Below are 113097 nucleotides of genomic sequence, written 5' to 3' on the forward strand. Positions count from 1 at the left end.
GTTCGCCATCGCGTCTGCCGGCGGGCGGGTGATCATCAGGTCGTCGAGCAGGCCGCCTTGGTCATTGGTGAAGAAGGCGTAGCGCTGCTTGCCTTGGCCCAAGTCGACCACGTCGACCGGCACCAGGGTTTCCAGCGCGGCGGCGGCGTCGGCACCGATCAGGCGCAACTGGCCCATGTGGGAGACGTCGAACAGCGCGGCGGCTTCGCGGCACTGCTTGTGCTCGGCCATCAGGCCGGCGGGGTATTGCACCGGCATCGCGTAGCCGGCAAAGGGCACCATGCGGGCGCCGAGTTCGAGGTGGAGGGCGTGCAGCGGGGTCTGCAGCAGATCGGCGGCGGGTGCGGCGGAGGACATCGTTTGTCTATCCTGTGTCGAGGGCAATCCAAGGAACCTGATCGGTCGGAAGTTGCCCTCGCTGTCCGCTTTACCTGAGAGATTGACAGTGTCGGCGTGTGGCCGGGCACCGCTTGCCCCTTCGGTGGATGGGCTCGATGACCCATCTCTCTCCAGTGAGGAACGCTCCGCATCTTGACGCGAAGCGCTTGCCAGTCCTTTTGCCTGAGCGTTCGAGGCCTGTACGACCTCTGCGCCTTCGGCGGCCCCGGATGGGGCTCTCTCCTGGCAAGCGAGCAGTGTACCCGAGGGCAGTGGCCGTGGCGCTATGCTGAAGTGCCAAAGCTTGCCTTCAACCCGCCCGCCGATGCCCAGCGCCCAGGTCTTCATCAGCTACCGCCGTGACGACAGCGCCGGCTACGCCCGTGCGATCGGTGCCGAGCTGGCCCAGCGCTTCGGCGCCGACCGGGTCTTCATGGATGTGGACGACATCGCCGCCGGCCAGGGCTTTGCCGAGGTCATCCAGCGCGCCGTCGGCAGCGCCGGCGTGCTGCTGGTGCTGATCGGCCGGCGCTGGCGCGGCGAGCGTGAGGGGGGCGCACCGCGCCTGAGCGACCCGGGCGACTTCGTGCGGCTCGAAATCGCCGCGGGCTTGCGGCGCGGCCTGCGCGTGATCCCGGTGCTGCTCGACGGCGCGGCGATGCCCACCGCCGCCGAGATGCCCGCCGACATCCAGGCCCTGGCCGGGCTGCAGGCGATCGAGCTCGGCAACACCCGTTTCGCGGCCGACATCGAGCGCCTGGTGGCCACGCTGGCCGGCACCTTGGGTGCCCCGGCCCGGCCGGGCCGCCGCCGCTGGGGCCTGGTGGCCGGCGCTGGCCTGCTGCTCGCCGTGGCCGCCGTCGGGTGGGTCGCCCACCGCACGCGGCCGGCGGTCAATGGTGAATGGCAGGGCGAGCTGCATTACGCCTGGGCCGGCACGCCGCGCGTCGAGCACTTCAAGTTCGACGGCCAGGGGCAGGCGCTGAGCGGCAGCGCGTCGTTCCTGGGCGTGCCGCGCGGCGTGCTGGCGGGCCAGGTCGACAGCGACGGGCTGCGTTTCGACACCCGCACCAGCGAGATGGGCGGGCCGGACCTGCTGCACCACTACCGCGGGCAACTGGTGGGCGACGAGATCCGCTTCGTGATGCAGACCGAAGGCGGCAGCGCCCCGAACGAGCCGGTGGCGTTCACGGCGCGGCGCGTGGCCGCCGAACCCCCGCGCTGAAGCGCTGAAGGCTACATTGACTGGCCACACCCCGATCCCAAAGACCCGCAAGGAACCGCCGATGCTGACCGAACAAGACCCGCTGCTGCTGCGCCACGACGACCCGCGCGGCATCGTGACCGTGACGTTGAACCGCCCGCAGGCCTTCAACGCCTTGTCCGAGGCGATGCTGGCCGCGCTGAAGACCGAGCTGGACGCGCTGGCGAAAGCCCCCCAGGCCCGCGTGCTGGTGCTGGCGGCCGCCGGCAAGGCCTTCTGCGCCGGGCACGATTTGAAGGAGATGCGCGCCGAGCCATCGCTCGACTACTACCGCAGCCTCTTCGGCCGCTGCGCGAAGGTGATGATGCAGATCCAGCAACTACCGATCCCGGTGATCGCGAAAGTGCAGGGCGTGGCCACGGCGGCTGGCTGCCAGCTGGTGGCCGCCTGCGACTTGGCGGTGGCATTGCGCACCGCGCGCTTCGCCGTCAGTGGCGTCAACCTGGGCCTGTTCTGCTCGTCGCCGGCGGTGCACCTGAGCCGCAACGTGGCGCGCAAGCAGGCCTTCGAGATGCTGGTGACGGGTGAGTTCATCAGCGCCGACGAAGCGCAGCGCCGCGGCCTCGTCAACCGGGTGGCCGACGATGCGGCCGGGCTGGACGCCGAGGTCGAGCGCCTGGCCGCCAGCATCGTCGCCAAGCCGCGGGCGGCGGTGGCGCTGGGCAAGGAGCTGTTCTACCGCCAGCTCGAAGCCGGCGTGGAGGCCGCCTACATCGACGCCGGCCACACCATGGCCTGCAACATGATGGACGAATCGGCGCTGGAGGGCGTGCAGGCCTTCAACGAGAAGCGGCCGCCGCGCTGGTAACGCGCGGGGCGGGGCCTTGAATCAAGGCTCAAGCCCGGCGGGGTCTTGGTCGATACCCGACAGATGGACCCTTCTTCGGCGGCAGCGGCCTGGACAGCGCGCGACTTCGTATGGATCGTCTCGACGCTGCTGGGCCTCGGCCTGGCCGGCCACCTGGGCCACCAGCTTCGGCGTGCGCGCCGCGAAGGCGCGGCGTTGAAATCGAGCCTGACCGAGGCCCACCAGAATCTGCTCAAGCGCGACCAGGAGGGCCGTCTGGCCGGCCTGATGACGCGCACCCAGCTCGAAGCGGCGCTGGACGACGCCGTGGCGCACGGCGGCAAGGGCCGGTTCGGCTTCAGCCTGCTGTATCTGGACCTCGACGGCTTTCGATCGATCAACGACGCGTTTGGCCATGACCATGGCGACGAGCTGCTGCAGGCCGTGGCCCGCCAGTTGGTGGCGTGCGTGGGCCGGGCCGCCTGCCATGTGGCCGGCGACGAGTTCGCGCTGATCGCGCCCGGTGACCTGAGCACCGGCCACGCCGTGGCCCAACGCGTGGCGGTGGCGCTGTCGCAGTCGGTCCGTGTGGGTGGGCAGGCCGTGCCGTTGACCTGCTCGATCGGCATCGCCCACTACCCCGAGCACGGGTCGCGGCCCTTGCTGCTGCCCAATGCCACGCTGGCGATGCGCAGCGTCAAGCTCAGCGGCGGCGGTGGCCAGACCGAATACCACCCGGACATGGGTGTCGGCCTGCGCGACCAGGCCGAGCTGCTGCAGGAGCTTCGGCTCGCGCTCGAGCGCGGCCAGTTCCAACTGATGTACCAGCCCAAGATCGACGCCCGCAGCCTGCAGGTGACGGCCGCCGAAGCCTTGCTGCGCTGGCACCACCCCAAGCGCGGCACCGTGCCGCCCAGCCTGTTCATCCCGCTGGCCGAGCGCCACGGCCTGATCGGCGCGATCGGCCAATGGGTGATCGAAGAGGCCTGCCGCCAGGCCCAGCAGTGGCGCAAGCGCGGCTTGCGCATGCGCGTGGCCGTGAACCTGTCGGGCTACCAACTGCGCCAGGACGACATCGTCGACCGCATCGAGCAGGTGCTGCGCCAACACCGTGTGCCGCCCGAGCGCTTCACCTGCGAGATCACCGAGTCGGTGGCGATGGAGGACACGCAGGTCACGCGGCGCGCGTTCGAGCGCCTGCGCGCGTCGGGCATGCACGTGTCGATCGACGACTTCGGCACCGGCTATTCGAGCCTGGCCTCGCTGCGCCGCCTGCCCGCGGCCGAGCTGAAGATCGACCGCGCCTTCGTCTGCGACCTGGAGGGCAGCCCCGACGCCCGCTCGATCGCCCAGGCCATCGTGCAGATGGCGCACACGCTGGGGCTGCGGGTGGTGGCCGAGGGCGTCGAGACCGAAGCCCAGCGCGACGTGCTGGTGCACATGGGCTGCGACGAACTGCAGGGTTACCTGTTCGCCAAGCCGATGTCGCCGCAGGCGCTGGAGCTGTGGGCCAGTGACGACCGGCCGGCCGAGGCGCATGAGTTTCGCGCCTCGCTGTTCGGCGACACTCGGCCGGTCGACATGAACGGCACCTGAACCGGCGTGAGGGCCGGTAACTGGTATTGCTACCAGTGTTTAAACCGGTAAATACCAATGACATACCGGTACCTAATTGGTTAGATTCCAGTCCGCCAATCGCAGGCGGACGCCGTGGGCAGTAGAAGGCACCCAGCAGACATTCCACATGGCTTGCCGCGGAGGGCGATTGGCGAATCCGGCTTCGGGCCACCGAGCCGCCTTTTCCCCTCGCATCGAACAGGAGCAATCCATGTCCATGAACACACGCGCCCGTGCCTTCTGCCGGCACGCGCTGATCGCCTTGGCGGCCGTCGCCGCCACCGCGCCCGCACTGGCCTCAGACCTGCCGCCCGAAGCGCTGAGCACCAACCCCGACGGGCGCTACTACACCGGCTACTACCCCAGCTGGAGCGACAACTGGTTCGACGCCACCGGCAAGACGCCCGGCCAGGTCTACGCGGTCAGCAAGTTCGCCCGCGTTCCGGCCACCTACACGCACGTGGTCGCCTCGTTCGCGAACCCGAACTTCTCATGGGGCGGCCTGGCGGCCAATTCATGGTCGGGCACCGGCCTTGAATTCACCGCGATGCCCAAGGACATGAAGGCCGCGATCGACGTGCTGCACCTGCGCAAGATCAAGGTGGTCCTCGCGGTGGGCGGCGCCAGCTTCAACGACTGGGCCGGCCTCGCCGCCGAAGGTCAGGCCGGCTCGGGCTCGCGCATCAACGCGCTGGCCAAGATCATGACCGACGTCGGCTTCGACGGCCTGGACGTCGACTACGAGACCGACGGTGACGTGGCGCGTTATGCGAACGTCACCAAGGCCATGCGCAAGGCGGTGGATCAGGCCGGCGGCGGCCGCATCCTGACCGTGGCGGGCTGGTCGACCGGTGCCGACTGCACCGCGGCCACCACCAACATGGCCGATTGCGCCGGCAAGCTGTCGTACTGGGGTGGCAACGCCGGCCGCGAGCGCCTGCTGGCCCGTGACTACCCGGACGTGGCGAAGATGTTCGACGTGGTCAACGTGATGTCGTACGACGCCCGCTACGAGCACTACGACGGCGTCGTCGCCTACAAGCAATACCGCAAGCTGTGGGGCAAGAACACGGTGGTCTCGATCGGCTTCGAGTCGGCGCCCGAGGGCTGGGCCGGCGGGCTGCTGGTCGTCAACAACGCCGATGCGCAGTGCACCGGCTCGCGCATCCTGCAAGACCAGTACGGCAAGTCGCTGAACGCCCCTTACTCGGTGCAGCGCTTCTCGGCCGCGGTCAAGAACAGCAAGAGCACGAACAAGAACCCGCACGACGGCGCGATGCTTTGGAACGTGCTGAAGGCGGCCAACGGCAGCTGCGGCTCGGCCCAGATCGGCTCGCCGGGCACGATCGGCACGAAGGCGGCCTCGACGCTGGGCTTCGTGAAGGACCCGCTGCTGAACGAATCGCCCTGGAAGTGATGGGCTGACGTGCGGTCGGGCGTCGGCCCTGTCTTCGCTCGATCGCAAGGCGCCGATGATCCCGGCGCCTTTTTCATGGTTGTTTGTCGCGCAACCCGGCCGCGTCGGGTTGCCCATTCGTCAATGCATTCAATGGGAGCTCCCATCGTGTCCATGAAGACCAAGTTGTGTTCGCTGTTCGGTCACGCGCTCGTGGCCCTCGCCACGGCCACGCCGGTGCTGGCCGCCGACCTGCCGCCCGAGGCACTGAGCACCAAACCGGACGGCCGCTACTACACCGGCTATTTCCCGACCTGGCTCGACCCGTATTTCGACGCCACCGGCAAGACGCCGGCCGAAGTCTGGGCCGTCAGCAGGCTCGCCCGCGTTCCGGCCACCTACACGCATGCCGTCATCTCGTTCGCGACGCCGAACTTCAGTTGGGGCGGCCTGGCAGCCAACTCGTGGGTCGGCACCGGCATCGAGTTCCAGTCGACGCCGGCGAGCGTCAAGGCGGCGATCAATGTGCTGCACATGCGCAAGCTCAAGGTCATCCTCGCGGTCGGCGGTGCGACCTACTACGACTGGGACGGCCTGGCCGCCGAGGGGCAGGCGGGGTCGGGGCCGCGCATCGATGCGCTGGCCAAGATCATGACCGACCTGGGCATCGACGGCCTGGACGTCGACTACGAGCTTGATGCCAACGTGACGCGTTATGCGAACGTCACCAAGGCCATGCGCAAGGCGGTGGACAAGGCCGGCGGCGGCCGTCTCCTGACGGTGGCGGGCTGGTCGACCGGTGCCGATTGCACGGCCGACACGACCAACATGGCCGACTGCGCCGGCAAGCTGTCGTACTGGGGCGGCAACGCCGGCCGCGAGCGCCTGCTGGTGCGCAACCATCCAGACGTCGCGAAGATGTTTGACGTGGTCAACGTGATGTCGTACGACGCGCGCTACGAGCACTACGACGGCGTGGTCGCCTACAAGCAGTACCGCAAGCTGTGGGGCAAGAACACGGCCGTCTCGATCGGCTTCGAGACCGCGCCCGAGGGCTGGGCCGGTGGCATGCTGGTGGTCAACAACGCCGACGCCCAGTGCACCGGCTCGCGCATCCTGCAGGACCAGTACGGCAAGGCTATCGATGCCCCGTACGCGGTGCAGCGCTTCTCGGCGGCGGTCAAGAAGAGCAAGAGCCCGAACAACAACCCGCATGACGGCGCGATGCTGTGGAACGTCGTGAAGACGGCCAGCGGTGCCTGCGGCTCTGCCCAGATCGCTTCGCCTGGCCCCATCGGCCACAAGGCATCGCAGATGCTGGGGTTCGTGAACGACCCGATGCTGGACGTGTCGCCCTGGAAGTGATTTGATCCAGGCCTGCCGGGCCTGGCAGACCCACAGGCGCGTCGCACTCCGACGCGCCTTTTCGTCCAGCTCGGCAAACTCGCCGGCATCCACCGGCTGTCCCATCGGGAATGAATCTAGGGGGAGCGTGGTCAGGCTCGATTGGAAACGTTTGCAGTCGCCTGATGCTGTGGTGGCGGGCGATTCGAGTTCAGCGAATGGTCTGTGCAGATAACCTACTACGTCAGGGTCCACATGAAATTGTCGTTTCCAGCCTCGGCGCGCCTCGCGCTGGTGGCGGCCGCATTGGCGACGTTGTCGCAGATCAGCCAGGCGCTGCCCACCTACTCGGTCCGCGTCGTCACGATGGAGGGCTACACACAGCTCGCCGAGGGTCTCAACAGCCACGGCACGGTGGCCGTGCAGGTCACCACCCAAGGCGGCGCGAACTACCGCTGCAGCAAGGCGGAGTGCACGCCGATACCGTCACTTCCGAATGACCGTCAACAGCTCTACGCCTACCCGACCGCGATCGATGATCAAGGCACGGTCGTGGGCAATTCGTACGTAGGCTCGGTCGAGCACGCCATGCTGTGGGATGGCGCGGCCATTCACGACCTGGGCACCTTTGGCGAAGACGAGTGCGGCGGCTGCAAGTCGTTCAGCCAGGCCTGGGCGATCAACGGCAAGGGCGCTGTCGTCGGCTATTCCGACACCGCCAACCACGACTACCAGGCCTTTGTGTGGCGCGACGGCACGATGACCAAGCTGCCCACGCTGGGCGGCACCCGCAGCAGTGCCCATGGCATCAACGACGCGGGTGACGTGGTGGGTTTTTCCTCCTTGGCCAATGGCACGAGCCATGCGTTCTTGTACCGTGACGGCCAGATCCGCGACCTGGGGCTGCTGCGCAGCGGCGACACGTCCACCGCCTACGCGATCAACAACCTCGGCCAGGTCGTTGGCGACGGCAACACCGGCCAGACCAAGCCGCGGCGAGTGGCCTTTCTCTACGACTCGCAAGGGGGCCTGCGCGAGCTGCCATTGTTGAAGGGCTGGCACGAGATGACCGCCCATGACATCAACGATGCTGGTTGGGTGGTGGGTTCGGCCATTGCGGCGGGCCACCAGTCGGGCTACGTCTTCGATGGCCAGGCGACCTTCGACCTGAACTTCGCGATCAGCGAGAAGGATCGCAAGCAGTGGCGCATCTATCACGCGACGGACATCAACGCCAAGGGCCAGATCCTGGTCGAAGCGCAGAACAAGAAGGACGGCACTACGCGCGTTCTGGTGCTCACGCCTCACTGAAGCGTATCGGGCGTATCGGCGGCGCCTTCGGGGAACAGCCGCCGGCAGGCCCGGCCATCGGTGATGAACACGTGCAGCGCCTCGGGCGGCGCCCAGGCGACGACGCGGTCGCCGGCGCGCAGGCGCGTGTGGGCATTGCCGCGCACGACCAGCTCGTGGTGGTCGTAGGCGCGCAGGTGCACCAGGTGCGATTCGCCCAGCTGCTCGACCAGCACCACCTCGGCGTCGAGCCGGATGCCGTCTGCCAGGCTCGTCGCGCCGGCCTCGGCCAGGCGCAGGTGCTCGGGCCGCACGCCGATCTCGACCGCCTGGCCCTCGAGCAGCCGGGCCGTGTCGACAGTGGCCCGCGCGGGTTGGCCGAACGGCAGCTCGACTGCATTGCTGCGCCGGTTTTCGTCGAGTCAGTCCGGATGGACGCTGCATGCCGAACACTGCTAGGTAGACTCATGCGACATGGGTAGCTTGCCATCAAGAATCGTACTGGGCATCATCGTCAGTGGTGCCTTACTGGCGTTTGAGCTGACATTTGGTGTTTTCGGCAACCTACTTGCCAACGACCTGCAGACGAAGCTGGGTTTCAATTGGGTGCATGGTCTTGTGCTTGCCATGGGCTTAGGCACCGTTGCATGGCTTGCCTGGAATTGGTTTGAACGCGAGCGGCTGCAGCGCGAGTTTGCCTGTTTCAAGCAAGGATCTTCCCTTCGACCATCGGAGTTCGGCTTTCGTGTTGTCGAGCCTGGTATTACATACGGTGACCCAATACAGCGTCCTTTTTGGAAGGGGACATACATATCTCGCAAGGCGAGATATATCGACCGGGTTCAAGACAACGTCCAACAACGTACGTTTGACGAGAACGGACTACGAACTCTCTTAGAGGAAGGGGAAAGCTTCGTCTTGGTAGGTCGCCCCACCGATGGAAAGACGAGAACGCTATTCGAGGTCCTTTCAAAGCTGAGGCATCATGTCGTTGTGGCCCCAAAATTGCAGCTTCCTTCGCAAGCTGCTATTGACCTTCTGCAAGGTAAGGACGTTATTTGCTTCTTTGACGATATCAACCTGGCTAGTCAGCGGGGAGTTGATCTTCAAGGATTCTTTGATGCGGTCCGTGAGGCGGCGGCTAGTTGCGTCGTGGCCGGAACCACCCAAGACGGGCTTGAGCTAGATGAACTACTAGCGCCGTCGTCGTCGGCGAAGCGATTGTTTCAGGGGATCTCCTTTAGACTGAGATTAGATGACCCTACGGAAGCACAGAAAAGTGAGCTTCTGAATAGGATGCCTAATCCAGTTATTCGGCCCTACTTTTCACTGGGGTCGATTTGCATGAATCAGGCCTTCGAACGAATGAGAGATCGATTCAGGGTATTGGGAGCCTCTGCAAGGGACACGCTCAATGCTGTGCAACTTCTCGCCGTTTCAGGAATGGATCCGGCTTCACGAAAACGTCTGAGCTTAGTCCTGTCAGAGGTTTTCGGAAGTAGAGCTGACGCCGCGGAAATTAGGGCGGACTTGGCGGTCCTTCACAAGCTCGGCTTTTTGCAGTCCCGCGAAACTGAGGATCCGGTTGTAGGTCAGCTCGCGTTTATGCTTCCGCCGGAGGTCTCCAACTATTTCCTTCACCGAAATGACCCGCGTTCGGAAATTTCATTGGTCGCGAAAGTACTTGGCGAGGACTCTGACTATGACGGCATGGCGTGCTGTGCGGCCATGCTTCACGTGTACGCTAGGAACGAAGAGGCGATTGAACTGCTCGTTCAAGTCGAAGAGGGAATTGGAGAAAGTGCAGAACAAAGCGACAAACGCATTGCAGCCATGGCCCGTAAGAATCTCGCGGTCATATTGCATCGCCTTGGTGATGAAGAAAAAGAAATCCTCGTCTGGAATAAAATAATTGCGCGATATCAGGGTGAATCAGAGCCTGAGATTTTGGAGAAATTGGCGCTGGCGTACCTAAACAAGGGGGTCATCCTTGCGCGAAGAGGAAATACTCGCGAAGCTATTGTATTGTGGCGTGAATTGTTGAGACGTTTCCAAGCTCTGGCGTCGGCCCAATTCGAGGAGATTGTTGCAAACGCCATGTCAAATCTTGCAAAGGCACTTCAGAGGCGTGGGCATCGCGGCGCAAAGAAATTGGCTATGGAAATGCTTGGTAGGTACGATAAACTCAGCAGTCCATCGGTCCGTATTTCAATAGGCGAGGCGTTCGCTACTGTCGGCGTGGCGATGCTTGCAGAAGAGGGCTACACTTTAGCTGCTGCATGGTTTCACAAGATGGTTGAAAGATTCGAGCGCGAAGGTGATCCAAAGGTGCTTCAGTTTGCAGCGGGAGGCCTCAGGAACGAAGCTGTGGCGACGGGTATGTTTGATCCCCGGTCGGCTTTGGAAATTCTGAATCAACTCGATTCAAGATATGGGCAAGCCACGTCGCCGCTGATTCGCAGACATGTGGCGTATGGTGCATTCTTGAAAGGCAAAGCGCACTATGAGCTTAAAGAATTCCCTTTGGCTAGAGAGAGGTTCACCGAGGCCATCGCGCGATTCGTAGACGACGCGGACCCTGGCATCGCCGAAACAGTAGAAATGGTCAGGCAAGTTCTTGCCAATGAGACTTACTGGGTTTCGGAGGATCAATTGTCAGTCAATATGGCTTCGGCAGCAGGTCTCAACTGAAATTCAGCATCAAGCGATGAGTTTGGGCAGGTGGATCAAGTTCGAGCGAGATGAAACTGATTCGTCTTGTCGCTGCGGCGGACTTCACGCCGACGGATCGACTACTAGCTTGAACCGTCTGCCCCTTCAGGAAACAGCCGCCGGCAGGCCCGGCCATCGGTGATGAACACGTGCAGCGCCTCCGGCGGCGCCCAGGCAACGACACGGTCGCCGGCGCGCAGGCGCGTGTGGGCATTGCCGCGCACGACCAGCTCGTGGTGGTCGTAGGCGCGCAGGTGCACCAGGTGCGATTCGCCCAGCTGCTCGACCAGCACCACCTCGGCGTCGAGCCGGATGCCGTCTGCCAGGCTCGTCGCGCCGGCCTCGGCCAGGCGCAGGTGCTCGGGCCGCACGCCGATCTCGACCGCCTGGCCTTCGAGCAACCGCGCGGTTTCGACCGTGGCCCGCGCGGGTTGGCCGAACGGCAGCTCGAACTGCACCACCGGGCCGGTGGCAGTCACCTTGGCGGGCAGCAGGTTGATCTGCGGTGAGCCGATGAAGCTGGCGACGAAGCGGTTGGCGGGCTGCTGGTAAAGCTCCAACGGCGCGCCGGCCTGCTGCACGCAGCCTTCGTGCATCACCACGATCTTGTCGCCCAGCGTCATCGCCTCGACCTGGTCGTGCGTCACATAGACCATCGTCGCGCCCAGGTCGCGGTGCAGCCGCGCCAGCTCGACGCGGGTCTTCACGCGCAGTGACGCGTCGAGGTTGGACAGCGGTTCGTCGAACAAGAACAGCCGCGGCTCGCGCACGATCGCGCGGCCGATCGCCACGCGCTGGCGCTGGCCGCCCGACAGCTCGCGTGGCTTGCGCGCGAGCAGGTGCTCGATGTGCAGTGCTCGGGCGGCCTTCTCGATGCGGCGCTGCCGCTCGGCCTTGTCGGCGCCGTGCAGCTTCAGGCCGAACGCCATGTTGTCGAACACGTTCATGTGCGGGTAGAGCGCATAGCTCTGGAACACCATCGCAATGCCGCGTTGGGCCGGCGGCAGGTGGTTGACCACCTCGTCGCCGATGCGCAGCTCGCCGCCGGTGATCTCTTCGAGCCCGCACATCATGCGCAGCAGCGTGGTCTTGCCGCAGCCGCTGGGGCCGACCAGCACGACGAACTCGCCGCTGTCGATCTGCAGGTTCACGCCTTGCAGCACCGAGGTCGGGCCGTAGGTCTTCGAGACGTTGTCGAGGGTGACACGGGTCATGGTGAATCCGAACGAAGAATGAAGATCACTTGACCGCGCCGGCCGTGATGCCGCGGATCAACTGGCGCGACATCGCCGCATACAGCAGCAGCACCGGCAGCACCGCGAGCGAGAGCGCGGCCAGCACCGCGTTCCAGTCGGTGGCGAACTGGCCGATGAACTGCTGCACGCCGAGCGTGATGGTTTGCGTGTTTTCACCGGGCGCCAGGATCAACGGGAACCACAGGTCGTTCCAGATCGGCACCATCGTGAACACAGCCACGGTGGCCACGGCCGGCCGCAGCAGCGGCAGCACGACGCGAAAGAAGATCTCGAACTCGCCGATGCCGTCGCAGCGCGCAGCGTCTTTCAGCTCGCCGGGCACCTGCAGGATGAACTCCGACAGGATCATCACCGCCAGCGGCAGCCCCTGCGCCACATACACCAGCACCAGCGCGGTCAGCGTGTTGACCAGGTTCAGCGCCACCATCGTCTGCAGGATCGACACCGAGCCCAGGCGGATCGGCACCATGATCCCGAAGGCCAGGAACAGCGCGACCAGCCGGTTGCCGCGGAAGCGGTATTCGGTCAATGCCCAGGCGGCCATCGCACCGAACAACAAGATCAACACCATCGACACGCCGGTGACGATGGCGCTGTTGAGAAACATGCCGCCCACTGCCGCGTTGCCCAGCACCTTGGCGTAGCCGACGATGCTGAAGCTCGTGGCCGTGGGCAGCGCCAGCGGGTCGTCGAAGATCGCCTTGCGTGACTTGAACGAGTTGATCAGCACCAGCAGGATCGGGCACAGCACCAGCAGCGTGTAGCCCCCGAGCACCAGGTGCACGAAGCCGGATCGCAGCGGCCGGGCGAGGGCTTCGCGCGCCATGGCGTTGGCGCGGCCAGCGGGTGCGCGCGGCGCGATGGGTTGCGCGGGGCTCATGCGGCGTGGCGGCGCAGCCGCCGCTGAATGACGAGGAAATAGGCGCCGACACCCGCCAGGATGACCAGGAACATCAGCGTGGCCAGCGCCGCGCCCATCGTCGCGCTGCCCACTTGCGACTGGTAGCCGAAGAAGGTGCGGTAGAAAAGGGTGCCGAGCAGGTCGGTCGAATAGCTCGGCCCGGCCAGCGCGCCCTTGACCGCGTAGATCAAGTCGAACGCATTGAAGTTGCCGACGAAGGTGAGGATGTTGACCAGCCCCAGCGTCGGCAAGATCAGCGGCAGGCGAATGGCCCAGAAGATGCGCCACGGGCTGGCGCCTTCGACGGTGGCCGCTTCGATGACCTCTTCGGGGATCGCGATCAACGCCGCGTAGATCAACATCATCGGGATGCCGACGAACTGCCAGACGGAGATCAGCGCGAGCGTGGGCAGCGCGGTCTCTTCGGTGCCGAGCCACGGCCCGAACCAGTCTTGCAGCCCGACGAAGCCGAGCAGCTTCTCGGCCACGCCCCACAGTGGCGACAGGATCAGCTGCCAAGAGAAGCCGATGATCACCACCGACAGCAGCGTGGGCAGAAACAGCACCGTGCGGTAGGCCGCCGCGCCGCGCACGCCTTTCAACGAGAGCAACGCGGCCAGCAGCAACGCGATCGGGTTCTGCACCAGCGAATGGATGATGAAGAACTCGACGTTGTTGACCAGCGCGTTGCGAAAGCCCGCGAACCACTGCTCGTCGAACAGCAACGTCTGGAAGTTCGCCAGGCCGGCGAAGTGGGCGCGCCCGGCCTCGTCGGTGGCGTACAGGCTCAGGCGCAGCGTGTCGGCCAGCGGCCAGGCGCTGAACACGGTGTAGACCAGCACCGCAGGCGCCAGGAAGACCAGCGCCGGCCAACCGGCGCGCTGCTGTGCGGCGGTCGTCATTTCAGCGGACCGGTGAGTACCACTTGGCAAAGCCGGCCTGGATGCGCTGCGCCGCGTCCTTCGGGGCCATCTTGCCGTTCAACACCTGCGAGTCGACGGTCCACAGCTCGTTTTCCATGCTCGGCTCGCCGCGGCTCAGGATCTGCGCGTTCAGGCGGATCGTCGACTTGCACTGCGCGCGCCAGCCGATCATCTGCTTGGCCACCGGGTCCTTCACCTCGACTGCGTGCTTGGACAGCGTGAAGAAGCCGGTCGCCTTGTTGGTGTAGAGCTCGGCGAATTCTTTCGAGGCCAGCCAATTCAAGAACACCTTCGCATCGGCCTTGTTCTTGCTCGCGCTGTTGATGCCCATCCCGATGTCGGTGTGGTCAGACAGGTAGCAGCCGTCGCCCGCCTTGCGCACCGGCGGCGGGAAGGCCGCGAACTCCAGCGACGGCTCTTTTTGATAGAACGCGATGTCCCACGAGCCGGTCGGCACGATGGCCGCGCGGCCCGACGCGAACAGGTTCTGCGAGTCGCTATAGGTTTGCGCCTGGTAGCCCTTGGGTAGGTAGTTGGACCAGCGCGCCATCGTCGCCCACACGTCGACGAACTCGGGGTCGGTGAACTTCTTCTTGCCCTCGATCAGGCCGCGCCGGCCGTCTTCGCCCTTCCAGTAATTGGGGCCGATGCCGGTGAAGACGATCTGGTTCGTCTCCCACTGGTCTGCCGTGCCCAGCGCCAGCGGCGCGATCTTGCCGGTGGCCTTGATCTTGTCGAGCGCGGCGAAGAACTCGGCCTCGGTGGTGGGCGGCTTCAGGTTCAGTTCGGCAAAGATCTTCTTGTTGTAGAAGAAGCCGTGGATCACCGAAGCCATCGGCATGCAGTAGGTGGCCTTGCCGTCGTCGGTCTGCCAGGCCACCTTGGCCGAGTCGGGGAAGTTCGCGAGACCCGGCTCACCGTCGAGCTTGTCGAGCCGGCCCTTCTTGAACAGGTCGAGCGACACATCGAACGGCCGGCAGGTGACCAGATCACCCGCGCTGCCGGCGGCCAGCCGTGCGGTCAGCACCGAGTTGTATTCGGGCGGCGCCGTCGGCGCGAACTTCACCGTAATGCCGGGGTGGGCCTTGGTGAACGCGGGCAGCAGCACCTCGTCCCACAACGCCTTGTCGTCGGTGCGCCAGCTTTCGATGGTCAGCGTGCCGGCGAGGGCTGGCAGCGAGGTCGCCAGCATCATGGCGGCGAGTGCGGTACGGGTCGGTTTCATTGGCAGGTGTCTCCGCTGTTTCAAGCGGGGCGCAAGGTACCATCGGCCGCCGTGTGACACGAGGGGTCTGAGAAGGTCTCGTGCATCGCGCCTAAGTGCTTGTCAGCACACAGCTTTTCGTCATGAGCCACACGGTTGGTATCACCGTTCATTACACGAGCGTGCATTCCATGGCAGGAAGGCTGAACCAGGCGCGCGCGCCTGCCGCCTTACACAACATTGCACTTCGTCGGCATTCGAAAGACGGCTGGTGGGGCTGTGTGCGCGGGCTCGCTCTTATGCTCGTCGCCAGCTTCACAACGCTCGCGCATGCACAAAGCCTGGACGTCTTGCATTGGTGGACCTCGGCCGGCGAGAAGCGCGCGGTCGACCAACTGGTGCAGCAGCTGGATCGCCGCGGCCTCGTCTGGAACGACGCCGCCATCCCCGGCGGCGGCGGCATGGCGGCGGTGAAGGTGCTCAAGGGCCGTGTGCTGGCAGGCGACCCACCCGATGTGGCGCAGGTCATCGGCCGCACGCTGACCGACTGGTCCGACCTCGGCCTCGTGCTGCCGCTGGACGACGTGGCCCAGCGGGGGCGCTGGAAGAGCACGATGTTTCCGGTCGTGCTGCAGGTGGTCAGCCACGGTGGCCGCGTCGTGGCGGCGCCTCTCGGCGTGCACCGCATCAACACGCTGTTCTACAACCAAGCCTTGTGGACACGGCTCAAGCTGCAAGCGCCGCGCAGCTGGGACGACGTGGCGCAAGCCGCTGCCGCATTGCGCCGCGCCGGCGTGACACCGCTGGCCTGGAGCGACGAACCCTGGCAGGTGGCCACCGTGTTCGAAACCCTGCTGCTGGCCGAAGGCGGCGCCTCGCTCTACGCCGAGCTGGCGGCAGCGCAGCGCCCGCAGGCCTGGGCCGATGCCCGCGTGCTGCGCGCACTGGCCCGCCTGCGCTGGCTGCGCCAACTGGCCGGCGACGCGCCTGGCGAGCCGCGCTGGACCGACACCACGCGCCAGCTCTATCGCGGCGAGGCCGGCATGCTGATCATGGGCGACTGGGCCAGCGGCGAGCTGATGGCCTGGGGCGCCCAAGCCGGCCGCGACTACGCCTGCGCGCCGGTGCCCGACACGGCCGACATGCACCTGTACAGCGTCGACACGCTGGCCATGCTGCAAAGCCGCCGCAAGCGCGACGCCTTGCAGGAGAAGCTCGCCGACATCGTCACCCAGCCCGCGGTTCAACTGGCCTACAACCAGGCCAAGGGCTCGGTGCCGGTGCGCACCGACATCGACGCGGCCCAGCTCGACGACTGCGCCCGCGATTCATGGCAGACACTCGCCCACCCCGGCAGCCGCCTCGTGCCCAGCATCGCCCACCGCATGGCCGCCGATGAATCAACCAAAGACGCGCTGGCCGACGCCTTGCACCGCTTCGTCACCAATGCTTCGCAGTCGCCCGAGCGGGCGCAGGAGCGGCTGGTGGCGATCGTGCGCGGGGCGGCGCGATGATGACATTACTTTCAAGATGAACGCATCGCGCAAGCGCACCATCCTCGCCGTCGACGACGACCAGAAGACGCGGCAGTTGCTGAAGCTCTACCTCGAAAAGCACCAGTACGTGGTGCAACTGGCGGCCGACGGCGCGAGTTTTCGCAGTGGCTTCGAGCGTTACCGCGACGAGCTGAGCCTGGTGATCCTGGATGTGATGCTGCCGGACACCGATGGCTTCGCGCTGTGCCAGCTGGTGCGCCAGCGCGCGCCGACGCTGCCGATCATCATGTTGACGGCGAGTGCCGACGACACCGAGCGCATCGTCGGGCTGGAGCTGGGCGCCGACGACTACATCGGCAAGCCCTACAACCCGCGCGAGCTGCTGGCGCGCATCAAGGCCATTCACCGCCGCGCCGGCATGGGCGGTGAGGGCGCCCCGCGCTACCTGAGTTTTGCCGGTTTCAAGCTCGACCGTTTGGAGCGCACGCTGGCGGCGCCCGATGGCGAGAAGGTGACGCTCACCGCGATGGACTTCGACCTGCTGCGACTGTTTGCCGAACACTCGGGCGAGGTGCTGGACCGCGCGCGCCTGATGGAGCAGACCCGCGGCCGCGACCTGGGGCCGACCGACCGCTCGCTCGACGTGCAGGTCAGCCGGCTGCGCCAGCGCCTGGGCGACGATGGCAAGCAGCCGGCGCTGATCAAGACCGTGCGGTCGAGCGGTTATGTGTTCTCGGTGGAGGTGCAGGCCTCCCATGACTGAGGCCGCGGCGGCAGCGCGCGCCAGCTGGGCCGACCGGCTGCTGCCGCGCAGCCTGCGGGGCCGCATCATGCTGACGATGGCCGCGGGCGTGCTGCTGAGCCAGACGCTCGGCACGGCGATATGGGCCTGGCAGCTGCACGACAGTGCCTTGCGCGACGCGCGTGAGGCGGCTCAGCAGACGGCGCGCAGCGCCAGCGGCGCGATCCGCTTCTTTCGCGATCTGCCGGCGCAGTACCGCCCGATCATCACCGAGCAGCTGCGCACGATGGGCGGCACACGCTTCTTCGTGCAGGTGAACCGCGCGCGCGTGCCGCTGCAGGCAATCGAGCCCTCGCGCCTGGCCGACACGGTGACCGCCGACGTGCGCAGCCGCCTGGCCGGCGATCTGGGCCGCGATGCGGCGCTGGAGGTGGCCTTCGTGACGCCGGACGCTCAACCGGTGACCGACGACGGCCGCACGCTGTGCGACCTGCCCGAGCGCTGGGTCGAAGGCTCGATGCTGCTGCGGCCGCGGCCTGCGCCGTTGCTGCTGATCCAGGCCGAGTTCGAGCCCAGCGGCTGGCTGCTGCTGGCCACCACGATGCCGGACCCGTACTTCCTCGACAACGCCAACCCGTTGACGCGCGACCGCCTGCTGCTGCAGGGCGCCACGCTGCTGACGGTGCTGCTGCTGGTGCTGTTCGTGGCCCGCGGGTTGACGCGGCCGCTGCAGCGCCTGGCCGGTGCGGCCAACGCCTTCGGCACCGCGATGCACCCGGCGCGTGTGCCCGAGACCGGCACCGTGGAGTTGCGCGGCACCGCGCGCGCCTTCAACGAGATGCAGGCCCGCATCCAGCGTTTCGTCGAAGACCGCGAGCGCCTGTTCAGCAGCATCTCGCACGACCTGAAGACGCCGATCATGCGGCTCAAGCTGCGCACCGAGCTGCTCGACGACGAGGCGGTGCGGGCCGATTTTCACGAAGACCTCGACGAGCTGGACGTGATGGTCAAGGGCGCGCTGCAAAGCGTGAAGGACAGCGACATCCACGAGAACCTGGCCGAGGTGCGGCTGGACCGGTTGGTCGAGCGCTTGACGGATGCAGCGCGCGCCAGCGGCGCCCCGATCACGCTGGCCGTGCCGCCGCTCACGGTGATGGCGCGGCCGCTGGCCCTGCGCCGCGCCCTGGGCAACCTGATCGACAACGGGCTGCGCTACGGCGGCCGCATCGAGATCAGCGCAGCGGTGCAGGGTGGCCACGCCACGATCGAGATCCGCGATCACGGCCCCGGCCTGCCCGAAGCCTCGTTGGAAGAGATCTTCGAGCCCTACGTGCGGCTCGAACACGGCCGCGAGGCCTACCGCGAGGGCTCGGGCCTGGGCCTGGGCATCGCCCGGCGCATCGCGCGTGAACACGGCGGCGATGTGACGCTGGTGAACCTGCCGGCTGGTGGCCTGGCCGCGCGGCTGAGCCTGCCGGTGGGCACGGCAACGGCCGACGCACCGGCGTAGCGAGGCTTCGGCCGGCACCGCGGCCGTAACGCCAGGTTGCGCCACTTGCGCCTGTGCAGCGCTGTCGCGCGCCGGCCTGACAGCGTTGTCTATAGCATCGCCGACCGGCGGCCACCAAAGCCGTCGAAGGAGAAACCAACAACAGGAGATCCCCGATGAAGCCTCGCAAACACCATGGTTCTGCGCTCGCGGCCGCCGCCGCCTGCTTTGCACTGCTGCCCACCGCCTGGGCTGCCACCGGCCCGGCCGTCACGGTCGACGCCACCGCCGATCTGCACACCATCAGCGACGACATCTACGGCATGAACCTCGTCGGCGAGAGCCTGGCGAAAGAACTGGCGCTGCCGGTGCGGCGCTGGGGCGGCAATGCCACCACGCGCTACAACTGGCAGATCGACACCAGCAACACCGGCAGCGACTGGTATTTCGAGAACATCCCGAATGCACTGCCCACCGACGGGCGCGTGCTGCCCAATGGCTCCAGCGCCGACCGCTTCGTCGAGCAAGACCGCCGCACCGGCGCGCGCTCGCTGGTCACGCTGCCGATGTCGGGCTGGGTGGCCAAGCGCCGGCCGCCGAACGACAACCACCCGTTCGACTGCGGTTTCCAGGTCAGCCGCTACGGCAGCCAGCAGTCGGTCGACACCTGGGACACCAACTGCGGCAACGGCGTCAAGCCCGACGGCAGCAACATCACCGGCAACAACCCGACCGAGACCAGCGTGGCGATCGGCCCGAGCTTCGTGCAGGACTGGGTGCGTCACCTCGTCGCCAACTACGGCAGCGCCAAGAACGGCGGCGTGAAGTTCTACGAGATGGACAACGAGCCCGAGCTCTGGCGCGCCACCCACCGCGACGTGCGGCCTACGCCGCTGAGCTACGACGAGCTGCGCGACCGCACCTGGCAGTACGCCTCGGCCGTGAAGGCCGTGGACCCGGGCGCGAAGGTCCTCGGGCCGTCGGGCTGGGGCTGGGTGGCCTATTTCTATTCGGACCTCGACACCGCACCCGGCGGCAACTGGTGGGACGACCCGAAGGACCGCAACGCCCACGGCGGCGTGCCGCATGCCGAGTGGTACCTGCAGCAGATGAAGGCCTATGAGCAGCAGCACGGCACGCGCATCCTCGATTACCTGGACGAGCACTACTATCCGCAGGCGGCCGGCGTGTGGGGCGACAACACCGACGCCAACACCGCCGTGCTTCGACTGCGCTCCACCCGCTCGCTGTGGGACCCGACCTACACCGACGAAAGCTGGATCAACGACAAGGTCAACCTGATCCCGCGCATGAAGACCTGGGTGGCCAACAACTACCCCGGCACCAAGCTCGCGATCAGCGAGTACAGCTGGGGTGCGCACGGCCATATCAACGGCGCCCTGGCGCAGGCCGACGTGCTGGGCATCTTCGGCCGCGAGGGGGTCGACCTGGCCACGCTGTGGGCGCCGCCGCAAGACACCGACCCGGCGGCCTTTGCCTTTCGCATGTACCGCAACGTGGACGGGCAGGGCGGCCGCTTCGGCACGCAGGGTGTGCGGGCCACCAGCGCCGACCAGGCCAAGCTCTCGGTCTATGCGGCGCGGCGCGGCAAGAAGGGCGCGTTGACGCTGATCGCGGTCAACAAGTCGGGCACGCCGCTGTCGAGCGCGATCACGCTGAGCCACTTCACACCCGGCAAGAACGCCAAGGTCTACCGCTATTCGCCCGCCAACCTGTCGACGATCGAGCACCTGCCCGGCGCGCCTGTCAACGGTGGCGTGATCAATGCCGAACTGCCGGCCGACTCGATCACGATGTATGTGGTGCCGGTGAAGAACTGAACCCTGGCGATTGCCGTTGGGGCGCGCGGCCAGGCGTCATCGATGAGCGGCTTGGCCGCGGCATGACTTTCGTCACCGGGGCCAGGGTTGCAAACAGGTGTCACAACTGACACCTGCAGGTCACAATGCAGGGTTGGCCTCGGCGCCCCGTTCCGGGGGCTCGCCACACCCCACTGACCTGACCTCGATGCGCTTGCTGTCCACCACCTCCTGGCTTCAATGGGGCACCAGCCTGGCCGCGGCCTGGGCGCGCTGGGCGCCGCCCGGCGGGTTGCTGCTGGCCTTGCTGGCCAGCGCGATGATGGCGGTCTACTCGGCCTACGGTGAACCCAAGCCGTACGCCGAATGGAGCCTGCTGGACATCGCCGGCGAGGGGGGCAGCTCGCTGATGGCGATGGTCTGGTGCCTGATGGTGCTCAGCTCGCGGCCGCGCGGCCGTGTCACCGCGCTGCTGGCCGGTGGCCTGGGCATGATCGCGCTGGGCAACCTGGCCGATTGCCTGGACGAGTTCTACCGCCTGCCACTCGAGATGTGGTGGGACAACGCGCTCGAAGGCGCGCTGGTGCTGGGCGGCATGCTGGTGCTGACGCTGGGCCTTGTCGGCTGGCGCACCGAGCAGCGTCTGCTGGGCGAGCACCTGCGCCAGCGCGAGCGGCTGTACCGCGACCACCGCGGCCTCGACCGCGTGACCCAGCTGGCCGATGCCGGCTACCTGCGCCAGCTGGTGCGCATCGAGCAGCGCGAGCACCCGGGCCAGCCCTGCGCGCTGCTGATGCTGGACGCGGACCAGCTCTCGGCCTGCCTGCGCGAACACGGGGCGGCCGAAAGAGGCCGGCTGCTGCAGGCCTTGACCCACCTGCTGCTGCTGAACCTGCGCGCCACCGACGTGCTGTGCCGCTTTGCCGGCGACCGGTTTGCCGTGCTGCTGCCGGCCACCGGCACCGACGTGGCGACGCGGCTGGCCGCACAGCTGCGCCAGGCGGTGACCAGCCTCAGCTTCCACACCCGTGACGGGCAATTGATCGCGGCACGCGAGCCATTGGTCGTGCTGGCCGAGATCGACGACCCCAGCGCCGACCCTGTCGACGCACTGGTGGCGGCGCTGAACCGACGCATCAACGAGCCGCGCAGCCCCGGCCGGCCTTGACGCTGGCCTTGAGGCTGGCACTGAGCGCCTCGGCCTGACGCCGATCAGCGGCTGGCGACCGCGCCCGCGTCTGCATGGCCCTCGCCTCTTGCTAGCCCGGCCCCGAGTGCGGCAATGCCGACGCCGGCAGGCCGAACACCTTGTCGAACACGAGGTTGAAGACGAAGGTGTAGCCGAGAAAGAACAGGATCAGCCCGAAGTCGTAGACCAGTGCTTCGCCCCACGAGATGCCGAGCACGGCCGCGAACATCGGCACCGTCATCACCACCAGCCCCAGTTCGAAACCCACCGCATGCACCGCGCGGCGGGTGAACGAGCGCCCCTTGCGCGACTGCCGCGCCTCCCAGCGCTCGTAGAGGGTGGTGTAGACCAGGTTCCAGGCCAGTGCGATGGCCGACGAGACGACGCCCGCCAACGTGGCATTGGCCGCGGCACTGCCCGAAAAACACGCCAGGCCCACGCTGGTGATGACGATGGCCAAGGCCTCGTACAGCGTGGCATAGAAGACTCTTCGGCGGACGGCTTGCATGGGGTGGCCCCTTCGGATCGAGGCCGGGCCGTCCCGGACGTTGGTTCCCGCGGCGCCGGCCGTGACGACAGCCGGGGCGGGGGAGGCCGTTCCTCCTGAAAGAACGGATCTTACGGAACGGCCCTGGTCCAGGAGGGTGCTGAGGTATTAGTCCTGGCGCCCCTAAAGGGTTTCAATCAGCGTACGGCGCGCCATTCGATGCATTGGCGACCGGCGATGTGGGTGTCAGAAGGAGCACTTTTCTGGTGTTGTCCTTTTTGCTCTGACCAATGGCTGCGATCTGACCCTTCTTATTGATCGATTTGGCTGACATCACCAACCAATCACCTTGATCTGACTCCGACAGCAAGAGGTTCAGATCGTATGCACTGACGCCATCAAATACATAGCCAGCGTAATTGGGAAAGCCGGTCACATAGGTCGATCCGACGACCCAGCCGTTGGCGTTGATGTCATATGCGGTGACTGAAAAAGCGCCTGGCGGCGACGGGACCGCAGTCATGACACCGTTCTCATAGAGGAAGGCCTCGGGCGTACCGCCAATCACTGTCGCCGAATTGCCAACCACCTGGCCCCGATTGTTGATGGCCAAGGCCTCCGAGAAGTCTCCTGTTCCAAGGACACCCAAATCCTGCATCTCCCCATGGCGCAGCAAGAATGCGTGTGTCTCGCCATGTCTGGTGCTTGCCGATCCGACGATGTGTCCGTGGTCGTTGATGGCAAATGCTTGGCTGTATGCACCACCAAGCGTAGGCAACTTCTTCATCACTCCTGCTGTCCAGCGATAGGCCCGAAAGTTTCCATCGACCGTCTCCGACATCCCGACGACCTGCCCCTGGCTGTTGATGCCGTTGGCATAGCTGACCAGGGAACATCCGCCGCAGTCGTCTTCCGCAAATGCTCCCAGGTCTACTGTTGCGGATCCATCAAACATGAATCCGTGCATGCTCTCCTTGGTAGGTGATAGACCAACGACCCACCCAGCGTCGTTCATTGCCCTTGCGTAGACCGGATTGTTGATCTGGTCGTTGGCTAGTGTCGGGATGGGCGTACAGATTCGATCAGAGCAGAGATGTGCGATCAGAACATTGCGGTCAGCGACCTCTGCGACTATCTGTCCCTTCTTGTTCAGATCGATCGGATACTGGTACGCCGAACCAAGCGGTGGCACAGAAACGGTATAGCGCGGTGGCTCAGCGAAGGAAGTAGACGCACTAAGGAGGAAGCAAGTGGCCGTTGTAGTGCGGGTGACCAGGGCGAAGATTGAACTCATGTGAGCGATTTCTGTGGCTGTGGGCTGTGACTCGTGCGCCGAAGGCTACGACGAGGCAGACGTTGCCGCCATCCCAAGACCGCCTTGACTGGACGTCAGGTGTCGCTCATCTGGTGAGCCAATGCTGGCGTGAAGCTTCGACCCGCCTGACCCCGTCAGCCTGCACTCTGGTTGCCGACGGGGGCCGCCACCTCCGGCGTCGTCACTGGCCCGCGGCCGCTGAAGCGGTCGAGTGCGAGGTAGATCACCGGCGTGATGTAGAGCGTGATCGCCTGCGAGAAGACCAGGCCGCCGACGACGGCCAGGCCGAGCGGCTGGCGCAGCTCGGCGCCGGCGCCGATGCCCAGCGCGATTGGCAGGGCGCCCATCAGCGCGGCCAGCGTGGTCATCATGATCGGGCGAAAGCGCAGCACGCAGGCTTCGCGGATGGCCTCGGCCGCGCTCGCGCCGTGGCTGCGCTGCGCGTCGAGCGCGAAGTCGATCATCATGATCGCGTTCTTCTTGACGATGCCGATCAAGAGCACGATGCCGATGGTGGCGATCAACGTCAGGTCCTGGCCGAACAGCATCAAGGTGCCGAGCGCGCCGACCGCCGCCGAGGGCAGGCCGGCCAGGATCGTCAGCGGGTGGATGAAGCTTTCGTACAGCACGCCCAGCAGCACGTAGATCACCAGCAGCGCCGCGATGATCAGCACCGCCTGGTTGCCTTGCGAGCTCTTGAACACCGCCGCGTCGCCGCCGTAGGTGGCCACGATGGTGGCCGGCATGTGGATCGCGTTGCGCGCCGCGTCGACCTTGGCGGTGGCGTCGCCCAGCGCCACGCCGGGCGCGAGGTTGAACGAAACGGTCACCGCCTGCAACTGGCCCACGTGGTTGACCGAGGTCGGCCCGACGGTGCGCTCGATGGTGGCGAAGCTGGACAAGGGCACCAGAGCACCGGTGGTCGAGCGCACATAGATGCCGTTCATCGCGCGCTCGTCCTGCTTGGCCTCGGGCGCCACCTCCATGATGACCTGGTAGCTGTCGGTCGGCAGGTAGATGGTCGACACCTGGCGCTCGCCGAAGGCGTTGTACAGCGCGGTGCGCACGGCGTCGATCGACACGCCCAGCGTGTTGGCGCGGTCGCGGTCGATCTTCAGCTCGGCTTGCAGGCCGCGCAGCTGGGCGTCGCTGTTCACGTCGCGGAAGTCGGGGTCGGCGCGCAGCTGTTCTTGTAGCTTGAGCGCCCAGTCGTTCAGCTGGTCGGCGCGCACGCTTTGCAGCACGTACTGGTAGCGCGCCTTGCTGATGCGGCCGCCCAGCCGCAGGTTCTGGATCGGCGTGGGGAATACATTCAGCCCGGCGACCTCGCGCAGGTCGTGGCGCAGGCCCTCCAGGATCTTCTTCATCGGCTCGCGTTGGCTGCGCGGCTTCAGGTTGATGAACATGCGGCCGGTGTTCTGCGCGCCGCCGCCGCCGCCGTTGAACGAGCTGACGGTTGCGACATTGGGGTTGGCGCGCACGATCGCAGCGGCACGCTCTTGCAGCCTGACCATCTCGGGGAACGAGGTGTCTTCAGCAGCCTCGGTGTTGATGAAAACCTGCCCGATGTCTTCTTCGGGGAAGAAGCCCTTGGGGATCACGACGAACAGCCATGCGGTGGCGATGAAGGTCAGCCCGGCCACGACCAGCACGGTCCGGCGATGGCTCAGCGCCAGGTCGAGCGTGCGGCTGTAAGCACCGAGCATCGTGTTGAAGCCACGCTCGAACGCCCGCACCAGCGCTCCGGGGCGCTTCTTGTGCTCTTCGTCGGTCAGGAAGCGGCTGGCCAGCATCGGCACCAGCGTGAGCGACACGAACGCCGAGACGACGATGGCCAGGCCGACAATGACCGCGAACTCGTGGAACAGCAGGCCGATAACGCCCGGCATGAAGAAGATCGGGATGAACACCGCGACCAGCGAGGTCGAGATCGAGATGATCGTGAAGCCCACTTCGCGCGAGCCGCGCAGCGCCGCCTGGAACGGGCGCTCGCCGTGCTCGACGTGGCGCACGATGTTCTCGAGCATCACGATCGCGTCGTCGACCACCAGGCCCACGGCCAGCGTCAGCCCCAGCAGCGAGATGTTGTCGAGGCTGTAGTTCAGGCCCCAGAGCAGCGCCACGGCGCCGACCAGCGACACCGGCAGCGACAGCGTCGGGATGGCGGTGGCGACGAAGCGGCGCAGGAACAGGAAGATCACCATCACCACCAGCGCGATCGTGCCCAGCAGGGTCAGCGTCACGTCGTGCAGCGCGTCGCGGATCGAGACCGAGCGGTCGTTGACCGGGGTGATGGTCACCGATTGCGGCAGCTCTTTCGTCAGCTCGGGCAGCGCGGCGCGCACCGCGTCGACCACCTGCACCGTGTTGGCGCCCGGCTGGCGGTAGACCCCGACCGAAATCGACGGCGCGCCGTTCAACGTGGCCCAGGTCTTGAGCGATTCGATGCTGTCTTCGACCGTGGCCACGTCGCGCAGCCGCACGCTGTTGCCGGCGCGCGTGGCGACGATCAGCTCGGCGAACTCGGCGGCGTTGCGCAGCTGCCGGTTGGCCTGCAGCGTCAGCGTCTGGCGTGGGCCTTCGAGCGTGCCGACGGGCGTGTTGACGTTGGCCGCGCGCAGCGCCGCGCTGAGCTCGTCGAGCCCGATGTTGCGGGCCGACAGCGCCTCGGGGTTGACGCGCACGCGCACCGCGAAACGCTTGGCGCCGAAGATGTTGACCTGCGCGACGCCGTCGATGGTCGACAGTGCCGGCGCGATCAGGTGCTCGGCAAAGTCCTGCAGCTCGGTGGGCGCGAGCGAGGGCGAGGTGAGGGCGATGAACAGCACCGGCGCATCGGCCGGGTTGACCTTGCGGTACGACGGCGGCGAGGTCATGTCCTGCGGCAGGCCGCGCTGGGCCCGCAGCAGCGCAGCCTGCACGTCGACCGAGGCCGCGTCGATGTCGCGGCCCTCTTCGAACTCGAGCGTGAGTGAGGTGTTGCCCAGCGTGCTCGACGAGCTGATGGTCTTCAACCCCGGGATGGTCTGGAACTGCTTTTCGAGCGGCAGCGCCACCGAGGTGGCCATGGTCTCGGGGCTGGCGCCGGGCAGCGAGGCGCCCACGTTGATGACCGGCGTGTCGTAGCTGGGCAGCGCCGCGATCGGGATGCTGCGGTAGGCGATCACGCCGGCCAGCACGATGGCTGCATTGAGCAGCACCGTCATCACCGGGCGGCGGATGAACAGTTCGGACAGGTTCATGGTGCCGATGCCTTCTTGCCGGCCGACGAGGCGGCGCCAGCGGGCCGTGCGGCGCCGTCGCCGGACCGCTCGACCACCGCCGCGCCGGGGCGCAGGTTCTGCCGGCCGTCGAGCACGATCTTGTCGCCCGCCTGCACGCCGGTGACCGCGGCGTTTTCGCCCTCGGCATGCACCAGCTGCACCGGCCTGGCCTGGGCCTTGCCGTCTTGCACCACGTAGACGATGTCGCCGCGCGCGCTCTGGATGATCGCGGCCTGCGGCACGACCACCGCGCCCTTCAGCGTGCGGGCGGTCATCGCGACATTGACGAACGCCCCCGGCCACAGCTTGCCGCCCGGGTTGTCGAACACCGCCTTGACCTTGACCGTGCCTGACGCCGGGTCGACCAGGTTGTCGACGAATTTCAACCGGCCTTCGAGCTTGCTGGCGCCTTCGGGCAGGGTGGCACTGACCGGCGCACCGCCGCCGGGCAACGCGGCCAGCGCGTCGGCCAGGTGGCGCTGCGGCAGGCTGAAGGCCACGGCGATCGGGTCGAGCTGGGTGATGGTGACCAGCGTGGTGGTGTTGGCCTGCACCGCGCTGCCGGGGTAGACGTTGATCGTGCCCGCGCGCCCGGCGCTGGGCGCGGTGACGCGCGCATAGCCCAGCGCCACGCGGGCGGCGGCGAGCGCGGCGCGGTCCGACGCGACCAGCGCGGTTTGCGCGTCGACCGTGGCCTGGTTCGCATCGACCGCGCCTTGCGAGATGAAGTTCTGCGCCAGCAGCTCGCGGCTGCGGGTGAGCTGGCGCTGGGCATCGGCCAGCGCAGCCTGGTCGCGGGCGACCTGAGCCTGGGCCTGGGCAACCTTGGCCTCGTCGGTGCGCGAGTCGAGCGTGAACAGCAGCTCGCCGGCCTTGACGAACTGGCCCTCGCGGATGTGCACCTTCGACACCACGCTGGTCAGCTGCGGCCGCATGTCCACACTGGACAGCGGCGCCACGGTGCCGGTGGCCGTGAGCTCGACGGCCAGGTCGCGCTGCACGGCCGTCACGGTCGTCACGCCCACCGGCGGCGCCGAGGCGGCGTTGGCCGGGCCCGAGGCAGCCGGCGCCGCGCCGTCAGCGCCAGTGCCCTTGTTGCAGGCAGACAGCGTGGCGGCCACGGCAGAGATCAGAAAGAGAGCGCGGCAGATCGAGGCGAACCTGGTCATGGATGATCGGTCGGTGTCGTTGTTGTCAGAAGAATTCAAGGCGTGGCGAAGACTTGCCGCAGCACGGCGAGCCCGGCGCTCAAGGTGCGCAGTTCGTCGGCGCTGCGGCTGGCCAGCACCTGGGCCAGCTCGGCCCGCGCGCCCAGGCGGATCTGCGCGAGTTGGTCGGCGCCGGCGGCGGTGAGGTGGAGCTGCGATCGGCGCCGGTCGTCGGCGGCGGTGCGGGGCTCGACGGCGCCGGCGCGCACCAGGCGGTCGACCATGGCCGAGGCCGTGGGCAGCGCCACCCCCAGGAAAGCGGCGACTGCGCTGACCGACGCGCCCGGCTGCTGGGCGATGAAGTTGAGGCAGCGAAACTGCGGCACCGAGAGCTGGTCGCCCACGTGGTGGCGCATCGCGTTGCGCAGTGCGTCCATCACCGCCGGGATCACTTCTAACACTTCAGAAGCGCTGTCACCCACCGAGGCTGTAGAGGCGGGGGTGGGGCGGTGTCGGGGCATTGCTTAGCTGGGCTAACCAATCAGCGAGCGTACCACCGAGACGTGACGCAACGTAACCTGAAGGGGCGGATTTACGCCAGCGAAACCTTCGCGCCGCGCACCGGCGGCGCGTGGCCCTCAGGCCGCCACGCCAACGCGGTTGCGGCCTTCGCGCTTGGCGGCCAGCAGCAGGTCGTCGGCGGCTTTGAGCAGCGCGTCGGGCGAAGCGGGGGCGATCGCGGTGTCGGCCACGCCGGCCGAAAAGCTCAGGCCCTGCAGCGCGCTGCCGCCGAGGTCGAAGGCTTGGGCACGCCAGCGCCGCAACAGCGCCTGCACCTTGCGGCGGGCGCTGGCCGCGTCGGTGCGCGGCATCAGCAGGCAGAACTCTTCGCCGCCGTAGCGGCAGGCCACGTCGCTGCGGCGGCATTGCGCGGCCAGCAGCTCGCCGAAGGCCGCGAGCAGCCGGTCGCCCGCGGCGTGGCCGTGCCGGTCGTTGACGAGCTTAAAGTGGTCGAGGTCGATGATCGCCAGCGCCATCGTCTGCGATTCGCGCCCGGCCAGCGCGAACAGCGTGGGCAGTGCGTCGTTCAGGTGGCGGCGGTTGAACAGGCCGGTCAACGGGTCGTGCGTGGCCTGCTGCACCAGTGCCTGCTGCAAGGCCTCGACCTCGTCGATCTTGCGCTGCAGCGCGCCATTGGCCTCGGCCAGCTCGGCGCGGGCGCGTTCGAGGCTGCGGCGGTGGGCGTCGTTCTCGTCCAGCCGGTGCTGCAGGCGCAGCAGCTCGGTCTGCAGCGCGGCGGCCTGGTAGCGCGCCAGCGAGGCCATCTGAGTTTGCAGCCGGTACAGGCGCTGGCACTGCCGCAACGCGGCCAGCGACTCGGCCGCGCGGCCGCAGGCCTCGTAGGCTTCGCTCAAGACCGCGAAATACTGGGCCCGCATGCGCACGCTCAGGCCGCCGGTCGCGTCGTTGGCGGCCACGCCCTGGGCCGGCAGCAGCGAGGACACGGCGTCGGCCGGGTGGCCCTCGGCCAGGGCCAGCAAGGCGGTGGCGGTGGCGCGCTCGAGCCGCTCGTCGGGCAGCAGCGCGTCGCCCAGCGCCCACGACCGGTCGACCAGCTGGGCGCCGAGTGCGAGGTCGCCCGCGCGGATGGCGGCGATGGCCAGCGTCTCGAAGTGGGCCGCCATGCGGCCGCGGCCGCTGGCATCGGCCGGCAGGGCCAGCAGCGCCTGGATGTCGGGCATCGCGTCGGCGGCGCGGCCGAGTTCGGTCAGGCCGATCACGCGGTTGATCCACAACACGCTTTGCAGCCGGGCGTTCTTGAGCGCGCCGCCGCGGGCCAGGCCCTGGGCGACGTGCATTAGCGCGTGTTCGTAGTCGCCGATCTGCAGCAGCTCGTGCGAGAGGTTGCAGTGCAGCACGGTGTCGAAGCCGCGCCCGCTGCGCGGGCCGGCGTGGCGCAGCGCCTCGAACATGTAGGCAAAGGCCTGCGCCGAATCGCCCTGGGCCGAGTAGCAGCCGGCGACCGCGTTGAGCAGCACGCCCAGTTGCTCGTGCTTGAGCACGTGCACGCCGCGGTCGCGCAGCGGCAGCGCCATCGCCAGCGCCTCTTGCACGCGACCCTGGCGCCACAGCGAGCGCGCCATGCCGGCACCGGCGATCAGGTGGCCGGGGCGGTCGCCGGCCTGGTCGAAGCAGGCCTGGGCGCGGCCCAGCTCGTCGGCCGCCTCGAGCGCCGTGGCGTAGTACAGCAGGTGAAAGCCCAGCGCCAGCCGGCCCCAGCCCTCGGCCGCGGTGTCGGATGCGCGCTGGGCGCTGTCGACAGCGCGCTCGGCCAGCGCACGGGCCAGCACCGAATCGACGTGCAGCGCGTTCCACGCGCGGCGGGCCAGGCGCATCGCGGGCGTGGGGGGCGGGCGCTTGGTCGCCATCAGGAACGGCGGCACTCAGGACACCGCGTAACTGCCGGCCCGTTGGCCGTCGCGGTGCCACCACAATCCACCGTTGGCGATCGCCAGCGTTTGCATTCTTCCCTCCGATGCGAATTGGGGTGAGATGGTAGCTGCCGGCAACGTGATAATCCGCTCCACCCTTCCACTTGCTCCGACATGCTCGAGACGCCCGAGGACCGCCCTCGCACGCAAGACCTGCCACCGGCAGACGAGCTCAATGCCTTGCCGGCCGGCACGCCTTTTGGCGCGTTGGAGATCCTGCGCACGGTGGGGGTGGGTGGCTTCGGCATCGTCTACCTGGCGCAAGACCACGCCTTGCAGCGCCTGGTGGCGGTGAAGGAATACATGCCCGGCCAACTGGCCCAGCGCGGCACTGGCTCGCAGGTGTCGCTGCGCTCCAGCTCGCACCAGGACACCTTCGAGGTCGGCCGCCGCTCGTTCGTCAACGAGGCCCGGCTGCTGGCCCGTTTCGACCACCGCTCGCTGCTGAAGGTCTACCAGTTCTGGGAGGCCAACGGCACCGCCTACATGGCGATGCCGTTTTTGCAGGGCAAGACGCTGAAGCAGGTGCGCCAGGCGATGAGCGGGCCGCCGAACGACGCCTTCTTGCTGAAGGTGCTGCTGCCCTTGCTGGACGGGCTGCGCCTGCTGCACGGCGAGTCGGTCTACCACCGCGACATCGCGCCCGACAACATCCTGCTGCCCGATGGCGGCGGCGACCCGATCCTGCTCGATTTCGGTGCGGCGCGGCACGCCATCGGCGACCGCACGCAGATGTTCACCGCGATCCTGAAGCCCAGCTTCGCACCGATCGAGCAATACGGCGAGGCCGCCGGCCTGCGCCAGGGGCCGTGGACCGACCTGTTCGCGCTCGGCGCGGTGGCGCACTACCTCGTTCTCGGCCGGCCGCCGCCGGCGGCGACCACGCGCGCGGTCAGCGACGGCTACCAGCCGCTGGCCGGCATGGCGCTGCCGGGCTTGTCGACCACGGTGCTGGCCGCGATCGACTGGGCGCTGCGCGTGCGGCCACAAGACCGGCCGCAGACGGTGGACGAGATGCGCGCGGCGCTGCTGGGCGAGATCAGCCCGCCGGCCGGGCAGGCCTCGCCGCCGGCCGCCGATCCCGAGCGCGCCGACCCACCGCCGGACCCGGCATCGTTCGACGCCACCGTGCCGCTCAGCCGCGCGCTGGCGGCGATGGCGCTGGCGAAGTCGATCCCCAAGACAGTGCCGGTCGGGCGGGGCGATCGCGCGGCGGCCAAAGCGCGCAGCGCCAAGCGCGCGCCGGGCGAAGCCAAGCCTTCGGGTGCCAAGCCCCGCGGGCCGCACTGGGTGGGCCCGGCGATGCTATGGGGCGGCGCCGTGGTGCTGGCGGTGGCAGCCGCGGGGTGGTGGTGGACCTCCCGGTCCGACGACACACCATCGACAGCCGCGGCCGACGAGCCTGCGGCAACGACACCGGCAACGACCACGGCGACGGTGCCTGCGACGGCTGCGGTTTCTGACACCGCGGCGCCTGCCGACCTGCCCGTCGTGCGGTTGAGCCCCCCGCCGGGCACGGGCAACACCCGGGCCGACAAGCCTGCGCTGCGCGACACGTCGGCGCCCAAGCCGGCACCGGTGCGTGATTTGTCGATCCCCGCGGCCGACGAGCCGCGGCCGATTCCGGTCACCCGGTTGCCGCAGGCCAACGACAACACGCCCACCTCTGTGGCGACCGGCACGCCGGGCACCGCCGACCCGCGCGCCGCGTGCGGCAAGAAGGTCTTTCTGGCGATGGCGCTGTGCATCGACCGCCTCTGCCGCGACCCGGCCTACGGCAACAGCCGCGAGTGCCTGAAGTTGCGCGACCTGCGCGACCAGCGCGACCAGCAACGCCACTGAGAGCCTGAGAGGCTTTCAGTCATGCCCACGCAGCAGGGGCGGCGCGCCGCCCCTGCGCGAGGCTCACGAGCCGACCTTGGCCAGGTTGTCGCCCGAGTTGCGGTCGATGCGCTTGTTGTACGGGTCGACCCCGACGAACGCGGGCGGCTGGTCCACCACCACCGTGATCGCCTGCTTGCCGGTGTGGATGCGCTGGCGAGCGAACGACAGCACGGATGCCGCGCTGTAGCCGGGCCGCCCGGGCTCGGCGCTGAACACGCCGATGTCGAACGGCTCGTCCAGCGGCGCTTCGGTCTCCTTGCCTTTGCCGTCGGCGTAGAGCTTCTTGGCTTCGACCTCGAACGTGACCTCGTACTTGCCGTCGGGCCGCTGGGTGCTCTTGGCGTTCGTGGCCTTCGCGTCCACCAGCGTGATCTTCTCGAACAGGTCGGTGATCAGCTGGTCGTGCTCGGGGCCGGCCTCGGCGCGCAGCAGGCGCAGGAAGTCGGTCGTGTTGGGGAAGGGCGCGCTCTTGAACGCGTACTGTTGCAGCATCTTGGACATGGCGCGGTTGACGGTGTCTTCGCCGACCACTTCTTTCAGCCAGTACAGCGCCAGCGAACCCTTCTGGTAGTGGATGTAGGGCTGGTTCTCCACCCGCGCCAGCGGCTGCTCTTCGACCACCTCGCCGCCGCGGCGGCGCAGGTAGCGGTCGAGCTCGTACTTCAGGAACTTGCGCATCTGCTCTTTGCCGTAGGTCTTCTCCATCACCAGCAGCGCCGAGTACTGCGCAAAGCTCTCCACCAGCATCGTCGCGCCCTGCTGGTTGCTCGGCACCAGCTGGTGGCCCCACCACTGGTGGCCGATCTCGTGCGCCGTCACGTAGGTGGCCACGTCGATGGCGTTCTCGTCGCCGAGCTTGGTCAGGAAACCCAGGTTCTCGGAGTAGGGGATGGTGTTGGCAAAGCTCTGCGCAAAGTCGGCATAGCTCGGGAACTCGAGGATGCGCGCCTGGTGGAACTGGTAGGGCGAGAACTTCTCGTTGAACAGTGCCAGCGAGGTCTTCATCGCGCCCAGCATGCGGTCGACGTTGTATTCGTGGCCCGGGTGGTAGTAAACGGCGAGGTCGACATCACCGGCCTTGTCGCGCTTGACCGCGTAGCGCGCCGACTGCACCGAGAAGAAGTGGTTGATCGGCGCGTCGGTCTTGAAGTGCGCCGTGCGGCGGCCGTTGGTGGTGGTGTCGGACACGGTGTAGCCCGGGGCGATCGGTGTCTGGTCGGCGTCGGTCGTCACGGTGATGTCGGCATCGACCCAGTCGCCGGCCACCATGAAGATGCTGCGCGAGCGGCCCGATTCGTCTTCGAGCGTCGGCGGGCGCAGGTCCGCCGGCAGGCCGTATTTGCGGCGCTTGGCTCGGTCGGTCAGCAGGCCTTCGCGTGACATGCCGATGTTGGGCGCGATCTCGCTGTTGTTGACGAAGCTGCCGTTTTCCACCAGCCGGGTCAGCGGCGCGCTGTTCGGGAAGCCCTTCTCCTGCAGCGTGGTGGTGAAGGTCATGTGGCGCACCTCGCCCGGCTGCATGGCCGGTTGCAGGCGGTAGATGCGGTAGGGGTATTGCTCGTACGCCTTCTCGAGCGTGGCACCGTCGATCGACAGCTGGTCGATCCGGGCCAGCTCGTGCCAGGCCACGTGCACCTGGTCGATCGGCTGGTGGCTGCGGTTCTCGAGCTTGAAGCGGCCGTTGGTGACGGCGCGTGCTTCGCGCGGGTAAAGCTGCACATCGAGCGTCACGGCGGTCACGTGCGGCATCTGCAGCTTCTCGAACGGCAGCAGTTCTTTCTCGGCGTTCGCCAGCCATTGGTCGTGGTCCGGCGCCGTCTGGTATTTGTTGAGGATGTTGGTGTTGTAGAAGATGAAGGCCCCGGCACCGGCCCACACCGCCAGGCCCATGCCGCCGGCCAGCAGCGCGCCGCCACGCAGGCGCCGCGGCAGGGCGGCCAGGCGAGGGCGCAGTGCGGTGGTGGTGCCACGGCGCCACAGCGCATAGGCCAGCACCGCCAGCATGGTGGCGAAACCGCTCCAGTAGACCTGGAACCAGGCCGCGCCGACCCAGAACCGGCCCATGCCGTTCATGTCCGACAAAGGCACCGGCGAGGTGCCGCTGTAGTTGTACAGGTTGTGTTCGAAGCCGGCCGAGGCCATGGCGATCGACGCCACCACGTACACCAGCATCACGCCCCAGCCGATGAACTTTTGCGGCACCAGCACCTGCACGAAGACCGACAGCACGGCCAGCTGCAGCGCGGTGATCACCGTGGGCAAGACCCACCACAGCGCGTAAGAGGCCAACTCGAACTGCGTGTGGCCCTTGACGAGCTGCACGGCCATGCCGGCACCGGCCGCCACCACCGACGTGGCGGTGAGCACCAGGGCGATCGCCAGCACCTTGGGCAGCAGGTGGGCCCAGTCCGGTGCGGCGGTGGCGTCGATGATCTCGTGCACGCGGCGTTCGCGGTCGCGCCAGACGAGTTCACCGGCGTAGTAGATCGCGATGATCATCTGGATGAAGGCAAAGGCATCTTGCAGGGCCCGCACCATCAGCCGCGTCACCGGGTGGGCATCGGTGCCGTACCAGTCGAACGAGAACCAGAGCGAAAAGCCCGCGTTGATGACGCCGATGCCCAGCAGCACGAAGAAAGCCGGGCTGCGAAAGACGAAGGCCATGTCGAAGCGCGCCAGCGCCAGCAGCTGGGCGAAGCGGGTGGCGGCATGGGCCTGCGGGCCGGGCAGGTCACCGACGCGGGCGGCGGGGGCCGATGCCGCCTCGCGCTCGGCCGGCTTGGCTGCGACATTGCCGGCACGCGTTTCGAAACGGAAGATGCGCCACGCCAGCGCAAACAGCACGCCCGCCACGCCGACCCACAGCAGGCGGTTGGCGAGAAACAGGCCTGTCAGCGGCGGCAGCATCGTGTTGCGGTCCGAGGCTGTCCAGTACTTGGTGGTGATGGACAGCGCCGAGAGGCCGAACGGGTCGGTCAGCGCCGAGATCGTGTCCTGCTGCAGCTCGCGCAGCCAGATGCGCGAGACCGAAAAGCCCACCAGCAGCGCCACGGCGCAGACGTAAGTCCACATCATCGAGCGCGTGGCCGTGGCCAGCGCGAAGAAGGCGGCGCCGATGATCAGCAGCGAGGGCAGGCCGATCACGAAGAGGGCGTAGAGGTAGTGCGTGGGAACGAAGGGGCCGACCTTCTCGGCGTCCAGCCAGGGCATGAACGAGCCGATGGCGATGGCCAGCGGCACCGAGGCCAGCACCAGCAGGGCCGCGGCCACCGCGCCGCTGAAGCGCCCGCCAAGGTAGGCGCCTTTGCGCAGCCGGGTGCTGCGCAGGATCGGCGCAAAGCCGGTCTCGTCATCGCGGATCACCGGGCCGGCCACCATGGCGACGACCACGAAGACCGCCATCACGGTCATGATGGCCATCGTCTGCACGATGGCGAACGGCGAGTTGATGTTGACGTTGCCGCGGCTGCCGATTTGGATCGTGTCGACCGTGGTGGCACCGAAGGCGAAGAGAAAGAACAGCAGGCAACCGACCCAGAACACGGGGCTCTTGACCTGGTAGCGCCATTCGAATCTGGCGATGTGGGCAAACATGATCAGGCGGCCTTTCTCTGCTCGGCAGCCGCCGAGGCTTCGGCATGGCGATGGCGGGTCAGCGTCGAGAAATAGACGTCTTCGAGACCGGCGTCGACCGGCGAGAAGCCCACGCCGGGCGAGGCCTCGGCCAGCACGCGGATGACCGTGCGGCCGCCGCGCAGCCGGGTGGCGATCACGTCGTGGGCCTGGCGCGCCGCGTCGAGCTCGTGCTTGTCGATGCTGGCCTGCCAGATGCGGCCCTGGATCGCGGCGATCAGGTCGGCCGGCGTGCCCGTCTGCACGATGCGCCCGCCCACCAGGATGGCCATGCGCGGGCACAGGTCGGTCACGTCGTCGACGATGTGGGTCGACAGGATCACCGCCACGCTCTCGCCGATCTCGGACAGCAGGTTGTTGAACCGGTTGCGCTCTTCCGGGTCCAGCCCGGCGGTGGGCTCATCGACGATGATCAGCCGCGGGTTGCCGATCAGCGCCTGCGCGATGCCGAAGCGCTGGCGCATGCCGCCCGAGAAGCCGGCGATCGCCTTCTTGCGCACGTCCCACAGGTTGACCTGGCGCAGCAGCGCGTCGACGGTGTCGCGCCGCTCGCCGCGGCCGGCCACGCCCTTGAGCACCGCCAGGTGTTCGAGCATGTCGTTGGCCGACACGCGGGGGTAGACGCCAAAGTCCTGCGGCAGGTAGCCCAGCGTGGCGCGCAGGGCTTCGGGCTGCTTCAACACGTCGATCTCGCCGAATCGGATGCGCCCCGAAGTCGGCACCTGCAAGGTGGCCAGGCAACGCATCAGCGACGACTTGCCGGCGCCGTTGGGCCCCAGCAGGCCGAACATGCCGGCCGGGATGTCCAGCGACACCGCGTCGAGCGCGCGGGTGCCGTTGGGGTAGACGTGGGTCAGGTCTCGGATCTGCAGCATGGTTGTCTCGCTTTCATGGCCCGCCGGCGGCCAACGGGCCGCGAACGGCGTGGACTGTATGAGTGGACTAACACAGGTTGCAGCGCGAAACGACAGACTGCGGGCGGGCGGTGACAGGCTGCAGTTGGTCGGCATGAACGGAGCGGTGCCGGCCACCGGGCCGCTGCCGCGATCGCTGGACGGGGTTGGGCGCAGAGGGCGGCCGGTCAGCGCACGGCCGCGGAACGCCAATCCACCGCCTCGACACACCGGTGATCTCTCACCACGCGCTGCCGGCGAAGGTCAACGCCGACGCCTCCCAGTAGCTCAGCCCGGTCGAGCGGCCGGCGGCAACGGCATCTGCATCGGTCCGTTGGGCACCCGCAGCCAGGGCCATGCACCCCAACAGCGCGACGACGCAGGCACTACGGCAGGCAATGCTGCGGCTGCTACTGCGGGCAGCGCAGCACGGCGCCCTGCAGCGTGCAGGTGCCGCGCGGCCCGATCAGGTTCGGCCCTGACTTTTCGAGCCGCGAACCGTCGCTGGCCCAGCAGCCGGTCGCATCGCAGCCGACCACCGTCAGCAGTGGGTCGGTGCGTGTGGGCACCACAGGCGACGTGGGCGCTGGTGCTGGTGCCACGGGCTGGCCGGTGACTGGCAGCCGCGTGGGCGCCACAGGCGACACGGTGACCGGCGCTTGCAGTGTGCGTTGCGATGGCGGCGGGCCGCTGCTGCCGGGGCCCAGGCAGATGCGCGCGGCCCGCTCGCGCATCGCAAGCAAGGCCTCGGGCGATGGCCCGGCTGGCGCCGATGCCGGTGGCTTGACGCTCTTTGCAGCCAACGCGGCCGACTCTTGCGCCTGCACCGTTTCCAGCGCCTGGCGGCAAGCAGGCGACTGGGTGGTGTCGGGCCGCGTCGTGGGGGCCGGGGCCTGGGCGTGGCTCACGCCGCAGGGCCCGGCCAGTGCCCAGCCCAACAACATGAGGGCGCGGCGAATGCGGATGCGGGGTGGGGCGGTCATGGCGAGCCGTGGATGTGGAGCTTGGCCCCCTGCGCGGCAATCGGCATGCCATGCGCCCAGAAACGACAAAGCCGCCAGGCGGGGCACCTGGCGGCTTTGTGCGAGAAGAAGGTGACGAGCCTTGCCCCGGCACTGGTCACAACAGTTAGGGCTGCTTGGTTCCCCACCTGACCCGGTTGGCTGCGCTTCCATGCGAGGAGGCCCGTCACCCGCGATTGTAAGCGACCGGCCGCGCCCCTTCGGGCCGCGAAGGCTTCAGTCGACCGCGAGCCAGATCAAGCCGGTGGCCACGCTGAGCGCGCCGACCGGCACGCCCCAGCGCTCCAGCCGCGACACGGCCTCGCCGGCCACCACCTCGACCGGCACGGGGGTGTCTTCGAGCACGCGGTGGGTGACCGAGTCTTCGAGCATCCGGGTGATCGAGTTCTTGCGCGCGGTGCCCATCACGATGTGGTGGGCGCGCAGGTGCTTGGCGGTCTGGCAGATCGCGTGGGCGCGGTCGCCGACCATCCAGTGCGTCTGGTAGGGCACGCCGGCCCGGTCGAGCAGGGCCTTCGCGTCGGTCATCGCGGCCTCGGCCTGCGCGTGGTGCCAGGCGCTGCGGTCGTGCCGGCTCAGGTAGCGCGCCACGTGGCGCGACAGCGTGGGCTGCACGTTCAGCAGGTGCAGCTCCAGTTCATGGTCGCGCTGGTATTCGGCCATCGCATGGCGCACCGCACGCAGCGCATTGGCCGAGTTGTCGATCGGCACGAGGACTTTGAGCAGCATGGTGTCTCCTGGGGGCTCGTGGTGGCGGGGTGGGCGGGATTCGGGCGGCGTGCTGGCGCCGAGCGGGCGCTGCGGGGCCAGTTCGGCCAGGCGCGCATGGATGCGCGATTCGAGCTGGCGGTGGTTCTTGGCGAAGCCGGCCCACAGCACGGCCGGGATGGCCAGCCAGGCCGCGGCAAACACTGCCGGGTTGTCGGCCAGCCACGGCTTGACCAGCGGCTCGCCGGTGATCATCTTGACGGCCGTCCAGACCAGCACGCCGGCGCCCAGGTAGACGATCGCCGGGAACCTGTCGACCACCTTCAGCACCAGCGTGCTGCCCCAGACGACGATCGGCACGCTGATCAGCAGCCCGGTGACCACCAGCAGGTAGCTGCCGTGCGCGGCGCCGGCCACGCCCAGCACGTTGTCCAGCCCCATCACGGCGTCGGCGATCACGATCGTGCGCATCGCGCCCCAGAAGGTGGTGGCCGCCGGGCCGTGCTCGGCGCTGTCTTTTTCTTCCGGCACCAGCAGGCGGTAGGCGATCCAGACCAGCAGCGTGCCGCCCAGCGCCATCAGGCCCGGGATCTGCAGCAGCCAGACGACCAGCACGGTCATCAGGCTGCGCACGCCGATGGCGCCGACGGCGCCCCAGACGATCGCGCGCTTTTGCAGGTGGGCGGGCAGGGCGCGTGCGGCCAGCGCGATGACGATCGCGTTGTCGCCGGCCAGCACGATGTCGATCACCACGATCGCCAGCAACGCAGACAAGAACTGGGTGGCGTCCATGCACCGATGCTGCAAGCGCAAGGCGCCCGGTTGATCGCGATTCGCGATGCATTGCGATTCGCAATCGATGCCGGCCAGCGGCTTGGGGCCTGGCGGCCCGGGCGCTGGCGTGCTACAACTTGGCCGTGCCGCGCTGAAAGGCGCGGCGTGCCGCAAAGCGGGAGTAGTTCCACACCCGGCCTGCCGGGCGTGACGTCTCGTCGTCAATACGGGCCCTTGTTTCGGCAAGCCGCCCCGGCGAGCGAGAGTCGACCGAATCCAAAGGTCGGCTCGAACCAGACCTTTGCCTTCCGACCGTTGGACCGAGGAATGGCAAATGGACTCTTCGCAAGGCCGCGCGGCGATGGCCTCCCGCCGCTACATCCGCCACGGCATGCTGCCGCAGCTGGCCGCCTTCGAGGCGGTGGTCCGGCTGGGCAGCGCCACCCGCGCCGCCGAGGCGCTGTGCATGGCGCAGCCCACCTTGTCGGGCCATTTGCGCAAGCTCAGCGAGGCCCTGGGCGTGCGGCTTTTCGAGCTGCAGGGCAAGCGGCTGGTGCCGACCGACGCGGCCCGCGTGCTGCTGGCCAGCACGCACGATGCCTTCGCCGCCTTCGAGCGCTGCGAGCAGGTGCTGGCGGGCATGCGCGGGCCGCAGCCCGGGCGCAGGCCGACGCAGGGGCGCCCCGGCACGACCTGTTTGAATTTCGTTACGAGCCCGGCGCCGAGCGAGGCTATGCTGCCGGCGGCGCAATATGCGCACCCCCTGGAGCCTAACGAATGAAGTTCACACACACCCTGGCCGCCGCGGCCATGCTTGCCGCCGTTTCACTGCCTTCGTTGGCCACGCAGCCGCACATGGAGCAGGCCCTGGCCCATCTGGAACAGGCCCGTGCCGAGCTGCAGCAAGCCAGCGCCGACAAGGGCGGCAACCGCGCCGACGCGATCCGCGCGGTCGAGAAGGCGATCAACGAGGTTCGCCGCGGCATCGAATACGACCGCACGCACCAGAAGCCGGGCGAGCAGTTCCGCCGCTGATCGGCCAAGGCACCCACAAGCGGGCGGCTGGCAAGCCGCCCGTGTGCATTTCAGCGCAGCTGCAGGTCGTCGTCGCCGAAGCGGATGTTCAGCGGCTCGATCAGCAGCTGCTTCTCACCGGCCTCGACGCGGCCGGCAACCAGCGCGTCGATGCCCTGCGCCTTGGCGATCGCCACCGTGCGCTCGGCGTCTTCGGCCGCGACGAACAGTGCGAAGCCGGCGCCCATGTTGAGCGTCGAGTAGGCCTCGCGGTCGTCCTGCTGCGCATGCTGCTGGATGAACTTCAGCACCGGCGGCACGGCCGGCAGCGCGTTGATGCGGTAGGTCAGCGTGCTCGGGTGGCGCAGCAGCTTGCGCCAGCCGTGGCCGGTGATGTTGGCGCAGTAGTGCATCGAGATGCCGGCCTTGGCCAGCGCCTCGGTGACCGGGCTGTACAGCGCGGTGGGCGCGAGCAGCGCGTCGCCGTAGGTCAGGCCAGGCGCCACTTCGGTCAGGTAGCCGTTGGGCAGCCGCTCGACCAGCTTGCGCGCCAGGCTCAGGCCGTTGGCGTGGATGCCGCTGGAGGCCAGCAGCACGATCGCATCGCCCGGCGCCAGCGCGTCGCCCACGCTCAGGCGGGTCTTCGGGTTGATGATGCCGGTGCACGACGCGGCCAAGTCGATGCGGCCGCCTTCGACGATGCCGGCCAGTGCCGGCGTCTCGCCGCCGCCCCATGCCACCTGGCAAACATCGCAGGCTTTCTTCCAGCCTTCGACCAGGGCCTGCGCGCGTTGCGCGTCGCCGAACCAGTCGCTACCGCCGGCGGCCCAGTAGGCCTGCACGACCAGCGGCGTCGCGCCGACGGTGATCAGGTCGTTCACAGCCATCGCGATGGTGTCCTGCGCGATGCCGGCGTAGTAGCTGTTGCCGGTCAGCGCCTTCATCTCGTCGGCCACCAGGGCCTTGGAGCCCAGGCACTCGACGATGCTGGCCAGGTAGAACGGGCCCACGTCGACCACATAGGCCGATTCGCCACGCGAAGCCTTGATCTCGGAGAAGCCGTGCCCGGCCAGGTGGCCGGCGGTGGCTGCGGCGGCGCGCTGCGCAGCGACCTTCAGCGGGTCGATCAGGTCGTAGTTGACGCCCGCCTGCTCATAGCTCAGCGTGCCCGGGTTGGAGGGGGTGGAACTCATGGGCGCGGATTATCCGCCAGCTGGGGGTGCCCGGCCGCTTCGCAGGGCCCGTGGGCCGGCCGCGCGAATCCCCCCGATCGCCTCCGTGGGTGCGGTGCGCCCCTCGTAGAATGGCCCGCATGAGCTATGTCGTCCTGGCGCGCAAATACCGTTCGCGCAACTTCGAGGAAATGGTCGGCCAGGACCACGTGGTGCGCGCGTTGACGCATGCGCTCGAGCAAGGGCGGTTGCACCACGCCTACCTGTTCACCGGCACCCGCGGGATCGGCAAGACCACCGTGTCGCGCATTCTGGCCAAGTGCCTGAACTGCGTCGGGCCAGACGGCAACGGCGGCATCACCGCCAAGCCCTGCGGCGTGTGCACCACCTGCCGCGAGATCGACGCCGACCGCTACATCGACTACACCGAGCTCGATGCCGCCAGCAACCGCGGCATCGACGAAGCGCGCGACCTGATCGAGCGCGCCTCGTACAAGCCCAGCGTCGGCCGCTTCAAGGTCTTCATGATCGACGAAGCGCACCAGCTGACGAAAGACGCCTTCAACGCCTTGCTGAAGACGCTCGAAGAGCCGCCCGAGTACCTGAAATTCGTGCTCGCGACGACCGACCCCGAGAAGATGCTGCCGACGGTGCTGAGCCGCTGCCTGCAGTTCAACCTGCGGCCGATGGCGCCGCAGACGGTGGCCGAGCACCTGGAAAACGTGCTGGCAAAAGAGAACGTGCCGGTCGAGCCGGGCGCATTGCGCTTGTTGTCGCGGGCGGCCCGTGGGTCGATGCGCGATGCGCTGTCGCTCACCGACCAGGCCATCGCCTATGGCGGCGGCAAGCTCGAAGAGCCGGCCGTGCGGGCGATGCTCGGCTCGGTCGACCGGCGCCATGCGCAGCGCTTGATCGAGGCGCTGGCCTCGCGCGACGGCCCGGCATTGCTGGCCGAAGCCGAAGGGCTGCGCAGCCAGGGGCTGTCGGCCGCCGGCACATTGGAAGAAATCGCGCGGCTGCTGCAGCAGATGGCGGTCGAGCAGGTGGTGCCCGGTGCGCTGGACGCGACCGACCCCGACACCGAGGCGGGGCGTCAACTGGCGCCGTTGCTGGCGCCGGATGAAACCCAGCTGCTGTACAGCATGGCCTTGCAGGGCCGCGCCGAGTTAAGCCTCGCGCCAGACGAATACGCCGGGCTCGTGATGGTGCTGCTGCGCTTCATGGCGTTCCCGGCAAACGGGGGCGGGGCCGAGCGTGTCGCCGACCGGTCGGCGGCCGCCAACGCGCCGGCGCCGGCCACGGCCGCCTTGCAGGCCCGCGTGGCCGAGCGTGCGCGCGCGCCGGTGCCCGTGCCGCCACCGATGGCCAGGCCGCCTGCTCCGGCGGTTGCGCGCCCGGTTGCGGCCGCGCCCACGCCGGTGGCGCGGCCGGCGGTGGCCGCCGCGCAACCACCGGCCAAAGCCTCGGACGAACCGCCGCCATGGATGGACGAAGCGCCGTTCGACGACGGCGCGCCGGCGCCAATTCGCGTGGCCGAGCCGCCCGCGGCTGTGGCAGCCAGGCCGCCGATCGTGCCGAGGCCCACGGTCGCGGCGCCGCTGGCTGCATCGGCGCCCGCACCAACATCTGCATCCGCCCCCGCGTTGGCGTCTGCGCCGGCCGTGCCGCAGGTGCAGCGCACCGCACTCGGCGACCGCTGGGCCGAGGTCGTGGCATCGCTCGCCTCGGCCAACGTCATCACGGCGCTGGTGCGCGAATTGGCGATGCAGGCCGAGCTCACGTCCATCGGCCCGGCCGAAGGTGGTGGCGAGCGCTGGGCCCTGAAGGTCGAGCGCGAAACGCTGCGCGCGCCGACGCTGGCCGAGAAATTGCAAGCCGCTCTGGTGGCGCATGCCGGGCTGAACGTCAAGATCGACGTCAGCGCCGGTGTGCCCGAAGATTCACCGGCCCGCCGCGACGCTGAAGCGGCGGCTTTGCGCCAGCGCGAAGCCGAGGCCATCATCCACAACGACCCCCTGGTGCAGGCCATGCTCGCGCAGTTCTCGACCGCGCGCATCGTGCCCGGCTCGATCCGGCCGGCCTGACACCGACTCTCTCTGATCAACACTCCAAGGACACACATACCATGATGAAGGGTCAACTCGCCGGCCTGATGAAGCAGGCCCAGGCCATGCAAGACAACCTGAAGAAGGCGCAGGAAGAGCTGGCGCTGATCGAGGTCGAGGGCCAGTCGGGCGCTGGCCTGGTGAAGGTCGTGATGACCTGCAAGAACGACGTCAAGCGCGTCACCATCGACCCCAGCCTGCTGGCCGACGACAAGGACATGCTCGAAGACCTGGTGGCAGCGGCCTTCAACGACGCCGTTCGCCGCGCCGAAGCGACCAGCCAGGAAAAGATGGGCAAGCTGACGGCCGGCATGCCGCTGCCCCCGGGCATGAAGATGCCGTTCTGACGCGTGGTGGCTGCCAGTCACCTCGACGCACTGATCGACGCGCTGCGCAAGCTGCCTGGCGTGGGCGTGAAATCGGCCCAGCGCATGGCGTTTCACTTGCTGCAGCATGACCGGGCCGGCGCGCAGCAGATCGCCCGTGCGCTCGACGAAGCGGTGCGTCTGGTGCACCACTGCAGCCGCTGCCACACCTTTACCGACCAGGCCCTGTGCGCGATCTGCAGCGACGACCAGCGCGACCCGCGCCAGCTGTGCGTGGTTGAAACGCCGGCCGACCAGGCGGCGCTCGAGCGCACCGGCAGTTACCGCGGCTACTACTACGTGCTGATGGGCCGCATCAGCCCGCTCGATGGCGTGGGCGCCAGCGCGCTTGGCGCGGCTGGGCTGATGGCGCGGGCGCAAGAAGGCGGGGTCGAAGAGGTCATCCTCGCCACCAGCTTCACGGCCGAGGGCGAGGCGACCGCGCACATGTTGTCCGAGGGGCTGAAGGCACGTGGCCTGAAGGTCACGCGGCTGGCCCGTGGTGTGCCGGCCGGCAGCGAACTCGAATACGTCGACCTGTCGACGATCGCGCACGCGCTGGTCGATCGCCGCTGAGGCGGCACGTGCTGGCTGCGGTGAATGATCGGCAGGGCGCCAGCCGGGCACCCCGCAGGCGGTCTTGCTTTTACTTGCGCGCCATGCGCACTTGGCTGGCCTTCGGGGCCGCCGCCGAGCGCGTCACCGGCCGCGCAGCCGCCTTGCCGCTGGACGACTTGGCCGGCGCCGCCGCCACGCGCGTGGCGGCCCGGCCGGACACATAGACCACGATGCTGCTGCCGGCCTTGAAGTGGCCGGTGGCGCTGGTCTTGTTCCACTGTGCGACTTGCGACGCCGACACGCGGTAGCGCTGCGCCACCGAGGCGACCGTTTCACCCTTCTTGCCGGCGCGCAGCGTCAGGCGCCGCAGCGGCGGGGCGTCCGGCGCGAAGCTGAGCATCGCGTTGTCGGCCACTTGCTCGGAGACGTCGGTGTCGCGGTGCGCGCTGCGCGGCACCAACAGCGTCGAACCCGCCTTCACCAGCATGCGTGGCGGGATGTGGTTGACCTCGCGCAGCGCGGCCTCGCTGATGCCGACCTGCTTGGCCGCATCGGCCGGGCGCAGCGTCTTCGGCGCGACCCAGGCGGTCCACGTGGCCAGCGGGCCCTGGTGGTGCGCGATGGCCGTGACGAAATGGTTGGCGTTGTCGTAGGGCAGCAGGATCTGTTCGGTGCCGGCGGCCAGGATCACCGGCTTGTTCATCTGCGGGTTGAGGTAGCGGAACTCTTCCATCGACACGTCGGCCAGCTTGGCCGCCAGGCTCACGTCGATGTCGCGCTCGATCGGCACGCTCAGGAAGTACGGGTGGTTCTTGAGCTCGGGCAGTTCGAGCCCGAATGCGTCCGGGTGCAGAACGATGTTCTTCACCGCCTGCAGCTTGGGGATGTAGAGCCGGGTTTCGTCCGGCATGCGCAGGCTCAGGTAGTCGGTCGGCAGGCCGGCCTTCTGGTTGCGGGCGATCGCGCGCTGCACGTTGCCTTGGCCCCAGTTGTAGGCGGCCAGCGCCAGGTGCCAGTCGCCGAACATCTCGTACAGCCGGCCGAGGTAGTCGAGTGCGGCGCGGGTCGAGGCCAGCACGTCGCGCCGATCGTCGCGGAAGATGTTCTGCTTGAGGTCGAAATCCTTGCCGGTGGACGGGATGAACTGCCACATGCCCGAGGCGCTGGCCACCGACATGGCCTGCGGGTTGAACGCGCTCTCGATGAACGGCAGCAGCGCCAGCTCGGTGGGCATGCCGCGCTTGTCCAGCTCTTCGACCACGTGGAAGAGGTACCGGCTGCCGCGCTCGGTCATGCGCTGCACGTAGTCGGGCCGGTCGGCGTACCAGCGCTCACGGCCGCGCACCAGGTCGTTGTCGATGTCGGGCATCGCGAAGCCCGCGCGCACGCGTGCCCACAGGTCGACGCGGGCGGTGTCGTCGAAGAGGTCGACCGGGCGATCCGGTTGCATCGGGTCGATCGGCGTGGCGACAAAGCTCTCGGCCTCGGGGCCTGGGCCGGCTGGCGCGGGGGCTGCGGCCGGTTCGCCGGTGGCCGCGGCCGCATCGCTCGTCGCCACCGTGGTGGCGGGGCCGGCGGCTGGGGGCAGCGCATTGACGACCGCTGCGGGTTCGGTGGGGGTGGCGCAGCCCGTGAACCAGGGGCTGAGGGCCAGGGCCAACCAGAGGGTGGCCAACGCCGGTCGGCGGGCAGCGGGGGAGTGCTTCATTGGTTGTTGTTCTTCCATTCGCGCATCGCGACAAAGGCCTGGGCCGGGCGGTCGCAACGCCTGAGACGGTGGATCGGTTGCCCGGGGCCCGCGGCCGCAGACAACGTGGTGCACCCCTTGGCGCGCAGCGCCTGGCCGGGGGCGAGGTGTGGAGTCACGGTGAGGTGGGCAGGTTCCGCAGTCTGCGCGAACCGGCTGCGTCGTGTGGCGCCGTGCGCCCGGGCCTGCCGGCCTGATCGCAGGGAGGCTGCGTCACTAGAATGCCCTGCATTGCGAGCCGGCCCGGCGCGTCGAGCGCCGACGCTGCGTCATCCGGATCGGCCACGAAGGCTTGAGGGCCAGCGTGCAGCATCCAGCGGTAGTTGTCAGCGAAGGCGGGCAGGGCGACCAGATTCATGACGCAAAACGAGTCAATTATAGAGTTGGGGCTCTGGTTGACGACCCCCCCGGGCCGCTACCTGCTGGCCTGGGAGCAAGAGCGCCTAGACCATGCGGTGACCGACATCTTCGGCTTCCACGCGCTGCAGCTGGGCCTGCCCGAAGTCGACACGCTGCGCAGCAACCGGATGCCGCACCGCTGGATCGCCAGCGACAGCCTGACCGTGCCCGCGGCGATCGAGATGCCGCCGCCGATCGACGAGCAGGGCGCGCCCTTGTCGATCAGCCCGTCGCCGGTGGCGCTGCATTGCGAGTCCGAGGCCTTGCCGTTTGCCGACAATGCGCTGGATCTGGTGGTGATGCCGCACACGCTGGAGCTGGCGGCAGACCCGCACCGCGCATTGGCCGAAGTGACGCGGGTGCTGCGGCCCGAAGGCAAGGTGGTGATCGTCGGGCTGAACCCGGCCAGCCTGTGGGGCGCGCGGCAGCGCCTGGGCCACGCGCGGCTGAAGTTGGCGGGTGGCCAGCGCAGCCTGTTTCTGCCCCGTGCCGGCGAGTTCATCGGCTACTGGCGCCTGCGCGACTGGCTGCGCCTGCTGAATTTCGAGATCGAGGGCGGTCGTTTCGGCTGCTGGCGCCCGCCGATGGCGTCGCAGCGCTGGCTCGACCGTTTCGGCTGGATGGACCGCATCGGCGCGCATTGGTGGCCGGTGTTCGGTGCCGTCTATTGCGTGGTCGCCGTCAAGCGCGTGCGCGGCATGCGCCTGATCGGCCTGGCGCGCAGCGAACGCATCAGCCCCAAGGCAGCGCCGGCACCGGTGGCGCTGAACCACAACATTCATCGTGAAGAAGAAGGAACGAAGTGACTGACGATTCGACCGTGGTGACGATCTATACCGACGGGGCGTGCAAAGGCAACCCGGGGCCGGGAGGCTGGGGCGCCTGGCTGACCTCGGGTGGGCATGAGAAGGAAATGTTCGGCGGCGAAAAGCTCACCACGAACAACCGGATGGAAATGACCGCGGTGATCGAGTCGCTCGCCAGCTTGAAGCGGCAATGCCGCGTGGCGATCTACACCGACAGCGAGTACGTCAAGAACGGCATCACGACCTGGATCCACAACTGGAAGAAGCGCGGCTGGCGTACGGCCGACAACAAGCCGGTCAAGAACGCCGAGCTGTGGCAAAGGCTCGATGCGCTGGTGCAGCAGCACCAGGTCAGCTGGCACTGGGTCAAGGGCCACGCGGGCGACCCGGGCAACGAGCGCGCGGATGCGCTGGCGAACAAGGGGGTGTTGGTCGCCACGAAGTAGCCCTGCACAGGGCTCGTATGGCAGGGCAGCTGCGGTCACTCGCAGCCGGGGCTGCCCATCACCCGCCGATGTAGTGCATCTCGACGCGGCGCTCGGTGCTGCTGGGTGCCGAGGCAGAGCCGCGGATCTCTGAATAGCGGTCGGCGCGCTCGGCCCAGACGTGGGCGATGGCCGAGGCGATCTCGGTGTCGCTGGCGCCGCCGCGCAGCAGCGCGCGCAGGTCGTGGCCGTGGGTGCCGAACAGGCAAAGAAACAGCTGGCCCTCGGTCGACAGCCGCGCGCGGTTGCAGTCGCGACAGAAGGCCTTGGTGACGCTGGAGATCAGGCCGATTTCGCCGCGCCCGTCGGCATAGGCCCAGCGCTCTGCGGTTTCGCCGGCCACGCCGCTGGTCACCGGCTGCAGCGGCCACTCTTGTTGCAGGCGCTGCAGCAGCTCGGACGAAGGCAGCACGTCGTCGAGCCGCCAGCCGTTGGTGGCGCCCACGTCCATGAACTCGATGAAGCGCAGCGAGACGGCGCTGCCGTAGTGGTCGCGGAAGTGGCGAGCCATCGGCAGCACCTGGGTGTCGTTGACGCCGCGCTTGACGACCATGTTGACCTTGATCGATCCGAGGCCGACCTCGAGCGCCTTGTCGATGCCGGCCAGCACCTCGCCGACCGGGAACCCCACGTCGTTCATGCGCTGGAAGATCGCGTCGTCCAGCGCGTCCAGGCTGACGGTCAGTCGGTTCAGCCCGGCCGCCTTGAGCGTCGCGGCTTTGCGGCTGAGCAGCGAGCCGTTCGTGGTCAGCGTGAGGTCCAGCGCCTGGCCGTCGGGCGTGCGCAGCGCGGCCAGCATCTCGACCAGGTTTTCGAGGTGCTTGCGCAGCAGCGGCTCACCGCCGGTCAGGCGGATCTTGCGGGCCCCCACCTGAGCGAACAGGCCCGCCAGGCGGGTGATCTCTTCGAAGCTCAGCAGCTCGGCGTGCGGCAGAAAGTTGTAGCGTGTGTCGAACACCTCTTTCGGCATGCAGTAGCTGCAGCGGAAGTTGCACCGGTCGGTGACCGAGATGCGCAGGTCGCGCAAAGGGCGGCCGAAGGTGTCGGCCAGCGGCCCTTCGGGCATGACAGATGCGGTGCGCAGCGGCGGGGCCGTGCGGCGCCAGTCTGTCAGCGGAATGACTCGTTCACCCATGCGGCGATTGTGCCCTCGGGTGGAAGACCTGCATTGCGCAGTGTCAGGGGAACGGAAGGCTCAGGGCGCGGTGCGGGGCAATTCGCCGCCGCTGACCTGCGGAGCGCGGCGGGCACCGTTGAAGCGCTTGGCCCAGTAGTCGACGCGCATGTCCTCGACCCGCACTTCGCCGCCGGCGCGGGGCGAGTGGATGAACTTGCCGTCGCCCACGTAGATGCCCACATGCGAGAAGGTGCGGCGCAGGGTGTTGAAGAACACCAGGTCGCCGGGTTTCAGCTCGTCTTTGCCGATGCTGAAGAAGCCGGGCGCCTTGGCCTGCTCGTCAGCGCGGCGCGGCAGGACCAGGCCGATGCTGTTCTCGAACACGTAGCGGGTGAAACCCGAGCAATCGAAGCCGCTTTCGGCCGAGGTGCCGCCGCGGCGGTAACGCACGCCGATGAAGTTCATCGCGCCCATCACCAGGTCGGTGGTCTTTTCGCGCACCTGGCCCAGCAGGCTGGGGTCGGCCGGCGGGGGCGAGGCCACCACGGCGCCGTTCGCCTGGATCAGGCCACGGTCTTGCAACAGCTGCATCACCGGGTCGTGCGCGGCACCGGACGGGGCCGCCTGGCTGCACGCAGCGGCCAGCGCCAAAGCGCTAGCCAGCATCCAGCTTCGGGGGGCCATGCCGGCCGGCAGCCGGCTCAGCGGGGAGAAAGGGAACCTCAGCACGGGGCGCAGGATACGGGCCACGAACTAGGGGTGTCAAGCGGGTAAGCCGCGGAAAAACCAGTGTTTTCAAATACTTGCAGATGGGAATCGACGCTTTTTCGAGGGAGAACCCGGGGTCGGTAGGCGGCTGGGCATGACCGGGCTTGAGCATTGCGTCCCGCCCCACGGGCCACAATGCCCCCTTTTGCCCGCGGTTGGGGCCGCCAACGTGCCCTTGCCAACACCCGGGCAGCAGAGCCGGCGGGCCACGAACTCGCCAGCCATCAGCTGGTCACTTGGAGACAGGATTTCTGATGAAGAAGACATGCATGGCGCTGGCCGTTTGCAGCGCATTTGGTATGTGGTTGCCTGGGGCCCACGCGGCTGACGCCGCCGAAGCGGCCCAGATGGTCGGCCCGGCCTTTCCCGACTTTCAGTCCGCAGCGCAAATCCGCCAGGCCTGCGACACCGGGCTGCGCGCAGCCAAGGCTGGCGTGGCGGCGCTCGAGAAGGTGCCGGCCTCGCCCGGCTGGATCGGCAACTACGACGCCTTTTACAGCGCGACCGAAGACGCCTATGGCCCGATCGGCTTCATCAGCAACGTGCACCCCGACCAGAAGGTGCGCGACGCAGCCGAAGCCTGCGACCTGCGCTGGCAGGACTTCTTCACCAGCACCAGCCAGAACGCCAAGCTGTACCGCGCCGCCAAGGCCTCGGTGCCGGCCGACGAGATCGACCGCGAGACACTGCGCCTGGCGCTGGAAACCTTCGAAGATTCGGGTGTCGGCCTGCCGCCGGCCCAGCGCGCCAAGGCCAAGCAGTTGTCCAACCGCATCAGCCTGCTGGGCCAGCAGTTCGAAAAGAACGTGCGCGACAGCAAGACCAAGGTCGAATTCACCGACGAAGAGCTGGCCGGCGTGCCCGAGGGCGTGCTGAAGGCCGCCAAGCGCGACGCCAAGGGCCACGCGCTGCTGGGCCTGGACTACCCCACCTACTACCCGGTGATGGAGCGGGCCGAGAAGGCCGCCACGCGCGAGAAGATGTGGCGCGCCAAGATGAATGAGGGTGGCGCTGCCAACCTGAAGCTGCTGGCCGAGATCGGCAAGCTGCGCCGCGACTACGCCAAGCTGTTCGGCTTCGACAGCTATGCCGATTTCACGCTGCGCCGCCGCATGGCCAAGAACACGGCCAACACCACCCGCTTCCTCGACGAGGTCAAGCAGGCCGTGACCGACAGCGAGCGCCGCGACATCGCCGACCTGCGCGAGGCCAAGGCCAAGCACCTGGGCCAGCCGGTCGACAAGGTCAAGGTCGACCGCTGGGACGTGCCGTTCTACACCGAGCGCCTGCGCAAGGAGCGCTTCACGGTCGACGAGGAGTCGTTCCGCCCGTACTTCCCGCCCCAAGAGAGCCTGCAGTTCGTGATGCGCATCGCCGAGACGATGTTCGGCATCAAGTACACCCCGGTACCGGCCAAGCTGTGGCACCCCGAAGCGCAGGCCTATGCCGTGAGCGACGCGGCGACCGGCAAGCCGATCTCCAGCCTGATCGTCGACCTGTATCCGCGCGAGGGCAAGTACAACCACGCGGCGGTGTGGTCGTACCGCGGCGGCTCGACCAAGACCGGCCGCGTGCCGCAGGCGGCGCTGGTGGTCAACTTCGACCGCAAGGGCCTGACGGTCGAAGAGCTGGACACGCTGCTGCACGAGTTCGGCCATTCGCTGCACAGCAACCTGTCGACCACGCGCTACGCGCTGAACTCGGGCACCAGCACGCAGCACGACTTCGTCGAAGCGCCGTCGCAGATGCTGGAAGACTGGGTCTTCGACCGCAAGGTGCTGAAGCTGTTCCAGGACGTCTGCCCCACCTGCAAGCCGGTGCCCGACGAGCTGATCGAGAAGGCCCGCTCGGCGCGTGAATTCACCAAAGGCAGCATGACGGCCCGCCAGCACCTCTACGCCAGTTTCGACCTGGCGCTGCACACGGCAGCCGCCCCCGAGCCGATGGCGCTGTGGGCCAAGATGGAAGGCGACACGCCACTGGGTTATGTGCCGGGCACGATGTTCCCGGCCGGCTTTGCCCACGTGGCGGGCGGCTACGGCGCCGGCTACTACGGCTACCTGTGGAGCCTGGTGGTGGCCATGGACCTGCGCACCGCTTTTGCCGCCGACCGGCTGGACCCGGCGGTGGGCAAGCGCTACCGGGACACCGTGTTGAGCCAGGGGGGCCAGCGCCCGCCGGAACTGCTGGTCAAGGACTTCCTGGGCCGCGACATGAGCCCGAAGGCCTTCTTCGACTACCTCGCGAAGTAGAGCCCCCACGCCCCCTCCGGGGCGGGCTACCTTGCAGGCCGCGCCGAGCCAGAGGCTCGGCCCCTCGGTAGGCACGAACAGTCCTCAGGACTGTTCGTGTCCGACCTCGGCCCCCCGAGGGGGCTCGCGCAGCGGACCGGCAAAGCCGGATCCGCGCACGCCACTTGGGGGGCGGCGGCGCTGCGCGCGCCTGGGGGGGCGGGGAGTTCTGGCTAGAGCACGTCCGAGGCGTAGTCGGCCAGGCGCGAGCGTTCACCGCGGGCCAGTGTGATGTGGCCCGAGTGCGGCCAGCCTTTGAAGCGGTCGACCGCGAAGGTCAGGCCCGATGAGCCTTCGGTGAGGTAGGGCGTGTCGATCTGCGCCAGGTTGCCCAGGCAGACGATCTTGGTTCCCGGGCCGGCGCGGGTGATCAAGGTCTTCATCTGCTTGGGCGTCAGGTTCTGCGCCTCGTCGATGATGACGAACTTGTTCAAGAAGGTGCGGCCGCGCATGAAGTTCAAGCTCTTGATCTTGATCTTCGAGCGCACCAGGTCGTTGGTGGCGGCGCGGCCCCATTCGCCGGCCGAGTTGTCGCTCTTGGCCAGCACCTCAAGGTTGTCGTCCAGCGCGCCCATCCACGGGCCCATCTTCTCTTCTTCGTTGCCGGGCAGGAAGCCGATGTCTTCGCCCACCGGCACGGTCACGCGGGTGACGATGATCTCGGTGTAGCGGCGGTCTTCCATCACCTGGCTGAGGCCGGCGGCCAGCGTCATCAGCGTCTTGCCGGTGCCGGCGGTGCCGGTCAGCGTGATGAAGTCGCAGTCCGGGTCCATCAGCAGGTTGAGCGCGAAGTTCTGTTCGCGGTTGCGCGCGGTGACGCCCCAGACGGCGTTCTTGCCGTGGGTGTAGTCGCGCAGCGTCTTCAGCACCGCGGACTTGCCGGTGATTTCGGTCACGCGGGCGAACAGGGGGGCTTCGCCGGGTGATTCGAGGTAGACGAACTGGTTGACCATCAGCGCCGGCACCATCGGGCCGCTGATACGGTAGAAGGTGTGGCCGCCCTGGCTCCAGCTTTCCATGGTCTTGCCATGGCGCTCCCAGAAGTCGGCCGGCAGCGGCAGCACGCCGGTGTAGAGCAGGTCGCCGTCTTCGAGCGTCTTGTCGTTGAAATAGTCTTCGGCGGCCAGGCCCAGCGCACGGGCCTTGACGCGCATGTTGATGTCTTTCGACACCAGCACCACTTCGCGGCTCGGGAACTGCTCGCGCAGCGACTGCACCACGCCCAAGATCTGGTTGTCCGCCTTGCCCTGCGGCAGGCCGGCCGGCAGCTTGACGTCCAGCAGCGTGGTCTGGAAGAACAGCTTGCCGCCGGCTTCGCGGTGGCCGGTCTTGGCCAACACGATGCCCTCGGCCGGGTCGAACTTGCCGGACTGGCCGTCGGTGGCCAGCGCGTCGAGCTCGCGGCTGACCTGGCGCACGTTGCGCGAGACCTCGCTCATGCCCTTCTTGTGGCCGTCGAGCTCTTCGAGCGTGATCATCGGCAGGTAGATGTCGTGCTCTTCGAAGCGGAAGAGCGACATCGGGTCGTGCATCAGCACGTTGGTGTCCAGCACGAACAGCTTGGCCGGGCCGGTGCTGCGCGGTTTTCGTGGTTTGGGTTCGGCCGCGGGGGCCTTGCGTGCAGCGGCCGGGGTGGGCGCGGCGGTTTTGGTCTTGGCCGGGGCGGGGGCGGCCGCCACGCCGTTGGCGCCGTCGTTGCGCAGCGCGAGGCGGGTGCTCTCGTCATCGGCGCTGGCGGCGCCGGCCTGGGCTCGGTGGCGCGCCAGTTTCGGCGCGGCTTGGGTTTCGTAGGCGGTGGCGGGGAGGATGGCGGCGCGGGTGGCGGGTGGCTTCGGCAAGGGCATGGAGGGCAGGGCTCAGTGGCCTCGATTGCTGCGGTGCGCGGGGGATCGCGCAGGGGACTGCGCGGCGGCCGGAGACAAAAAAGCCGCACAGACGTCTGGGCGGCTTTTTGGGTGAATGCTCGGCATCACGGTCTCGGGCATGAACCCATTATGCACATCCGGGGTGTGCTGTCAGCCCGGGTGCGCGAAGTGGCGTGACCAGACGTGAGAAAGGCCGGCAGAGCCGGCCTTCGTGGCGTTTGGCGCCGAAATGGCGCCCGAGCGAGCTCAGGCGGCCTTTTTCAGGTCCTTCACGGCCTTCAGGACTTCGTCGACATGGCCGGCAACCTTGATGCCGCGCCATTCGGCCCGCAGCACGCCGCTGGCGTCGATCAGGAAGGTCGAGCGCTCGATGCCCTTGACCTTCTTGCCGTACATGATCTTGTTCTTCACCACGCCGAACATGTGGCACAGCTTTTCTTCGGTGTCGGCGATCAGCTCGAACGGCAGCTCGAGGTTCTGCTTGAACTTGTCGTGCGACGCCATGTTGTCGCGCGAGACGCCAAACACCACGGCACCGGCCTTGACGAATTCCTTGTGCTGATCGCGGAACTGCATGGCCTCGGTGGTGCAGCCGGGGGTGTTGTCCTTCGGGTAGAAGTACAGCACGATGGCTTGACCCTTGAAGGCCTGGTGGGTGAACTTCACGCCTCCAGTGGCTTGCGCTTCAAGTTCCGGCAGGGGTTTATTGAGGGCTGGCGTCATGAGGGTGGTGTCTTATGCGGGCGCCCCTGGGAGGCATAGCCCGTGATTATAAATTGATCTGTGAGGTATTCCTCGGCGCGGGGCTTACCCCCTGGCCTAAGAAATGCCCGGCGCCGCCTTGTCCATCACGAAGGCGCCCAGTACTTTGCGGCCCTCGTGCACCAGCACGTTGAAGGTGCGGCAGGCGGCGGCGGTGTCCATCGTCTCGACGCCGATCCGGCGCTCGATCAGCCCCCGGTACAGCGCGGGCGACACGAAGCGGTGCTTCTCGCCGCTGCCGAAGACCACCAGCTCGGGCTCGAAGCCGACGATGGCCTCGAAATGGGCTTGCTCAAGGGCCGCAATGCCGTCCACCGGCCAGGCCTGCACCTCGCCCCGCCAGGGCACCAGCAGGCTGGATTCGAACGCGGTGGCGTGCACCCAGATGCGGCCGGCTTCGAGCTTCGAGATGGCGTTCACGCCATCGAGTTGATCCGGTTGAAATTTCATCGTGCTCCCTGGCCCCGACTGCAGGGCGCAACAGGGCCCTATTCAGTGAAAAGCCTATGGTTAAATTGTACGTTTTGCGGCGCAGCATGGCCCCGTCAGAGGGTGCATGCGCCGCGCATGCCGCCGAGGAGTTTCCGGTTTGAAGCCCATTGCCAAGTCCAGCAAGCTCGCCAACGTCGGCTACGACATCCGTGGCCCCGTGCTGGACAAAGCACGCCAGATGGAGGAAGAGGGCCACAAGATCATCAAGCTGAACATCGGCAACGTGGCCGCGTTCGGCCTGGAGCCGCCGGACGAGATCGTGCAGGACATGATCCGCAACCTCCCACATGCGGCCGGCTACACCGATTCCAAGGGCCTGTTCGCACCCCGAAAAGCCGTGGTGCACTATTGCCAGGAAAAGCAGATTGCCGGCGTGACGGTGGACGACGTCTACCTCGGCAATGGCGCCTCCGAGCTGATCGCGATGAGCATGAACGCGCTGCTCGACGCCGGCGACGAGGTGCTGATCCCGTCGCCCGACTACCCGCTGTACACGGCGGTGGTGGCGTTGTCGGGCGGCACGCCGGTGCACTACCACTGCGACGAAGGCTCGGGCTGGTTGCCGGACCTGGCCGACATGCGCGCCAAGGTGACGCCCAACACCAAGGCGATCGTGATCATCAACCCGAACAACCCGACCGGCGCGCTGTACCCGGACGAGATTCTTCGCGGCATCGTCGAGATCGCCCGCCAGCACCAGCTGATCGTCTTCGCCGACGAGATCTACGACAAGACGCTGTACGACGGCCTGACCCACACCAGCATCGCCTCGCTGGCCGACGACGTGCTGTTCCTGACCTTCAACGGCCTGTCGAAGAACTACCGCTCGTGCGGCTATCGCGCCGGCTGGATGGTCGTCTCGGGCGACAAGCGCCACGCCACCGACTACATCGAGGGCCTGAACATGCTGGCCTCGATGCGCCTGTGCGCCAACACGCCGGGGCAGCTCGCGATCCAGACGGCGCTCGGCGGCTACCAGAGCATCAAGGACCTCGTCGCCCCCGGCGGCCGGCTGGCGCGCCAGCGCGACCTGGCCTATTCGCTGCTTTCCCAGATTCCCGGCGTCAGCGTCGTCAAACCGAGCGCTGCGCTGTACATGTTCCCCCGCCTGGACCCGAAGATTTACCCGATCGAGGACGACCAGCAGTTTGCCTACGAGCTGCTGGCCGAGGAAAAGGTGCTGATCGTGCAGGGAACCGGCTTCAACTGGTCGGCGCCCGATCACTTCCGTCTCGTGTTCCTGCCGAACACCGACGACCTCACCGAGGCCGTGGGCCGCATTGCCCGCTTTCTCGACCACTATCGCAAGCGTCACTCGACCTAAGGCATTTCATGACAACACGCAGTGTTGCGGCGCAATCTCCTGTCGCGCAGCGACGTGAGTTCGAAGCCAAACCCATTCAAGTCGGCCTCATGGGCCTGGGCACCGTCGGCAGCGGCGTGTTCCATGTGCTCCAGCGCAACCAGGAAGAAATTCGCCGCCGGGCCGGCCGCGGCATCGAGCTGGCCGTCGTCTCGCGCCGCGATCTCGAGCGCGCCCGCGCCATCGTCGGCACCCAGACAGACATCGTGGCCGATGCGCGCGAGATCATCGCCAACCCCGACATCGACATCGTCGTCGAGCTGATCGGCGGCTGCGACATCGCCAAGACGCTGGTGATGGAAGCCATTGCCGCCGGCAAGCATGTGGTGACCGCCAACAAGGCGCTGATCGCCATGCACGGCACCGAGGTCTTCGCCGCCGCCCACGCGAAAGGCGTGATGGTGGGTTTCGAGGCCGCGGTGGCTGGGGGCATCCCGATCATCAAGGCGCTGCGCGAGGGCCTGACCGCCAACCGCATCGAGTGGATCGCCGGCATCATCAACGGCACGACGAACTTCATCCTCAGCGAGATGCGCGACAAGGGGCTGGACTTCGCCACCGTGCTGAAGGAAGCGCAGCGCCTGGGCTACGCCGAGGCCGACCCCACTTTCGACATCGAAGGCGTGGATGCGGCGCACAAGGCGACGATCATGAGCGCGATCGCGTTCGGCGTGCCGGTGCAGTTCAGCAAGGCGCATATCGAAGGCATCACCCAGCTGTCGGCGACCGACATCAAGTACGCCGAGCAACTGGGCTACCGGATCAAGCTGCTGGGCATCACCAAGCGCCGTGAGCAGGGCATCGAGTTGCGCGTGCACCCCACGCTGGTGCCGGCCAAGCGCCTGATCGCCAACGTCGAGGGCGCGATGAACGCGGTGGTGGTGCAGGGCGATGCCGTCGGCACCACGCTCTACTACGGCAAGGGCGCCGGCTCTGAGCCGACCGCGTCGGCCGTGGTGGCCGACCTGGTCGACATCACCCGCCTGCACACCGCCGACCCCGACCACCGCGTGCCGCACCTGGCCTTCCAGCCCGATGCGATGGCCGACACGCCGATCCTGCCGATCTCGCAGGTGGTGACGGCCTTCTACCTGCGCCTGCGGGTGGCCGACGAAGCCGGCGTGCTGTCGAAGATCACCACGATCCTCGCCGAGCACGACATCTCGATCGACGCGGTGCTGCAGCGTGAATCGGCCGAGGGCGAGAAATCGACCGACCTGATCATCCTCACCCATGACACGGTCGAGGGCCGCATGCGCGATGCCCTGGCCAAGATGCAGGCACTGAAGACCGTGCTGGCGCCGATTGTCTCGATCCGCAAGGAAGAGTTGGCCTGATCACCGTGATGCAATACCTCAGCACCCGTGGTGACCCCACGCCCAGGCGTTTCTGCGAAATCCTGCTCGAAGGCCTCGCGCCGGATGGCGGCCTGTACCTGCCGGCCGCGTACCCCCAGGTCGACGACACCACGCTCGCCAAATGGCGCGGCTTGTCGTATGCCGACCTGGCCTTCGAGATCCTGTCGCTCTACATCGACGACATCCCGGCCGCCGACCTGAAGGCCCTGGTTGCCAAGACCTACACCAAGGCGGTGTTCGGCACCGACGCGATCGTGCCGGTGCGCCGGCTCGGCGATTCAGGCCTGTTCATCGAAGCCTTGTCCAACGGGCCCACGCTGGCCTTCAAGGACATGGCGATGCAACTGCTCGGCAACCTGTTCGAGTACGAACTCGGCCGCCGCGGCGAGCAGCTGAACATCCTCGGCGCCACCTCGGGCGACACCGGCAGCGCCGCCGAATACGCGATGCGCGGCAAGCAGGGCGTGCGCGTGTTCATGCTCAGCCCGCACGGCCGCATGAGCCCGTTCCAGCAGGCGCAGATGTTCAGCCTGCAAGACGAGAACATCCACAACATTGCCGTCGAAGGCGTGTTTGACGATGCGCAGGACATCGTCAAGGCGGTGTCGAACGACCTGGCCTTCAAGCACGCGCAGAAGATCGGCACCGTCAATTCGATCAACTGGGCGCGGTTGCTGGCGCAGGTCGTCTACTACTTCGCGGGGTACTTCCAGGCCACGAAGAGCAACAGCGAACAGGTCAGCTTCACCGTGCCATCGGGCAACTTCGGCAACGTCTGTGCTGGCCACGTGGCGCGCATGATGGGCCTGCCGATCAAGCACCTGGTGGTCGCGACCAACGAGAACGACGTGCTCGACGAGTTCTTCCGCACCGGCACCTACCGCGTGCGCAAGGGCGCCGAAACGCACGAAACGTCGAGCCCGTCGATGGACATCTCGAAGGCCTCGAACTTCGAACGTTTCGTGTTCGACCTGCTGGGCCGCGACGGCGCCCGCACGCGCGAGCTGTTCAGCACGCAGATCGAGCGCCAGGGGGCGTTCACCTTGACGCCCGACGAGTTCGCGCGCATTGCCGGCTTCGGCTTCCAGTCGGGCCGCAGCACGCACGCCGACCGCTTGGCCACGATCCGCCGCAGCTGGGAACAGCACGGCACGATGATCGACACCCACACCGCCGACGGTGTGAAGGTGGCCGCCGAGCGGGTCGAGCCCGGCGTGCCGATGATCGTGCTCGAAACGGCGCTGCCGGCGAAGTTTGCCGAGACCATTCGCGAGGCGCTGGGCCGCGAGCCCGAGCGGCCGGCCGGGTTGGACGGCATCGAATCGCTGCCCAAGCGCTTCACGGTCATGCCGCCGGACACCGCCCGCGTCAAGGCCTACATCGCGCAACACACCGGCCTGGCGGCGTGACACGCCGCTGGGCTTGCATGTACGCTGCCGTCTCACATGGCTGAACCCAACACCCTCCCGCCCAAACCGCCGCTGATGCCGCTCGACGAGGCGCTGGCTCGCCTGGTCGACGTGGCCGGCGCGCGCCGTATCGCCGAGTCGCAAAGCCTGCCCACCGCTTCGGCGCTGGGCCGCGTGCTGGCGGCGCCCGTGGTGTCGTCGCTCGACGTGCCGCCGGCCGACAACAGCTCGATGGACGGCTACGCGCTGCGCTTTGCCGACCTCGCGCCCGGTGCGCCGCTGCCGGTCAGCCAGCGCATCGCGGCCGGCGCGGTGGGCACCGCGCTCGAGCCTGGCACCGTGGCGCGCATCTTCACCGGCGCGCCGATCCCGCCGGGGGCCGACACGGTCGTGATGCAAGAGCAGTGCGAGCCGCTGGCCACCGACGCGCCGGAAGAGCGGGCCCGCGTGCGCGTCACCGGCACGGTCGAGCCGGGCCAGTGGATCCGCCGCCGCGGCGAAGACGTGCAGCGTGGCAGCACGGTGCTGGCCGCCGGCACGCGCCTGACCCCGCAGGCCCTGGGGCTGGCGGCATCGGTCGGGGCGGCCTCGCTGCAGGTCGTGCGCCGGCCGCGTGTGGCCTTGTTTTCGACCGGCGACGAGCTGGTGATGCCGGGCGACCCGCTGCCGCCGGGCGCGATCTACAACTCCAACCGCTTCACCCTGCGTGCGCTGATCGAGGCCGCCGGCTGCGAGGTCGACGACCTGGGCATCGTGCCGGACCAGCTCGACGCGACGCGCCAGGCGCTGCGCCGCGCCGCGCTGGGCAACGACCTGATCATCACCTCGGGCGGTGTATCCGTCGGCGAGGAAGACCACCTCAAGCCCGCCGTGCAGGCCGAGGGCCGGCTGGACCTGTGGCAGATGGCCATCAAGCCTGGCAAGCCGCTGGCGTTCGGCGCGGTGCGCCGCGAGGGCGGTGAAGCCTTGTTCATGGGCCTGCCCGGCAACCCGGTGTCCAGCTTCGTCACCTTCGTGCTGGTGGTCGCGCCGGTGCTGCGCGCACTGCAGGGCCTGCCGGCAGCCCTGCCGCGCGGCCTGCCGCTGCCCGCCGGCTTCGACTGGCCCAAGCCCGACAAGCGGCGCGAGTTTCTTCGTGTGCGGCTGAACGAGCAGGGCGAACTGACCCTCTTCGCCAACCAGAGCTCCGGCGTGTTGACCTCGGCCGTCTGGGCCGACGGGCTGGTCGACAACCCACCCGGCCAGGCCATTGTGCGGGGCGACACCGTGCGCTTCCTGCCGCTGGCGTGGCTGGTGGGGGCTTGAAGCGCGCCATGAAGATTCGTTTGCGCTTTTTCGCTTCGCTGCGCGAGGCCCTGGGCTCGCAGGAACAGCTCGAGTTGCCCGAGGGCAGCCGCGTCGGCGATGCGCGCGACCTGTTGATCGCCCGCGGCGCGCCGTTCGACGCCAGCCTGGCCCGCCACAAGGCGCTGCGGGCGGCGCTGAACCAGACGTTGTGCGACGAGACGGCCGCATTGGCCGATGGTGACGAGCTGGCGTTCTTTCCGCCCGTCACCGGGGGCTGAGCTTCGCATGATGAACACCCCCCGCGTCACGATCCAGACCGCCGACTTCGACGCCGGCGCCGAAATGGCCCGCCTTCGCACCGGCGACCTGGGCGTGGGCGCCGTCGCCAGCTTCGTCGGCACGGTGCGTGATCGCAACGAGGGCGAAGGCCAGGGCGCCGGCAGCATCAGCGCGATGGAACTGGAGCACTACCCCGGCATGACCGAGCAGGCCATCGAGGCGATGATCGACGCGGCGATGGCTCGCTTTCAGATCCGCGCGGCGCGGGTCATCCACCGCGTGGGCCTGCTGCAGCCGGGTGACCAGATCGTGTTCGTGGCTGTCACCTCGCCCCACCGCGGCGAGGCGTTCCAGGCCTGCGAGTTCCTGATGGACTACCTGAAGACCCAGGCGCCGTTCTGGAAGAAAGAGACCACGCCCGACGGCGCCCACTGGGTCGATGCCCGCGTCAGCGACGATGCCGCGCTGGCCCGCTGGGGCAGCTTCGCCAGCAACGCGGGCCGCTGAGCGCCCATGCAGTCCGGCTGGATGCATGCATTGGCGGTCGCCCTCGGCGGCGCCGTCGGCGCGCTGCTGCGCTGGCGCGTCAGCCTGTGGCTGAACCCGATGCCCTTGCCGTTCGCGCTGGGCACGCTGGTGGTCAACTGCACGGGCGGCTTGCTGATCGGCTTCAGCCTCGTTGCCTTCGAGCGCCACCCGAACGAGACGCTGCGCCTGCTGCTGGTCACCGGCGGCCTGGGCGGGCTGACCACGTTTTCGGCCTATTCGGCCGAGTCGCTGGCGCTGCTGGTGCGCGGCGAGCCCGGCGTTGCGCTGGCCCACACCCTGGCCCATGTGCTGGGGGCGCTGGCGTTTGCCGGCCTGGGTTGGTGGGCGGGGCGCTCGCTCTGGCCGTGAACGAGCACCGCTGCGTGGCCCCGTCGAGTTAGGGCCCCCGCGATTCGCGGCCCGGTTTGGGCCTACCATCGCGGGCAAATGCTGCCTTTCGACGTCAAGGCCCTGCGCAACGCATTGGGCCGATTCACCACCGGCGTGACCATCGCCACCTGCCGCGATGGGCGAGGCCAGGCCATCGGCCTGACCGCCAATTCCTTCAATTCACTGTCGCTGGACCCGCCGCTGCTGCTGTGGTCGCTGCGCCTGGCCAGCCCGGCGTTGCCGGCGTTCCAGCAGGCCAGCCACTTCGCGATCAACGTGCTGTCCGAGGCGCAGGTCAACCTGTCGCGCCGGTTCGCCAGCGCCGTGCCAGACCGCTTCGCCGAAGGCCAATGGTCCGACGGCGCCGGCGGCGCGCCGGTGCTCACCGGCTGCACCGCGGTCTTCGAGTGTGCGCTGCACAGCCAGCAGACGGTGGGCGACCACGTGCTGTTCATCGGCCAGGTCGAAAACATGCATGAAGCCGCCTTGCCGCCGCTGGTCTTCCAGGCCGGGCACTACCGGCTGCTCGGCGAAATCCTTTGAGCAGGCCATGACCACCAGGGGACTTCGATGACCGCCTCCATGCAGACGCACCCCACGCCCCACATCGCCGGTGACCCGGCGCTGTTGAGCCCGCGCCAGCGCGAGCTGGTCGCGCTGGCTGCCGAGCTGGGCCGCACCCGCTTTGCGCCGCGCGCCGCGGCGCACGATCGCGATGCCAGCTTCCCGACCGAAAACTACCGCGACCTGCGCGACAGCGGGCTGTTGGCGCTGTGCGTGCCGGCCGAACGCGGCGGCCTGGGCGCCGACTTCACCACTTTCATGCTGGTGGCCGCCGAGATCGGCCGCCACTGCGGCGCGACCGCGCTGTCGTTCAACATGCACACCTGCGCGTCGCTGTGGGCCGGCCCGGTCGCCGATGCGCTGGACCTGACCCCCGCCGAGCGGGCCGACCAGGAGGCGCACCGCGCCGTGCACTACGAGCGCATCGTCCGCCGCGGCCACGTCTACTCGCAGCCGTTCTCCGAAGGTGGTGCGGCCTCGGCGGGCAAGGCGCCGTGGGGCACGCTGGCCAAGAAGGTCGAAGGCGGCTACCTCGTCACCGGCCGCAAGCTGTTCGCCACGCTGGCCGGCGTGGCCGACTACTACGGCGTGCTCTGCACGCTGGACACGCCGGGCGCTTCGCAGCGAGATGCGCTGTACCTCGCCGTGCCGGCCGATTCGGCCGGCGTGACGGTGAGCGGCGATTGGGACCCGCTGGGCATGCGCGCCACCGTGTCGCGCAACCTGGAAATGAAGGAAGTCTTCGTGCGCGACAACGCGCGCCTGCTGCCCGAGGGCCGCTACTTCGAGGCCAGCCAGCGTTGCCCGCACATGTTCGCCACGATGGCGGCGCCGTACATGGGCATCGCCCAGGCGGCCTACGACTTCACCGTGCAGTACCTGCGCGCCGAGCTGCCCGGCATGCCGCCGGTGCCGCGCCGCATGTACCCGACCAAGCAGCAGGCGGTGGCGCAGATGCGCATCCTGCTCGAGCAGGCGAGGGCGCTGTTCCTGCAGACCGCCCGCGACGCACGCCCCGACCCCGATGCCGACACCCGCATGCGCCTGCTGGCCGGCCACTACACGATCATGGAAAGCGCCAACGCCGTCTGCACGCTGGCCATCCGCACCTGCGGCGGCGCGTCGATGCTGAAGTCGCTGCCGCTGGAGCGGCTGTACCGCGATTCGCGCTGCGGCTCGCTGATGCTGCCGTGGACGGCCGAGCTGTGCCTGGATCAGCTCGGCCGCGACTGCCTGTACGACCCCGGCGAAGGCGACGAGGCGATCGAGCCGGTGTAGGGCCTGGCGGGCGCGGGCCCGAGGTGCCGCCCGCCGTTTGATCTGGCGCAATCCGCCCGGGCATCGGCGCGGCGATCCTCGGGCTTGAAAAGGCCTGGGGACTGCCCCATGTCTTGTGGCAACGGAGGTTCCCACCCATGCGTCTGGACAAACTCACCACCGCCTTCCAACAGGCCCTCGCCGATGCGCAAAGCTTAGCGGTCGCGCGCGACAACCCCTACATCGAGCCCTCGCACCTGCTGGCGGCCATGCTCGCCCAGCCCGATGGCCCCAAGGCCCTGCTGGATCGCTCTGGCGCCAACACCGCGGCGCTGAAGACCGCGATGGACACGGCCATCAACGGCCTGCCCAGCGTGCAAGGCGGCGGCCCGGTGCAACCCGGGCGCGACCTGATCCAGCTGCTGCAGGCGGCCGACAAAGAGGCCAGCAAGCGCGGTGACCAGTTCATCGCCAGCGAGATGTTCCTGCTCGCCCTGGCCGACGCCAAGAGCGACATGGGCGGCATCGTGCGTGGCCACGGCCTCACGCGCAAGGCGCTCGAAGCGGCCATCACCGCGGTGCGCGGCGGCCAGACGGTCGACTCGGCTGAGGCCGAAGGCCAGCGCGAGGCGCTGAAGAAGTACACGCTCGATCTGACCGAGCGCGCCCGCCAGGGCAAGCTCGACCCGGTGATCGGCCGCGACGACGAGATTCGCCGCGCGATCCAGGTGCTGCAGCGCCGCAGCAAGAACAACCCGGTGTTGATCGGCGAGCCGGGCGTCGGCAAGACGGCGATCGTCGAAGGCCTGGCCCAGCGCATCATCAACGGCGAAGTGCCCGACACGCTGAAGAACAAGCGCGTGCTGGTGCTGGACATGGCCGGCCTGCTCGCCGGTGCCAAGTATCGCGGCGAGTTCGAAGAGCGGCTGAAGGCCGTGCTGAAGGAAGTGGCGGCCGACGAAGGCCGGATCATTCTCTTCATCGACGAGTTGCACACGATGGTCGGTGCCGGCAAGGCCGAGGGCGCCATCGACGCCGGCAACATGCTCAAGCCGGCGCTGGCGCGCGGCGAGCTGCACTGCATCGGCGCGACCACGCTGGACGAATACCGCAAGTACGTCGAGAAAGACGCCGCGCTGGAGCGCCGCTTCCAGAAGGTGCTGGTCGACGAGCCCAGCGTGGAGGCCACCATCGCCATCCTGCGCGGCCTGCAAGAGAAGTACGAGGTGCACCACGGTGTCGAGATCACCGACCCGGCCATCGTGGCCGCGGCCGAGCTGAGCCACCGCTACATCACCGACCGCTTCCTGCCCGACAAGGCGATCGACCTGATCGACGAGGCGGCGGCCAAGATCAAGATCGAGATCGACTCGAAGCCCGAGGTCATGGATCGGCTGGACCGCCGCATGATCCAGCTGAAGATCGAGCGCGAGGCGATGAAGAAGGAGCATGACGAGGGCTCGCAGCGCCGCCTTGGCCTGATCGAAGACGAGCTGGTCAAGCTGCAGCGCGAATACGCCGACCTCGAAGAGATCTGGAAGGCCGAGAAGGCCACGGCCCAGGGCTCGGCCCAGGTCAAGGAAGAGATCGAGCGCATCAAGACCCAGGTCGAAGAGCTCAAGCGCAAGGGCAACTTCGACAAGGTGGCCGAGCTGCAGTACGGCAAGCTGCCCGAGCTGGAAAAGCGCCTGAAGGAAGCTCAGGCCAAGGAAGCGGGCAAGAAGGGCACCGCCGGTGCGCCGCAACTGCTGCGCACCATGGTCGGCGCCGAAGAGATTGCCGAGGTGGTCTCGCGCTCCACCGGCATCCCGGTCAGCAAGCTGATGCAGGGTGAGCGCGACAAGCTGCTGCAGATGGAGGCCAAGCTGCACGAGCGCGTGGTCGGCCAGGACGAAGCCATCGTGGCGGTGGCCGACGCCATCCGCCGCTCGCGCGCCGGCCTGTCGGACCCGAACCGCCCGCTCGGCTCGTTCCTGTTCCTCGGCCCCACGGGCGTGGGCAAGACCGAGCTGTGCAAGGCCCTGGCCGGGTTCCTGTTCGACAGCGAAGACCACATGATCCGCGTCGACATGAGCGAGTTCATGGAGAAGCACTCGGTGAGCCGCCTGATCGGCGCGCCCCCGGGCTACGTGGGCTACGAAGAGGGCGGGGCACTGACCGAGGCCGTGCGCCGCAAGCCCTACAGCGTGCTGCTGCTCGACGAGGTCGAGAAGGCCCACCCGGACGTCTTCAACGTGCTGCTGCAGGTGCTCGACGACGGCCGCATGACCGATGGCCAGGGCCGCACGGTGGACTTCAAGAACACCGTGATCGTGATGACCAGCAACCTGGGCTCGCAGATGATCATGCAGATGGTCGGCCAGCCGAGCGACGACATCCGCGAGGCGGTGTGGGGCGAGGTGAAGGCGCATTTCCGGCCCGAGTTCCTCAACCGCATCGACGAGACGGTGGTCTTCCACGCGCTGGACCGCGCCAACATCGAGGCGATCGCGAAGATCCAGCTCAAGGGCCTGGAGACCCGCCTGGCCAAGATGGAGATGAAGCTCGACGTGGCGCCCGAGGCGCTGGCAGAGATCGCCAAGGTCGGCTTCGACCCGGTGTTCGGCGCACGGCCGCTCAAGCGCGCGATCCAGTCGCAGATCGAGAACCCGGTTGCGCGGCTGATCCTCGAAGGCAAGTTCGGCGCGAAGGACGTGATCCCGGTGCGCTTCGAGGGTGGCGAGTTCAAGTTCGAACGCGTCGTGCATTGAACCCAACCGCCCCAGGCGGCGCGGCGAAGGCCGCGCCGCCTTTCCGCTTTTGGGGCTGCGCCTGCGAAGCGCTGGGCGCCGAGCCGTGACGGCGACGACCGCAGCGCAGCCGCGCCCGGCGTGATGCCGCGTTCGACGCAGTGGTTTGCTGGCCGCTCCTAGAATGACTCTTTTGTGAACGCCCTGGAGCGCTGGACGAGATGCAAACCCTGACAGCGGCCGAGGCCCCCGTGGTCGTGGTGGGGGCCGGCCTGGCCGGCTTGACAGTGGCGCTGCACCTGGCGGCACAGGGCCAGCAGGTCATTGTGCTGGCCAAGCGCAACCTCGGCGAAGGTGCCACCGCATGGGCCCAGGGCGGCATCGTCGGCGTGCTGGGCTCCGACGACAGCGTCGAATCCCACGTGCGCGACACGCAAGACGCCGGCGCCGGCCTGGTCGACGAGCAGACCGCGCGCTTCATCGCCGAGCACAGCCCCGAGGCCATCGAATGGCTGGTGGCGCAGGGCGTGCCGTTCTCGCCCGACCCGTCGGGCCCGCTCGGGCTGCACCTGACGCGCGAAGGCGGCCATGCGGTGCGCCGCATCGCCCATGCGGCCGATGCCACCGGCCGCGCGATCCACGAAGCACTGCTGGCGCGCGCCAAGGCCCACCCGAAGGTGACGCTCAAGGAGCGCTGGATGGCGGTGGACCTGATCACCGAACGGCACCTGAAACGCGAAGACGCGCCACCGCGCTGTCACGGTGTCTACGCGTTGGACATCGACAGCCAGCGCGTCGAAACCCTGCCGGCCCGCGCCGTGGTGCTGGCCACCGGCGGCGTCGGCAAGACCTATCGCTACACCACCAACCCCGACACGGCCACCGGCGACGGCATCGCGATGGCCTGGCGCGCCGGCTGCCGGGTGGCGAACATGGAGTTCATCCAGTTCCACCCGACCTGCCTGTACCACCCGCAAGAGCGCAGCTTCCTGATCACCGAGGCCTTGCGCGGCGAGGGCGCGGTGCTGCGCCTGCCGGCCAACGGCAACGCCACGCCCGAAGAGCCGTGGGGCCCACGCTTCATGCCGGCGCACGACGAGCGGGCCGAGCTGGCGCCGCGCGACATCGTGGCCCGCGCGATCGACTTCGAGATGAAGAAGCACGGCGTCGACCATGTGTGGCTCGATGCCACCCACCTGGGCGAAGACTTCTTGAAAGAGCACTTCCCGACCATCCACGCGCGCTGCCTGACGCTGGGCATCGACATTGCGCGCCAGCCCATCCCGGTGGTGCCGGCGGCGCACTACACCTGCGGTGGCGTGGTGACCGACCTCGAAGGCCGCAGCGACCTGCCGGGCCTGTATGCGGTGGGCGAGGCCACCTACACCGGCTTGCACGGCGCCAACCGGCTGGCCAGCAACTCGCTGCTCGAATGCGTGGTGATCGGGCGCACCTGCGCCGGCTCGATCCTGCGCAGCGAAAAACAGGCCGTGCCACCGGTGCCGGCCTGGGACGAAAGCCTGGTCGAAAGCGCCGATGAGCAGGTCGTGATCTCGCACAACTGGGACGAGCTGCGCCTGCTGATGTGGAACTACGTCGGCATCGTGCGCACCACCAAGCGGCTGGAGCGGGCGCTGCACCGCATCGAGCTGCTGCGCAGCGAGATCGACGACTACTACGCCAACTTCCGCGTCACGCGCGATCTGTTGGAGTTGCGCAACCTCGTCGAATGCGCCGAGCTGATCGTGCGCTCGGCGCTGGTGCGGCACGAAAGCCGCGGCCTGCACTACAGCCGCGACTTTCCGTTGACTTTGCCCGTGAGCTTCCCCACGGTGCTGACCCGCCCGGCGCGCAGCGGCGCGCACTGAGGCTTGCCGCCGGCCGTCACTTCGGCTACATACTGAGGGCGGGGCCCGTCTCCGACGGGCCAGGGGGCAACGCCCATGAGTCAAGCGCAGCGCGCGCCGCTCGTCACCGTCAAGGACCTGGTCGTCATCGGCCAACCTTTGCCCTTCCACGTGCACGACGAGTTCGGCCGCCGCCTGCTGGCCGCCGGCCAGGTGATCGTCGGCGACACCCAGCTGGCGATGCTGCTCGAGCGCGGCGCCTGGGTGGACAGCGAACAGGCCGCCACCGTGCGGCGCGAGCGCCAGGCGGCCCGCGCGGGCGGCGGCGACCCGCTGATGTCGACCTACCGCGAACCCTCGCTGTTCGACCGCTGGGAGAAGCTGGTCTGGGAGCTCGACGCGCTGCTGCGCAAGGTCAACGCCGGCATGCCCTGCGCGCCAGAGCTGGAGGCGCTGGGCCGCAATGTGCTGAGCCAGATCGAGCGCGACGTCGACATTGCGCTGTTCGTCACCATCCGCCCGTCCGAGCAGCGATTTGCGCTGTATGCGCTGACGCATGCGCTGCACGCCGCCACGCTGGCCGTGGTGCTGGGTCGCCAGCTCGCCTGGTCGGTCGAGCAACAGCTGCTGCTGGTGCTGGGGGCGTTGACGATGAACGTCTCGATCCAGGAGCTGCAGGCGCAGATGGCCGTCCAGCCAGACCCCCCGACCGGCCGCCAAAAGCAGACCATCCGCGCGCACCCGGAGGCCTCGGCCACGCTGTTGCAGGCGGCCGGGGTCGGTGCCAGCGACTGGCTGACCATGGTGCGCGAGCACCACGAGCGCTCAGACGGCACCGGCTACCCGCAGGGCACCGCGGCCACGAGCGAGATGTCGCACGCGTTGCGGGTGGTCGATGTCTTCACCGCCAAGATCAGCGCCCGGGCCTTTCGCCCGGCGGTGCCGGTGCAGGTGGCGGCGAGGCAGTTGTTCCAGGACGAGCAGGGCAGCCCGATGGCCACCGGCATGATCAAGGCGATGGGGCTGTACCCGCCGGGTGACCTGGTGGTGCTGAAGAACGGGGAGATCGGCGTGGTGGCCCGCCGCGGCGCCAGCGCGACCACGCCGATCGTGGCCAGCCTGACCAACACCGCGGGCCAGCCGGTGGCCGGCACCTCGCTTCGCGACACCGCCAAGCCCGAGTTCGCGATCACCGGTGCGGCCGGCGATCGCAAAGGCCTGGCGCGCGTGCTGCCCGAGCGGGTCTACGGCCTGGTGCGTTAGGGCCGCTGTCTACCGCCGCGCGCGCATCGCGTTGCGCGCCTGCACGAAGCCGAAGGCGAATTCGACCGCCTCTTGCACCGCGCGTTCCGACTCGGCGCGCTCATGCTCGGTCTGAAAGAACGCAAAGTCCACGTCGTGGCGGATGTAGCGCGGCGGCAGTCGGTTCAGCGCGACGCAGGCGATGTCGGCCAGCGTGTCGCTGTTGGCCTGCAGGTGGGGGTAGTTGCCCGCCTGTTCCTGCACGGCGGAGAACACGACTTTTTCGTAGAAGTTGTGGATCGAGGCGGAGTCCATGCGTCGTGTGGGTTGAGCCAGGGTCGAACAGGTTGGCAGTGTCACCCGGGCGGCCGGCATTGGTCCATCGGGATTGCGTGAAGTTTCAGGCGCCGAGCCGATCGAGCACCCGCATCGAGTAGTCGACCGCGATCACGTCCTTGGTCAGCTTGCCGATCGAGATGCGGTCGACACCGGTGGCGGCGATCTCGCGCAGGCCGGCGAGCGTGATGCCGCCCGAGGCTTCGAGCAGCGCGCGGTTGGCGGCCAGGGCAACGGCGTCTTTCATCAGCGATGGGCTGAAGTTGTCCAGCAGCACGCTGGTTGCGCCGTTGTCGAGCGCCTCTTGCAGCTGGGCCAGGGATTCGACCTCGATCTGGATCTCGACCCCGGCATTCAGCTCGCGCGCATTGCGCAACACGGGGCCGATGCCACCGGCTGCGGCGATGTGGTTTTCCTTGATCAGGATGCCGTGCCACAGCGCCAGCCGCTGGTTTTGGCCACCGCCCACGCGCACCGCATATTTCTGGGCCTGGCGCAGGCCGGGAATGGTCTTGCGCGTGTCGAGCACCGCGCAGCCGCGCGGGTTGGGCGAGGCGCCTTCGATCGCATCGACGTGCCGGCGCGTCACCGTGGCGGTGGCGGACAGCAGCTGCAGAAAGTTCAGCGCCGGCCGCTCGGCCGACAGCAGCGCGCGCGCATCGGCCTCGATCTCGCAGACCGGCGTGTTGGCGCCCATCAGTGCGCCTTCGTCGTAGTGCCAGTCGACGCGGCCTTTGGCGTCCAGCGCGTGCAGGCAGGCATCGAACCAGTCGCGCCCGCACAGCACGGCCTCTTCGCGCACCGTCACGCGCGCATGCACGCGGCGGCCGGCAGGGACCAGCAGGCCCGTCCAGTCGGCGCGGCCGATGTCTTCGAACAGCGCGTCGCGCACATTGCGGGCGCGGGCTTCTTCCAGCGTTTCGTCGTGGTCGAACATGGGGGATCTGGTCAGGGGTCAGGCGGCGCCGATGCCGCGCACCATGCCTTGCACGCGAGGCGCCAGCGCGCTCGGGTTCTTGGCGACGAAGTCGAGCATGCGGTCGATGCAGCGCACGGCGTCGCGCGCGACAGCCGGGTCGACGTGGATCTCGCCCTGGCCACTTTCGAGACAATCGATCACTCCTTGCAAGCCGTTCATCGCCATCCACGGGCAATGGGCGCAGCTCTTGCAAGTGGCCGAGTTGCCGGCGGTCGGTGCTTCGATCAGGGTCTTGCCCGGGGCCAACTGGCGCATGCGGTGCATGATCTGGTTGTCGGTTGCGACGATGTATTCCTTCGCCGCGCCGTCGACCACCGCCTTCAGCATCTGCGAGGTCGAGCCCACCACGTCGGCCAGGTCGACCACCGCCTGGGGCGATTCGGGGTGCACCAGCACCATCGCATTCGGGTACTCGGCCTTCAGCAGCTCGAGCTCGGTGGCGCGGAACTCGTCGTGCACGATGCAGGCGCCGTTCCACAGCAGCATGTCGGCGCCGGTGTGCTCCTGGATGTAGCGGCCCAGGTGCTTGTCGGGGGCCCACAGCACCTTCTGGCCTTGGTCTTTCAGGTGCTGCACGATGGCCAGCGCGCACGAGCTGGTCACCATCCAGTCGGCGCGGGCCTTCACCGCGGCGCTGGTGTTGGCGTAGACGACGACCTGGCGGTCTGGGTGGGCGTCGCAGAAGGCGGCAAAGTCGTCCGGCGGGCAGCCCAGGTCGAGCGAGCAGGTGGCGTCCAGGTCGGGCATCAGCACCCGCTTGTCGGGCGACAGGATCTTGGCCGATTCGCCCATGAAACGCACGCCGGCCACCACCAGCGTCTGGCTCGCGTGGTCGCGACCGAAGCGGGCCATCTCGAGCGAATCGGCAACGCAGCCGCCGGTTTCGAGCGCCAGGTCCTGCAGGTCGTCTTCGACGTAGTAGTGGGCGACCAGCACCGCGTTCTTCGCCTTCAGCAGCGCGGCGGCCTTGGCCTTCAGTTCATCTCGCTGCGGCCGCGTCAACGGCGGCGGCACCTTGGCCCAGGCATGCGCGGTGCAGGTCGCACCGGTCGCATCTTGCCGGGTGTAGTCGTAGACGGCTTCTGTCATGGGCAAATTCTAGGTGGCAGGGGTTCGCGGGGCGGAGACAGGGTCTTGGCGCGGCCAGCGCACGGCCGCTCCGAAGCGGCCGCGCACCCTCTCGGAGGGTGGTTGCGGTACTCCGCAACCGGGTGCTCCATTCAAGCCTCGGCAAAGAACCGGCTCGGCGGCATGCCGACGGCGCGCGTGACCATGGCGCTGAACGCACTGGGGCTGGCATAGCCCAGCTCGGCGGCGATCAACTGCATCGGCAGCTTGCGCGCGGCCATCGTCAAGGCCTTGGCCAGCAGCAGTTGCTGGCGCCACTGGCCGTAGCTGGTGCCCAGCTCTTCGGTGAACCAGCGCGACAAGGTGCGCGCGCTGGTCGCGGCCTCGGCGGCCCAGCCTTCGATGTCGGCGTGGCGCAGCGGCTCGTCCAGCATCGCCTCGCACACGCGGCGCAGCCGGCCTTCGCGCGGCAGCGGCAAACCCAGCTGCAGGCTGCGGGCGCGGCGCAGCTCGTCGAGGATGAGGGTGTTGATGCCCACCTCGCGGGCACGGTCCGGCTCGTCGACGGCGTCACCGTCGGGCGCGGTCGCCAGCTGCACCACCAGCTCGCGCAGCAGGGGCGTCACGTCGAGCACGCGGCATTGGCTCCAGTCGCCGCTGGCGGCCAGCTGCTTCACGGCGCTCTCGTGCAGGTAGACCGTGCGCAGGTCGGCCTGCTCGACGGCGGTCACGGCATGCACCACACCGGGCGGGATCCACACGGCGCGCGAAGGCGGCACCAGGTAGCTGCTGTCAGACCCGGCGCCGCCTGGGCCGGGCCGCGGCACCCAGCCTTCGAGCTGGTCATGACGCTCGGGAGCGACCTTTCGCTCCTTGAAGGCTGACACCCGCACCGCGCCGCTCATCGAGAACACCAGCTGCGCCCAGCTGTGCCAGTGGGGCTGGATGTCCATGTGGTGGGCCATGTGGCGCGCTTTGCCCCGCAACGGCCGTGCGTCCGTGGGCGCATAACGCATCGGGTCCAGCGGCGGCACGCTGGTCCGGCTGCGGTGGGCGAGGGGGGCGGGGCGCGTTGGCATGAATTCGATAGAACTTGTCGAGCTATCGTAACCCGGACGACCTCGGGCTGCCTACAGTGGGCCGATGAATTCAGTCACCGTCCCTCTGCCTGCCGCGGCCGCAGCGCGCCGCGACTTCGCCACCATCGGCCTGATCGGCCTGGCGCACGGCTGCTCGCACTTCTTCCACATGCTGCTGCCGCCGCTGTTCCCGGCGTTCATCCGCGACTTCGGCCTGAGCTATTCGGAGCTGGGGCTGCTGGTTACCACCTTCTTCGTGATCTCTGGCATCGGCCAGGCGATGGCCGGCTTCCTGGTCGACAAGACCGGCGCGCGGCCGGTGCTGTTTGCGGCGCTGGGCTGCTTCATCCTGGCGGCGCTGGCGGCGGCGTCGGCCAACGGCTTTGGCGGCCTGGTGCTGGCGGCCTCGCTGGCCGGACTGGGCAACTCGCCGTTCCACCCGGTGGACTTCACCATCCTGAACAAGCGCGTGTCGCAGCCGAGGCTGGGCCATGCGTTCTCGGTGCACGGCATTTCGGGCAACCTGGGGTGGGCGCTGGCACCGGTGTTTTCGATCGGCATCAGCGAAGCCACTGGCAACTGGCGCATGGCCTATGTGGGCTGCGCATTGGTCGCCTTGGCCGTGATGCTGCTGCTGGCGCTGAACCGCGACGCGATCGATGACAGCCAGGGCGCCTGGGCGCATGAAAAGCCCGGTGCCGCCGCCGCGGGTCAGCCCGAGCACCCGATGGCCTTCTTGCGCCTGCCGTCGGTGTGGCTGTGCTTCTCGTTCTTCTTCTTCACGACCGCGGCGTTGAGCGCGATCCAGAGCTTTGCCAGCCCGGCGCTGCAGGCGATGTATGGCCTGCCCGCAACGATCACTGCGTTCGTCGTCACCGGCTACATGCTGTGTGGCGCGGTGGGCATGGTGATCGGTGGCTTCCTGGTGGCCCGGTCGCATGCGCTGGAGCGCAACATCGGCATCGCGATGGCCGGCTCGGCGGTGTTGCTGCTGCTGGCCGGCAGCGGTTGGTTGTCGGGTGTGACGGCCGCAGGCCTGGCCGCGGTGGCCGGCTTCGGCACCGGCCTGGCCGGCCCCTCGCGCGACATGCTGATCAAGCGCGCCGCGCCCCCAGGGGCCACCGGCCGTGTCTACGGCACCGTGTATTCGGGCTTGGACGTGGGTTTTGCGATGGCCGCACCGATCTTTGGGGCGCTGATGGACCGCGGCGCCGCCAACGGCGTGTTTCTCGGCGCCGCGCTGGCGATGGTGCTGGGCATCACCGCCGCGAGCCTCGTCGGCGTTTTCCGCCGGAGACATCCCGCCTAGGCGCGCGCAGCGTCGCCGCGTATCAAGTGGCGTGCGCGGATCCGGCTTTGCCGGTCCGCTGCGCGAGCCCCTTGGGGGCAGCCCCCGGGAGGGGGCGTGGGGCCTCACTGTCCCGCGCTACAGTGCCGCGCATGCCTGAATCCAACTCTCCGCGCCTCGCCGGCCATGCCCTGGTCGAGGCGCTTGTCGCCCAGGGTGTCGACACCGTTTTCGGCGTGCCGGGCGAAAGCTACCTCGCCGTGCTCGATGGCTTTCACGAGCACCGCGAACAGATTCGCTTCATCGCCTGCCGGCAAGAGGGTGGCGCCGCCTTCATGGCCGACGCCCATGCGCGGCTGACTGGCCGGCCCTGTGTCTGCTGCGTGACGCGCGGCCCCGGTGCCACCAACGCGGCGATTGGCGTGCACACCGCGTTTCAAGACAGCGTGCCGCTGATCCTGCTGGTCGGCCAGGTGGCCTCGGACCAGCGCGACCGCGAAGCCTTTCAGGAGCTCGACTACCGCCAGGTCTTCGGCCCCGGCACGCTCGGCATGGCCAAGTGGGTGGCCGAGGTGCACGACGCGAACCGCCTGCCCGAGTACATCGCCCGTGCGTTCCATGTGGCGATGCAAGGCCGCCCGGGCCCGGTGGTGCTGGCGTTGCCCGAAGACCTGCTGACCACGCCCACCGCTGCGCCGGTGCTGGCGCGCGCCGAGCCGGCCGAAGCCTGGCCTGCACCCGGCGCCCTGCGCGATCTGCGGGCCCGGCTGCTGGCGGCCCAGCGGCCTTTCATGATCGTCGGCGGCCATGGCTGGACACGCGACAGCGCACTGGCCCTGCAGCGCTTTGCCGAGAACTGGCAACTGCCGGTCGGCTGCGCTTTCCGCTACCAGGACACCTTCGACAACCAACACCCGCAGTACGCCGGTGACGTGGGCATTGCGATCAACGCGGCGCTGGCCCGACGCATTCGCGACGAGGCTGACCTGGTCATGGCGGTCGGTGTGCGCCTGGGCGAGATGACGACCAGCGGCTACACGCTGCTGACGCCGCCGCGGCCGCGCCAGGTGCTGGCGCATCTGCACCCCGGCGCCGAAGAACTGGGCCGCGTCTACGCGCCCGACATCGCACTGCAAGCCTCGCTCAGTTGCGCTGGCAAGGCGCTGGAGACATTGGCCGCGCCGCCCGAACTGCCTTGGGGCGAGTGGACAGCCTCGGCCCACGCCGACTACGAGGCCAACCGCGTGCACCCGCCGGTGGCACCGCTGGACATGGCCGAGGTCATCAAGACCATCGAGCGCCTGGCACCGGCCGACACGGTCTACACCAATGGCGCCGGCAACTACGCCGGCTGGCTGCACCGCTATCTGCGCTACCGCGGGCTGGCCTTGGCCGGCAAGACGCAACTCGCGCCGACGGCCGGCTCGATGGGCTACGGCCTGCCCGCTGCTGTGGCGGCGAGCCTGACGCAGCCGCATCGCCTGGCGATCAACCTGACCGGCGACGGCGATTTCTTGATGAACGGGCAAGAGCTGGCGACCGCCAGTGCCTACGGTGCGACCCGGCTGATCAGCATCGTGGTCGACAACGCGACCTACGGCACCATCCGCATGCATCAGGAGCGCGAATACCCCGGCCGGGTCAGCGGCACCTACCTGGCGAACCCCGACTTCGCAGCACTCGCCCGCGCCTATGGCTGGCAGGCCGCAACGGTCGAACGCACCGAGGATTTCGAGCCGGCCTTCGCTGTCGCACTGAAGGCCGGCCGGCCGAATCTGCTGCACCTGAAGCTCGATACCGACGTGAGCCACACCCGGGGCACCTTGACCAGCATCCGCGAGGCGGCGCTGGCCAGGCAGCAGGGCGCGGCGACGGGCGGCTGAGCGTTACTGGCCCGGCGTCTGCTTCGCGCGGCTGCCGACCAGCAGCACCACGCCGGCCAGCACCACCGCCACGGCGGCCCACTCGAAGCCGGTGACCGACTCGCCGGCGATCGCCACGCCCAGCAGCATCGCAATCACCGGGTTGACGAAGGCGTAGCTCGAGGCCAGCCCGGCCGAGGCCTGGGCCAGCAGCACCATGTAGGCGTTGAAGGCGATCAACGAGCCGAACACCACGAGGTAGAACCACGCGGCCACGGCCTCGGGTTGCGGCGGCCATACCGGCGTTTCACCGCTGGCGGCGGCCAGCCCCATCAGCACCACGCCGCCGCACAGCATCTCGCTGGCAAAGCCCATCGCGCCGGGCGCCAGGGGCAGGGTGCGTTGGCTCAGCACGCTGCCGATCGACCAGCTGACGCAGGCCACGGTGACGGCGATCAAGCCATGGGTGGACGCCTGAAAGCTCGCCCCTTGCGTGAGCATCAGCACGCCGACCACGCCCACGGCGATGCCGGCGCTTTCCATGCGCCCGGGCTTGACGCCGTAGCACAGGTTGATCAGCGCAATGATCAGCGGCAGCACCGCGATGAAGGCCACCACTACGCCGGAGCCGACCGAGGTCTCGGCCACCGCCGTGCCGCCCATGCCGCCGCCCAGCATCAAGGTGCCGCAGATCAGCGCATTGCGCCATTCGGCGCGTGTGGGCATGGGCGTGCCGCGCCATCGCAGCCACACCATCAACAGCGCCCCGGCGGCGATGAAGCGCGTGCCCATCTGAAAGAAGGGCGGGAAGCTGAGCAGCGCGTACTTGATCGCCAGGTAGGTCGAGCCCCACACCAACCAGGTGGCGGCGAGGCAGGCGATCAGCAACGGCGACAACCCGAAGACGGGCGGGCGGGTGGCAATGGTGGTCGTCATGGGCATGAATGTTAGGCAAGCAGACGCTTCGTTTCCATATTCCATGCAAGGTGATGATGCGGGTTAGCCTTTGTTTTCAATGTCATTGCGGTGATACGCTTTGGCCATGCCTTCTGCAATCGACTTTGACAGCTACGACGCCCGAATCCTGGCCGAACTGCAGGCCGATGCCCGCTTGTCGATGACCGAGCTGGGGCGCCGCGTGCACCTGTCGCAGCCCGCGGTGACAGAGCGGGTGCGCAAGCTCGAAGCCGCCGGCGTGATCACCGGCTACCGCGCCACCGTGAACCTCAAGGCGCTGGGCTACGGCATCCGCGCGGTCATCCGCGTGGGGCGCACCGAGTTCGAGCGCATCGTCAAGCTGGTGCAGGACACGCCCGAGGTCGTCAATGCCTACAACGTGACCGGCGAAGACAGCTGGGTGCTCGACATCGCGGTAACCGACGTGGCCCACCTCGACGCCGTGGTGTCGCGCTTTTGCGAGCTGTCGGTGACCAGCACCTCGATCATCCTCAAGGCCGTGCGCGAACACCAGCCGATCGCGCCGGCGCGCAGCGAGAATCCACCGGCTTGAAGCTTGCTTGAGTCACTGCCATGGACAAACCAGTTTCCACCTGCGACCTGTGCGACCGCTTCCGTGATTCAGACGACAGCGGTTTTCGCGTGCTGCGCGGCGTGTTCCGCTCGTACGGCGGCCGCGCTGCCTTTCATGGCCCGGTGCGCACGGTGCGCTGCTTCGAAGACAACTCGGTGCTGCGGGCGCTGGTGCAAACGCCGGGCGAGGGTCGGGTGATCGTCGTCGACGGCGGTGCCTCGACGCAGCGCGCGCTGCTGGGCGGCAACCTGGCCAACTTTGCCGCCAGCAACGGCTGGGCCGGCGTGCTGATCAACGGTGCGGTGCGCGATCTCGCCGAGCTGCGGGCGGCCAATGTCGGCGTGTTCGCACTTGGCCATTGCCCGATGCCCTCGCAAAAGCGCGACGAAGGCCAGCTCGACCAGCCGGTGCGTGTGCAAGGTGAGTGGGTGCGCCCCGGCGAGTGGCTCTACGCCGACGAGGACGGCGTGGTGGTCTACCCGACGGCGCTCTGAGTTGGGCGCCAATGAGGTGCCAAGGCCACAGAATCGGCGCCGCCTGTTGAGGGCGAAGGCTACAATGCGCAGCTTCGTCGGGGTGTAGCGCAGCCTGGTAGCGCAACTGCTTTGGGAGCAGTGGGTCGGACGTTCGAATCGTCTCACCCCGACCATTCCACCATCTGCTCGGCGCCTGTCGGCGCGCCGCCTGAGCGGGCCCGAAGGCAAATTCGGCCACGGCTCGGCCCGCACTTAGCCCCCACTTCGTACGATACTGGTTTCTTGACGATGCCAATGCCCTGGCGGCATTCGGCCCTCGCACAGGAGACCGCGCATGTACGTTGCCCGCCTGCTACGCCCACTCCTGGTGTTTGGGTTCGTGGGCGCGGCTGGCTCGGCGCCGGCTGCGGCACACGCCGAGGCGCCTGCCTCCGTCTTGCATCTGGCCAGCCTCGAGTGGCTGCCCTACGTGGGCCCCGGCCTGGCGCAAGACGGCCTGTCCGGCGCGGTGGCCTCGGCGGTCGCCAAGCAGTTCGGCTACACGATCAAGGTGGACTACTTCCCGTGGACCCGTGCGATGCAGGTGGGCCGGGAAGACGACAGCTACACCGGGTACTTTCCGGCCTACTACACCGAAGAGCGTGCTCGGCAGTGCCACTTTTCGGCGCCCATGGGCCACAGCACGCTGGGCCTGGCCTACCTGAAGGACAACCCCGTCAAATGGCATACGGTGGCCGACCTGGTCGGCGTCAAGATCGGGGTGGTGGCCGGGTATTCGAACGGCGCCGAATTCGACGCGCTGGCCAAGCAAGGCAAGCTGACGATCGATGCCTCGCCGGGTGACCTGTTCAACATGAAGAAGCTGTTGGCCAACCGGGTGCAGGCGGCGGTCATCGACAAGTCGGTCTTGCGCTATCTGGTGCTGACTGATCCGTCGCTGAACAGTGAACGCGAGCGCATCGAGTTTCACGAAAACGTGCTGGCAGAGCTGTCGCTTCACGTCTGTTTCCACCGAACGCCGGCCGGGCAGAAACTTCAGCAGAGTTTCGACGCGGCCTTGCGCAACGTCGACATCAAGAAGATCGAGGCGGCCTACTTTCAACAGCTGGAGAGCGACGTGAAACTGAAGGCCAAGTGAGCAGCCGCATGACAAGCTCGGGCTGCAGCCGATACAGGGCGGGGCTGCGGATGTTTTCAGAGTTTTGAAGTCACGAAACCTGATGCGCGCCAAACTGAGAACCGCGATCGTCCTGACGGTTGTCGTCGGCCTGCTGATCCCGGTTTCCGTCAGCAGTTTTCTGATGCTGGGCCAGCGCCAAGAGGCGTTGACGCAGCGCATGCTGTCGGACCACGAGCGCCTGACCGAAATTCTCGCGCTCGGCATGCAAGAGCCGCTGTGGAACCTCAACCCCGCCGGTGGGCTGCCGCTGTTCGAATCGCTGCTCAGCGACAGGCGCATCGTGGCCATCGCCGTGCGCGACACCAAGGGCCGAGAGTTCCTGTCGAAAGAATTCCCCGATCGCCGCCAGGGCGGGCCAGACGGCCAGTTGAAGCTGGAGCGCAACGTGGTCAGCCAGGGCGGCGAGGTCATCGGCCGCGTCAGCCTGGAGATGGACAGGGGCCTGCTCGACGCTGAGATCGCCAGCGACCGGCGCCTGTTCGGCTGGACCGTGCTCGGGCAACTGCTGCTCAGCCTGGTGCTGATCGTGACCTTGTTGCAGCGCCGCGTGCTGCTGCCCGTCAAGCGGCTGATGCGCGAGTCGGGGCGCCTGGCCGAGCGTGACTTGTCGACGCCGTTCGTCTGGGAGCAAAAAGACGAGCTCGGCCGCCTGGGCGCGAGCCTGGAGCACACGCGCCAGGCGCTGCAGGCGCTGTTCAGCGAGATCGAGACCAAGAACCAGATGCTCGAGCAGGACATTCGGCAGCGCGCGATGACCGAACTCGAGCTGCAGCGCCACCGAGACCACCTGGAAGAGTTGGTGCGTGAACGCACCCGTGAGCTCCAGGCGGCCAAAGAGCGGGCCGATGTGGCGAACCAGGCCAAGAGCACCTTTCTTTCCAGCATGACGCACGAGCTGCGCACCCCGCTGAACGCGATCCTCGGCTATGCGCAGATCCTGAAGTTCGACAAGGGCCTGAGTGAGCGGCAGACGCTCGGGCTCAACACCATCCAGCAAAGCGGCGAGCATTTGCTGACGCTGATCACCGACCTGCTGGACCTGTCGAAGATCGAATCGGGCAAGTTCGAACTGTTGCCAGAGCCAGTCAAGCTGAAAGAGTTTCTGCTCGGCATTGCCGACATCATGCGGGTGCGGGCCGAACAAAAGCACCTGCAGTTCCGCTTCGAGCTCGCCGAACAATTGCCCGACGTCGTGCAACTGGATGAGAAGCGGCTTCGCCAGGTGCTGCTCAACCTGCTGGGCAATGCGGTGAAATTCACCGATGCGGGCCACGTCGTGATGAGGGTGTCGATGGCCGAATCGGCCTTCATGCAGGCGCGCCTTCATTTCGAGATCGAAGACACCGGCGTCGGCATGAGCCCCAGCCAGCTGGAGGGCATCTTCAAGCCCTTCGAGCAGGTGGGCGATGTGCGCCGCAGGTTTGGCGGCACGGGCCTGGGTTTGTCGATCAGCCGGCAACTGGTGCGCCTGATGGGTAGCGACATCCAGGTGCACAGCGAGCCCGGTGTCGGCAGCAAGTTCAGCTTCGATGTGCGGGTGCCGCTGGGCACCGGCAGGGTGGCGCCGGCGCCGGTGCGGCAGCGCGTGATCGTGGCGTATCGAGGGCCCAAGAGATCCGCGCTGATCGTCGACGACGTGGCCGCCAACCGCGAGATGCTGAAAGACCTGCTCGGTGGCCTGGGGTTCGAGATCCATCTGGCCACCGATGGCCGCGAGGGCTTGGCGCAGGCGCTCGAGCACCGGCCCGACATCGTCTTCATGGACATCGCGATGCCGGTGATGGACGGCATGGAGGCCACACGCCGCATCCGCCGCACGCCCGAGACCGCGAACACCCCGGTCATCGCCATCTCGGCCAGCGTGGCCAGGGAAGACCAAGAGGGCATGGCGCTCGCCGGTGCCAATGCCTTCGTCGGCAAGCCGATCGACCGTGACCTGTTGCTGCGCAAGATCGGCGAATGCCTGGGCCTGGTGTGGGTCGACGATGGCGCAGCCGGCGCCGAGCGGGCGGCTGTGGATACTCTGCAGGACGAACTGGATGCCCCGGCCAAGAATGACTAGAAGCTTGGCGTGGATGAGGCATCCAAAGCGCGCTGCCCCGCGTATCCGATCGGCAATGGAACCCGCTGTGTTGACCCGATGACCTCACGCTCCCGACGCGCTCTGCGCTGGCTGGCCGCTCTGGCCGTTGTGCCTCTGTTGCTCTACCTCGCGGCGTTGACGTGGCTGTGGTTCCGGCAGGAGCGGCTGCTGTTCCACCCCGACCCTTGGCCCAGCCAGGACCCGCCCGCGCTGGCCGCGCCCGATGTGCACACCGTCTGGGTCGACGTGCCCGGCGCCAGGCTGCATGCGCTGCACCTGCAGCAACCGGGGGCACGGGGGCTGGTGTTCTTTCTGCACGGCAACGGCGGCAACCTGGCCAGTTGGTTCGTCAACACCGATTTCTACCGCCGCGCCGGCTACGACCTGTTCATGCTCGACTACCGCGGCTACGGCCGCAGCAGTGGGCAGATCGCCAGCGAAGCCCAGTTGATGGACGACGTGCGGGCGGCCTGGCGGCAGGTGTCGGCGCAATACACCGGCCGGCCGGTGGTGGTGTATGGCCGCTCGCTCGGCACCGGGTTGGCCGCGCAGCTGGCGGCCGAGGTCGACCCGGCCCTGACGGTGCTGGTTTCGCCCTACCGCAGCATGGCCGCGCTGGCCGGCGAGCACTATCCGATGGTGCCGGCAGCGGTGCTGCGCTATCCGCTGCGCACCGACGAGGTCGTGGCCCGCATCCGCGGCCCGGTGTGGCTGGTGCATGGCGAGCGCGACAACCTGATCCCCCTGGCCCACAGCGAGGCCCTGCGGGCGGCCGCCGGCGCGCAACACGCGCACCTGCTGCGCCTGCCGGAGGCGGGGCACAACGACGTGCACGAGTTTCCCGCCTACCTCGACGGCCTGCGAGCCGAGTTGGCCCGGCTCTGACGGGGCCGGCGCCCGCCGGGCAAGACCCTGCGGCGGGCGCGGGTCTGAATCCACCTGATCGCGGGTGCCGTATGGCTCGATGAGAGGCGCGCCCTTCGGCGCGCCCGCCGGGCGTTGAGCGCTTTGCCATCGGCAGCGCGCGCATCCCCGGGCCAGTGAATGGGGCCACGATGACTGTTGTCGCTTCCGTCTGCCGCGCGGCTGTTCTGCCCAGCGGCGCCTGGGCTGTGCAAGCCCATGCCGGGGCGGGGTGGTGGGCCCCCCAAGAGGGGGAGAATCCGCTGCAAATCGACTGGCGTAAACCCGCTGTTGCCGGTGGCGCCAACGTGGCGCAATGGGCCGGCGCGAACGCCAGGAGAAGCCATGTCCCCCCATTCCTTGCCCATGCACAGACACCTGCCGCGCCGGCCTGCTGCCCCTGGTGGAGCACGGCCGTGAGCCCCACCGCCCACGGGGCCGAAGACAAGCACCCGACCGGGCACACGCGGCCCGTGGCCGCCCGCGAGGTCGGCCTGCAGGCCGACGAGTTCGAGCCTGACCATGGCCTCGACGCCGATGAAGACCCGCTGCTGCAGGATGCTGACTCGGCCGCCGCGATCGCCGACGCCGAGCCGCGCGCCGCCGTGGCCGCGCTGGACGACACCGCTCTGGCCGCCTTGATCGTTCGCATCGGCCAGCACGACGACAAGGCCCTGGCCGCGCTGTACGACGCCACCGCCTCGCGCGTGTTCGGCCTGGTCGGCCGCATCGTGGTCGACCACTCGCTGGCCGAGGAGGTGGTCGAAGACACCTTCTGGCAGGTCTGGCGCCAGGCGGTGCGCTTCGACGCCGACCGTGGCCGGCCGTTGACCTGGCTGCTCGCGATGGCGCGCTCGCGCGCGATCGACGCGCTGCGCCGGCGCGAGCGCCGGGCGATGGTCCCGCTTGGCGACGAGGAGCAGGCCGCGCTGTGCGACGAAGACAGCGCCGGCCCGCCCGACCTGCTGGCGGCCACCCACGGCCAGCACCTGCTGCACCGCGCGCTCGCCGCGCTCGACGCCCAGCCCAGGCAGTTGATCGCGCTGGCGTTCTTTCGCGGCCTGACCCATGAAGAGATCGCCGGCTGCACCGGCCTGCCGCTCGGCACAGTGAAGTCGCAGATCCGCCGATCACTGCAGGCCCTGAAGCTGTGGCTGGCCGAGGCCGGCTGCCCGGACCTGCCGCTGTGATGCTCGAACTCGAAGAAAGAAGGCTGTCATGACCACCGACCACCGTATGGATGCGCCGCCGGGCCGGGCCGACCCGATCCGGCCTGCGCCTGATCTGCTGGCCGACGAGGCCGCCGTCTTGCTGCAAGGTGCGTTGGCCGAGGCCTGGCCCGAGGCGCCAGCGGCAGGCAGCCTGCGCGACAAGCTGGCGCGCCGCGCCGCGCAAAGTGCCCGGCGGATCGGCGCGATGGTGAACGTGCGCCGGCAAGAGCGCGTGCTGCTGGAGCAGCGCGACGGATGCACCGTGCACCGCGTCTACAGCCATGGCGACGCCGCCGAGCTGCGGCCAGGTGAGCCACTGCAACTGCGGACCATCGAGCTGGCGCCGCGCGCGGCCTGGCAGTTGCCGGCAGGGCGGCTCGAGGTGGGCCGCGATTGGCTGCTGATTCGCGGGCAGGGCCAACTGCAGGCCGAGGGTGAACCCGCCGTGGTGCTGAACCCGCTCGACTACCACGTGCAAGGCCCGGTCGCCAGCTGCGCCGCCGCGCGCATCGAGGCGGGTGCCGATGGCGCGATGCTGTTGCTGCGCGAGCGCTGGCTGGGGCCGGCCGGCACGGCGGCCGAGCCGGGCTCGCAGACATCGCGCGACGCACCGGACGCATGGGAAGACTACGCCCCGCTGATCAAGCGCCGGGTGCTGTGGCGCCAGGGCCCGATGGCCGCGATGCTGTGGCTGGCCTCACCCGGCGCCACCGTGCCGCACCACCAGCACGGCCACGACGAAGAGTGCCTGATGTTGCGCGGCGACCTGTTCCAGGACGACTACCTGCTGCGCGAAGGCGACTACCAGCTGGCGCCCTGCGGCACGGGGCATGAGACGGTCAACACCGACACCGGCGCGCTGATCTACGCGCACGGCGACCTGGACATGCAGATCGCGGATTAGCGATCGCGCGCCGCAGGCCCATGATGTGGTCTGATGGCCTGCCCGGAGGGACTCGAACCCCCGACCTGCTGCTTAGAAGGCAGCTGCTCTATCCAGTTGAGCTACGGGCAGCGCGGGGGCGAATTCTAGGCTGATGTGTGGCGCCGCCTCTTGGGGGCAGGGTCAGCGCCGCTCGTACTGCCGCGCGCCGAACAGCACCTCGCGCGATTTGTCGTCGGTGATCGAGCGGCGTTTGTCGGCCAGCACCTCGACCCCGCGCATCACCGCCGGGCGTTTGGCGATCTCGTCGAACCAGCCTTTCAGGTGCGGGTAGTCGTTCCAGTTGATGCCCTGGTTCTTCCAGGAGCGCAGCCAGGGGAAGATCGCGATGTCGGCGATGCTGTAGTTTTTGCCGCCGATGTAGCGCGAGTTGGCCAGGCGGCCGTTCATCACCGCGTACAGGCGCCGGGCCTCGTTGGTGTAGCGGTCTACGGCGTAGTCGATCTTCTCGGGTGCGTAGACGCGAAAGTGATGGGCCTGGCCCAGCATCGGGCCGATGCTGCCCACCTGGAACATCAGCCATTGCAGCACCTCGTACTTGCCGCGGGTGCTGTCGGGCAGCAGCTTGCCGGTCTTGCCGGCCAGGTACAGCAGGATCGCGCCCGACTCGAACAGCGAGATCGGTTGGCCGTCCGGCCCGTCGGGGTCGACGATCGCGGGGATCTTGTTGTTCGGGCTGATCGCGAGGAATTCTGGTTTGAACTGATCGCCGGCACCGATGTCTATCGGGATGGTCCGATAGGCGAGGCCGCACTCCTCCAGCATGATGTGGACCTTGTGACCATTGGGCGTGGCCCACGAATACACTTCGATCATGACCTCGGCTCCTCGCGTTGGTGTTGCGACTCTAATCCAACCATGCTGAAGTTCATCAGGCAAAGGTTGTTTCGCGCCAGCAGTCTCGATGGCCGCAATGCGCTGCAGGCCTGGGCCGAGTCGTCGGGCTGGACGATGCGCAACTCGCGCGACCGCGATGGCTTCATCATCGAAACCCGCGCCGGCGTGCTGGAAGGCCGCGTCGAATGGGGCCCTTCGCAGCGCCACTACATGGGCTCGCACGAGCTGCGGTTGCGCGGCGAGGTGCCCGCCTTGAGCGGCGAGGCGCATGCGCTGGTGATGCCGCGCTTGCTGCTGGACTCGGTCGAGGCCGAGCTGTTCAGCCAGTTCGTCGGCGGCGTGCAGACCCGCATCGACGAAGAAACCCCCGAAGAAATGCGCTGGCTGGCCGTGTCGCCCAAGTTGAGTGGCGCTTTGCTCGGCGAGCTGAAGGCCCATTACGCCGCGGTCAGCAACCGCGTGCCGTGGCTGGCCCATTGGTTGCACGGGCCGCTGGGCGAGGCCTTGCTACAGCGTGCGCTGGGCCCGGCCGAAGCCGCGCCGCCGTTCGCGTTGATCGTGCATCGCAACCGGCTGACGCTGCGGGTGGCCCTGCCGGACCCGGACGTGGCCACGGTGCAGGCCGCGCAAAACCTGTTCGAGCTGGCGCTCGAGCAGGCCAGGGTGACGGCCGACGAGCCGGCCGCGGACGAAGACGAAGGCCCGCCGAGCCAATAGGGCCATCGGGCGGCCCAGCGGCCCGGCGGGCTGCGATCAGGCGGCCGAGCGCTTGCCCAGCTCGATCTTGGCGATCGCGTTGCGGTGCACTTCGTCGGGGCCGTCGGCAAAGCGCAGCGTGCGGGCGCCGGCGTAGAAGTTGGCCAGCGGGAAGTCCTGGCACACCCCCGCGCCGCCGTGCACCTGCATCGCCCAATCGATCACCTGGCAGGCCATCTGCGGCGCCACGACCTTGATCATCGCGATCTCGGCCTGCGCGCTCTTGTTGCCGGCCACGTCCATCATCCAGGCGGCCTTCAGGGTCAGCAGCCGGGCCTGCTCGATCATGCAGCGGGCTTCGGCGATGCGCTCTTGCGTCACCGTCTGCTGGGCGATCGTCTTGCCGAAGGCGGTGCGCTTGAGCGCGCGGTCGCACATCAGCTCCAGCGAGCGCTCGGCCAGGCCGATCAGGCGCATGCAGTGGTGGATGCGGCCGGGGCCGAGGCGGCCTTGGGCGATCTCGAAGCCACGGCCTTCGCCCAGCAGGATGTTGCTGGCCGGCACGCGCACGTTGGTGAATTCGATCTCCATGTGACCGTGCGGCGCGTCGTCGTAGCCCATCACCGTGAGCGGGCGCAGCACCTTGACGCCCGGCGCGTCCATCGGCACCAGGATCATCGACTGCTGCGAATGGCGGGCGGCGGTCGGGTCGGTCTTGCCCATGAAGATCATGATCTTGCAGCGCGGGTCGCCGGCGCCGCTGGTCCACCACTTGCGGCCGTTGATGACGTAGTCGTCACCGTCGCGCTCGATGCGGGCCTCGATGTTGGTCGCGTCGGACGAGGCGACCGCCGGCTCGGTCATCGCAAAGGCGCTGCGGATCTCGCCGCGCAGCAGCGGCTCGAGCCATTGCTTCTTGTGCTCGGCGCTGCCGTATCGCACCAGCACCTCCATGTTGCCGGTGTCGGGCGCCGAGCAGTTGAAGACCTCGCTGGCCCAGGGCACACGGCCCATGATCTCGGCCAGCGGCGCGTACTCCTGGTTGGTCAGGCCGGCGCCCATCTCGCTGTCGGGCAGGAACAGGTTCCACAGCTTGACGGCGCGGGCCTTGGGCTTGAGCTCTTCGATCACCGGCAATGGCGACCAGCGCTTGCCGGCCTGGGTGTTGGCTTCGAGCTCAGCCCAGTAGCGGGCTTCGTTGGGGTAGACGTGCTCGTCCATGAAGGCCGATACGGCGGCGCGCAGTTCCTGCGTCTTGGGGGAGTAGCCGAAGTCCATGGCGGGTCCTTGTGGGTTGCGAGGTCGTGAGGTGAGAGGGGTGCCCGGCGGGCCGAGACCGGTGGTGTGGGGGTCAGGCGGCTTCGGCGAACTGCCAGGCCAGCTGCGCCAGGTGCGGTGCGGCGTCGCCGGTCGCGCGGGCCTGGCTGCTGGCGGCCGTGCCGTCGACCACGCGCTTGGCAATGCCCTGCGCGATGGCCGACAGGCGGAACAGGTTGTAGGCGAGGTAGAAGTTCCAGTCGGCCATCACCGCGTCGACATCGGCGCGGCCGGTGCGCTCGCAGTAGCGGCGCACGTAATCGCGCTCGCCGGGGATGCCCAGGGCGGCGTGGTCCAGGCCCGCAATGCCGCGGAACACGCCAGCCGGGATGTGCCAGCTCATGCAGTGGTAACTGAAGTCGGCCAGCGGGTGGCCGATGGTCGACAGCTCCCAGTCGAGCACCGCGGTGATGCGGGGCTGCGCGCGGTCGAAGATCAGGTTGTCGAGCCGGTAGTCGCCGTGCACGATGCTGACCTGCGATTCGTCACGCGCGCTGGCGGGGATGTGCGCGGGCAGCCAGCCCAGCAGCTTGTCCATCGCCGGGTTGGGGCCGGTGACCGAGGCCAGGTACTGCTTGCTCCAGCGGCCGATCTGGCGCTCGAAGTAGTTGCCGGGCTTGCCGTAGTCGGCCAGGCCCACCGCGGCCACGTCCACCGTGTGCAGCGCGGCGATCACGCGGTTCATCTCGTCGTAGATGCCGCCGCGCTCGGCGGGCGTGCAGTCGGGCAGGGCCTGGTTCCACAGCACGCGGCCATCGACGAACTCCATCACATAGAAGGCGCGGCCGATGATGGCCTCGTCTTCGCACAGCACATGCATCTGCGCGACCGGCACATCGGTATCGTGCAGCGCGGCCATCACGCGAAACTCGCGCTCGATCGCATGGGCCGACGGTAGCAGCTTGGCGGCCGGCCCCGGCTTGCTGCGCATCACATAAGACTTGCCCGGCGTGACCAGCTTGTAGGTCGGGTTGGACTGGCCGCCCTTGAACTGCTCGACGCTCAAGGGGCCGGCAAACCCGGGCAGCCTGGCGGCGAGGTAGGCCTCGAGCGCTGCCACGTCGAAGGCGTGGCTGGCGGCCACGGCCTTGGTGCCGGTGTACTGTTCTTCCATCGGTTCAGTTCCGTTCCATGGGCCGGAAGAACCGACCCGGATTCAGCGGTCGGTGACCGCCATCAGTTTCTCGCGCGACAGCACCACCAACCGCGTCGGCTCGACGCGCAGCACGCCGTCTCGCTCGAGTTCTTTCAGCTCCTGGTTCACGCGCTGGCGCGAGGCGCCCAGCAGTTGCGCCAGGTCTTCTTGCGCCAGCTGCAGGCCGATGCGGATCTCTTCGCCCTGCTCGATGCCGTAGCTCTTGGCCAGCAGCAGCAACTGCTTGGCCAGCCGCGCGGCCAGCGGCTTGGTGTTCAGGTCTTCGATCAGGTTGAACATCAGCCGCAGGCGGCGGCAGTTCAAGCGCAGCAAGGCGTCGTACAGCTCCACATGCTGCGACAGCAGTTCGCGAAAGTCGGCCTTGCGGATGATCAGCAGCGTGGTCGGCCCATGCGCGGTGGCATCGTGCGTGCGCGGCAGGCCGTCGAACAAGGCGATGTCGCCGAACCAGGTGCCCGGCTCGACATAGGTCAGAGAGACCTGCTTGCCCGACAACGACACCGAGCTGACACGCACCGCGCCCTTGGCCACACCAACCCAATCTTCGGCCGGTGCGCCGCGCGCAGCGAGCGGCGCGCCGTCGGCCAGACGCCGCACCGTGGCCCTGGCCAGGATGGCTGATCGCAGCGTCGCAGAGAGCGTTGAAAACCATGCACCGGCATCGATGTTGTGTCGCTCGTCGATTGTAAGAATGGGGGTATTCATCATTTGTCCCTGACGCGACAGCGGCCGCATCATTGCTCTCGGTATTGTCCACAGTCCCGAGTCGCTGAGGAGACAACATGCACCACCCCACGTCGTCCGTGATTTGCTCGCCCGAGGAATGGGAAACCCGTGTCGACCTGGCCGCCGCCTACCGGCTGGTCTCGTTGTTCCATTGGGACGACCTGGTCTTCACCCACATCAGTGCGCGCGTGCCGGGTGAAGACAACGCGTTCCTGATCAACCCCTACGGCATGCTGTTCGAGGAGATCACCGCCTCGAGCCTGGTGAAGGTCGACACCGAGGGCAACAAGCTCAGCGATTCGCCGTACCCGGTCAACCCGGCGGGCTTCGTGATCCACAGCGCGATCCACTCGGCGCGGCACGATGCGCAGTGCGTGTTGCACACCCACACGCTGAACGGCGTGGGCATATCGGCCCAGCGCGAAGGCGTGCTGCCGATTTCGCAGCAGTCGATCTTCGTGCTGTCGAGCCTGGGCTACCACGACTACGAAGGCGTGGCGCTGCGCGACGACGAGAAGCCGCGGCTGGTGCGCGACCTGGGCGACAACACCTACCTGATGCTGCGCAACCACGGCCTGCTGACGGTGGGCTCGACGATCGCCGATGCGTTCCAGGCGATGTACCTGTTCGAGGCGGTGTGCGCGATCCAGGTTCGCGCCCAGGCCGGCGGCGGCGAGCTGGTTCGCGTGCCGCAAGCCATCATCTCGACCGCGCGCCAGCAGGCCGCGCAAGTCACCAAGGGCATGGGCGGCAACCTGGCGTGGCCGGGGCTCAAGCGCCGGCTGGACCGCGAGCTGCCGGGCTACGGCATGTAGCTCGCGGCGCGCTGCGCGCTACTTGAAGTCTGGCTTGCGCTTGGCGAAGAAGGCGGCCAGGCCTTCGCCGCCATTGGGGTGGAAGAGGTTGGTGACGAACGCATCGCGCTCGGCGTTCATCGCCTCTTGCAGGCTGCGCGAGGGCGCGGCCTGGATCAGGTCTTTCACCGTGGCCACCGCGTTGGGCGCCATGAACGACAACTGCCGCGCCATTGCCAGCGCCTGGGCCAGCGCCTGGCCGGGTTCTGCCAGCCGGTTGACCACACCCAGCGCATGCAGCCGCTCGGCAGACTGGGGCTCGGCCAGCCACGCGAGTTCGAGCGCCAACGCGCGGGGCAGGGCGCGCGCCAGGTGCCAGGTCGAGGCACCATCCGGTGAGAAGCCGACCTTGGCGTACGAGAGCACGAAGCGTGCATCGCTGGCCGCGACGATCAGGTCGCAGGCCAGGGCAAGCGACATGCCGCCGCCGGCGGCAAAGCCTTCGACGGCCGCGATGATCGGCTTGGGAAAGCTGCGCATCGCATCGACCAGTGTGTGAAAGAGATCGATCGACGCGGCCTGCGCTTCGGGCGGGCGCTCGCGAGCGCCGCCGATGCGGTTCAGGTCGCCGCCGGCGCAGAAGTGCGCGCCGTCACCCCGCAGCACCACCGCGCGCACCTCGGGGTTCTGGTCGGCCTGGTTCAATGCTTCGATGGCCGCGGTCACAGCCTGGGGCGACAGCGAGTTGCGGGTGGCCGGGTCCGACAAAGTCAGGATCAGCGTGCGGTCTTCCTGGGCGGTGAGCAGTTCTGAGGGCATGGTGTCGCTCTGCGAAACATCGCTGCCGTGTGGGCAGCAAAAGGCCATTTTTGCACCTCGCCCTGCGAGGCGTTGGCTCAGGCGCACAGGGGCTTGTCAGCCCCCTGTTCTGGGGGGCAATCTGATAGAGTCGTTTGCTACTTGCAACAACAAGTGCCCGCCGGCATGCCCCCACGAGCAACCGCGCTGATCATTGCCTGTGCCACTGCGGCGTTAGCCATCGAGGCTCAGGCCATTGGTTTCGGCCGGTTGTCCACGTCGGCGGTGCTGGGCCAGCCGCTGAACCTGCCTGTTCCGTTGCGGCTGGAGCCTGGCGAGCGCATCGAGCCCGAATGCGTCAGTGCCGAGATCGTTCTCGGCGACAACGCACTGAGCCACGACCGCTTTCGCGTTCGGCTCGAACCGTCCGGCCGATCCACCAACGACTGGGTGGCGCGCATCACGACGCTGGTGCCGATCGATGAGCCGGTGCTCGACATCACCTTGACGGTCGGCTGCGACCGGCGTTTCTCGCGCCGCTTCGTGGCCTTTGCCGACCCGCCGGCGGTCAGCCAGGCCCGTGCCGCCCCGATCGAGCCCGAGAGCGTGGCCGCACCGGCCAGCGGCGTGGTGGCGCTGGTGGCCAACGAGGCGGGGCCGGCGGCCGAAGCGCCCAGGCGCAGCACCAAGGCCGCGGCCACGCCGCCCGTGCGCAAGCCGGCGCGCTCGGCTTCGCAGGCCCACGCCAAGGCAGAGCCCAAGGCCACACGAACAGGAAAACGCCGCGCCACCGCGGCGGCTTCGCCCGCGCCCACGCGGCCGAGCGCCGTGGCCGCGAACGGCGGCGCGCGCCTGCTGCTGGAGATCGACGGCCCGCGGCTCAAGCTGGACATGGAAGAGCCGATCTTCATGCCGCCGGCCGTGGCCGCCGGTGACGGCGCCGCCAGCGTGCCTGACGGCGAAGCGGCGTCGATGCCCGAGGCCGATCGCCTGCGCATGCTGGAGAAGGCGCTGGCCGATCTGCAGCGCGAAGGCCAGGCGAGCCGCGAGACCGCAGCCATCCTGAAAGCCAGGTTGGTCGAAGCCGAGAACCGCGGCCGCGCCGTGCCCTGGCTGATCGGGCTGGTGCTGCTGGCCATGGGCATCGCGGCATGGTTGGCCTGGCGCTCGCGCCGCCATCACCTGGTGAACAGCGAGGTGCCGCCGCACTGGTGGTCGCCCGCGGGCGAGGCTGCCGGGGCGGCTGAGCCGGCGGGTCAAGAAGACGGCCCGGTCGACGAGCCGCCGCCATCGAACCTGGGCGATCTGGACGTGCCACGCGAGGCCGCCGACACCTCGCCGCTGCCCGCGGCGTTGGCGCTGGAGCGGGACCTGCCGGCGCCGGGTGGCGGGGCGATCAGCTCTCGCTCCCCGTCGTCGATGCCGCCGGTGGTCTTTCAGCCCGAGCCGCTGCACGAGCGCACGATGGTGATCTCGTCGCCGCCGTCGTTCATGCGGCCAGAACCGGCCAGCGAGCCCGCGGTGGCGCGCGAGGTGTCGGTCGAAGAGCTGCTCGACCTGGAACAGCAGGCCGACTTTTTCATCGCGCTCGGTCAGGAAGAGGCCGCGATCGACCTGTTGATGGCGCACCTGCGCAGCACCGGTGGCCTGAGCCCGCTGCCCTACACCAAGCTGCTCGAGATCTACCGCCGCCAGGGTGACCGCGACGCCTACGAGCGCATCCGCACCCGCTTCAACCGCCGCTTCAATGCCTACGCACCCGAATGGGAGGACGGCCCGCTGAGCGGCCGCGCGCTCGAAGACTACCCCGACGTGGTGCAGCACTTGCAATCGCTGTGGCCCGAGCCGCTGGATGCGATGGCGATGCTCGAGGCGATGCTGTTCCGCAAGGACGCGGCCTACGAACTGTTCGACCTGCCGGCCTACAAAGATGTGCTGCTGCTGTACGCGCTGGCACGCGACCTGTGGCAGCAGGGCGGCAGCCGCTCGTCGGCCGTCGACGTGCTGCTGCCGTTGGGCGACGACCCGGGGCCCGATGCGCAGGTTGGCGTCGATCCAACGCCGTCGTCGGCATCGGCGCCGGCAGACGTGCCGCCCTTCGAACTCACCGCCTTCGCATTGCCGCCGCTGCCCGGCCAGGTGGCGCCTTCGCCCGCGTCACCCTCGTCCAACGACGAAGCCGGCGACCCAGGCGCCGAACCGGCGCCCGGCACGGTGCGCCGCCCGCAGCGCTGAGCGCGAGCGGGCTCAGAGCCGGGACAGGCGGCGCAGCGCTTCGTCCAGCGTGGCCTCGGTCTTGGCGAAGCAAAAGCGCACGATCGGCCGCGCCGGCGGGCGGCTGTAGAAGGCCGACAGCGGAATGGCCGCCACGCCCACCTCTGCCGTCAGCCATTCGGCGAACTGCTGGTCGGGCAGGCTGCTGATGCGGCTGTAGTCGACACACTGGAAGTAGCTGCCGGCGCACGGCAACAGCTCGAAGCGCGTGCCCGCCAGGCCGGCGCGAAAGCGGTCGCGCTTGCGCTGGTAGAACGCGGGCAGTTCTTCGTAGGGCAGCGGGTCGGCCAGCCAGGCGGCCAGGCCGTGCTGCATCGGCGTGTTGACGGTGAACACGTTGAACTGATGCACCTTGCGGAACTCGGCCATCAGCGCCGCTGGCGCCGCCACGTGGCCGACCTTCCAGCCGGTCACGTGGTAGGTCTTGCCGAAGCTCGAGATCACCAGGCTGCGCGCCGCCAGCTCGGGCACGGCGCTGACGCTGGCGTGCACCTGGCCGTCGAACACCATGTGCTCGTAGACCTCGTCGGACAGCACCAGCACATCGGTCGGGCGCAGCAGCTCGGCCAGGGCCTGCATGTCGCCCGTCGACCAGACGCTGCCGGTCGGGTTGTGCGGCGTGTTGATGATGATCGCGCGGGTGCGCGGGCTCAATGCCGCGCTCAGCTGGGCCAGGTCGAGGCGAAAGTCGGCGGGGTTCAACGGCACGCGAACCACCGTGCCGCCTGCCAGCGTGATCGCCGGGCCATAGCTGTCGTAGCAGGGCTCGAGCACGATCACCTCGTCGCCCGGGTGCACCAGCGCCAGGATCGCGGTGAGGATGCCCTGGGTGGCGCCGGCCGTGATGGTGATCTCGCTGTCGGCGTTGTAGCGGTGGCCGTACAGCCGCTCGATCTTGGCCGCCAGCGCCTGGCGCAGTGCCGGCACGCCGGGCATCGGCGGGTATTGGTTGTGGCCGGCCCGCATGGCGGCATGCACCGCCTCGACCAGGCCGGGCGCGCAGTCGAAATCCGGAAAGCCCTGGCCCAGGTTGACCGCGCCGTGCTTGACGGCCAGCGCCGACATCACGCTGAAGATGGTGGTGCCCACCTCGGGCAACCGGCTGGTGACCAGCGGCGTGCGCGGCGCGGTGGGCGAAGCGCTGGCGCCGCCGGCCGGCGGCGTCTGGGTCTCAAAGCTCATAGTGGTCGTCACCCTGGGGGGCGCCCATGGCCCGCTCGATCAGCGTGCGCGACAGGCGGTCAGACAGGAACTCGGCAAAGGTCAGCACGAAGCTGCGCAGATAGGCGCCGCGGCGGAACGCCACGCGCGCAGTGTTGCTGCCGAACAGGTGGCCGGCGGGCTTCCAGACCAGGTCGGTGCTGTTGCCCTCGGCCTTCATCGCCATCTCGGCGATGACGCCGATGCCCAGGCCGCTGCGCACGTAGGTCTTGATCACGTCGGAGTCGATCGCTTCGAGCGCGATGTTGGGCTTGAGCCGCCGCTGCGCGAACGCCTGGTCGACCTTCTTGCGCCCGGCGAAGGCCGGCTGGTAGGAGATCAGCGGTTCTTCGGCCAATTGCTCCAGCGTCAGCCGCTCGACGTGCGCCAGCGGGTGGTCGGCGGCCATCACGATCACGTGCTGCCATTCGTAGCAGGGCAGGGTGACCAGCTCGTCGTACTCGGCCAGCGATTCGGTGGCCAGGCCGATGTCGGCCGCATCGGACAGCAGCATCTGCGCCACCTGGTCCGGCGTGCCCTGGTGCAGGCTGACCTGCACCTTCGGGAAGCGCTTGCGCAGCTGCGCCACCGGCTCGGGCAGCACATAACGCGCTTGCGTGTGGGTGGTGGCGATCGACAGCCGGCCGCTGTCTTGCTTGGAGAACTCTTCGCCGATGCGCTTGAGGTTGGCCACCTCGCGCAGGATCAGGTCGACCGACTTCAGCACCTGCATGCCGGGCTCGGTGACACGCTTCAGGCGCTTGCCGTGGCGCACGAAGATGTCGACGCCCAGCTCTTCTTCGAGCTCGAGGATGGCCTTGGAGATGCCCGGCTGCGAGGTGAACAGCGCCTTCGCGGTCTCGGTGAGGTTGAGGTTGCGGCGCACCGCCTCCTGCACGAATCGGAACTGATGCAGGTTCAAGCGCGCTCCTCGTCGTTCTGGTCGTTCTGGTCGTTCTGGTCGTTCTGGTCGTTCTGGTCGTTCTGGTCGTTGGGGGCGGCCGGCTCGACCGCCAGCTGTGCCAGCGCCTCGACCAGGCGCGCCGATTCGCCCGCGGCAGGGCGCAGCGTCCACTGCACCGCGGGGTACGCCTGGCCCAGCCGGGCCAGCCGCTCGGGCAGGTCCTTGCGCACATGGCCACCCGCGCCCAGGAACAACGGCAGCACGGCGATCTCGCTGCAACCGGCCTGCACCAGCGCCTGGCCGGCGGCGTCCAGGTCGGGCTCGAGAAACTCGAGGTACGCCAGCGACACGGCCAGGCCCGGTTGCAGGGCCCGCACGCGCGCGGCCACCTGCTCGAACGGCTGGGCCCAGCGCGCATCGCGCGCGCCGTGCGCGAAAAGAATGAGGCCTTGCATCAGCGGTACCTTACCAGCCAGGTGAATGCCGCCAAGGACATCAGCAAATACAACAGGCTCGGTAAGGCCGAGGCGATCCAAGGCGTCCAGTCGCGCAGCAGGCCCAGGTGGCCGACCACGTTGTTCAGCAGCACGAAGCTGATGCCGAGCATGATGCCGCCGAAGACCTTCAGGCTGATGCCGCCGGCACGGGCGTGCAGGTAGGCAAAGGGCAGGGCCAGCGCCACCATCACGATGCAGGCCAGCGGGTAGAACGCGCGGCGCCAGAACTGCAGCTCGTAGCGTTGAGCGGTCTGCTCTTGCAGCTGAAGGTGTCGGCTGTAGCGCCACAGGTCGATGGTGGACATGCTGCGGATCGGCGAGATCGCCGCGGCCACCACGTTTTCTTGCAGCGTGGTGGGCCAGTCGAGCGAGTCGTAGTGCTTGGTCTGCAGCTGGGTCTGGTCGCCACGCGGCCATTCGGTGATCTGCACGTCCTGCAGCCGCCACACGTCTTGGCCGTTAGCCTTCTCGGAGGTGGCGGTGGCTGCCTGCACCCGGCGCAGCAGCACGCCGGCCACGTCGTGCTCGAAGATGCGGATGTCGCGCATCTGCCCGTCGGCGGTGGTGCCCTGCACGTTGATCGACAGGCTGCGCTCGTCGTCGCCCTTGCCCTGGTGCTCTTTCAGCCAGGCGCCGGTGCGGCCCAGGGCCTGGCCGCCACGAAAGCGGGCCTTCAGCGCCACCGCCTGCTGCTCGCCCAGCGGCGCCACGTATTCGCCCATCAGGAAGGTCAGCACGCCCATCCCCACGCCCAGCGTCAGCAACAGCTGCAACGCGCGGCCGGGGCCCAGGCCCCCCGTGCGCAGGATCGTGAACTCGGACGACTGGGCCAGCCGCGCCATTGCGTAGATGGTGCCGATCAGCACCGCGATCGGGAACAGCTCGTAAAAGCGCCCCGGCAGCTCGAACATCGCCGCGAGGCCGGCGTGCCAGACGGTGTAGCCGCGCTTGCCGACCCCTTCCAGCTCTTCGAGGAAATCGATGAAGAAGAACAGCGACAAGAAGGCGACGGCGACGAACACCACCGACCAGACCACGTCACGGTAAAGCAGGCGGCGGACGGTCTTCATGCGGCGCTCCCGGCGGTGGCGGGCGCGCGCCGCCAGTGCATCACGGTGGCATGGTCGCGCCACCAGATCAGGCCCAGCGCGACCACGAAGGCCAGGCCATGCAGGCTCAGCAGCGCGGCGCCCATGCCCAGGCGCCCGGCGCTGACCCAGGCCTGGCTCAGGTTGATCAGGTTGTAGTAGACGACGAAGGCCAGCAGCGCGAACAGCAGGTTCCAGTTGCTGGCGCGCCGTGGGTTGCTGGCCGACAGGCCCACGCCCAGCAGCAGCAGGTTGGCCGCACCGAACAGCAGGCCCAGGCGCCAGGTCAGCTCGGCCTGGTTGCGCGGGGTCGGCTCGCGCAGCAGCGCCAGGGTGTTCTGCGCCTTGGGCGGCACCGACTCTGCCCGGCGCGCCTTGCCCGCGTCCACGATCATGCGCAGGTGCTCGAAGTTGAGCCGCGCGTGTTCGCCGGTCTCGCTGTTTTGCTCGCTGCGGTGGCCCGAGTCGAGCACCAGCACGCGGTCTTCGCCTTCGTTTTCGACCCGGCCGGCGCGGGCGGTGGTCACGCTCTCGCGCTTGCCGGTGCGGCCGAGCAGAAAGACGTTGCGGCCGACACCGGCCGATTCGCCCTCGCGCTCGATGAAAAACACCCGGCTGCCGTCGGCCGACGACTGGAAGCTGCCGGGCGCCACGCGGGCCAGGTCAGAGCGCTGCTCGTAGCGTTGGCGCAGTTCGTTGGTCTTCTCGTTGCCCCAGGGCCAGACCAGCAGGGCCAGCAGCCCCACCACCACCAGCACCGGCGAGCCCGTGCGCAGCACCGGCTTGACGAAGCGCGACAAGCCCACGCCGCTGCTGAACCAGATCGCCATCTCGCTTTCGCGGTACATGCGGCCCAGGCTGATCACCGTGGCGATGAACAGCGACAGCGCCATCATCATCGGCAACTGGCCCAGCGCCGTGTAGCCGAGCAGCAGCACCACGTCTTGCGGCGCCACGGCCCCATTGGCCGCCAGGCCCAGCGTGCGGATCAGCATCATGGTCAACACGATGGTCAGGATGACCACCAGGGTGGCACCGAAACTGCGCGCCAGTTCTTTGCGGACAGTCGAATCGAATAACATCAAAGATCACTTTCAACAAGTGCCCCCAAACCTGCCGCTTCGCGCCAGGCCCCCAAAAAGGGTCGAGAAGGCTCGGGTGCGGCCCTTCACCTTCTCGAGAGACAAATTATGAACTTTCAAGCCCTTGCGACCCCGGCAGGTGGTGCTTCTGCAGTGGTGGCCGATGCCTTGATCGTCGTGCTGGCAGCCGACGGCAAGGCCGCCACGGGTGACAAGGCGCTGGACGGCGCCATCGCAGCGGCCACCAAGGCCGGCGACTTCGAGCGCAAGGCCGGCCGCACGCTCTACCTGCACAACGTCGAGGGCGTGAAGAGCCAGCGCGTGGTGCTGTCGGGCGCGCGCGACGCGTCGGCCAAGGCGTTTCGTGCGGCCGTGTCCGCCGGCCTGGCGGCGCTGAAGAACCGGGCCGTGAAGCACCTGGCGGTGCTGGCCGGCGAGGGCGCCGGTGCTGCCCACGGTGAAGCACTGGCGCTGGCCGTCGAGCAGGCGGGTTACGCCTACAACCACACCAAGCCCAGCGCCGAAGCCGTGGCCATGCCGACCAAGGTCTCGCTGGTGGCCGACAAGGCGGTGGTGGCTGAGCTGAAGCAGGGCCTGGCGCAAGGCCAGGCCATCGGCGCCGGCGTGAACGTGGCGCGCGAAGCGGCCAACCGCCCGGCCAACTTCTGCACCCCCACCTGGCTGGGCCAAGAGGCCAAGCGCCTGGGCAAGGAATTCGGCTTTGCCGTGCAGGTGCTCGACCGCAAGGCCTGCGAGAAGCTGGGCATGGGCTCCTTCCTGTCGGTGGCGCGAGGGTCCGAAGAGCCGCTGGCCTTCATCGTCATGCAGTACAACGGCGGTGGCAAGAAAGACGCGCCGATCGTGCTGGTGGGCAAAGGCATCACCTTCGACACCGGCGGCATCTCGCTGAAGCCCGGTGCCGAGATGGACGAGATGAAGTTCGACATGGGCGGCGCCGCCAGCGTGCTGGGCACGATGCGCGCCGTCGGCGAGCTGAAGCCCAAGGTCAACGTGGTCGGCCTGATCCCGGCCTGCGAGAACATGCCCAGCGGCATCGCCACCAAGCCGGGCGACGTGGTGACCAGCATGTCGGGTCAGACCATCGAGATCCTCAACACCGACGCCGAGGGCCGGCTGATCCTGTGCGACGCGTTGACCTACGCCGAGCGCTTCAAGCCCGCGGCGGTGGTCGACATCGCCACGCTGACCGGTGCCTGCGTCGTTGCGCTGGGCAACCACCACGCCGGCATGTTCTCGCCCGACGACGCGTTGGCCGACGAGCTGACCGCCGCCTCGCGCCGCGCCGACGACCCGTGCTGGCGCATGCCGCTCGACGAAGAGTACGACGAAGGCCTGAAGAGCAACTTCGCCGACATGGCCAACATCGGCTCGCGCGCCGGTGGCGCGATCACGGCCGCCAAGTTCCTGCAGCGCTACACCAAGGCCTACCCCTGGGCGCACCTGGACATCGCCGGCGTGGCCTGGAAGAGCGGCGCGGCCAAGGGCGCCACGGGCCGCCCGGTCGGTCTGTTGACGCACTTCGTGCTGGCGCGTGCCGGGCGCAAGGCCTGAGCACGGCGAAGAAGGGCGCAGTGGCCGAGGTCGTCTTCCTGACCGGCGTGGGCGACGTGGTCGACTTCGCCGGCCGGCTGCTGCGCAAGAAATACCGTGAAGGGGCGCGGGTGGCGGTCTATGCGCCGCCCCCGCTGCTGCAGCGCCTGGACCAGGCGCTGTGGGTGGCCGAGCAACTCGACTTCACGCCCCACGTGCTGCTGCGCGCGGGCTCGTCGGCACCTACGGCGGTGATGGTCGAGCGCACGCCGCTGTGGTTGTTGACGCGGCCCGATCCGGGGCTGCGCTGCGACAGCGGCATCAACCTGGGCTGCGACGAACTCGACCTGGCCGCCGTGCACGAGCGCGTGGCCGAGATCGTGTCGTTGGATGCCGACGACATGGCCGCCGGCCGCGCGCGCTGGAAGCGCTACGAATCGCAGGGCCACCAACTGGTGCATCGGCCGCAGCGTTGATGCGGCGTGTCCGCCGTTGGTGCGATTGCGCACGCGCTTGCGTCATCCGCCGCGCCGCGAGCCGCGTTCAAGGCTGGCGAACTGCATTGCCAAGACCTGGTTTGGTGCTGACGCAAGAGTCCCGCCTGCGGCTTGTTTTGGCGCCACCCAAAACCATGCTCCGATGGCGCGCAAGCCCGGGTTGTCCCGGGCCTGTTGCTGATTGGGAGGCGGTTTTTTTTGGAGTATCGTGTCTCGCCTGTTGAGAGCACCTCATCCCAAGTTTTCTCAACTTACCCCTACCGGAGGTTCGTTCCTATGCAAGTCAAATTGAATGTGGTCGTCGCTGCTGCCGCTGTCTTGTTCGCAGGCACCGCGATGGCCCAGGACATGGTCATCAAGATCGGCCATGTGGGGCCGACCAGCGGTGCGATTGCCCACCTGGGCAAGGACAACGAGAACGGCGCACGCATGGCCATCGATGAGCTGAACGCCAAGGGCGTGACCATCGGCGGCAAGAAGGCCAAGTTCGAGCTGCTGGCCGAAGACGACGCTGGCGACCCCAAGCAAGGCACCGCTGCCGCGCAGAAGCTGGTCGACTCCAAGGTCAACGGCGTGATCGGCCACCTGAACTCGGGCACCTCCATCCCGGCTTCGAAGGTCTACTCCGACGCTGGCATCCCGCAGATCAGCCCCTCGGCGACGAACCCCAAGTTCACCCGCCAAGGCTTCAAGACCACCTTCCGCGTGGTGGCTGACGACGTGCACCTGGGTGGCACGCTGGGCAAGTACGCCGTGACCGAGCTCAAGGGCAAGACGATCGCCGTGATCGACGACCGCACCGCCTACGGTCAAGGCGTGGCCGACGAGTTCGAAAAGGGTGTCAAGGGCGCTGGCGGCGCGATCGCCAAGCGTGAGTTCACCAACGACAAGGCGACGGACTTCACCGCCATCCTGACCAGCATCAAGGCCGCCAAGCCCGACGTCGTGTTCTACGGCGGCATGGACGCGGTGGCCGGCCCGATGATCCGCCAGATGAAGCAACTGGGCATCACCGCCAAGTTCATGGGCGGCGACGGCATCTGCTCGGGCGAGCTGCCCAAGCTGGCCGCGGGCGCGATGGCCGACGGCCAGGTCGTGTGCGCTGAAGCCGGTGGCGTCGAAGGCGCGCAGAAGACGGCGATGGAGAAGTTCAAGGTCGACTTCAAGAAGAAGTTCAACGCCGACGTGCAGATCTACGCCCCGTACGTCTATGACGCCACGATGGTGATGGTCGACGCGATGGTCAAGGCCGGCTCTGCCGAGCCCGCCAAGTACCTGCCGGTGCTGGCCAAGACCAACGGCTACAAGGGTGTGACCGGCACGATCTCGTTCGACGAAAAGGGCGACATCAAGAACGGCGCACTGACCCTGTTCACCTACAAGGGTGACAAGCGCGAGCAGATCGCTGTGGTTCGCTGATCAACCGCCTCGGCATCAGCAAGAAAGCCGCCCAAGGGCGGCTTTCTCTTTGCTGTGTCTTCCTCTTTCACTGACTTCAATTCCCATGAAATTCCGACCTCTGCTTGGCCTGCTGCTGGCCTTCACGCTCGCGGGCTGCGTTACCCGACCTGTCCATGATCTGCCCGACATGACCACGGTGGCCGCCGACAAGACCGATTACCCCGGGCTGGCGACGGTGTACGTGCTGCGTGCGAAGACCCAGGCCACGTCGATGTTCCCCGTCAACGTCCTGATCGATGGCCAGGAGATGGCGTCGTTGCGCCGAAAGGACTACGCGCGGATCCCCGTGAAGCCGGGTTCGCACGAGGTCAAGGCCCACTGGAACCCGATGGTTCAGGCGCCCGACGTGGCGGTGCGCGGGGACTTCGTGGCAGGCAAGACCTACTGGCTGATGTTCGACACTGCGCAGGGCATGTCGGGCATGCAGATGACGATCGGTTCCCGCTTCCGCCTGCTCAACGAACAGCAGGCGCGCGAGGAAATGAAGGACTACGACGACCGCACCCGCGCCGATCTCATGCCCAAGTCGACCACGCCCGCGGTTGCGCCGCCAGCAGCAGCTTCGGCTGCCAGCGCAACGCCATAGCGCGCGGCGGCGAGACCGGAAAACAAAACGGGCCTCAAGGGCCCGTTATTCGTTGGTCGCTGGCGGAGGGGGCGGGATTCGAACCCGCGGTGGGGATTAACCCACACACGCTTTCCAGGCGTGCGACTTAAACCGCTCATCCACCCCTCCGCAGGGACAGCCGGGCATTCTAGCCCATGGATTGTCCAGTTCAGCGTGGGCTGGCTGGATGTGGGCCCGGGTGAGTCGCCGGGCTGCGCATCAGTGCCATCGCGCTGGCCACCAGCGACGAGACTTCGCTCATGTTGCCGGGCACGATCATCGTGTTGTTCTTCTGCGCGAGCTGGGCATAGGCTTCGACGGCTTTTTCGGCCACCTTCAGCTGCACGGCCTGTTCGCCGCCGGGCGACTGGATGGCGGCCGCCACCTGGCGGATGGCGCCCGCCGTGGCTTCGGCCACGGCCAGGATCGCCGCCGCTTCGCCCTGCGCCTTGTTGATCTCGGCTTGCTTGGCGCCTTCTGAGCGGGCGATGAAGGCTTCGCGCTCGCCGGTGGCGATGTTGATCTGCTCCTGGCGGCGGCCCTCGGACGCGGCGATCAGCGCGCGCTTCTCGCGCTCGGCAGTGATCTGCGCCTGCATCGAGTGCAGGATCGCGGCGGGCGGCGTCAGGTCCTTGATTTCATAACGCAGCACCTTGACGCCCCAGTTCAGCGCCGCTTCGTCCAGCGCCGCGACGACCGAGCTGTTGATGATCTCGCGCTCTTCGAAGGTCCGGTCCAGCTCCATCTTGCCGATCACGCTGCGCAGCGTGGTCTGGGCCAACTGCGTGATGGCGATGATGTAGTTCGACGAGCCGTAGCTGGCGCGCATCGGGTCGGTGACCTGAAAGTACAGGATGCCGTCGACCGTGAGTTGGGTGTTGTCGCGGGTGATGCAGACCTGGCTCGGCACGTCGAGCGGGATCTCCTTCAGCGAGTGGCGATAGGCCAGCCGGTCGACGAATGGCACCAGGATGTTCAAACCGGGTGCCAGCGTGGCGTGGTAGCGGCCCAGGCGCTCGACGATCCAGGCGTTTTGCTGCGGCACCACCTTCACCGAGCGCGCAATGAACAGCACCGCGATGAAGAAGACGATCAGGGCGACGATTTCCATCAGGCTTCCTTGGAGTGAAGAGGGGCGGTGGCGCTCAAACGGCCACGCGGTCGAGCACGAGCTGGGTGCCTTCGACCGCGACGATGACATGCTCGCCCGGCGAGGGGGCGCCATGGCCGCCGAAGCGGGCCGTCCAGGCGGCGCCGCGGTGGGTGACGTGGGCGCGGCGGTCTTCGCCCCAGGCAGGCACCTGCACGTGCGAGCCGACGTCGAGATTCAGGTCCGGGTTCTCGGCCGCCCGGGGCCCGGCCGGCTGCGCCAGCCGGCGCCGGTGCCACAGCGCCACGGCAGCGCCGCCCACAGCGGCGGCGGCCATCAGTTGACCGGTGAAGGGCAGGGCGGCGTGCGCGGCCAGGGCGCCGGCGGCGGTGCCGATGGCCACCATCAAGAGGTAGAAAGTGCCGCTGGCCAGCTCTGCCGCCACCAGCACGCCGGTGGCCACCCACCAGGCTGTCGAATGGTCCCAGTTCATCGTCGCCTCCTGCGGTGGCGGCGCCTGTTGGTTTTGGCGCCACTTGTCAACTCGGGGCCATTCATCGGCCCTACACTTCGCGCTTTCCATTTTCTGCCAGCCCAACCGAGGCCGCCGCCATGCAGCGCTTTTCTTTTCCCATCGTGATCATCGATGAGGACTTCCGCTCCGAGAACACCTCGGGTCTGGGCATACGCGCGCTGGCCGAGGCGATGCAGAAAGAGGGTTTCGAGGTGATCGGCGTCACCAGCTATGGCGACCTGTCGCAGTTCGCCCAGCAGCAAAGCCGCGCCAGCGCCTTCATCCTGTCGATCGACGACGAGGAATTCACCCCCGGCCCCGAGTTGGACCCGGCGGTGCTGAACCTGCGCAAGTTCATCGAGGAGATCCGCTTTCGCAATGCCGAGATCCCGATCTACCTGTACGGCGAAACGCGCACCTCGCAGCACATCCCGAACGACATCCTGCGCGAGCTGCACGGCTTCATCCACATGTTCGAGGACACGCCCGAGTTCGTGGCGCGCCACATCATCCGCGAGGCCAAGAGCTACCTCGGCTCGCTGGCGCCTCCGTTCTTTGCCGCGCTGGTCGATTACGCGCAAGACGGCTCGTATTCGTGGCACTGCCCGGGCCATTCGGGCGGCGTGGCGTTCCTGAAGAGCCCGATCGGCCGGATGTTCCACCAGTTCTTCGGCGAGAACATGCTGCGGGCCGACGTCTGCAACGCGGTGGAAGAACTCGGCCAGTTGCTGGACCACACCGGCCCGGTGGCGGCAAGTGAGAAGAACGCGGCGCGCATCTTCAATGCCGACCACTGCTTCTTCGTCACCAACGGCACCTCGACCAGCAACAAGATGGTCTGGCACCACAACGTGGCGCCGGACGACGTGGTGCTGGTCGATCGCAACTGCCACAAGTCGATCCTGCACTCGATCATCATGACCGGTGCGGTGCCGGTGTTCCTGACGCCGACGCGCAACCACTACGGCATCATCGGCCCGATCCCCGAGAGCGAGTTCAGCAAGGCCTCGATCCAGAAGAAGATCGCCAAACACCCGCTGCTGCAAGGCGTGGATGCCAAGACGGTGCGGCCGAAGATCCTGACCGTCACGCAGAGCACCTACGACGGTGTGCTCTACAACACCGAGACGATCAAGGACAAGCTCGACGGCTGGGTCGACACGCTGCACTTCGACGAGGCCTGGCTGCCGCACGCGGCGTTCCACAAGTTCTACGGCACCTACTACGCGATGGGCAAGGGCCGCCCGCGCCCGAAGCAGGCGATGGTCTACGCGACCCAGTCGACCCACAAGCTGCTGGCCGGCATCAGCCAGGCCTCGCAGGTGCTGGTGCAAGAGTCGCAGACCGTGCAGCTGGACCGCGACCTCTTCAACGAGGCCTACCTGATGCACACCTCCACCTCGCCGCAGTACGCGATCATCGCCTCGTGCGATGTGGCGGCGGCGATGATGGAGCCGCCGGGCGGCACCGCGCTGGTGGAAGAAAGCATTCGCGAGGCGCTGGACTTCCGCCGTGCGATGCGCAAGGTCGATGCCGACTATGGCGCCAAGGACTGGTGGTTCAAGGTCTGGGGCCCGGACAAGCTGGCCGAAGACGGCATCGGCAAGCCGGAAGACTGGGTGCTGAAGGCCAATGCCAAGTGGCACGGCTTCGGCGCCATGGCGGCCGGCTTCAACATGTTGGACCCGATCAAGTCCACCATCATCACGCCGGGGATGGACATGTCCGGCAAGTTCGCCAAGACGGGCATCCCAGCGTCGATCGTCACCAAATACCTGGCCGAACACGGCGTGGTGGTCGAGAAGACGGGCCTGTACTCGTTCTTCATCATGTTCACCATCGGCATCACCAAGGGCCGCTGGAACACGCTGCTGACTGCGCTGCAGCAGTTCAAGGACGACTACGACCGCAACCAGCCGCTGTGGCGCATCCTGCCCGAGTTCTGCGCCGCGCACCCGCGCTACGAGCGCATGGGCCTGGCCGACCTGTGCAGTGGCATCCACGAGATGTACGCCAAGGGCGACATCGCGCGCCTGACGACAGAGATGTACCTGTCGGATCTGCAGCCGGCGATGAAGCCGAGCGACGCATTCGCCAACATCGCGCGCCGCCGCATCGAGCGGGTCGAGATCGACAAGCTCGAGGGCCGCATCACGACCTCGCTGCTGACGCCTTACCCGCCGGGCATCCCGCTGCTGATCCCGGGCGAGCGCTTCAACAAGAAGATCGTCGACTACCTGCGCTTCACGCGGGCGTTCAACAAGGCGTTCCCGGGCTTCGACACTGACGTGCACGGCCTGGTGGCAGAAGACCTGCCGAACGGCGACAAGCGCTATTGCGTCGACTGCGTCAGGGATTGAGCCTGCGCCGAGCGAGTCCTAGTGGACTCGCGAGTGCCTGTCTCAGTGCGCCAAGCCTCTGTGCCTGGTGCCCTAAGCAGGTGCAGGCAACAAAAAAGCCCGGCAATCGCCGGGCTTTGTCATGGGGGTGGGGCAGGCGCCTATTCTTCCCCGGGCATCGCGCCAATCATCACGTGGCTGAAGCCGCCGTCGACGTAGGTGATTTCAGAGGTCACGCCGGCGGCCAGGTCTGACAGCAGGAAGGCGGCGACATTGCCGACGTCTTCGATCGTCACGTTGCGCCGCAGCGGGGCATTCTTGGAGAAGACCTCGAGCAGCTTGCCGAAGCCCTTGATGCCTGAGGCGGCGAGGGTCTTGATCGGGCCGGCCGAAATGCCGTTGACGCGGATGCCCTTGGGGCCCAGGCCGGCGGCCAGGTAACGCACGCTGGCTTCCAGCGACGCCTTGGCCAGGCCCATCGTGTTGTAGGCCGGCACCGCGCGGATCGCACCCAGGTATGACAGTGTCAGCAGCGCCGCCTTCGGGCGCAGGCTGGGCAGGGCGGCCTTGGCCAGCGCCGGGAAGCTGTAGGCCGAGATGTCGTGGGCGATGCGGTAATTCTCGCGCGTCAGCCCGTCGAGGAACTCGCCGGCGATCGCCTCGCGGGGCGCAAAGCCGATCGAATGGACGAAGCCGTCGAAGCCTTCAGGCCAGGCGGTCTTCAAGTCGGCGAACAGTTTCTCGATTGCTGCGTCGTCGCCCACGTCACAATCGAAGACCAGCTTGGAGTCGAATTCGGCGGCAAATTCGGTGATCCGCTCTTTGAAGCGCTCGCCGACATAGCTGAACGCCAGCTCGGCGCCTTCGCGGCGGCAGGCCTGGGCGATGCCGTAAGCGATCGAGCGGTTAGACAACAGGCCGGTGATCAGAAGGCGCTTGCCGGCGAGGAATCCCATGCGGTCTCCGAAGGGGTTGTTGTGTGGATGCGGATTCTCGCACGCGCACCCTTCAGGTCTTGCGGGTACATCTCTTGCAGGCTACAATCCGTCCTTCGCTAGAACTGCGGACACACACTGAAAAGTGGGCGGATTCATCCAGCCCATTTTTTTTGCGTGGTCGTTTTGCATGGCGGATTAAGGTTTTTTGATGCCTCAGAAGCGTTTCCATACTGGCTGCGCGCGGGCTTTTGAACAAGGTTAACTGCCACCTAATGAGCTGGAGCCAAGCCGTCGAGAAGACGGTGACCGGGTTGGGTTATGAACTCGTCGATGTCGAGCGATCGGCAGGCGGGTTGTTGCGCGTCTCTATCGATCGCGTGCCTGGCCGCGCCTATCCCACCGGCGAACACGAGTTCGTCACGGTCGAGGATTGCGAGGCCGTCACCCGCCAGCTGCAATATGTGCTCGAGGTCGACAACGTCGACTACGCGCGGCTCGAAGTCTCCTCGCCCGGGCTTGATCGCCCGCTGAAGCGGGTCGAAGACTACGCGCGTTTCGCCGGGCAGGAAGTTCAGATCACGTTGAAGCTGCCTTTCCAAGGCCGCAAGAAATTCCAGGGCACGCTGCAAGCCGCTGAAGCCGTCGATGGTGGCGCGGCGGGCCCGGGTTGGCAATTGATATTCAACGACGGCAAGGTCGACCAGGTGCTCGACTTTGCTTTCGACGAGGTTCGCGAAGCCCGGCTCGTGCCGGTGCTCAATTTCAAGGGGCGCCGAGGCAAGGGCGCGTCGGCCAGTGAGCAGTCGGCCGGCGAAACTGACGGAGGTCAAGAACAATGAACCGCGAAATGCTGATGTTGGTGGACGCGATCTCTCGTGAGAAGAGCGTCGAGCGTGATGTCGTGTTCGGCGCCGTCGAGGCAGCGCTGGCCCAGGCCACCAAGAAACTGCACGGTGGCGAGGTGGATATCCGTGTCACCGTCGACCGCGAAACCGGCGAGTACGAGACCTTCCGTCGCTGGCACGTCGTGCCGGACGAGGCCGGCCTGCAGATCCCCGATGCCGAGATCCTGCTGTTCGAAGCGAAAGAGCAGATCGACGACATCGAGGTCGACGACTACATCGAAGAGCCGGTCGACTCGGTGCCGATCGGCCGCATCGGTGCCCAGGCTGCCAAGCAGGTGATCCTGCAGAAGATCCGCGACGCCGAGCGCGAACAGTTGCTGACCGACTTCCTGTCGCGCGGCGAGAAGATCTTCGTCGGCACCGTCAAGCGTCTGGACAAGGGCGACATCATCGTCGAGTCGGGCCGTGTCGAAGGCCGCTTGAAGCGCAGCGAGATGATCCCGAAGGAAAACCTTCGTTCGGGTGACCGCGTGCGGGCGTTCATCGCCGGCATCGACACCGCTGCCCGTGGCCCGCAGATCATGCTGTCGCGCTCGGCGCCCGGCTTCATGGTCGAGCTGTTCGCCCAGGAAGTGCCCGAAATCGAACAAGGCCTGCTCGAGATCAAGAGCTGCGCCCGTGACTCGGGCTCGCGCGCCAAGATCGCCGTCGTGTCGCACGACAAGCGGGTCGACCCGATCGGCACCTGCGTCGGCGTGCGTGGCTCGCGCGTGACCGCGGTCACCAACGAGCTCGCCGGCGAGCGTGTCGACATCGTGCTGTGGTCGGAAGACCCGGCGCAGTTCGTGATCGGCGCGCTGGCGCCGGCCAACGTGCAGTCGATCGTCGTCGACGAGGAGCGCCACGCGATGGACGTGGTGGTCGACGAGGAGAACCTCGCCATCGCCATCGGCCGCGGCGGCCAGAACGTGCGGCTCGCCTCCGAGCTGACCGGCTGGCGCATCAACATCATGACGGCCGAAGAATCGGCCGCCAAGCAGGCTGAAGAATCGGGGTCGATCCGCAAGCTCTTCGTCGACAAGCTCGACGTCGACGAGGAGGTGGCCGACCTGCTGATCGAGGAAGGTTTCACCAGCCTCGAAGAAGTGGCCTATGTGCCGGCGCAGGAAATGCTCGAGATCGAAGGCTTCGACGAAGACACCGTCAGCGAGCTGCGCACCCGTGCCAAGGATGCGCTGCTGACGATGGAAATCGCCCGCGAAGAAAAGGTCGACGAGGTGTCGCAGGATCTGCGCGACCTCGAATTCGAAGGCAAGGGCCTGCAACCCGACCTGATCGCCAAGCTCGCCGATGGGGGCGTGCACACCCGCGACGACCTGGCCGACCTGGCCGTAGACGAGCTCATCGAGATGACCGGCGTGGATGACGCGCAGGCCAAGGCGCTGATCATGAAGGCGCGTGAACATTGGTTCAACGCCTGATCAACGACCGCCTCACCCAAGCGCCCACGAGATACCGGCATCAAGATCAAGGAAATCCAGACATGGCAGTGACCACCGTCGCCCAACTCGCCACGGAGCTGAATCGGCCCGCGGCGACGCTGCTCGAGCAGCTACAGTCGGCCGGCGTCGCCAAGAAGTCGCCTGACGATTCGCTCACCGAGTCCGACAAGGAACGGTTGCTCGAATTCCTGCGCAGCTCGCACGGCACCGCCGGCGGCGACCGCAAGAAGATCACGCTGACCCGCAAGTCGACCAGCGAGATCAAGCAAGCCGACGCCTCCGGCAAGGCCCGCACGATCCAGGTCGAGGTGCGCAAGAAGCGCGTCTTCGTCAAGCGTGACGATGTGCCCGGCAACGCCCCTGAAGAAGAAGTCGCACCGGCCGCACCGGTGATCGACGAAGCCGAGCTCGCCCGCCGCGAAGAAGAAGCCCGCCGCCAGGCCGAGCTGATTCGTCGCCAGGAAGAAGAGCTGGCCGAAAAGCGCCGTCAGCGCGAAGAGCGTGAAGAACGCGAGCGCGCCGAGCGCGAAGCCGCCGAGCGCGCGGCTGCCGAAGCCGCCGCGGCCGAGAAGGCTGCTGCCGAGGCCGCCGCGCAGGCCCAGGCCGCGCTAGCCAAGGCCGCCGGTTCTGCCGCCGCCGAGGCCGCGCCGGCACCGGCTGCTGCCGCGCCCGCACCGGCCCCGGCGGTCGAGCCGCCGCCTGCACCGGCTCCTGCACCCGCGCCCAAGCCGGGTCTGCGGGTGATCAAGGCGGCCGATGCCGACGCGGAAGAAAAGCAGCGCATGGCCGATCTGGGCAAGCGCCGCCAGGCTGCCGAAGCCGAAGCCGCCGCCATCCGCGACATGATGGCGCGCAAGAACAAGGTGATGGTCGCCAAGAAGCCGGAAGAGCCGAAGCCGGCCGATCCCGCTGCTGCCAAGGAAGGCATCAAGGGCACCATCCACAAACCCAAGGCCGCACCGGGCACGACCACGACGACCGCTGGCGCCGCTGCGAAGCCGGGCGACAAGAAGTCGGTCAAGTCCGAGAAGCTGTCGTCCAGCTGGGCTGACGATGCCAAGAAGAAGGGCGCCGCCGCCAAGGGCCGCACCGACTCGGGCGCAGGTCGCCCGGGCTGGCGTGCCCCGCGTGGTGGCCGCCGTGGCGACAGCCGCGACGCAGGCGCCTCGAACTTCCAGGCGCCGACCGAACCGGTGGTGCAAGAAGTGCACGTGCCCGAGACCATCTCGGTGGCCGACCTGGCGCACAAGATGGCCATCAAGGCCTCCGAGTTGATCAAGCAGCTGATGAAGCTGGGCCAGATGGTCACGATCAACCAGCAGCTGGACCAGGAAACCGCGATGATCCTGGTCGAGGAAATGGGCCACAAGGCCTTTGCCGCGAAGCTGGACGATCCGGAAGCCTTCTCGGAAGAGGAAGAAGCAGCCGTTGGTGGCGAAGAGCTGCCGCGTGCGCCGGTCGTGACCGTGATGGGCCACGTCGACCACGGCAAGACCTCGCTGCTGGACTACATCCGCCGTGCCCGCGTGGCCGCAGGCGAAGCCGGCGGCATCACGCAGCACATCGGCGCCTACCACGTCGACACGCCGCGCGGCATGATCACCTTCCTCGACACCCCGGGCCACGCGGCGTTCACCGCGATGCGTGCCCGTGGCGCCAAGGCCACCGACATCGTGATCCTGGTGGTCGCGGCCGACGACGGTGTGATGCCGCAGACGAAGGAAGCGATCCACCATGCCAAGGCGGCGGGCGTGCCCATCGTCGTGGCGATGAACAAGATCGACAAGCCCGATGCCAACCCCGAGCGCGTGAAGAACGAGCTGGTGGCCGAGCAGGTGGTGCCGGAAGAGTTCGGTGGTGATTCGCCGTTCGTGCCGGTGTCCGCCAAGACCGGCCAAGGCATCGACGACCTGCTGGAGCAGGTGCTGCTGCAGGCCGAAGTGCTGGAGCTGAAGGCCCCGGCCGACGCGATGGCCAAGGGCATCGTGATCGAAGCCCGCCTGGACAAGGGCCGCGGCCCGGTCGCGACGGTGCTGGTGCAGTCTGGTACGTTGAAGCGTGGCGACGTGGTGCTGGCCGGCGCCAGCTACGGCCGCGTGCGGGCCATGCTCGACGAAGACGGCAAGAACACGGCAGAGGCCGGCCCGTCGATCCCGGTCGAAATCCAGGGTCTGACCGAAGTGCCCCAGGCCGGCGACGACTTCATGGTGCTGTCCGACGAGCGGCGTGCGCGCGAAATCGCGACCTTCCGCCAGGGCAAGTACCGCGATGTGAAGCTGGCCAAGCAGCAGGCCGCCAAGCTCGAGAACATGTTCGAGAACATGGGCGAAGGCCAGGCGCAGAACCTGCCGTTGATCATCAAGGCCGACGTGCAGGGCTCGCAGGAAGCGCTGGCGACCTCGCTGCTCAAGCTGTCGACCGACGAGGTCAAGGTGCAGATCGTGCACGCGGCGGTCGGTGGCATCAGCGAGTCGGACGTCAACCTGGCGATCGCCTCCAAGGCCATCATCATCGGCTTCAACACGCGGGCCGATGCCGGCGCGCGCAAGCTGGCCGAAGGCAATGGCGTCGACATCCGCTACTACAACATCATCTACGACGCCGTGGATGAGGTGAAGGCGGCGATGAGCGGCATGCTGGCACCCGAGCAGCGCGAAGAAGCGCTGGGCACGGCCGAGATCCGCAAGGTCTTCGTCGCGTCGAAGATCGGCACGGTGGCCGGCTCGATGGTCACGTCGGGCATGGTTCGCCGTGGCGCGAAGTTCCGCCTGCTGCGCGAGAACATCGTCATCTACACCGGCGAGGTCGATTCGGTCCGCCGCGAGAAGGACGACGTTCGCGAGGTCAAGGAAGGCTTCGAGTGCGGTATCAAGCTGAAGAACTACAACGACATCGCAGAGGGCGACCAGTTGGAGTTCTTCGAGGTCAAGGAAGTCGCCCGAACGCTGTAAGGCGGGTCCGGCTTCATGCCAGGAAAACCCCGCCGGAAACGGCGGGGTTTCTTGCTTTAGGAGCGACCAAACACCATGAGACACAAGAAAAGCATCCCGAACCGCAGCCATCGCGTGGCCGACCAGATCCAGCGCGATCTAGCCGAGCTGATCCGCGAGCTGAAGGATCCGCGCATTGGCATGGTCACGATCAACGCGGTCGAGGTCACGCCCGACTATGCGCACGCAAACGTCTTCTTCTCGCTGTTGGTCGGTGACCCGCACGAGTGCGAGATCGCGTTGAACGAGGCCGCCGGTTTCGTGCGCAACGGCCTGTTCAAGCGCCTGACGATCCATACCGTGCCGACGCTGCACTTCAAGTTCGACCAGACCACCGAGCGCGCCGCCGACCTGAACTCGCTGATCCAGCGGGCCAACGCGACGCGCGCCAAGGACGACGAAGACCAGCAACCGTGAACAAGCCTCACCGAACCCGCATCCAGCGCCGCGCCCTGCACGGTGTGTTGTTGCTCGACAAGCCGGTCGGCCTGTCGAGCAACGACGCATTGCAGAAGGCCAAGTGGCTGCTGCGGGCCGAGAAGGCCGGCCACACCGGCACGCTGGACCCGCTCGCCTCGGGCCTGCTGCCGCTTTGCTTCGGCGCCGCCACCAAGTTCAGCCAGGTCAGCCTCGATGCCGATAAGGCCTACACCGCGGTGCTGCGGCTGGGCCAGCGCACGGTCGGTGGTGACCGCGAAGGCGAGGTGATCGAAGAGCGCCCGGTGTCGGTCACGCCCGAACAACTCGCTGCCGCGTGTGCAGCGTTTGTGGGCCAGATCGACCAGATCCCCCCGATGCACTCGGCGCTCAAGAAGGACGGCAAGGCGCT

General features: G+C 67.9%; 97 protein-coding genes, 3 tRNA genes, 1 other RNA gene, 1 pseudogene and 2 riboswitches (2 of these 104 running past the window's edge). Of the genes and pseudogenes, 56 read left to right on the top strand and 46 right to left on the bottom strand.

From position 1 onward, the window contains the following. On the bottom strand, window positions 1-357 hold the 5' end (the start) of the coding sequence (gene gcvT, locus ACE3SG_RS12325) for a glycine cleavage system aminomethyltransferase GcvT (RefSeq protein WP_374565330.1). Its footprint begins 795 nt before the window's first position; the window shows 357 of its 1152 coding nt (coding positions 1-357); the start codon lies at window positions 355-357; its stop codon lies beyond the left edge, outside the window. Window positions 358-408: 51 nt separating this feature from the next. Continuing rightward, window positions 409-523: riboswitch (glycine riboswitch) on the bottom strand. 16 nt (window positions 524-539) lie between these two features. Further along, window positions 540-634: riboswitch (glycine riboswitch) on the bottom strand. 69 nt (window positions 635-703) lie between these two features. Between gcvT and ACE3SG_RS12330 the strand changes: the two genes are divergently transcribed. From ACE3SG_RS12330 to ACE3SG_RS12355, 6 genes are all read left to right on the top strand, one after another. Beyond that, entirely contained in the window at window positions 704-1603 is a 900-nt protein-coding gene (locus tag ACE3SG_RS12330; protein WP_374565331.1) for a toll/interleukin-1 receptor domain-containing protein, read from the top strand. Window positions 1604-1664: 61 nt separating this feature from the next. Next, window positions 1665-2450, top strand: coding sequence for an enoyl-CoA hydratase (locus ACE3SG_RS12335; RefSeq protein WP_374565332.1), 786 nt, complete (start codon window positions 1665-1667; stop codon window positions 2448-2450). 63 nt (window positions 2451-2513) lie between these two features. Further along, the gene (locus ACE3SG_RS12340) at window positions 2514-4025 is read left to right on the top strand and encodes a putative bifunctional diguanylate cyclase/phosphodiesterase (RefSeq protein ID WP_374565334.1); all 1512 of its coding nucleotides are present in this window, start codon (window positions 2514-2516) and stop codon (window positions 4023-4025) included. Window positions 4026-4257: 232 nt separating this feature from the next. After that, a complete protein-coding gene (locus tag ACE3SG_RS12345) occupies window positions 4258-5463 on the top strand; it encodes a glycoside hydrolase family 18 protein (RefSeq protein WP_374565335.1) in 1206 nt (401 codons plus the stop codon). Window positions 5464-5616: 153 nt separating this feature from the next. Further along, window positions 5617-6807, top strand: a complete 1191-nt coding sequence (locus ACE3SG_RS12350; RefSeq protein ID WP_374565337.1) for a glycoside hydrolase family 18 protein — start codon at window positions 5617-5619, stop codon at window positions 6805-6807. Between the two features lie 234 nt (window positions 6808-7041). Beyond that, a complete protein-coding gene (locus ACE3SG_RS12355) occupies window positions 7042-8097 on the top strand; it encodes a DUF3466 family protein (RefSeq protein WP_374565338.1) in 1056 nt (351 codons plus the stop codon). On the opposite strand, the gene ACE3SG_RS12360 is transcribed toward ACE3SG_RS12355, so the two are convergent. After that, window positions 8091-8390, bottom strand: a complete 300-nt coding sequence (locus ACE3SG_RS12360) for a TOBE domain-containing protein (RefSeq protein WP_374565339.1) — start codon at window positions 8388-8390, stop codon at window positions 8091-8093. The two genes, ACE3SG_RS12355 and ACE3SG_RS12360, sit on opposite strands and share 7 nt — an antisense overlap. Before the next feature lie 160 nt (window positions 8391-8550). On the opposite strand from ACE3SG_RS12360, the gene ACE3SG_RS12365 reads away from it, so the two are divergent. After that, window positions 8551-10767, top strand: a complete 2217-nt coding sequence (locus ACE3SG_RS12365; RefSeq protein ID WP_374565341.1) for a hypothetical protein — start codon at window positions 8551-8553, stop codon at window positions 10765-10767. A 104-nt stretch (window positions 10768-10871) separates the two neighbouring features. Here the strand turns inward: ACE3SG_RS12365 and ACE3SG_RS12370 are convergent, their stop codons facing one another. The 4 genes from ACE3SG_RS12370 to ACE3SG_RS12385 are packed head-to-tail and all read right to left on the bottom strand — an operon-like array spanning window position 10872 to window position 15093. Next, window positions 10872-12002, bottom strand: coding sequence for an ABC transporter ATP-binding protein (locus tag ACE3SG_RS12370; protein WP_374565343.1), 1131 nt, complete (start codon window positions 12000-12002; stop codon window positions 10872-10874). 25 nt (window positions 12003-12027) lie between these two features. After that, entirely contained in the window at window positions 12028-12870 is an 843-nt protein-coding gene (locus ACE3SG_RS12375) for a carbohydrate ABC transporter permease (protein ID WP_374565579.1), read from the bottom strand. Window positions 12871-12920: 50 nt separating this feature from the next. Further along, window positions 12921-13847: a carbohydrate ABC transporter permease gene (locus tag ACE3SG_RS12380; RefSeq protein WP_374565345.1), complete on the bottom strand. Its 927-nt coding sequence runs from the start codon at window positions 13845-13847 to the stop codon at window positions 12921-12923. Between the two features lies 1 nt (window position 13848). Further along, window positions 13849-15093, bottom strand: a complete 1245-nt coding sequence (locus ACE3SG_RS12385) for an ABC transporter substrate-binding protein (protein WP_374565346.1) — start codon at window positions 15091-15093, stop codon at window positions 13849-13851. A gap of 278 nt (window positions 15094-15371) precedes the next feature. Here ACE3SG_RS12385 and ACE3SG_RS12390 point away from each other — a divergent pair, with 278 nt between their 5' ends. The 5 genes from ACE3SG_RS12390 to ACE3SG_RS12410 all read left to right on the top strand — a co-directional run bounded on the left by ACE3SG_RS12390 (window position 15372) and on the right by ACE3SG_RS12410 (window position 21787). Next, on the top strand, window positions 15372-16586 hold the full coding sequence (locus ACE3SG_RS12390) for an ABC transporter substrate-binding protein (protein ID WP_374565347.1): 1215 nt from the start codon (window positions 15372-15374) through the stop codon (window positions 16584-16586). Window positions 16587-16602: 16 nt separating this feature from the next. After that, complete coding sequence (locus ACE3SG_RS12395) at window positions 16603-17331, top strand: response regulator (RefSeq protein ID WP_374565348.1); 729 nt, start codon at window positions 16603-16605, stop codon at window positions 17329-17331. Continuing rightward, a complete protein-coding gene (locus ACE3SG_RS12400; protein ID WP_374565349.1) occupies window positions 17324-18820 on the top strand; it encodes an ATP-binding protein in 1497 nt (498 codons plus the stop codon). The genes ACE3SG_RS12395 and ACE3SG_RS12400 overlap by 8 nt, the downstream gene beginning before the upstream one ends. Window positions 18821-18975: 155 nt before the next feature. After that, a complete protein-coding gene (locus ACE3SG_RS12405; RefSeq protein WP_374565350.1) occupies window positions 18976-20640 on the top strand; it encodes a glycoside hydrolase family 44 protein in 1665 nt (554 codons plus the stop codon). A gap of 187 nt (window positions 20641-20827) precedes the next feature. Next, window positions 20828-21787, top strand: a complete 960-nt coding sequence (locus ACE3SG_RS12410; protein WP_374565351.1) for a GGDEF domain-containing protein — start codon at window positions 20828-20830, stop codon at window positions 21785-21787. Between the two features lie 91 nt (window positions 21788-21878). Here the strand turns inward: ACE3SG_RS12410 and ACE3SG_RS12415 are convergent, their stop codons facing one another. The 6 genes from ACE3SG_RS12415 to ACE3SG_RS12440 all read right to left on the bottom strand — a co-directional run bounded on the left by ACE3SG_RS12415 (window position 21879) and on the right by ACE3SG_RS12440 (window position 30450). After that, the gene (locus ACE3SG_RS12415; protein ID WP_374565353.1) at window positions 21879-22316 is read right to left on the bottom strand and encodes a PACE efflux transporter; all 438 of its coding nucleotides are present in this window, start codon (window positions 22314-22316) and stop codon (window positions 21879-21881) included. A gap of 172 nt (window positions 22317-22488) precedes the next feature. Then, on the bottom strand, window positions 22489-23589 hold the full coding sequence (locus ACE3SG_RS12420) for a DUF3466 family protein (RefSeq protein WP_374565355.1): 1101 nt from the start codon (window positions 23587-23589) through the stop codon (window positions 22489-22491). Between the two features lie 155 nt (window positions 23590-23744). After that, window positions 23745-26852 carry an efflux RND transporter permease subunit gene (locus ACE3SG_RS12425; protein WP_374565357.1) on the bottom strand — a complete coding sequence of 1036 codons (3108 nt, stop codon included), beginning with the start codon at window positions 26850-26852 and terminating at the stop codon, window positions 23745-23747. Next, window positions 26849-28042 carry an efflux RND transporter periplasmic adaptor subunit gene (locus tag ACE3SG_RS12430; RefSeq protein WP_374565359.1) on the bottom strand — a complete coding sequence of 398 codons (1194 nt, stop codon included), beginning with the start codon at window positions 28040-28042 and terminating at the stop codon, window positions 26849-26851. The genes ACE3SG_RS12425 and ACE3SG_RS12430 overlap by 4 nt, the downstream gene beginning before the upstream one ends. Before the next feature lie 35 nt (window positions 28043-28077). Further along, a complete protein-coding gene (locus ACE3SG_RS12435) occupies window positions 28078-28482 on the bottom strand; it encodes a MarR family winged helix-turn-helix transcriptional regulator (RefSeq protein WP_374565361.1) in 405 nt (134 codons plus the stop codon). Between the two features lie 177 nt (window positions 28483-28659). Beyond that, entirely contained in the window at window positions 28660-30450 is a 1791-nt protein-coding gene (locus ACE3SG_RS12440; RefSeq protein WP_374565362.1) for a diguanylate cyclase, read from the bottom strand. A 177-nt stretch (window positions 30451-30627) separates the two neighbouring features. On the opposite strand from ACE3SG_RS12440, the gene ACE3SG_RS12445 reads away from it, so the two are divergent. After that, window positions 30628-32355, top strand: coding sequence for a serine/threonine protein kinase (locus tag ACE3SG_RS12445; protein WP_374565363.1), 1728 nt, complete (start codon window positions 30628-30630; stop codon window positions 32353-32355). A 63-nt stretch (window positions 32356-32418) separates the two neighbouring features. Here ACE3SG_RS12445 and ACE3SG_RS12450 read toward each other — a convergent pair whose 3' ends face one another. From ACE3SG_RS12450 to ACE3SG_RS12475, 6 genes and pseudogenes are all read right to left on the bottom strand, one after another. Continuing rightward, the gene (locus ACE3SG_RS12450; RefSeq protein ID WP_374565364.1) at window positions 32419-35991 is read right to left on the bottom strand and encodes a M1 family aminopeptidase; all 3573 of its coding nucleotides are present in this window, start codon (window positions 35989-35991) and stop codon (window positions 32419-32421) included. Window positions 35992-35993: 2 nt separating this feature from the next. Continuing rightward, window positions 35994-36905 (bottom strand): ABC transporter ATP-binding protein, encoded by a 912-nt coding sequence (locus ACE3SG_RS12455; protein WP_374565365.1) that lies wholly within the window; start codon window positions 36903-36905, stop codon window positions 35994-35996. Between the two features lie 428 nt (window positions 36906-37333). Continuing rightward, window positions 37334-37906, bottom strand: coding sequence for a hypothetical protein (locus ACE3SG_RS12460; RefSeq protein ID WP_374565366.1), 573 nt, complete (start codon window positions 37904-37906; stop codon window positions 37334-37336). A 110-nt stretch (window positions 37907-38016) separates the two neighbouring features. Beyond that, an RNA gene (gene ffs, locus ACE3SG_RS12465) (signal recognition particle sRNA small type) lies at window positions 38017-38113 on the bottom strand. Window positions 38114-38161: 48 nt separating this feature from the next. Beyond that, window positions 38162-38674, bottom strand: a complete 513-nt coding sequence (locus tag ACE3SG_RS12470; RefSeq protein ID WP_374565581.1) for a universal stress protein — start codon at window positions 38672-38674, stop codon at window positions 38162-38164. Window positions 38675-38788: 114 nt separating this feature from the next. Then, window positions 38789-39445: pseudogene (locus tag ACE3SG_RS12475) on the bottom strand (TerC family protein); the annotation flags it as partial. 316 nt (window positions 39446-39761) lie between these two features. On the opposite strand from ACE3SG_RS12475, the gene ACE3SG_RS12480 reads away from it, so the two are divergent. Together ACE3SG_RS12480 and ACE3SG_RS12485 are read left to right on the top strand one after the other, a co-directional pair. Continuing rightward, the gene (locus tag ACE3SG_RS12480) at window positions 39762-40208 is read left to right on the top strand and encodes a LysR family transcriptional regulator (RefSeq protein ID WP_374565367.1); all 447 of its coding nucleotides are present in this window, start codon (window positions 39762-39764) and stop codon (window positions 40206-40208) included. Beyond that, window positions 40205-40462, top strand: a complete 258-nt coding sequence (locus tag ACE3SG_RS12485) for a hypothetical protein (RefSeq protein WP_374565368.1) — start codon at window positions 40205-40207, stop codon at window positions 40460-40462. Before ACE3SG_RS12480 ends, ACE3SG_RS12485 begins: the two co-directional genes overlap by 4 nt. 50 nt (window positions 40463-40512) lie before the next feature. Here the strand turns inward: ACE3SG_RS12485 and ACE3SG_RS12490 are convergent, their stop codons facing one another. Continuing rightward, window positions 40513-41634 (bottom strand): AIR synthase-related protein, encoded by a 1122-nt coding sequence (locus ACE3SG_RS12490; protein ID WP_374565369.1) that lies wholly within the window; start codon window positions 41632-41634, stop codon window positions 40513-40515. A gap of 119 nt (window positions 41635-41753) precedes the next feature. Here ACE3SG_RS12490 and dnaX point away from each other — a divergent pair, with 119 nt between their 5' ends. The 3 genes from dnaX to recR are packed head-to-tail and all read left to right on the top strand — an operon-like array spanning window position 41754 to window position 44659. Continuing rightward, complete coding sequence (gene dnaX, locus ACE3SG_RS12495) at window positions 41754-43697, top strand: DNA polymerase III subunit gamma/tau (protein WP_374565370.1); 1944 nt, start codon at window positions 41754-41756, stop codon at window positions 43695-43697. 41 nt (window positions 43698-43738) lie between these two features. Beyond that, the gene (locus ACE3SG_RS12500; RefSeq protein ID WP_329716564.1) at window positions 43739-44065 is read left to right on the top strand and encodes a YbaB/EbfC family nucleoid-associated protein; all 327 of its coding nucleotides are present in this window, start codon (window positions 43739-43741) and stop codon (window positions 44063-44065) included. 3 nt (window positions 44066-44068) lie between these two features. Continuing rightward, entirely contained in the window at window positions 44069-44659 is a 591-nt protein-coding gene (recR, locus tag ACE3SG_RS12505; RefSeq protein ID WP_374565371.1) for a recombination mediator RecR, read from the top strand. Window positions 44660-44729: 70 nt separating this feature from the next. Here the strand turns inward: recR and ACE3SG_RS12510 are convergent, their stop codons facing one another. Beyond that, window positions 44730-46349, bottom strand: a complete 1620-nt coding sequence (locus ACE3SG_RS12510; RefSeq protein WP_374565372.1) for a transglycosylase SLT domain-containing protein — start codon at window positions 46347-46349, stop codon at window positions 44730-44732. Window positions 46350-46503: 154 nt separating this feature from the next. Beyond that, on the bottom strand, window positions 46504-46746 hold the full coding sequence (locus tag ACE3SG_RS12515) for a hypothetical protein (RefSeq protein WP_374565373.1): 243 nt from the start codon (window positions 46744-46746) through the stop codon (window positions 46504-46506). Here ACE3SG_RS12515 and ACE3SG_RS12520 point away from each other — a divergent pair. Beyond that, window positions 46745-47593 (top strand): class I SAM-dependent methyltransferase, encoded by an 849-nt coding sequence (locus ACE3SG_RS12520; protein WP_374565374.1) that lies wholly within the window; start codon window positions 46745-46747, stop codon window positions 47591-47593. The genes ACE3SG_RS12515 and ACE3SG_RS12520 overlap by 2 nt on opposite strands. Further along, the gene (gene rnhA / locus ACE3SG_RS12525) at window positions 47590-48039 is read left to right on the top strand and encodes a ribonuclease HI (RefSeq protein ID WP_374565375.1); all 450 of its coding nucleotides are present in this window, start codon (window positions 47590-47592) and stop codon (window positions 48037-48039) included. The genes ACE3SG_RS12520 and rnhA overlap by 4 nt, the downstream gene beginning before the upstream one ends. Before the next feature lie 58 nt (window positions 48040-48097). Here rnhA and moaA read toward each other — a convergent pair whose 3' ends face one another. Both moaA and ACE3SG_RS12535 read right to left on the bottom strand, forming a co-directional pair. Then, window positions 48098-49213, bottom strand: a complete 1116-nt coding sequence (gene moaA / locus ACE3SG_RS12530; RefSeq protein ID WP_374565376.1) for a GTP 3',8-cyclase MoaA — start codon at window positions 49211-49213, stop codon at window positions 48098-48100. 60 nt (window positions 49214-49273) lie between these two features. After that, on the bottom strand, window positions 49274-49861 hold the full coding sequence (locus tag ACE3SG_RS12535; protein ID WP_374565378.1) for a C40 family peptidase: 588 nt from the start codon (window positions 49859-49861) through the stop codon (window positions 49274-49276). 356 nt (window positions 49862-50217) lie between these two features. Between ACE3SG_RS12535 and ACE3SG_RS12540 the strand changes: the two genes are divergently transcribed. Next, entirely contained in the window at window positions 50218-52215 is a 1998-nt protein-coding gene (locus ACE3SG_RS12540) for a M3 family metallopeptidase (protein WP_374565380.1), read from the top strand. Window positions 52216-52427: 212 nt separating this feature from the next. On the opposite strand, the gene ACE3SG_RS12545 is transcribed toward ACE3SG_RS12540, so the two are convergent. The 3 genes from ACE3SG_RS12545 to ACE3SG_RS12555 form a co-directional block, all read right to left on the bottom strand. Then, window positions 52428-54098 (bottom strand): PhoH family protein, encoded by a 1671-nt coding sequence (locus ACE3SG_RS12545; protein ID WP_374565381.1) that lies wholly within the window; start codon window positions 54096-54098, stop codon window positions 52428-52430. Between the two features lie 267 nt (window positions 54099-54365). Further along, window positions 54366-54842 carry a peroxiredoxin gene (locus tag ACE3SG_RS12550; protein WP_374565382.1) on the bottom strand — a complete coding sequence of 159 codons (477 nt, stop codon included), beginning with the start codon at window positions 54840-54842 and terminating at the stop codon, window positions 54366-54368. A 96-nt stretch (window positions 54843-54938) separates the two neighbouring features. Beyond that, on the bottom strand, window positions 54939-55331 hold the full coding sequence (locus tag ACE3SG_RS12555) for an Mth938-like domain-containing protein (RefSeq protein ID WP_374565383.1): 393 nt from the start codon (window positions 55329-55331) through the stop codon (window positions 54939-54941). Window positions 55332-55470: 139 nt separating this feature from the next. Between ACE3SG_RS12555 and ACE3SG_RS12560 the strand changes: the two genes are divergently transcribed. The 12 genes from ACE3SG_RS12560 (at window position 55471) to ACE3SG_RS12615 (ending at window position 69647) form a co-directional block, all read left to right on the top strand. Continuing rightward, window positions 55471-56697, top strand: a complete 1227-nt coding sequence (locus ACE3SG_RS12560; RefSeq protein WP_374565384.1) for a pyridoxal phosphate-dependent aminotransferase — start codon at window positions 55471-55473, stop codon at window positions 56695-56697. A gap of 8 nt (window positions 56698-56705) precedes the next feature. Continuing rightward, window positions 56706-58073 carry a homoserine dehydrogenase gene (locus ACE3SG_RS12565; protein WP_374565385.1) on the top strand — a complete coding sequence of 456 codons (1368 nt, stop codon included), beginning with the start codon at window positions 56706-56708 and terminating at the stop codon, window positions 58071-58073. A gap of 8 nt (window positions 58074-58081) precedes the next feature. Then, window positions 58082-59503, top strand: a complete 1422-nt coding sequence (thrC, locus tag ACE3SG_RS12570; protein WP_374565387.1) for a threonine synthase — start codon at window positions 58082-58084, stop codon at window positions 59501-59503. Window positions 59504-59539: 36 nt separating this feature from the next. Beyond that, window positions 59540-60808: a gephyrin-like molybdotransferase Glp gene (glp, locus tag ACE3SG_RS12575; RefSeq protein ID WP_374565388.1), complete on the top strand. Its 1269-nt coding sequence runs from the start codon at window positions 59540-59542 to the stop codon at window positions 60806-60808. An 8-nt stretch (window positions 60809-60816) separates the two neighbouring features. Further along, a complete protein-coding gene (locus tag ACE3SG_RS12580; RefSeq protein ID WP_374565389.1) occupies window positions 60817-61068 on the top strand; it encodes a MoaD/ThiS family protein in 252 nt (83 codons plus the stop codon). 10 nt (window positions 61069-61078) lie between these two features. Then, complete coding sequence (locus ACE3SG_RS12585) at window positions 61079-61576, top strand: molybdenum cofactor biosynthesis protein MoaE (protein ID WP_374565583.1); 498 nt, start codon at window positions 61079-61081, stop codon at window positions 61574-61576. A gap of 6 nt (window positions 61577-61582) precedes the next feature. Further along, entirely contained in the window at window positions 61583-61966 is a 384-nt protein-coding gene (locus tag ACE3SG_RS12590; protein WP_374565391.1) for a CrcB family protein, read from the top strand. Window positions 61967-62044: 78 nt separating this feature from the next. Then, a complete protein-coding gene (locus tag ACE3SG_RS12595; protein WP_374565393.1) occupies window positions 62045-62530 on the top strand; it encodes a flavin reductase family protein in 486 nt (161 codons plus the stop codon). Between the two features lie 27 nt (window positions 62531-62557). Next, complete coding sequence (locus ACE3SG_RS12600; RefSeq protein WP_374565395.1) at window positions 62558-63829, top strand: acyl-CoA dehydrogenase family protein; 1272 nt, start codon at window positions 62558-62560, stop codon at window positions 63827-63829. 137 nt (window positions 63830-63966) lie between these two features. Beyond that, window positions 63967-66558 carry an ATP-dependent chaperone ClpB gene (clpB, locus tag ACE3SG_RS12605; protein WP_374565397.1) on the top strand — a complete coding sequence of 864 codons (2592 nt, stop codon included), beginning with the start codon at window positions 63967-63969 and terminating at the stop codon, window positions 66556-66558. 200 nt (window positions 66559-66758) lie between these two features. Beyond that, entirely contained in the window at window positions 66759-68405 is a 1647-nt protein-coding gene (gene nadB / locus ACE3SG_RS12610; protein ID WP_374565399.1) for an L-aspartate oxidase, read from the top strand. Between the two features lie 75 nt (window positions 68406-68480). Then, window positions 68481-69647, top strand: coding sequence for an HD-GYP domain-containing protein (locus tag ACE3SG_RS12615; protein WP_374565400.1), 1167 nt, complete (start codon window positions 68481-68483; stop codon window positions 69645-69647). Window positions 69648-69656: 9 nt separating this feature from the next. Here ACE3SG_RS12615 and ACE3SG_RS12620 read toward each other — a convergent pair whose 3' ends face one another. The 4 genes from ACE3SG_RS12620 to ACE3SG_RS12635 form a co-directional block, all read right to left on the bottom strand. Continuing rightward, the gene (locus tag ACE3SG_RS12620) at window positions 69657-69941 is read right to left on the bottom strand and encodes a late competence development ComFB family protein (RefSeq protein ID WP_374565402.1); all 285 of its coding nucleotides are present in this window, start codon (window positions 69939-69941) and stop codon (window positions 69657-69659) included. An 85-nt stretch (window positions 69942-70026) separates the two neighbouring features. Continuing rightward, window positions 70027-70899, bottom strand: a complete 873-nt coding sequence (gene nadC, locus ACE3SG_RS12625) for a carboxylating nicotinate-nucleotide diphosphorylase (RefSeq protein WP_374565404.1) — start codon at window positions 70897-70899, stop codon at window positions 70027-70029. A gap of 18 nt (window positions 70900-70917) precedes the next feature. Further along, window positions 70918-72030 carry a quinolinate synthase NadA gene (gene nadA / locus ACE3SG_RS12630; RefSeq protein WP_374565405.1) on the bottom strand — a complete coding sequence of 371 codons (1113 nt, stop codon included), beginning with the start codon at window positions 72028-72030 and terminating at the stop codon, window positions 70918-70920. A 131-nt stretch (window positions 72031-72161) separates the two neighbouring features. Further along, complete coding sequence (locus ACE3SG_RS12635; RefSeq protein ID WP_374565407.1) at window positions 72162-72974, bottom strand: helix-turn-helix transcriptional regulator; 813 nt, start codon at window positions 72972-72974, stop codon at window positions 72162-72164. A gap of 178 nt (window positions 72975-73152) precedes the next feature. On the opposite strand from ACE3SG_RS12635, the gene ACE3SG_RS12640 reads away from it, so the two are divergent. Together ACE3SG_RS12640 and ACE3SG_RS12645 are read left to right on the top strand one after the other, a co-directional pair. Continuing rightward, window positions 73153-74397, top strand: a complete 1245-nt coding sequence (locus tag ACE3SG_RS12640; RefSeq protein WP_374565409.1) for an MFS transporter — start codon at window positions 73153-73155, stop codon at window positions 74395-74397. Between the two features lie 131 nt (window positions 74398-74528). Further along, complete coding sequence (locus tag ACE3SG_RS12645; RefSeq protein ID WP_374565410.1) at window positions 74529-76259, top strand: thiamine pyrophosphate-binding protein; 1731 nt, start codon at window positions 74529-74531, stop codon at window positions 76257-76259. Window positions 76260-76262: 3 nt separating this feature from the next. On the opposite strand, the gene yedA is transcribed toward ACE3SG_RS12645, so the two are convergent. Next, the gene (gene yedA / locus ACE3SG_RS12650) at window positions 76263-77174 is read right to left on the bottom strand and encodes a drug/metabolite exporter YedA (RefSeq protein WP_374565412.1); all 912 of its coding nucleotides are present in this window, start codon (window positions 77172-77174) and stop codon (window positions 76263-76265) included. 106 nt (window positions 77175-77280) lie between these two features. On the opposite strand from yedA, the gene ACE3SG_RS12655 reads away from it, so the two are divergent. The 8 genes from ACE3SG_RS12655 (at window position 77281) to ACE3SG_RS12690 (ending at window position 84526) form a co-directional block, all read left to right on the top strand. After that, complete coding sequence (locus ACE3SG_RS12655) at window positions 77281-77748, top strand: Lrp/AsnC family transcriptional regulator (protein WP_374565414.1); 468 nt, start codon at window positions 77281-77283, stop codon at window positions 77746-77748. A 20-nt stretch (window positions 77749-77768) separates the two neighbouring features. Beyond that, a complete protein-coding gene (gene rraA, locus ACE3SG_RS12660) occupies window positions 77769-78263 on the top strand; it encodes a ribonuclease E activity regulator RraA (protein WP_374565416.1) in 495 nt (164 codons plus the stop codon). 78 nt (window positions 78264-78341) lie between these two features. Further along, a tRNA-Pro gene (locus ACE3SG_RS12665) sits at window positions 78342-78418 on the top strand. Between the two features lie 263 nt (window positions 78419-78681). Then, complete coding sequence (locus ACE3SG_RS12670) at window positions 78682-79383, top strand: substrate-binding periplasmic protein (protein WP_374565417.1); 702 nt, start codon at window positions 78682-78684, stop codon at window positions 79381-79383. An 82-nt stretch (window positions 79384-79465) separates the two neighbouring features. Then, window positions 79466-81487: an ATP-binding protein gene (locus ACE3SG_RS12675; RefSeq protein ID WP_374565419.1), complete on the top strand. Its 2022-nt coding sequence runs from the start codon at window positions 79466-79468 to the stop codon at window positions 81485-81487. 78 nt (window positions 81488-81565) lie between these two features. Then, a complete protein-coding gene (locus ACE3SG_RS12680) occupies window positions 81566-82393 on the top strand; it encodes an alpha/beta hydrolase (RefSeq protein ID WP_374565421.1) in 828 nt (275 codons plus the stop codon). Window positions 82394-82827: 434 nt separating this feature from the next. Beyond that, window positions 82828-83601, top strand: coding sequence for a sigma-70 family RNA polymerase sigma factor (locus ACE3SG_RS12685; RefSeq protein ID WP_374565423.1), 774 nt, complete (start codon window positions 82828-82830; stop codon window positions 83599-83601). Between the two features lie 28 nt (window positions 83602-83629). Continuing rightward, window positions 83630-84526, top strand: a complete 897-nt coding sequence (locus ACE3SG_RS12690; protein ID WP_374565426.1) for a cupin domain-containing protein — start codon at window positions 83630-83632, stop codon at window positions 84524-84526. Window positions 84527-84560: 34 nt separating this feature from the next. Here ACE3SG_RS12690 and ACE3SG_RS12695 read toward each other — a convergent pair. Continuing rightward, a tRNA-Arg gene (locus ACE3SG_RS12695) sits at window positions 84561-84637 on the bottom strand. Between the two features lie 51 nt (window positions 84638-84688). Further along, complete coding sequence (locus tag ACE3SG_RS12700; protein ID WP_374565428.1) at window positions 84689-85381, bottom strand: glutathione binding-like protein; 693 nt, start codon at window positions 85379-85381, stop codon at window positions 84689-84691. 42 nt (window positions 85382-85423) lie between these two features. Between ACE3SG_RS12700 and ACE3SG_RS12705 the strand changes: the two genes are divergently transcribed. Further along, a complete protein-coding gene (locus ACE3SG_RS12705) occupies window positions 85424-86119 on the top strand; it encodes a hypothetical protein (protein WP_374565430.1) in 696 nt (231 codons plus the stop codon). 36 nt (window positions 86120-86155) lie between these two features. Here the strand turns inward: ACE3SG_RS12705 and ACE3SG_RS12710 are convergent, their stop codons facing one another. The 3 genes from ACE3SG_RS12710 to ACE3SG_RS12720 form a co-directional block, all read right to left on the bottom strand. Beyond that, on the bottom strand, window positions 86156-87376 hold the full coding sequence (locus tag ACE3SG_RS12710; RefSeq protein WP_374565432.1) for an acyl-CoA dehydrogenase family protein: 1221 nt from the start codon (window positions 87374-87376) through the stop codon (window positions 86156-86158). 73 nt (window positions 87377-87449) lie between these two features. Then, entirely contained in the window at window positions 87450-88529 is a 1080-nt protein-coding gene (locus tag ACE3SG_RS12715; RefSeq protein ID WP_374565434.1) for a phosphotransferase, read from the bottom strand. Window positions 88530-88571: 42 nt separating this feature from the next. Beyond that, window positions 88572-89276, bottom strand: a complete 705-nt coding sequence (locus tag ACE3SG_RS12720) for a Crp/Fnr family transcriptional regulator (protein WP_329716831.1) — start codon at window positions 89274-89276, stop codon at window positions 88572-88574. Window positions 89277-89353: 77 nt separating this feature from the next. Here ACE3SG_RS12720 and ACE3SG_RS12725 point away from each other — a divergent pair, with 77 nt between their 5' ends. After that, entirely contained in the window at window positions 89354-90112 is a 759-nt protein-coding gene (locus ACE3SG_RS12725) for a class II aldolase/adducin family protein (protein ID WP_374565436.1), read from the top strand. An 18-nt stretch (window positions 90113-90130) separates the two neighbouring features. Here the strand turns inward: ACE3SG_RS12725 and ACE3SG_RS12730 are convergent, their stop codons facing one another. Further along, entirely contained in the window at window positions 90131-90910 is a 780-nt protein-coding gene (locus ACE3SG_RS12730; RefSeq protein WP_374565438.1) for an oxepin-CoA hydrolase, alternative type, read from the bottom strand. 165 nt (window positions 90911-91075) lie between these two features. On the opposite strand from ACE3SG_RS12730, the gene ACE3SG_RS12735 reads away from it, so the two are divergent. Beyond that, window positions 91076-93124: a FimV family protein gene (locus tag ACE3SG_RS12735; protein WP_374565440.1), complete on the top strand. Its 2049-nt coding sequence runs from the start codon at window positions 91076-91078 to the stop codon at window positions 93122-93124. Window positions 93125-93136: 12 nt separating this feature from the next. Here ACE3SG_RS12735 and ACE3SG_RS12740 read toward each other — a convergent pair whose 3' ends face one another. Genes ACE3SG_RS12740 through lptF form a run of 5 tightly spaced genes read right to left on the bottom strand, consistent with a single transcriptional unit; the run spans window position 93137 to window position 97934 of the window. After that, window positions 93137-94345 (bottom strand): pyridoxal phosphate-dependent aminotransferase, encoded by a 1209-nt coding sequence (locus tag ACE3SG_RS12740; RefSeq protein WP_374565442.1) that lies wholly within the window; start codon window positions 94343-94345, stop codon window positions 93137-93139. Next, the gene (locus tag ACE3SG_RS12745) at window positions 94335-95285 is read right to left on the bottom strand and encodes a CysB family HTH-type transcriptional regulator (RefSeq protein WP_374565443.1); all 951 of its coding nucleotides are present in this window, start codon (window positions 95283-95285) and stop codon (window positions 94335-94337) included. Before ACE3SG_RS12745 ends, ACE3SG_RS12740 begins: the two co-directional genes overlap by 11 nt. Next, a complete protein-coding gene (locus ACE3SG_RS12750) occupies window positions 95282-95722 on the bottom strand; it encodes a sirohydrochlorin chelatase (protein ID WP_374565445.1) in 441 nt (146 codons plus the stop codon). Before ACE3SG_RS12750 ends, ACE3SG_RS12745 begins: the two co-directional genes overlap by 4 nt. Next, window positions 95722-96834, bottom strand: coding sequence for an LPS export ABC transporter permease LptG (gene lptG, locus ACE3SG_RS12755; RefSeq protein WP_374565447.1), 1113 nt, complete (start codon window positions 96832-96834; stop codon window positions 95722-95724). Before lptG ends, ACE3SG_RS12750 begins: the two co-directional genes overlap by 1 nt. Further along, a complete protein-coding gene (gene lptF / locus ACE3SG_RS12760) occupies window positions 96831-97934 on the bottom strand; it encodes an LPS export ABC transporter permease LptF (RefSeq protein ID WP_374565449.1) in 1104 nt (367 codons plus the stop codon). The genes lptG and lptF overlap by 4 nt, the downstream gene beginning before the upstream one ends. 108 nt (window positions 97935-98042) lie before the next feature. On the opposite strand from lptF, the gene ACE3SG_RS12765 reads away from it, so the two are divergent. The 4 genes from ACE3SG_RS12765 to ACE3SG_RS12780 all read left to right on the top strand — a co-directional run bounded on the left by ACE3SG_RS12765 (window position 98043) and on the right by ACE3SG_RS12780 (window position 102029). Continuing rightward, a complete protein-coding gene (locus tag ACE3SG_RS12765) occupies window positions 98043-99506 on the top strand; it encodes a leucyl aminopeptidase (RefSeq protein WP_374565451.1) in 1464 nt (487 codons plus the stop codon). Window positions 99507-99526: 20 nt separating this feature from the next. Next, the gene (locus tag ACE3SG_RS12770; protein ID WP_374565452.1) at window positions 99527-99961 is read left to right on the top strand and encodes a DNA polymerase III subunit chi; all 435 of its coding nucleotides are present in this window, start codon (window positions 99527-99529) and stop codon (window positions 99959-99961) included. A 297-nt stretch (window positions 99962-100258) separates the two neighbouring features. Then, on the top strand, window positions 100259-101401 hold the full coding sequence (locus tag ACE3SG_RS12775; RefSeq protein WP_374565454.1) for a branched-chain amino acid ABC transporter substrate-binding protein: 1143 nt from the start codon (window positions 100259-100261) through the stop codon (window positions 101399-101401). A gap of 85 nt (window positions 101402-101486) precedes the next feature. Continuing rightward, a complete protein-coding gene (locus tag ACE3SG_RS12780; RefSeq protein ID WP_374565455.1) occupies window positions 101487-102029 on the top strand; it encodes a hypothetical protein in 543 nt (180 codons plus the stop codon). A gap of 60 nt (window positions 102030-102089) precedes the next feature. Here ACE3SG_RS12780 and ACE3SG_RS12785 read toward each other — a convergent pair. From ACE3SG_RS12785 to ACE3SG_RS12795, 3 genes are all read right to left on the bottom strand, one after another. Then, window positions 102090-102179, bottom strand: a tRNA-Ser gene (locus ACE3SG_RS12785). Window positions 102180-102219: 40 nt separating this feature from the next. Beyond that, entirely contained in the window at window positions 102220-103161 is a 942-nt protein-coding gene (locus ACE3SG_RS12790; RefSeq protein WP_374565457.1) for an SPFH domain-containing protein, read from the bottom strand. A 34-nt stretch (window positions 103162-103195) separates the two neighbouring features. After that, window positions 103196-103633, bottom strand: coding sequence for an NfeD family protein (locus ACE3SG_RS12795; RefSeq protein ID WP_374565459.1), 438 nt, complete (start codon window positions 103631-103633; stop codon window positions 103196-103198). 119 nt (window positions 103634-103752) lie between these two features. Between ACE3SG_RS12795 and ACE3SG_RS12800 the strand changes: the two genes are divergently transcribed. Further along, a complete protein-coding gene (locus ACE3SG_RS12800) occupies window positions 103753-106014 on the top strand; it encodes an Orn/Lys/Arg decarboxylase N-terminal domain-containing protein (protein ID WP_374565461.1) in 2262 nt (753 codons plus the stop codon). Between the two features lie 140 nt (window positions 106015-106154). Here ACE3SG_RS12800 and fabI read toward each other — a convergent pair whose 3' ends face one another. Further along, window positions 106155-106949, bottom strand: a complete 795-nt coding sequence (gene fabI, locus ACE3SG_RS12805) for an enoyl-ACP reductase FabI (RefSeq protein ID WP_374565462.1) — start codon at window positions 106947-106949, stop codon at window positions 106155-106157. A 254-nt stretch (window positions 106950-107203) separates the two neighbouring features. Here fabI and rimP point away from each other — a divergent pair, with 254 nt between their 5' ends. From rimP to truB, 5 genes are all read left to right on the top strand, one after another. Then, window positions 107204-107770 (top strand): ribosome maturation factor RimP, encoded by a 567-nt coding sequence (rimP, locus tag ACE3SG_RS12810; RefSeq protein WP_374565463.1) that lies wholly within the window; start codon window positions 107204-107206, stop codon window positions 107768-107770. Next, on the top strand, window positions 107767-109257 hold the full coding sequence (nusA, locus tag ACE3SG_RS12815) for a transcription termination factor NusA (RefSeq protein WP_374565464.1): 1491 nt from the start codon (window positions 107767-107769) through the stop codon (window positions 109255-109257). Before rimP ends, nusA begins: the two co-directional genes overlap by 4 nt. Window positions 109258-109319: 62 nt before the next feature. Beyond that, window positions 109320-112229 (top strand): translation initiation factor IF-2, encoded by a 2910-nt coding sequence (gene infB / locus ACE3SG_RS12820; RefSeq protein WP_374565466.1) that lies wholly within the window; start codon window positions 109320-109322, stop codon window positions 112227-112229. Between the two features lie 75 nt (window positions 112230-112304). Then, the gene (rbfA, locus tag ACE3SG_RS12825) at window positions 112305-112685 is read left to right on the top strand and encodes a 30S ribosome-binding factor RbfA (protein WP_374565467.1); all 381 of its coding nucleotides are present in this window, start codon (window positions 112305-112307) and stop codon (window positions 112683-112685) included. Continuing rightward, window positions 112682-113097, top strand: the 5' end (the start) of a protein-coding gene (truB, locus tag ACE3SG_RS12830; protein ID WP_374565469.1) for a tRNA pseudouridine(55) synthase TruB. Its footprint extends 541 nt past the window's final position; only the first 416 of its 957 coding nucleotides appear in the window; its start codon is at window positions 112682-112684; the stop codon falls past the right edge of the window. Before rbfA ends, truB begins: the two co-directional genes overlap by 4 nt.

The sequence above is a fragment of the Ideonella sp. genome (genome assembly GCF_041914305.1).
GTDB lineage: Bacteria > Pseudomonadota > Gammaproteobacteria > Burkholderiales > Burkholderiaceae_C > Ideonella.

What these genes read in the sequence shown, in the direction of transcription:
- ACE3SG_RS12690 (WP_374565426.1), top strand. Translation starts at nt 83,630, where the DNA reads ATGACCACCGACCACCGTATGGATGCGCCGCCGGGCCGGGCCGACCCG.
- thrC (WP_374565387.1), top strand. Translation starts at nt 58,082, where the DNA reads ATGCAATACCTCAGCACCCGTGGTGACCCCACGCCCAGGCGTTTCTGC.
- ACE3SG_RS12420 (WP_374565355.1), bottom strand. Translation starts at nt 23,589, where the DNA reads ATGAGTTCAATCTTCGCCCTGGTCACCCGCACTACAACGGCCACTTGC.
- rraA (WP_374565416.1), top strand. Translation starts at nt 77,769, where the DNA reads ATGGACAAACCAGTTTCCACCTGCGACCTGTGCGACCGCTTCCGTGAT.
- ACE3SG_RS12335 (WP_374565332.1), top strand. Translation starts at nt 1,665, where the DNA reads ATGCTGACCGAACAAGACCCGCTGCTGCTGCGCCACGACGACCCGCGC.
- ACE3SG_RS12535 (WP_374565378.1), bottom strand. Translation starts at nt 49,861, where the DNA reads ATGCTGGCTAGCGCTTTGGCGCTGGCCGCTGCGTGCAGCCAGGCGGCC.
- ACE3SG_RS12705 (WP_374565430.1), top strand. Translation starts at nt 85,424, where the DNA reads ATGCTGAAGTTCATCAGGCAAAGGTTGTTTCGCGCCAGCAGTCTCGAT.
- lptF (WP_374565449.1), bottom strand. Translation starts at nt 97,934, where the DNA reads ATGTTATTCGATTCGACTGTCCGCAAAGAACTGGCGCGCAGTTTCGGT.
- rimP (WP_374565463.1), top strand. Translation starts at nt 107,204, where the DNA reads ATGAGCTGGAGCCAAGCCGTCGAGAAGACGGTGACCGGGTTGGGTTAT.
- ACE3SG_RS12590 (WP_374565391.1), top strand. Translation starts at nt 61,583, where the DNA reads ATGCAGTCCGGCTGGATGCATGCATTGGCGGTCGCCCTCGGCGGCGCC.
- ACE3SG_RS12365 (WP_374565341.1), top strand. Translation starts at nt 8,551, where the DNA reads ATGGGTAGCTTGCCATCAAGAATCGTACTGGGCATCATCGTCAGTGGT.
- ACE3SG_RS12390 (WP_374565347.1), top strand. Translation starts at nt 15,372, where the DNA reads ATGCTCGTCGCCAGCTTCACAACGCTCGCGCATGCACAAAGCCTGGAC.
- ACE3SG_RS12645 (WP_374565410.1), top strand. Translation starts at nt 74,529, where the DNA reads ATGCCTGAATCCAACTCTCCGCGCCTCGCCGGCCATGCCCTGGTCGAG.
- ACE3SG_RS12415 (WP_374565353.1), bottom strand. Translation starts at nt 22,316, where the DNA reads ATGCAAGCCGTCCGCCGAAGAGTCTTCTATGCCACGCTGTACGAGGCC.
- ACE3SG_RS12380 (WP_374565345.1), bottom strand. Translation starts at nt 13,847, where the DNA reads ATGACGACCGCCGCACAGCAGCGCGCCGGTTGGCCGGCGCTGGTCTTC.
- fabI (WP_374565462.1), bottom strand. Translation starts at nt 106,949, where the DNA reads ATGGGATTCCTCGCCGGCAAGCGCCTTCTGATCACCGGCCTGTTGTCT.
- ACE3SG_RS12440 (WP_374565362.1), bottom strand. Translation starts at nt 30,450, where the DNA reads ATGGCGACCAAGCGCCCGCCCCCCACGCCCGCGATGCGCCTGGCCCGC.
- moaA (WP_374565376.1), bottom strand. Translation starts at nt 49,213, where the DNA reads ATGGGTGAACGAGTCATTCCGCTGACAGACTGGCGCCGCACGGCCCCG.
- ACE3SG_RS12490 (WP_374565369.1), bottom strand. Translation starts at nt 41,634, where the DNA reads ATGAGTTCCACCCCCTCCAACCCGGGCACGCTGAGCTATGAGCAGGCG.
- ACE3SG_RS12425 (WP_374565357.1), bottom strand. Translation starts at nt 26,852, where the DNA reads ATGAACCTGTCCGAACTGTTCATCCGCCGCCCGGTGATGACGGTGCTG.
- glp (WP_374565388.1), top strand. Translation starts at nt 59,540, where the DNA reads ATGGCTGAACCCAACACCCTCCCGCCCAAACCGCCGCTGATGCCGCTC.
- ACE3SG_RS12430 (WP_374565359.1), bottom strand. Translation starts at nt 28,042, where the DNA reads ATGACCAGGTTCGCCTCGATCTGCCGCGCTCTCTTTCTGATCTCTGCC.
- ACE3SG_RS12555 (WP_374565383.1), bottom strand. Translation starts at nt 55,331, where the DNA reads ATGAAATTTCAACCGGATCAACTCGATGGCGTGAACGCCATCTCGAAG.
- ACE3SG_RS12800 (WP_374565461.1), top strand. Translation starts at nt 103,753, where the DNA reads ATGCAGCGCTTTTCTTTTCCCATCGTGATCATCGATGAGGACTTCCGC.
- ACE3SG_RS12455 (WP_374565365.1), bottom strand. Translation starts at nt 36,905, where the DNA reads ATGCTGCAGATCCGAGACCTGACCCACGTCTACCCCAACGGCACCCGC.
- ACE3SG_RS12780 (WP_374565455.1), top strand. Translation starts at nt 101,487, where the DNA reads ATGAAATTCCGACCTCTGCTTGGCCTGCTGCTGGCCTTCACGCTCGCG.
- ACE3SG_RS12700 (WP_374565428.1), bottom strand. Translation starts at nt 85,381, where the DNA reads ATGATCGAAGTGTATTCGTGGGCCACGCCCAATGGTCACAAGGTCCAC.
- ACE3SG_RS12635 (WP_374565407.1), bottom strand. Translation starts at nt 72,974, where the DNA reads ATGGCCCACCACATGGACATCCAGCCCCACTGGCACAGCTGGGCGCAG.
- ACE3SG_RS12765 (WP_374565451.1), top strand. Translation starts at nt 98,043, where the DNA reads ATGAACTTTCAAGCCCTTGCGACCCCGGCAGGTGGTGCTTCTGCAGTG.
- ACE3SG_RS12395 (WP_374565348.1), top strand. Translation starts at nt 16,603, where the DNA reads ATGAACGCATCGCGCAAGCGCACCATCCTCGCCGTCGACGACGACCAG.
- ACE3SG_RS12790 (WP_374565457.1), bottom strand. Translation starts at nt 103,161, where the DNA reads ATGGAAATCGTCGCCCTGATCGTCTTCTTCATCGCGGTGCTGTTCATT.
- ACE3SG_RS12550 (WP_374565382.1), bottom strand. Translation starts at nt 54,842, where the DNA reads ATGACGCCAGCCCTCAATAAACCCCTGCCGGAACTTGAAGCGCAAGCC.
- ACE3SG_RS12355 (WP_374565338.1), top strand. Translation starts at nt 7,042, where the DNA reads ATGAAATTGTCGTTTCCAGCCTCGGCGCGCCTCGCGCTGGTGGCGGCC.
- nadC (WP_374565404.1), bottom strand. Translation starts at nt 70,899, where the DNA reads ATGTTCGACCACGACGAAACGCTGGAAGAAGCCCGCGCCCGCAATGTG.
- ACE3SG_RS12750 (WP_374565445.1), bottom strand. Translation starts at nt 95,722, where the DNA reads ATGCAAGGCCTCATTCTTTTCGCGCACGGCGCGCGCGATGCGCGCTGG.
- ACE3SG_RS12470 (WP_374565581.1), bottom strand. Translation starts at nt 38,674, where the DNA reads ATGCTGCTCAAAGTCCTCGTGCCGATCGACAACTCGGCCAATGCGCTG.
- lptG (WP_374565447.1), bottom strand. Translation starts at nt 96,834, where the DNA reads ATGAAGACCGTCCGCCGCCTGCTTTACCGTGACGTGGTCTGGTCGGTG.
- ACE3SG_RS12720 (WP_329716831.1), bottom strand. Translation starts at nt 89,276, where the DNA reads ATGAATACCCCCATTCTTACAATCGACGAGCGACACAACATCGATGCC.
- ACE3SG_RS12510 (WP_374565372.1), bottom strand. Translation starts at nt 46,349, where the DNA reads ATGAAGCACTCCCCCGCTGCCCGCCGACCGGCGTTGGCCACCCTCTGG.
- yedA (WP_374565412.1), bottom strand. Translation starts at nt 77,174, where the DNA reads ATGACGACCACCATTGCCACCCGCCCGCCCGTCTTCGGGTTGTCGCCG.
- ACE3SG_RS12580 (WP_374565389.1), top strand. Translation starts at nt 60,817, where the DNA reads ATGAAGATTCGTTTGCGCTTTTTCGCTTCGCTGCGCGAGGCCCTGGGC.
- infB (WP_374565466.1), top strand. Translation starts at nt 109,320, where the DNA reads ATGGCAGTGACCACCGTCGCCCAACTCGCCACGGAGCTGAATCGGCCC.
- ACE3SG_RS12540 (WP_374565380.1), top strand. Translation starts at nt 50,218, where the DNA reads ATGAAGAAGACATGCATGGCGCTGGCCGTTTGCAGCGCATTTGGTATG.
- ACE3SG_RS12515 (WP_374565373.1), bottom strand. Translation starts at nt 46,746, where the DNA reads ATGAATCTGGTCGCCCTGCCCGCCTTCGCTGACAACTACCGCTGGATG.
- ACE3SG_RS12340 (WP_374565334.1), top strand. Translation starts at nt 2,514, where the DNA reads ATGGACCCTTCTTCGGCGGCAGCGGCCTGGACAGCGCGCGACTTCGTA.
- ACE3SG_RS12675 (WP_374565419.1), top strand. Translation starts at nt 79,466, where the DNA reads ATGCGCGCCAAACTGAGAACCGCGATCGTCCTGACGGTTGTCGTCGGC.
- ACE3SG_RS12640 (WP_374565409.1), top strand. Translation starts at nt 73,153, where the DNA reads ATGAATTCAGTCACCGTCCCTCTGCCTGCCGCGGCCGCAGCGCGCCGC.
- nusA (WP_374565464.1), top strand. Translation starts at nt 107,767, where the DNA reads ATGAACCGCGAAATGCTGATGTTGGTGGACGCGATCTCTCGTGAGAAG.
- ACE3SG_RS12565 (WP_374565385.1), top strand. Translation starts at nt 56,706, where the DNA reads ATGACAACACGCAGTGTTGCGGCGCAATCTCCTGTCGCGCAGCGACGT.
- ACE3SG_RS12740 (WP_374565442.1), bottom strand. Translation starts at nt 94,345, where the DNA reads ATGAGCTTTGAGACCCAGACGCCGCCGGCCGGCGGCGCCAGCGCTTCG.
- ACE3SG_RS12370 (WP_374565343.1), bottom strand. Translation starts at nt 12,002, where the DNA reads ATGACCCGTGTCACCCTCGACAACGTCTCGAAGACCTACGGCCCGACC.
- ACE3SG_RS12620 (WP_374565402.1), bottom strand. Translation starts at nt 69,941, where the DNA reads ATGGACTCCGCCTCGATCCACAACTTCTACGAAAAAGTCGTGTTCTCC.
- ACE3SG_RS12725 (WP_374565436.1), top strand. Translation starts at nt 89,354, where the DNA reads ATGCACCACCCCACGTCGTCCGTGATTTGCTCGCCCGAGGAATGGGAA.
- ACE3SG_RS12400 (WP_374565349.1), top strand. Translation starts at nt 17,324, where the DNA reads ATGACTGAGGCCGCGGCGGCAGCGCGCGCCAGCTGGGCCGACCGGCTG.
- ACE3SG_RS12350 (WP_374565337.1), top strand. Translation starts at nt 5,617, where the DNA reads ATGAAGACCAAGTTGTGTTCGCTGTTCGGTCACGCGCTCGTGGCCCTC.
- ACE3SG_RS12445 (WP_374565363.1), top strand. Translation starts at nt 30,628, where the DNA reads ATGCTCGAGACGCCCGAGGACCGCCCTCGCACGCAAGACCTGCCACCG.
- ACE3SG_RS12485 (WP_374565368.1), top strand. Translation starts at nt 40,205, where the DNA reads ATGAAGTTCACACACACCCTGGCCGCCGCGGCCATGCTTGCCGCCGTT.
- rbfA (WP_374565467.1), top strand. Translation starts at nt 112,305, where the DNA reads ATGAGACACAAGAAAAGCATCCCGAACCGCAGCCATCGCGTGGCCGAC.
- ACE3SG_RS12480 (WP_374565367.1), top strand. Translation starts at nt 39,762, where the DNA reads ATGGACTCTTCGCAAGGCCGCGCGGCGATGGCCTCCCGCCGCTACATC.
- clpB (WP_374565397.1), top strand. Translation starts at nt 63,967, where the DNA reads ATGCGTCTGGACAAACTCACCACCGCCTTCCAACAGGCCCTCGCCGAT.
- ACE3SG_RS12600 (WP_374565395.1), top strand. Translation starts at nt 62,558, where the DNA reads ATGACCGCCTCCATGCAGACGCACCCCACGCCCCACATCGCCGGTGAC.
- ACE3SG_RS12680 (WP_374565421.1), top strand. Translation starts at nt 81,566, where the DNA reads ATGACCTCACGCTCCCGACGCGCTCTGCGCTGGCTGGCCGCTCTGGCC.
- ACE3SG_RS12460 (WP_374565366.1), bottom strand. Translation starts at nt 37,906, where the DNA reads ATGACCGCCCCACCCCGCATCCGCATTCGCCGCGCCCTCATGTTGTTG.
- nadB (WP_374565399.1), top strand. Translation starts at nt 66,759, where the DNA reads ATGCAAACCCTGACAGCGGCCGAGGCCCCCGTGGTCGTGGTGGGGGCC.
- ACE3SG_RS12615 (WP_374565400.1), top strand. Translation starts at nt 68,481, where the DNA reads ATGAGTCAAGCGCAGCGCGCGCCGCTCGTCACCGTCAAGGACCTGGTC.
- ACE3SG_RS12730 (WP_374565438.1), bottom strand. Translation starts at nt 90,910, where the DNA reads ATGCCCTCAGAACTGCTCACCGCCCAGGAAGACCGCACGCTGATCCTG.
- ACE3SG_RS12330 (WP_374565331.1), top strand. Translation starts at nt 704, where the DNA reads ATGCCCAGCGCCCAGGTCTTCATCAGCTACCGCCGTGACGACAGCGCC.
- ACE3SG_RS12345 (WP_374565335.1), top strand. Translation starts at nt 4,258, where the DNA reads ATGTCCATGAACACACGCGCCCGTGCCTTCTGCCGGCACGCGCTGATC.
- ACE3SG_RS12405 (WP_374565350.1), top strand. Translation starts at nt 18,976, where the DNA reads ATGAAGCCTCGCAAACACCATGGTTCTGCGCTCGCGGCCGCCGCCGCC.
- ACE3SG_RS12545 (WP_374565381.1), bottom strand. Translation starts at nt 54,098, where the DNA reads ATGCCCTTGCCGAAGCCACCCGCCACCCGCGCCGCCATCCTCCCCGCC.
- dnaX (WP_374565370.1), top strand. Translation starts at nt 41,754, where the DNA reads ATGAGCTATGTCGTCCTGGCGCGCAAATACCGTTCGCGCAACTTCGAG.
- ACE3SG_RS12385 (WP_374565346.1), bottom strand. Translation starts at nt 15,093, where the DNA reads ATGAAACCGACCCGTACCGCACTCGCCGCCATGATGCTGGCGACCTCG.
- nadA (WP_374565405.1), bottom strand. Translation starts at nt 72,030, where the DNA reads ATGACAGAAGCCGTCTACGACTACACCCGGCAAGATGCGACCGGTGCG.
- ACE3SG_RS12775 (WP_374565454.1), top strand. Translation starts at nt 100,259, where the DNA reads ATGCAAGTCAAATTGAATGTGGTCGTCGCTGCTGCCGCTGTCTTGTTC.
- ACE3SG_RS12595 (WP_374565393.1), top strand. Translation starts at nt 62,045, where the DNA reads ATGCTGCCTTTCGACGTCAAGGCCCTGCGCAACGCATTGGGCCGATTC.
- ACE3SG_RS12520 (WP_374565374.1), top strand. Translation starts at nt 46,745, where the DNA reads ATGACGCAAAACGAGTCAATTATAGAGTTGGGGCTCTGGTTGACGACC.
- ACE3SG_RS12585 (WP_374565583.1), top strand. Translation starts at nt 61,079, where the DNA reads ATGAACACCCCCCGCGTCACGATCCAGACCGCCGACTTCGACGCCGGC.
- ACE3SG_RS12715 (WP_374565434.1), bottom strand. Translation starts at nt 88,529, where the DNA reads ATGGAAGAACAGTACACCGGCACCAAGGCCGTGGCCGCCAGCCACGCC.
- ACE3SG_RS12375 (WP_374565579.1), bottom strand. Translation starts at nt 12,870, where the DNA reads ATGGCGCGCGAAGCCCTCGCCCGGCCGCTGCGATCCGGCTTCGTGCAC.
- ACE3SG_RS12500 (WP_329716564.1), top strand. Translation starts at nt 43,739, where the DNA reads ATGATGAAGGGTCAACTCGCCGGCCTGATGAAGCAGGCCCAGGCCATG.
- ACE3SG_RS12410 (WP_374565351.1), top strand. Translation starts at nt 20,828, where the DNA reads ATGCGCTTGCTGTCCACCACCTCCTGGCTTCAATGGGGCACCAGCCTG.
- ACE3SG_RS12450 (WP_374565364.1), bottom strand. Translation starts at nt 35,991, where the DNA reads ATGTTTGCCCACATCGCCAGATTCGAATGGCGCTACCAGGTCAAGAGC.
- ACE3SG_RS12795 (WP_374565459.1), bottom strand. Translation starts at nt 103,633, where the DNA reads ATGAACTGGGACCATTCGACAGCCTGGTGGGTGGCCACCGGCGTGCTG.
- ACE3SG_RS12735 (WP_374565440.1), top strand. Translation starts at nt 91,076, where the DNA reads ATGCCCCCACGAGCAACCGCGCTGATCATTGCCTGTGCCACTGCGGCG.
- ACE3SG_RS12710 (WP_374565432.1), bottom strand. Translation starts at nt 87,376, where the DNA reads ATGGACTTCGGCTACTCCCCCAAGACGCAGGAACTGCGCGCCGCCGTA.
- ACE3SG_RS12655 (WP_374565414.1), top strand. Translation starts at nt 77,281, where the DNA reads ATGCCTTCTGCAATCGACTTTGACAGCTACGACGCCCGAATCCTGGCC.